Origin of the sequence: Maricaulis maris, from assembly GCF_003634045.1 — a bacterium.
Taxonomy (GTDB): Bacteria; Pseudomonadota; Alphaproteobacteria; order Caulobacterales; family Maricaulaceae; genus Maricaulis; species Maricaulis maris.
The window spans coordinates 56,614-171,956 of record NZ_RBIM01000004.1 but is presented as its reverse complement, the minus strand read 5'-3'; the positions used below and the strand labels follow the sequence as shown (position 1 = coordinate 171,956).

The 115,343-nt window shown below is 63.5% G+C and carries 85 protein-coding genes (2 of these 85 only partly in view); 55 read left to right on the top strand and 30 right to left on the bottom strand.

From position 1 onward, the window contains the following. Positions 1-1,481, top strand: partial view of a vWA domain-containing protein gene (locus C7435_RS09325; RefSeq protein ID WP_147422670.1) — the end only. 2,800 nt of this gene lie to the left of the window's left edge; the window shows 1,481 of its 4,281 coding nt (coding positions 2,801-4,281); its start codon lies off the left edge, out of view; it ends in the stop codon at positions 1,479-1,481. Next, positions 1,481-2,635 (top strand): hypothetical protein, encoded by a 1,155-nt coding sequence (locus C7435_RS09320; RefSeq protein WP_147422669.1) that lies wholly within the window; start codon positions 1,481-1,483, stop codon positions 2,633-2,635. The genes C7435_RS09325 and C7435_RS09320 overlap by 1 nt, the downstream gene beginning before the upstream one ends. 485 nt (positions 2,636-3,120) lie before the next feature. On the opposite strand, the gene C7435_RS09315 is transcribed toward C7435_RS09320, so the two are convergent. The 7 genes from C7435_RS09315 to C7435_RS09285 form a co-directional block, all read right to left on the bottom strand. Further along, the gene (locus tag C7435_RS09315; RefSeq protein WP_121211087.1) at positions 3,121-4,554 is read right to left on the bottom strand and encodes a glycosyltransferase family 2 protein; all 1,434 of its coding nucleotides are present in this window, start codon (positions 4,552-4,554) and stop codon (positions 3,121-3,123) included. Further along, positions 4,545-5,228, bottom strand: coding sequence for a HEAT repeat domain-containing protein (locus tag C7435_RS09310; RefSeq protein WP_121211085.1), 684 nt, complete (start codon positions 5,226-5,228; stop codon positions 4,545-4,547). Before C7435_RS09310 ends, C7435_RS09315 begins: the two co-directional genes overlap by 10 nt. Before the next feature lie 8 nt (positions 5,229-5,236). Then, positions 5,237-6,013, bottom strand: a complete 777-nt coding sequence (locus tag C7435_RS09305) for a YaiO family outer membrane beta-barrel protein (protein ID WP_121211084.1) — start codon at positions 6,011-6,013, stop codon at positions 5,237-5,239. Then, positions 6,010-6,390 (bottom strand): response regulator, encoded by a 381-nt coding sequence (locus C7435_RS09300; RefSeq protein ID WP_075190009.1) that lies wholly within the window; start codon positions 6,388-6,390, stop codon positions 6,010-6,012. The genes C7435_RS09305 and C7435_RS09300 overlap by 4 nt, the downstream gene beginning before the upstream one ends. An 81-nt stretch (positions 6,391-6,471) precedes the next feature. Continuing rightward, positions 6,472-7,431: a hypothetical protein gene (locus C7435_RS09295; RefSeq protein ID WP_121211082.1), complete on the bottom strand. Its 960-nt coding sequence runs from the start codon at positions 7,429-7,431 to the stop codon at positions 6,472-6,474. A 2-nt stretch (positions 7,432-7,433) separates the two neighbouring features. Beyond that, positions 7,434-8,297: a CsgG/HfaB family protein gene (locus C7435_RS09290; RefSeq protein WP_121211080.1), complete on the bottom strand. Its 864-nt coding sequence runs from the start codon at positions 8,295-8,297 to the stop codon at positions 7,434-7,436. A 1-nt stretch (position 8,298) separates the two neighbouring features. Next, positions 8,299-8,649 carry a hypothetical protein gene (locus C7435_RS09285; protein ID WP_147422668.1) on the bottom strand — a complete coding sequence of 117 codons (351 nt, stop codon included), beginning with the start codon at positions 8,647-8,649 and terminating at the stop codon, positions 8,299-8,301. Positions 8,650-8,902: 253 nt separating this feature from the next. Here C7435_RS09285 and C7435_RS09280 point away from each other — a divergent pair, with 253 nt between their 5' ends. The 24 genes from C7435_RS09280 to C7435_RS09160 all read left to right on the top strand — a co-directional run bounded on the left by C7435_RS09280 (position 8,903) and on the right by C7435_RS09160 (position 42,986). Continuing rightward, entirely contained in the window at positions 8,903-9,457 is a 555-nt protein-coding gene (locus C7435_RS09280) for a heme NO-binding domain-containing protein (RefSeq protein ID WP_075190005.1), read from the top strand. 77 nt (positions 9,458-9,534) lie between these two features. Further along, a complete protein-coding gene (locus C7435_RS09275) occupies positions 9,535-11,166 on the top strand; it encodes an ATP-binding protein (protein WP_121211076.1) in 1,632 nt (543 codons plus the stop codon). Then, positions 11,138-11,743, top strand: coding sequence for a response regulator transcription factor (locus C7435_RS09270; RefSeq protein ID WP_121211075.1), 606 nt, complete (start codon positions 11,138-11,140; stop codon positions 11,741-11,743). Before C7435_RS09275 ends, C7435_RS09270 begins: the two co-directional genes overlap by 29 nt. Before the next feature lie 421 nt (positions 11,744-12,164). Beyond that, the gene (locus tag C7435_RS09265; protein ID WP_233350736.1) at positions 12,165-15,173 is read left to right on the top strand and encodes a TonB-dependent receptor; all 3,009 of its coding nucleotides are present in this window, start codon (positions 12,165-12,167) and stop codon (positions 15,171-15,173) included. A 214-nt stretch (positions 15,174-15,387) separates the two neighbouring features. Beyond that, positions 15,388-16,149 (top strand): FadR/GntR family transcriptional regulator, encoded by a 762-nt coding sequence (locus C7435_RS09260; RefSeq protein ID WP_075190002.1) that lies wholly within the window; start codon positions 15,388-15,390, stop codon positions 16,147-16,149. 115 nt (positions 16,150-16,264) lie between these two features. Next, complete coding sequence (locus tag C7435_RS09255; protein WP_121211071.1) at positions 16,265-18,487, top strand: polysaccharide lyase 6 family protein; 2,223 nt, start codon at positions 16,265-16,267, stop codon at positions 18,485-18,487. Continuing rightward, positions 18,484-20,649 (top strand): alginate lyase family protein, encoded by a 2,166-nt coding sequence (locus tag C7435_RS09250; protein ID WP_121211070.1) that lies wholly within the window; start codon positions 18,484-18,486, stop codon positions 20,647-20,649. Before C7435_RS09255 ends, C7435_RS09250 begins: the two co-directional genes overlap by 4 nt. Before the next feature lie 3 nt (positions 20,650-20,652). After that, positions 20,653-21,045: a cupin domain-containing protein gene (locus tag C7435_RS09245; RefSeq protein ID WP_083635084.1), complete on the top strand. Its 393-nt coding sequence runs from the start codon at positions 20,653-20,655 to the stop codon at positions 21,043-21,045. Further along, positions 21,045-22,382: an MFS transporter gene (locus C7435_RS09240; RefSeq protein ID WP_075190000.1), complete on the top strand. Its 1,338-nt coding sequence runs from the start codon at positions 21,045-21,047 to the stop codon at positions 22,380-22,382. Before C7435_RS09245 ends, C7435_RS09240 begins: the two co-directional genes overlap by 1 nt. Before the next feature lie 26 nt (positions 22,383-22,408). Beyond that, on the top strand, positions 22,409-23,161 hold the full coding sequence (locus C7435_RS09235; RefSeq protein WP_075189999.1) for an SDR family NAD(P)-dependent oxidoreductase: 753 nt from the start codon (positions 22,409-22,411) through the stop codon (positions 23,159-23,161). 21 nt (positions 23,162-23,182) lie between these two features. Next, positions 23,183-24,160 (top strand): sugar kinase, encoded by a 978-nt coding sequence (locus tag C7435_RS09230; RefSeq protein ID WP_325048647.1) that lies wholly within the window; start codon positions 23,183-23,185, stop codon positions 24,158-24,160. 1,044 nt (positions 24,161-25,204) lie between these two features. Next, complete coding sequence (locus tag C7435_RS09220; RefSeq protein WP_198928875.1) at positions 25,205-27,049, top strand: aminotransferase-like domain-containing protein; 1,845 nt, start codon at positions 25,205-25,207, stop codon at positions 27,047-27,049. A gap of 168 nt (positions 27,050-27,217) precedes the next feature. Then, complete coding sequence (locus C7435_RS09215) at positions 27,218-28,135, top strand: carbon-nitrogen hydrolase family protein (RefSeq protein WP_121211424.1); 918 nt, start codon at positions 27,218-27,220, stop codon at positions 28,133-28,135. Between the two features lie 64 nt (positions 28,136-28,199). After that, positions 28,200-30,578, top strand: a complete 2,379-nt coding sequence (locus C7435_RS09210; protein ID WP_233350734.1) for a TonB-dependent receptor — start codon at positions 28,200-28,202, stop codon at positions 30,576-30,578. Positions 30,579-30,628: 50 nt separating this feature from the next. Beyond that, positions 30,629-32,197: a tetratricopeptide repeat-containing sulfotransferase family protein gene (locus tag C7435_RS09205; protein ID WP_121211066.1), complete on the top strand. Its 1,569-nt coding sequence runs from the start codon at positions 30,629-30,631 to the stop codon at positions 32,195-32,197. Further along, positions 32,194-34,329, top strand: coding sequence for a serine hydrolase domain-containing protein (locus C7435_RS09200; protein WP_121211065.1), 2,136 nt, complete (start codon positions 32,194-32,196; stop codon positions 34,327-34,329). Before C7435_RS09205 ends, C7435_RS09200 begins: the two co-directional genes overlap by 4 nt. Further along, positions 34,326-35,534 (top strand): MFS transporter, encoded by a 1,209-nt coding sequence (locus tag C7435_RS09195; RefSeq protein WP_170150416.1) that lies wholly within the window; start codon positions 34,326-34,328, stop codon positions 35,532-35,534. The genes C7435_RS09200 and C7435_RS09195 overlap by 4 nt, the downstream gene beginning before the upstream one ends. Positions 35,535-35,598: 64 nt before the next feature. Further along, positions 35,599-37,056, top strand: coding sequence for an NAD-dependent succinate-semialdehyde dehydrogenase (locus C7435_RS09190; RefSeq protein WP_233350733.1), 1,458 nt, complete (start codon positions 35,599-35,601; stop codon positions 37,054-37,056). 19 nt (positions 37,057-37,075) lie between these two features. Then, on the top strand, positions 37,076-38,347 hold the full coding sequence (gene gabT / locus C7435_RS09185; RefSeq protein WP_121211064.1) for a 4-aminobutyrate--2-oxoglutarate transaminase: 1,272 nt from the start codon (positions 37,076-37,078) through the stop codon (positions 38,345-38,347). A gap of 180 nt (positions 38,348-38,527) precedes the next feature. Then, positions 38,528-39,211 carry an SDR family NAD(P)-dependent oxidoreductase gene (locus C7435_RS09180; protein WP_121211063.1) on the top strand — a complete coding sequence of 228 codons (684 nt, stop codon included), beginning with the start codon at positions 38,528-38,530 and terminating at the stop codon, positions 39,209-39,211. After that, a complete protein-coding gene (gene modA / locus C7435_RS09175) occupies positions 39,204-40,025 on the top strand; it encodes a molybdate ABC transporter substrate-binding protein (protein WP_233350732.1) in 822 nt (273 codons plus the stop codon). The genes C7435_RS09180 and modA overlap by 8 nt, the downstream gene beginning before the upstream one ends. Before the next feature lie 12 nt (positions 40,026-40,037). Continuing rightward, the gene (modB, locus tag C7435_RS09170) at positions 40,038-40,730 is read left to right on the top strand and encodes a molybdate ABC transporter permease subunit (protein ID WP_121211060.1); all 693 of its coding nucleotides are present in this window, start codon (positions 40,038-40,040) and stop codon (positions 40,728-40,730) included. Beyond that, the gene (gene modC / locus C7435_RS09165) at positions 40,727-41,812 is read left to right on the top strand and encodes a molybdenum ABC transporter ATP-binding protein (RefSeq protein WP_121211058.1); all 1,086 of its coding nucleotides are present in this window, start codon (positions 40,727-40,729) and stop codon (positions 41,810-41,812) included. The genes modB and modC overlap by 4 nt, the downstream gene beginning before the upstream one ends. Positions 41,813-41,858: 46 nt before the next feature. Further along, positions 41,859-42,986: a THUMP domain-containing class I SAM-dependent RNA methyltransferase gene (locus C7435_RS09160; RefSeq protein WP_121211418.1), complete on the top strand. Its 1,128-nt coding sequence runs from the start codon at positions 41,859-41,861 to the stop codon at positions 42,984-42,986. Positions 42,987-43,007: 21 nt separating this feature from the next. On the opposite strand, the gene C7435_RS09155 is transcribed toward C7435_RS09160, so the two are convergent. Then, a complete protein-coding gene (locus C7435_RS09155; RefSeq protein WP_233350731.1) occupies positions 43,008-45,017 on the bottom strand; it encodes a sialate O-acetylesterase in 2,010 nt (669 codons plus the stop codon). Positions 45,018-45,019: 2 nt separating this feature from the next. Then, positions 45,020-46,228 (bottom strand): D-mannonate dehydratase ManD, encoded by a 1,209-nt coding sequence (gene manD, locus C7435_RS09150; protein WP_121211056.1) that lies wholly within the window; start codon positions 46,226-46,228, stop codon positions 45,020-45,022. 146 nt (positions 46,229-46,374) lie between these two features. On the opposite strand from manD, the gene C7435_RS09145 reads away from it, so the two are divergent. The 7 genes from C7435_RS09145 to C7435_RS09115 all read left to right on the top strand — a co-directional run bounded on the left by C7435_RS09145 (position 46,375) and on the right by C7435_RS09115 (position 54,263). After that, complete coding sequence (locus C7435_RS09145; protein WP_121211054.1) at positions 46,375-47,865, top strand: mannitol dehydrogenase family protein; 1,491 nt, start codon at positions 46,375-46,377, stop codon at positions 47,863-47,865. Positions 47,866-47,907: 42 nt separating this feature from the next. Next, positions 47,908-48,957: a LacI family DNA-binding transcriptional regulator gene (locus C7435_RS09140; RefSeq protein WP_198928872.1), complete on the top strand. Its 1,050-nt coding sequence runs from the start codon at positions 47,908-47,910 to the stop codon at positions 48,955-48,957. 113 nt (positions 48,958-49,070) lie between these two features. Beyond that, positions 49,071-50,234, top strand: a complete 1,164-nt coding sequence (locus C7435_RS09135) for a fumarylacetoacetate hydrolase family protein (RefSeq protein WP_121211052.1) — start codon at positions 49,071-49,073, stop codon at positions 50,232-50,234. Then, positions 50,231-50,989 (top strand): D-xylose 1-dehydrogenase, encoded by a 759-nt coding sequence (locus C7435_RS09130; RefSeq protein WP_121211051.1) that lies wholly within the window; start codon positions 50,231-50,233, stop codon positions 50,987-50,989. The genes C7435_RS09135 and C7435_RS09130 overlap by 4 nt, the downstream gene beginning before the upstream one ends. A gap of 47 nt (positions 50,990-51,036) precedes the next feature. Next, complete coding sequence (locus C7435_RS09125; RefSeq protein ID WP_121211049.1) at positions 51,037-52,470, top strand: sugar porter family MFS transporter; 1,434 nt, start codon at positions 51,037-51,039, stop codon at positions 52,468-52,470. A gap of 78 nt (positions 52,471-52,548) precedes the next feature. Beyond that, positions 52,549-53,409: an SMP-30/gluconolactonase/LRE family protein gene (locus tag C7435_RS09120; protein ID WP_121211047.1), complete on the top strand. Its 861-nt coding sequence runs from the start codon at positions 52,549-52,551 to the stop codon at positions 53,407-53,409. Positions 53,410-53,414: 5 nt separating this feature from the next. Next, positions 53,415-54,263 (top strand): aldose 1-epimerase, encoded by an 849-nt coding sequence (locus C7435_RS09115; protein WP_147422667.1) that lies wholly within the window; start codon positions 53,415-53,417, stop codon positions 54,261-54,263. A gap of 78 nt (positions 54,264-54,341) precedes the next feature. On the opposite strand, the gene C7435_RS09110 is transcribed toward C7435_RS09115, so the two are convergent. Both C7435_RS09110 and C7435_RS09105 read right to left on the bottom strand, forming a co-directional pair. Continuing rightward, positions 54,342-56,126 (bottom strand): IlvD/Edd family dehydratase, encoded by a 1,785-nt coding sequence (locus tag C7435_RS09110; RefSeq protein WP_121211043.1) that lies wholly within the window; start codon positions 56,124-56,126, stop codon positions 54,342-54,344. A gap of 133 nt (positions 56,127-56,259) precedes the next feature. After that, the gene (locus tag C7435_RS09105) at positions 56,260-57,033 is read right to left on the bottom strand and encodes a FadR/GntR family transcriptional regulator (protein ID WP_075189977.1); all 774 of its coding nucleotides are present in this window, start codon (positions 57,031-57,033) and stop codon (positions 56,260-56,262) included. A gap of 234 nt (positions 57,034-57,267) precedes the next feature. Between C7435_RS09105 and C7435_RS09100 the strand changes: the two genes are divergently transcribed. Then, the gene (locus tag C7435_RS09100; RefSeq protein ID WP_121211042.1) at positions 57,268-59,697 is read left to right on the top strand and encodes a glycoside hydrolase family 3 N-terminal domain-containing protein; all 2,430 of its coding nucleotides are present in this window, start codon (positions 57,268-57,270) and stop codon (positions 59,695-59,697) included. Between the two features lie 35 nt (positions 59,698-59,732). Further along, positions 59,733-62,597, top strand: a complete 2,865-nt coding sequence (locus tag C7435_RS09095) for a glycosyl hydrolase 115 family protein (RefSeq protein WP_121211040.1) — start codon at positions 59,733-59,735, stop codon at positions 62,595-62,597. Positions 62,598-63,287: 690 nt separating this feature from the next. Here C7435_RS09095 and C7435_RS09090 read toward each other — a convergent pair. The 5 genes from C7435_RS09090 to C7435_RS09070 are packed head-to-tail and all read right to left on the bottom strand — an operon-like array spanning position 63,288 to position 70,997. After that, on the bottom strand, positions 63,288-65,003 hold the full coding sequence (locus tag C7435_RS09090; protein WP_121211038.1) for a glycoside hydrolase family 43 protein: 1,716 nt from the start codon (positions 65,001-65,003) through the stop codon (positions 63,288-63,290). Continuing rightward, positions 65,000-66,523 (bottom strand): tryptophan halogenase family protein, encoded by a 1,524-nt coding sequence (locus C7435_RS09085; RefSeq protein ID WP_121211037.1) that lies wholly within the window; start codon positions 66,521-66,523, stop codon positions 65,000-65,002. Before C7435_RS09085 ends, C7435_RS09090 begins: the two co-directional genes overlap by 4 nt. 7 nt (positions 66,524-66,530) lie before the next feature. Then, entirely contained in the window at positions 66,531-68,057 is a 1,527-nt protein-coding gene (locus C7435_RS09080; RefSeq protein ID WP_121211035.1) for a tryptophan halogenase family protein, read from the bottom strand. Continuing rightward, entirely contained in the window at positions 68,054-69,499 is a 1,446-nt protein-coding gene (locus C7435_RS09075; protein ID WP_121211034.1) for a tryptophan 7-halogenase, read from the bottom strand. Before C7435_RS09075 ends, C7435_RS09080 begins: the two co-directional genes overlap by 4 nt. A 1-nt stretch (position 69,500) precedes the next feature. Continuing rightward, entirely contained in the window at positions 69,501-70,997 is a 1,497-nt protein-coding gene (locus tag C7435_RS09070; RefSeq protein ID WP_121211032.1) for a tryptophan halogenase family protein, read from the bottom strand. 294 nt (positions 70,998-71,291) lie between these two features. Between C7435_RS09070 and C7435_RS09065 the strand changes: the two genes are divergently transcribed. The 4 genes from C7435_RS09065 (at position 71,292) to C7435_RS09050 (ending at position 80,102) form a co-directional block, all read left to right on the top strand. Next, positions 71,292-74,489, top strand: coding sequence for a TonB-dependent receptor (locus C7435_RS09065; protein WP_121211030.1), 3,198 nt, complete (start codon positions 71,292-71,294; stop codon positions 74,487-74,489). An 82-nt stretch (positions 74,490-74,571) separates the two neighbouring features. Then, positions 74,572-75,717 (top strand): endo-1,4-beta-xylanase, encoded by a 1,146-nt coding sequence (locus C7435_RS09060; protein ID WP_121211029.1) that lies wholly within the window; start codon positions 74,572-74,574, stop codon positions 75,715-75,717. Between the two features lie 138 nt (positions 75,718-75,855). Further along, complete coding sequence (locus C7435_RS09055) at positions 75,856-76,983, top strand: efflux RND transporter periplasmic adaptor subunit (protein WP_121211027.1); 1,128 nt, start codon at positions 75,856-75,858, stop codon at positions 76,981-76,983. Continuing rightward, positions 76,980-80,102, top strand: coding sequence for an efflux RND transporter permease subunit (locus tag C7435_RS09050; RefSeq protein ID WP_121211025.1), 3,123 nt, complete (start codon positions 76,980-76,982; stop codon positions 80,100-80,102). The genes C7435_RS09055 and C7435_RS09050 overlap by 4 nt, the downstream gene beginning before the upstream one ends. Positions 80,103-80,110: 8 nt before the next feature. Here C7435_RS09050 and C7435_RS09045 read toward each other — a convergent pair whose 3' ends face one another. The 3 genes from C7435_RS09045 to C7435_RS09035 all read right to left on the bottom strand — a co-directional run bounded on the left by C7435_RS09045 (position 80,111) and on the right by C7435_RS09035 (position 85,483). Next, a complete protein-coding gene (locus C7435_RS09045; RefSeq protein WP_075188929.1) occupies positions 80,111-80,896 on the bottom strand; it encodes an enoyl-CoA hydratase/isomerase family protein in 786 nt (261 codons plus the stop codon). Positions 80,897-80,975: 79 nt separating this feature from the next. Further along, positions 80,976-83,546, bottom strand: coding sequence for a glycoside hydrolase family 3 protein (locus C7435_RS09040; RefSeq protein WP_233350730.1), 2,571 nt, complete (start codon positions 83,544-83,546; stop codon positions 80,976-80,978). Positions 83,547-83,566: 20 nt separating this feature from the next. Beyond that, a complete protein-coding gene (locus tag C7435_RS09035) occupies positions 83,567-85,483 on the bottom strand; it encodes a glycoside hydrolase family 9 protein (protein WP_233350729.1) in 1,917 nt (638 codons plus the stop codon). A gap of 329 nt (positions 85,484-85,812) precedes the next feature. Between C7435_RS09035 and C7435_RS09030 the strand changes: the two genes are divergently transcribed. From C7435_RS09030 to C7435_RS09005, 6 genes are all read left to right on the top strand, one after another. Continuing rightward, the gene (locus C7435_RS09030) at positions 85,813-88,143 is read left to right on the top strand and encodes a glycoside hydrolase family 3 N-terminal domain-containing protein (RefSeq protein ID WP_121211024.1); all 2,331 of its coding nucleotides are present in this window, start codon (positions 85,813-85,815) and stop codon (positions 88,141-88,143) included. Beyond that, positions 88,140-89,162, top strand: coding sequence for an SMP-30/gluconolactonase/LRE family protein (locus tag C7435_RS09025; protein WP_233350728.1), 1,023 nt, complete (start codon positions 88,140-88,142; stop codon positions 89,160-89,162). Before C7435_RS09030 ends, C7435_RS09025 begins: the two co-directional genes overlap by 4 nt. Before the next feature lie 5 nt (positions 89,163-89,167). Then, positions 89,168-90,529, top strand: a complete 1,362-nt coding sequence (locus C7435_RS09020; RefSeq protein ID WP_233350727.1) for a GntP family permease — start codon at positions 89,168-89,170, stop codon at positions 90,527-90,529. Between the two features lie 23 nt (positions 90,530-90,552). Beyond that, positions 90,553-91,905, top strand: a complete 1,353-nt coding sequence (locus tag C7435_RS09015) for an MFS transporter (protein ID WP_233128211.1) — start codon at positions 90,553-90,555, stop codon at positions 91,903-91,905. Positions 91,906-91,954: 49 nt separating this feature from the next. Further along, a complete protein-coding gene (locus C7435_RS09010; RefSeq protein WP_121211410.1) occupies positions 91,955-92,989 on the top strand; it encodes a LacI family DNA-binding transcriptional regulator in 1,035 nt (344 codons plus the stop codon). A gap of 127 nt (positions 92,990-93,116) precedes the next feature. Further along, positions 93,117-94,643 (top strand): MFS transporter, encoded by a 1,527-nt coding sequence (locus C7435_RS09005; RefSeq protein ID WP_121211021.1) that lies wholly within the window; start codon positions 93,117-93,119, stop codon positions 94,641-94,643. Positions 94,644-94,686: 43 nt separating this feature from the next. Here C7435_RS09005 and C7435_RS09000 read toward each other — a convergent pair whose 3' ends face one another. The 4 genes from C7435_RS09000 to C7435_RS08985 form a co-directional block, all read right to left on the bottom strand. Beyond that, on the bottom strand, positions 94,687-96,828 hold the full coding sequence (locus C7435_RS09000) for a putative bifunctional diguanylate cyclase/phosphodiesterase (protein WP_121211019.1): 2,142 nt from the start codon (positions 96,826-96,828) through the stop codon (positions 94,687-94,689). Positions 96,829-96,948: 120 nt separating this feature from the next. Beyond that, a complete protein-coding gene (locus tag C7435_RS08995) occupies positions 96,949-98,220 on the bottom strand; it encodes an SAM-dependent methyltransferase (protein WP_121211018.1) in 1,272 nt (423 codons plus the stop codon). Continuing rightward, positions 98,220-98,996, bottom strand: coding sequence for a DUF1365 domain-containing protein (locus C7435_RS08990; protein WP_170150415.1), 777 nt, complete (start codon positions 98,994-98,996; stop codon positions 98,220-98,222). Before C7435_RS08990 ends, C7435_RS08995 begins: the two co-directional genes overlap by 1 nt. Beyond that, positions 98,993-100,381 carry an NAD(P)/FAD-dependent oxidoreductase gene (locus C7435_RS08985; RefSeq protein ID WP_121211406.1) on the bottom strand — a complete coding sequence of 463 codons (1,389 nt, stop codon included), beginning with the start codon at positions 100,379-100,381 and terminating at the stop codon, positions 98,993-98,995. The genes C7435_RS08990 and C7435_RS08985 overlap by 4 nt, the downstream gene beginning before the upstream one ends. A gap of 208 nt (positions 100,382-100,589) precedes the next feature. Between C7435_RS08985 and C7435_RS08980 the strand changes: the two genes are divergently transcribed. From C7435_RS08980 to C7435_RS16965, 10 genes are all read left to right on the top strand, one after another. Beyond that, positions 100,590-101,174, top strand: coding sequence for a sigma-70 family RNA polymerase sigma factor (locus tag C7435_RS08980; RefSeq protein WP_170150414.1), 585 nt, complete (start codon positions 100,590-100,592; stop codon positions 101,172-101,174). Continuing rightward, positions 101,171-101,842 carry a ChrR family anti-sigma-E factor gene (locus tag C7435_RS08975; RefSeq protein WP_121211015.1) on the top strand — a complete coding sequence of 224 codons (672 nt, stop codon included), beginning with the start codon at positions 101,171-101,173 and terminating at the stop codon, positions 101,840-101,842. Before C7435_RS08980 ends, C7435_RS08975 begins: the two co-directional genes overlap by 4 nt. Before the next feature lie 121 nt (positions 101,843-101,963). After that, positions 101,964-103,007 carry a LacI family DNA-binding transcriptional regulator gene (locus C7435_RS08970; protein ID WP_121211013.1) on the top strand — a complete coding sequence of 348 codons (1,044 nt, stop codon included), beginning with the start codon at positions 101,964-101,966 and terminating at the stop codon, positions 103,005-103,007. Between the two features lie 121 nt (positions 103,008-103,128). Continuing rightward, entirely contained in the window at positions 103,129-103,458 is a 330-nt protein-coding gene (locus C7435_RS08965) for an Hpt domain-containing protein (protein ID WP_075188438.1), read from the top strand. 57 nt (positions 103,459-103,515) lie between these two features. After that, positions 103,516-103,818, top strand: a complete 303-nt coding sequence (locus tag C7435_RS08960) for an STAS domain-containing protein (RefSeq protein WP_075188439.1) — start codon at positions 103,516-103,518, stop codon at positions 103,816-103,818. 7 nt (positions 103,819-103,825) lie between these two features. Next, a complete protein-coding gene (locus C7435_RS08955; protein ID WP_170150413.1) occupies positions 103,826-105,019 on the top strand; it encodes a PP2C family protein-serine/threonine phosphatase in 1,194 nt (397 codons plus the stop codon). Further along, a complete protein-coding gene (locus tag C7435_RS08950) occupies positions 105,009-105,872 on the top strand; it encodes an ATP-binding protein (protein ID WP_233350726.1) in 864 nt (287 codons plus the stop codon). The genes C7435_RS08955 and C7435_RS08950 overlap by 11 nt, the downstream gene beginning before the upstream one ends. Positions 105,873-106,078: 206 nt before the next feature. Next, the gene (locus C7435_RS08945) at positions 106,079-106,981 is read left to right on the top strand and encodes a hypothetical protein (RefSeq protein ID WP_233350725.1); all 903 of its coding nucleotides are present in this window, start codon (positions 106,079-106,081) and stop codon (positions 106,979-106,981) included. 105 nt (positions 106,982-107,086) lie between these two features. Beyond that, on the top strand, positions 107,087-108,250 hold the full coding sequence (locus tag C7435_RS08940; protein ID WP_121211008.1) for a dipeptidase: 1,164 nt from the start codon (positions 107,087-107,089) through the stop codon (positions 108,248-108,250). 158 nt (positions 108,251-108,408) lie between these two features. Then, complete coding sequence (locus C7435_RS16965) at positions 108,409-109,266, top strand: hypothetical protein (RefSeq protein ID WP_147422666.1); 858 nt, start codon at positions 108,409-108,411, stop codon at positions 109,264-109,266. Between the two features lie 46 nt (positions 109,267-109,312). Here the strand turns inward: C7435_RS16965 and leuB are convergent, their stop codons facing one another. The 7 genes in view from leuB to ilvG are tightly spaced (at most 14 nt apart) and all read right to left on the bottom strand, a layout consistent with a single transcriptional unit that may run on beyond the window. Further along, positions 109,313-110,374 carry a 3-isopropylmalate dehydrogenase gene (leuB, locus tag C7435_RS08930; RefSeq protein WP_121211005.1) on the bottom strand — a complete coding sequence of 354 codons (1,062 nt, stop codon included), beginning with the start codon at positions 110,372-110,374 and terminating at the stop codon, positions 109,313-109,315. After that, positions 110,371-110,958, bottom strand: coding sequence for a 3-isopropylmalate dehydratase small subunit (leuD, locus tag C7435_RS08925; protein ID WP_121211004.1), 588 nt, complete (start codon positions 110,956-110,958; stop codon positions 110,371-110,373). Before leuD ends, leuB begins: the two co-directional genes overlap by 4 nt. Next, complete coding sequence (leuC, locus tag C7435_RS08920) at positions 110,951-112,390, bottom strand: 3-isopropylmalate dehydratase large subunit (RefSeq protein ID WP_121211002.1); 1,440 nt, start codon at positions 112,388-112,390, stop codon at positions 110,951-110,953. The genes leuD and leuC overlap by 8 nt, the downstream gene beginning before the upstream one ends. Beyond that, on the bottom strand, positions 112,380-113,336 hold the full coding sequence (locus C7435_RS08915) for a branched-chain amino acid transaminase (protein WP_121211000.1): 957 nt from the start codon (positions 113,334-113,336) through the stop codon (positions 112,380-112,382). The genes leuC and C7435_RS08915 overlap by 11 nt, the downstream gene beginning before the upstream one ends. A 14-nt stretch (positions 113,337-113,350) precedes the next feature. Then, entirely contained in the window at positions 113,351-114,940 is a 1,590-nt protein-coding gene (locus C7435_RS08910; protein WP_121211402.1) for a 2-isopropylmalate synthase, read from the bottom strand. Continuing rightward, on the bottom strand, positions 114,922-115,242 hold the full coding sequence (locus C7435_RS08905; protein WP_075188447.1) for an ACT domain-containing protein: 321 nt from the start codon (positions 115,240-115,242) through the stop codon (positions 114,922-114,924). Before C7435_RS08905 ends, C7435_RS08910 begins: the two co-directional genes overlap by 19 nt. A 2-nt stretch (positions 115,243-115,244) precedes the next feature. Further along, positions 115,245-115,343, bottom strand: the 3' portion of a protein-coding gene (gene ilvG, locus C7435_RS08900) for an acetolactate synthase 2 catalytic subunit (RefSeq protein WP_199288363.1). The gene runs 1,623 nt beyond the window's last position; only the last 99 of its 1,722 coding nucleotides appear in the window; its start codon lies off the right edge, out of view — the gene reads right to left on this strand; it ends in the stop codon at positions 115,245-115,247.

Below are 115,343 nucleotides of genomic sequence, written 5' to 3'. Positions count from 1 at the left end.
GTGACGCCTATGACGCGCTGCGCGGGCCCTTGCCGCTTCAGGTGAGCGTGCAATCGCGGCGTGGCGCCTGGACCGATGGCGACCCGCAAACTGTTGGTGCCCAGCCGAATGAGGATCACCAGCTGCTTGTCGACCGGATTCCGACCCATCTCGAGCGGATCGAGGTGCGCGCGGGCAACCGCACGGTCTATCGCGCCGAGTGGCAGGGCGGTCCCGACTATGACGCGGAGCGCGAGTTGACGTCGTACGCGCTGGGCGCGCCGGCCCGCACGCTTGATGTCGATGTGGCGCGGGCGGTCAGCGAGACCGGGCAGGGGCGGATGCGGCTGGAATTCTCCGGTCCGCTGGCCGCGGCCCCGACCGTGATGGTGGGCGGCGCGACGGCGACTGTGGACGGTGAAGAGGCGCGCTGGGAGGCCCGTTTCGATCTTGAGACCGCGGCGACGCTGCGCGACGAAAATGGTGATCTGCAGGTCACGGTCAGTCTCGAGGGCCAGCCGCTGGATGCCGACCCGGCGAGTGCGGTGGTGATCAATGATCCCTCGCAATGGCGGTCGGGCCAGTATTGGGCCGGTCTGGAAGCGCTGCGGGCCGGGGCAGTTTCGGCCCAGGGCGGCCCGGATAGCTGGCACAGGCTGGGCGAGGGGCCGGCGCTTTCCCTTTTGATTATCCTCGATGGTTCGGGGTCGATGAATGATGGCAACCGGCTCGCCAATGCTCGGGCCGGTATCACGCAAACCTTTGAAAATCTTCCCGAAGACCAGGTAATCGAGTTCGCCGCCGTGGCCTTCAGTGGTTGTGGTGGCTTCACGACGCGGCGCTTTACCCGCGATGCCGCCGGCATTCGCGACTTCCTGGTTTCAGCCTCGGCGAGTGGCGGAACGCCCCTGGCGGCGGCGCATGACCGGGCTCGCAGCCTGTTCACCAGCTTTGCGGATCCGCGGGCGCAGGAATGGCGCTATGCCAGCTTTACCGATGGCGCGGAGACCTGTGACGGCAATGTCGCCGGATCGATCCGTCAGCTTGAATCGGTCCTCGCACAGCATCGCGCCCCGGACGCGACCCCGTCGCCGGAGCCTGCCGCGGCTCCGCCGCCCCAGCCGCCGGTCAATTGCCAGGCCGAGACCTGGTCGGGTTATGCGGTGGAGGTCACGGACGGCGGTCGGCATCTCGACCGTATCACCCTGATTGAACACAGCTATATTGAACGGGTCCTGCCTGACGGACGGTGTCTGGCGGTCTATGAGGTAAAGGATTACGGCGTCTATTACGGGCGAACCCGCCAGTCCGGACTGCGCTGGGGGATCAATTCCAGACCCAGTGAAACCGTCACCGATGTCGGGCGCAGCTCGCGGGGGCGCGCGGATATGGACCGGGTGCGCAATCGCGCCAACCAGGCCCGCGGCAATCTGGTCGAGCTTCCCGAGGCGCGTCGCCGGGTCGGTGATGCGGTCTCTCGGGCCGAGCCGGAGAGCGGCTGATGGTGGCGTTTCAACCTCCGCTTCATCCTTGGCGTCTTGATCGGTGTCTGAGTCGGGTCTTCGTCGGCGTCATCATGGTGGTCTTGGTGACGGCGTTTGCGACAGGCCCGTCTGCAACGCAGACCCGATTGGATCCAAACGAGATCACACTGGTCGAATTTGACGAGGCGGGGCGGGCCGAGATCAGCGTCCGGCTCGAGCGTCCGGCCCAGATCCGCTTCGATGTGTTTTCCGGACCCGAGGCGCTGACCGAGGTGACTGTGCGCGCGATCGAGGATGATGCCGCCGCCGGAAAAGTGATGGATGCACCGGTGATGATGCTCGGGCCGGGGCGTCACAGCCTGCGACTGATGGCGTCCGGTCCCGCGGGCGCCGCCGGCGGTGTGGTTCAGGGGCGCCTGTTTGCCCGACCGCCCAATGATGCGTACGAGCCGAACAATGTGGTCGAGCAGGCGCGCGATATTGATCTGCCCTTTCACAGCGTCATACGGCTGGCGAATAATGACTGGGACTGGTTCCGGATCGATCCGCCGCGCCGCGGGGTTCTCGGCATTCAGCTGCATGCTTGGCGCGCCGGTTATGACGGGCCGGAAATCCGGGTTGTCGATGCCGATGGCGAGTCGCTCTACGTCTCGCCGACGACGAGCGGTGGCTGGAACGGCATGCGGTATGTCCAGGTCAGCGGCCGCCCGGTCTATGTCGGTGTTACCGACCCGGGCGCCTGGCTCGACCGGCAGACGGATGGCTATAAGTCGCTCGAGATCGTGATGATCCAGCCGCTCGACCGGATGGAAGGCCAGTTGATCACGCTGGGGTTGGCTGAAGATGATCCGGCCCTGCACCAGCTCGCCCAGATCGGCGAGGCGCTGGGTGTCGAGTTGCGGGCCGCCAATGAGTCCGGCGCCGTGGCCAGCGAGTTGACCCGTGTCGTCGAGGGCCGGCGATCGGCCCGCTTGCCGCTTTGGCCATCAATACTGGCGGTCATTCTTGTCGTCGCGGCGTTCGGCCTTGGCGGCTGGTTCTATCTGCGCGGCCGGCGGGCTGCCACGAGCCCGGCGCCGGACGATATGGACATGCCGGTCAGCGAGGATGGCGCGCGCGGGGATGACACTGGCGAAGACAACAAGCCCAACTCCGAGGCCGCGTCAGATTAAACGCGGATTGAGCGCGATCGCTTCGAAACGTCGAGGATCTGCTCCACGAGCGTGACATCAGAGAAGCATTCAAGGCGAACCGGTCCGCCGCGCTGGCCGAATGGCGCCAGTTGTCGCTTGCGTTATGGTCGATGGTTGATTTCGGAGACAGGGGGGCGTTTGTCTAACGTCGCCGCCACATATCCTCCTGAAGCAATTAGATAAAACGGCGTCGAGCAAATCCCGAGCTGTTTCCGCGCCTTCGCGGAAATTTCTGTGCACCAAGGTTGCGATGTCTCGGCCACCATTCCTTGCAGACTGGAACGGACTTCCGAGAGGGAGACCCCTTGAAACGAGGCCGAAGGCCGCCAAACGCCAAACGCTGTTCACCGGTTTGTGCTATCCGCAAGCCTTCGGTCATGTCCTCATCAGTGCGCCCCAGGTCGCAAAACCGGGTCCGAAGCGGCATCTGCTGGCGACGCGCGGTTCGCTGTCTCCGGCTCGGCCTAGGTCGGCGCATCTGTTGTGTCGAAGGCGGAGCGCTTGATTTGGCCCCAATGTTTGCTGCCCTTGAGAAAATCGAGGGTTCCGGCGAAGCGCCAGATATTGCTCAGCTGCCGATAGCCGAAATTCTCGACAGCCGCGGCAAACAGCAATTGGCTGATCGCTTTCAGAGAGGCGGTGCGGCGCAATTCGATCTCCTGCAGCAGGATGGCTGAGGCCGACAGCAGGAAACCGAAGCTGCACACAAGGGCGAACAGGGCGGCGAACCAGTTCCAGGAAATCTGTCCGGTCACGGCGAGCAGAAAGGCTAGGACATACCCGAGCACTTCCAGGCAGGGGCCGATCACGTCGATCACGATCATGCTGCCAAGTCCCAGCGTTCCCGGCAGGCCATAGCCGGGGCGAAGGGCCGCATCGCGGTGGCGCCACAGCGTCTCCAGCGCGCCGCGTTGCCAGCGTCGGCGCTGGCCGGCCAGATCGGACAGGCGTTCGGGCACCTGGGTCCAGCAGACCGGTTCGGGAATGAAACGCACTGCGGTGGGGCGGTCGCTGTCGCGACCGTCGCGGTGCAGGCGGACGATCAGCTCGGCGTCTTCGCCGACCGTGCTGGGATCATAGCCGCCGACCTCGACCACGCGGCTCCGGTCGAACATGCCGAACGCGCCGGACACGATCATCAGGGCGCCCAGTTCGCTGAGGGCGAAACGGGCAACCAGGAAGGCGCGCAGATATTCCAGCGACTGCACGAGCGGCAGGAAACGGCGCGGCAGGCCGGCTTCCTCGACCGCGCCTTCCCGCAGTCGGCACCCATTGGCGACACGGACCGTGCCGGCCACCGCAGCGGTGTCGGGATTGTCAAGAAACGGCTGGCTGGTGCGGATCAGGGCGTCAGCCTCCAGCAGGGAATCCGCATCAATGGCACAGAACAGGCTGCCGGATGCATGCGCAATGCCCGCATTGAGGGCGTCGGCCTTGCCGCCATTGACCTTGTCGATCACCCAGAGCGGGACCGGTCCGGGCCGGTGATAGACCCCGCGCACCGGCGCGAAGTCCAGGCGGTCCGAACATTCGCGGTCTGCCGGTTTCAGGTCGAAAGCCCGCACCAACCGGTTCAATGTGTCATCACCCGACCCGTCATTGATCACGATCACTTCGTAGTTCGAGTGGTTCTGACGCAGCAGGGCCCGGGTGCAATCGACCACGGTCTCGGCCTCATTATAGGCCGGCGCGAGTACGCTGACCCGCGGCGCTTCCTGGCCGATCCGCCGCACCAATCTGTGCGAATTCCGCTCGAAGCGGCGTCGCATCAGGGTGACACCGGCGATCGCGATCAGCACAGCGTAGAGCGTGTCCTGGAAAAGGGCGCTGGCCAGGATGAGAAAGGTGATCGGGAAGGTGACGTCCGGCCACACAAAGAAATCGATGATCATATCCATTGGATCACTCCTGACTGTTCGGCCTGGCGGGCAGGCTCATTGATCATCCGCAAGGCGCGACGCGCGGTCTCCCGCACCCGCCAGGACGGATCATTGTGCATCCCGGCGATGCGGTCGGCGGCGGCTGTCACACGCAGATCGGCGAGGCCCGCCAAGGCGAGGCTTCGAACCTCGGCGTCGTCATCGCGCAAGGCACGGACAAAGGTTTTCGTGGCATCGGGATGACCCCGCCAGACCAGCGCGCGCAGCGCTTTGCGGCGTTCGCCAGCCAAGGGCGATGTCGCCATCCTGTCCAGATCGGCAATGGCCAGGTCCAGCGAGGCGTCGCCCCGGACGGTGGGCAGGCAGAGCGGCCGCTGGCGGGACGGTGACAGGGCGGCGAAGCGGTCGGACAAATGACGCAGGGCGTCGCCTTCCATGCCGGCCAGCAACTCCGCCAGCTGGCGGGCAGTGTGCGACCAGGCCCGGGCAGAACGGCGGCTCTTGACCCGCGGCAGCGCTGCGCCAGTGGCGACGTGATCCAGCAGACAGGCGGTGCGGTAGGCATCCCGACTGGCGCGCACCGGCGCCTGCCAGCGCTCGAACAGAACGATGATTGCCGCGCTGGCCACCAGGCCGAGCCCAAGCGTGCAAAAGATTGTTGCTGCCGTCCATATCCATTCGAGCGAGTGCATGATTGTCCTCAGAAACGTTGGCGCAGGGACAGGGCGAGGCCTGTGCGTGCATAGCTGCCCGACCGGTCGACTTGCGACACGGTCCAGCCGATTTCCTGGTGTGGTCCAAAGGCGCGGCGGACGCCGAACTCGACACTTCGGGTCCGGGCCACGCGGCCGGCCTCGACATCGGGCGCAAGGCTCAGCCCGCCGCGGATCCGCCATTTGGCGCCCAGGGCCGTGTCGCCGCGCAGGGCGAGACCGCTTTCCCAATCGCCACCGGAAGCCCGCACGAAAATCGGCGAGACGGAAAGCCAGGCATCGCGACCCGCCAGATAGTGGATAAGGCCGGGTGCCAGCACGGTCACCACGCCGTCGCCATAGTCAGCGAACCGCGCGGTCAGGTCGAAATCCGTCCCGCCGGCGCCTTGAGCGGGCCGCCAGGCGGGTCGGGTCCAGGCGAGGCGCAAATCGATATCCTCGCGAAAATCGCCGCCGAATGCGCTGCCCAGCGCCACCGAAGCGACGCCGTCGGCCAGTCGATCCTGCAGACCGGCCTGCAGGAACAGGTCCTGCGCACCAAAACGACGGGACCATTCAGCGCGGCCCCAGGTCAGGCGGTTGTCGGCATTGCGGTAGCCCAGCTGCAGCCCGGCGCCAGACCAGTCGTCCAGTGTGGTTCGGGACAGGGCGACATGCTCGACCACCAGATCAGCGGTCAAGCCGGCCGCCGGCTGCGCCATGGCGGGACCGGCCATCAGGCTGGTCAGCGCCAGGCCGCCAATCAGGCGGGACCGGATGCTCATGCCGCGATCTTCTGGCGCGACAGGGCACCCGAGATGCGCGCAACCAGTTCACGCGGCTGGATCGGTTTGACGAGGCAATCATGCGCCCCGCCCTCCAGTGCGGCCACCGTATCGCCTTCATGGGCATAGGGTAGCAACATCATGACGGGCACGTCGGCAGTGGCCGCAACTTGCTTCAGCCGCGACAGCACTTCGAGTCCGCGCATGTCCGGCAGTACCATGTCGACAAGGACCAGTTTCGGGCGGGCCCAGCTGACCAGGTCGAGGGCGGAGCGGCCGTCGATCGCGGTGAGCACCGAGTGACCATTCATGGTCAGGCGGTGGCACAACAGCGTCGTCATCATTGGCTCATTCTGGACAACCAGGATCGGTTTCATCGCAATGTTTCCCTGTATGGAAGTGAAGATTGAAAGGCGCCGGACCCAAAAGGGGGGGGAGATCCGGCGCCTTCCGCTGGCTCAATCGACGTTGATGCTGACGGAGTTGCCGATAGCGGCCGCTGTGGCGGCTGCGTCGGTGCCGTAGCCGATGGTCGCATTGAGCACAGCCAGCTGGCCGGCCGTGTTCCACTGATTGACCGAGCTTGAGACATTGCCGGCAATGGCGCTGTTCAGGCTGGTCAGGCTGTAGGAATTGCCGATCGAAGCGGCGGTGACCGCAGCGTCGGAGAAACCGGCCAGCGAGCCGTTGAGTTCGGCAATCATGGTGCCGGAGTTGCGCTGCGCTGCGGTGATCGAACTGCCGCCCGGCACTTCGACCGACAGCGAGTTGCCGATTGAAGCGGCCGTCATGCTGACGTCCGTCACGTCGCCCGACACTGCGGTCAGGTCGGCGGTCAGGTTGCCGAGATTGTTCTGGTCAACCGTCATGTTGATCAACGAGGCGGGCGATGAGATGGATGCCGTATTGCCGATCGCAGCCGCGGTGATGGCCGCGGTATCAATGGCGGTGATGGCGGCATCGGCGTCGGCAACAGCATTGCCTTCATTGCCCTGGGTCAGGTCGGCGCCGACATTTGCGGCCGCTTCGAGCGAGTAGGAGTTTCCGATCGCAGCGGAGGTCCCGGTGACGTCGTCGACGGTGGTCGCGATCAGGTCCAGGTAGGAGTCCTGGTTGCCGGAATTGGACTGGCCCGTAGCGTAGTCGACGGCGCTTGAGGCGGCTTCATTGCTGCCACCGAGATCGACATTGGCGTCAACCAGGCTTTCGCCACCCAGGTCAATCGTGGCGTCGAGGATATCCGCGCCGCCGAGATCAACGCCGGCATCCACCAGGTTGTCACCGCCGATATCAACAGTGGCGTCGGCGAGATCGCCCAGGCCCAGATCGACATCGACGAGGGAATCGGTCGCTTGAGCAAAAGCTGCGGGACCGGACAGTGCCACCAGGGCAGTGGCGAGAAGAACAGACCGTTTCATGATTAATCTCCGGAAGTGGGGGTCTGGAAGGAAACAGGGGTGCCGGTCGCGGCTGTCCCTGCGGTTGAACAGGTCTGCGCGGCGGGGCCGGCAAGGCCTGAGACGAGGTCGAAAACGGCGCTTTCGACGATCGTTCGGATGGCGGTGTGGACCGGCTCCTGGACGCGTTCGCCCATGCCGATGTCCAACGTCGTGTCGCCGATGAATTCAAACACGCCGGCGCGGATCTCGTGTCCGCGGATCACCTTGCTCTGGCTGACGATATCGATGACACGAAGGTCAGTCGCATCGACCAGGCGAAGGTCCAGGCCAACGGTCATCGCATAGTGGCGACGGCCGCCAATCAGCGGTCCGATGCGGGCTTCCGCGACGCCGGAATGCAGATTGAAGTTCAGTTCGGTAACACCGCCGAGAATGATGTAGTCGCTCCCGGCGATGGAGCCCGCCATGACCCGACGGTAGTTTTGTGTCGGCTGGCCATCGGGCCCGATCAGACGGCTGTTCGCGAATTCCAGCTCTTGCTGGGCAACCCGCGTGTCGAGGCGTTCGGCGAGCGGGAAGCCCGCCCGGTCCAGCGCGGACATCACCATCAAGGCCGTACCCTGGGTCGCCACCGTTCCGTCGAGCGAGGAAAACCGCCCGGTCAGGTCGTTGACGTCACCGACGGCAATCCGCGGGCGACCCGCCGTGGCGGCCCGGGCCAGGCAGTCCAGGTCCGGCGAATAGGCGGTCGAATTGTCGATGACCCGGGCGCCGGTATAGCCGGCCATGTGGTCATGGAAGTCACCGGAGAGGCTGGCGCAACCGGTCATGGCGCAGAGGGAGAGCGCCGACACACCGGCTTTGAGGGAGGGCAACCAGCTCATCCTAATTCCCCGATCCGTTCGGCAGCTCGCCGACGATGGCGGTCTGGTTGCCGAGATTGATCTGGGTGGTGTCGAGCTGGACCGTATTGTTGTTGCCGGTGATCGTGACGCTGACGAGATTGCCGATGGCGGTCGCCTGGCTCGTCGTGGCGGTCACGCCCCAGCTGGGCATGAGCCGGCTCTGAGTGCCACCGCCGGTGCCCGTCGACAGCTGGCTAGTGCCGGAGATCACAACCCGGTTGCCTTGCGCATCCTGCTGGAACCCCATTGCCTGGTTGACGGCAAATCCGGAGTCCAGGCTGACGGGGCTCGCCATTTGGGCGGCGGCAAGGGCGAAACTGGCGATGGGCATGGCTGCCTCCTCGGGGTCATCTGTTTGTTGATCCGAAGTTGGCAGCCGGAGCCGGGCGCCGATATTGACCAGGTGGCCCATTCTCAGCGGCAGGTGGACAGGCGGACCTGACCATTCGGACAGGGGGCCTGTTCGCCTGGTCAGGGCGGACCGACCGTTCGAACCGGGTCCGCCCTACCTGTCCGAATGGTCAGGTTGTCTTCGCGCCCGCTCGCGCGACAATGGCGTCGGGATTGAAAAGAAGGGTAGACACATGAAGGGCGTTGTTTTTCGCCAGTTCATCGACCACGCAGAAGCCGCTTTCGGCGAGGCTCTGGTTGATAAGGTGCTCGATCAAGCGGACTTGCCGTCCGGCGGGGCCTATACCAGTGTCGGCTATTACGATCATGCCGAAATGTTGACCCTGGTTGGGAAGACATCAGAGCTGACCGGCCAGTCGGTCCGTGAGCTTCTGGTCGGTTTCGGCAATTCACTGTTTGCGGCCCTGATCGCCTCGCACGAGCAACCGGGGATCATTCATCCGTTCGACTTGATGGAGCGCATCCACGGCGTCATCCACCGTGATGTGCGCAAACTCTATCCCGATGCGGAAGTTCCTGAGATCCTGGTCACGGCGCGCGATGGCAATGCTCGCCTTGTCGTCGATTATCACTCGACCCGTCCGATGGCCGATCTCTGCGAAGGCATGATCCTTGCCGCTCTGGACCACTATGGCAAAGCGGACGAATATGTCGTTCACAGGACCGATAGCGCCGACAAGCCGTTGCGCGAAGCCCGCTTCGAGATCGTGTCGGGGACAAAGCACTGACTGACAAGGACGAGCAGATTGGCAGGCTTGAACGGCGGCTGGCCCGGGAAACCGCCGCCCGCCGTGAAGCCGAGCGTGTGCTCGAAGCCAAGTCGGCAAGCCTCTATGAAGCCAAGGAACGTCTGAGTGAAGAGACCGCCAAGGTGCAGCGGCTGAGCACAGCCATCGATGTCTCAGCCGATGGTGTCGCGATTGCCGACGCGGCCGGAATTTTTACCTATATGAATCCAATGCATGCCGGCATGTTTGGCTATGCCAGTGTGGACGATTGTCTCGGGCGCCCATGGACGACCCTTTACGACGATGAGGTTTTGTCCGTCTTCGAACGCGAGGTCATGCCCGCCTTCACGCGCGACGGATATTGGCGCGGCGAGGCGACGGGGCGCGCTCAGGATGGCTCGGCAGTCCATCAGAGCCTTTCCCTGACGGCGCTTTCTGACGGCGGCATACTCTGTGTCTCGCGCGACATTGCCATCGACAAGCGTCGCGAGAGCCAGCGCGAACAATTGCAGGCGATGCTGGCCGACGCAGAGCGCCGCGATGCGCTGGGGCGGATGGCCTCGTCTGTCGCGCACGACTTCGCCAATATCCTGACCGCGATCAATGCGTCGGCACGTCTGTTGCGGAACAGCAATGCATCGCCCAAAGACGCGTTGATGTTTGATCGCATCGTGACGTCGTGCAGCCAGGCCAATGATCTGGTCGACGATTTGATGACGTTTGATGCCACCCCGGTGCGGGAAGCGCGGGCCATCGACGAGATTGTTCGAGACGTCGTGGAGATGATGTCCAACCAGTTCACGGCGCCCCATCGTCTCGAACTCGTCGCCAATGAGGAGCGGCTCGTTTGTGAAACCGACCCCACCCTGTTCGCCCGTCTTATCGCCAATCTGGTGAAGAATGCCCGCGAGGCGCTCGGGACAAGCGGCACGGTCACAGTGCGTACCCTGCGCATTGACGAGGCCGGGCCGATTGACCTGCCATTCCAGCCGTCAGCTTTCAATCACCGCGGCGAACTCCGCCACTACCCGGCGGCGCGTCTTGTGGTCCAGGATGATGGCAATGGCATGCCCCAAGAGGCCCTCGACCAGGCGTTCACACCTTTTCAGTCCAGCAAGGGGCGTGGGCGCGGGCTGGGCCTTGCTACGATCGACGCCTTGCTGACCGGCCAGGAAGCCTGTGTCGCCTCCTATAGTCGTCCGGCCGAAGGCACGGTCTTTGTGGTCGACCTGCCGCTTCAGGTCGCTGAAATCGCTGTACCGGCTGCGGCTGACGACAGTGAGGGCGCGGTCAATCATGCGACGGGTGCCCTCGTCGTGGATGATGACGAGACCTTGATGAATTTCGTCTGCGAGGCGGCCAGGCGCGCGGGCTGGGACCCGGTCGGCTTTACAGACCCTGTCGAGGCACTGAAGGTTTTCCGGGCCGCGCCCAAAGCGTTTGGCGTGGTGGTTACAGATCGCCGGATGCCGCAAATGTCAGGCGATGAACTGGTGCGCGCTTTGCTCGCCATCCGCCCGGATACACGTATCGTGATGTGTTCAGGCGCGCTGCAGCCACCGCTGCCGGCCGGACTCGCCGCTACGCTTGCCAAACCGGCTACACTCGACGATCTGGTCGATACTATCGGAGCGCCGGTGGCCGACCAGGGTGGCCAGGTCCGAACACAGGAAACTGAGCATGAAAATTCTGATTGCCGACGATCATGATCTCGTCCTCGACGCTGTCCGGTCCTTGCTCGAAAACGATATTCCCGATGTCGAAGTCGAACTGGTGCGGTCCGGCGATGAGGTCGAGCGCATTCTTTCTGACGGCAGCCGATATGACCTCGTCCTGCTGGATCTCAGAATGCCCGGGATTGCCGGTGTTCAGGATGTCAGGGATTTGATGAAGCGGCATGGCGACCAGCCGGTCGCGATCCTGTCCGGGATGGCTGCGCCGATGGAGGTGCAGATGCTGCTGGAGAATGGTGCCCGGGGCTTCATCCCGAAAACCATGCCGGCCGACGGTTTGGTCGCGGCCGTCCGGCTCATCCTTGCCGGTCAGGTCTTTTCGCCCATCCATCACACAACCGACCCGGAAAACGCGCCGGCGTCGCTGACTCCGCGAGAGCGCGAAGTCCTATTCTGCCTGCAGCGCGGCGAGGCCAACAAGGAAATCGCCCGCAGTCTCGACATTCAGGAGACAACGGTGAAGCTCCATCTGCGTTCCCTCGCCCTGAAGCTGGAAGCCCGCAACCGGACCGAGGTTGTCGTCAAGGCCATCCAGGCTGGCCTCCTGGCCTGAGACGCCGACGCGGCAACGTCCGAGGGGCTTGGCGTTGAGCCGATTGAGTCGGTTCGGAGCCTTCGAGGCTGTCGGACCGGCTTATGGTCAAGGACAGCCGCTCCGCCGTGTTGGGCGAGTGGCGGCGCCTTGTGGACCACAGTCTACAAAAACTCGGGCTGCCAAGACGTCTCCGCTTCTGTCTGGCAGCACTGCCATGATCTCGGCAATGTCGGACGATCACGCGCGTTCATCAGCATCCGGAATGGGCGCCGTGCAAAGTGGTAAGTCCAATTTCTTCTATTTGATATACCAATTTAATATACCGAATTTACAAAATGGCCTAGTAAAATGGTTGACAGCATCTGATTTTTGTCTCCCAATCGGACTACAAAAAAACCTAAGGGGAGTGAATATGCTTAAATCAGGGAAGGAGCGCCGCTTGTCGCGCTCTCGGTGGGCGCGTGCCCTTATGCTGGGTGGTGCGGTTGCCGCATTCTCGGCGCCATCCTTTGCTCAGGACGACGAAGTCGAAGACGTTGTTGTCATCCAGGGAATTCGCCAGACCATTCAGGACTCGATCGAGACCAAGCGGAACGCTGACACGGTTGTCGAGGCACTGTCGGCCGACGACATCGGTGATCTGCCGGCGCTGTCGATCGGTGAGGCGCTTGAGACGCTGACAAGCGCGGCGTCCCATATCGAGCAAGGCGGCGCGACCGAAATTTCGATCCGGGGCCTCGGTCCCTATCTCGGTTCGACCGTGATCAATGGTCGCGAGGCGGCGAATGGGAGTGGCGATCGCTCGGTCAATTTCAGCCAGTTTCCGTCGGAATTGTTCAATTCCCTTGCCGTTTACAAGACGCAGGAGGCCAGCTTCATCGAGGGGGGCGTGTCGGGTCAGATTTCGCTCTCGACCCTGCGTCCGATCGATTATGGCCGGAGCCGGCTTCAGCTTGAGCTGAAGGGCAATTACAATCCGGACAATGCGGATTTGAACATCAGCGAGCGCGGCATCGGCCACCGGGCGACGCTCAGCTTCGTCGACAGCTGGGAGACCGGTGCGGGTGAATTCGGCCTGTCCTTTGGATATCAGAGCAACCGCTCGACCAATCCGGAACAAGAGGCGCGGACGACGAGCGCATTCCGCGATTGCCGGAATGTTGTTTCCGGTGACCCCAACAGCGACAATTTCGGCGTCGACAGTCTCGGCGACCCGGATGAAAACTGTGATGGGGGTGGCGGCGACCTGGTCCTTGAGATCGATCCCGCAACCGGTGTGGCACCAGATGCCAATACGCCCTTCGTCTTCGTTCCGAGCCAGCGCCATTTCCGCCAGAACATCACGGATGATGCGCGCGACTCGATCTTCTTCGCGGCCCAATGGCAGCCGAATGCGCGCTGGGACATCAATGTCGACTTCCAGCAGTCCGATCGCGAGTTCACCGAACTGCGCAGTGACCTGACGATCGACGGTAATTCGGTCCTGAATGTCGGCGAAAGTGGTGAGATCGTTCCGTTGTCCGTGAGTTCTACCGGCGCTTTTCTGGGCGGCACGACCTATGACGGCGCGGAAGTCAGCTCGCACTATATGGAGCGCATCGAGGAATACACCGGCTATGGATTGGCGGCCGAGTACCAGTTGACCGACGACCTGACGATTTCGGCCGACTACTCGTATTCGGAAACGATGCGGCGCGAGAACATCATCCAGTCACGCTTGCGCAGTGACACGGACGGTGACTCCGGGTCCGAGGATGTATTCGTCGGAATTATCGTCGAGGACGATGCGCAACGTTTCGTGTTCGGGGACTTTGATGTCACCGACCCGGCTAATTTCGATGTCGGCCCGCGTACCCGGGAAGATCTCAACCAGTTCCGCAACAACAGCATCGAAGCGTTCCGGGCTGATTTCGACTATCTGTGGGACAATGGTTTCATCACCAATGTCAGGGGCGGTGTCCGGCATTCGACGCTGGAATATGACTCCGTGCCTCGCGTCCGCCGCGAGAGCGATGGCAGCCCGCTGTCTGTCGGTGATGGTGCCGCTGCCAGCGCGGCCTGCATGAACAGCGTTTTCCCGGAGAATGATTTTCTTTCGGACGTCGTGGACGGTCCGTTGATCACGAATGTCGATAGCGCCGGGAATGTCATCACCAATGGAACGGGCAATTCCTGGGTGACTTTCGACCCGCTTTGCCTCGCCGAGGCCATCCTGGGTCGTGCACCGAGTATCCCGGATGCGAGCGATGTGTTTTTGACCTCGGCTGAAATGGGTACCGGTCAAAATCCGCTCCAGATTGTTGATGTTGCAGAAGAAACGATCGCTGCCTATCTGCAGGCTGACTTCGCCGGCGAAATGGGTGAACTGCCGGTCCGGGGTAATTTCGGTGTTCGTGTCGTGGATACGGAAGTGACGTCGAATGGCTATCGCGGATCCCTGACGCTTGATCGCGACGGGGCCAATGTCATCACCGGCATCGGCGTCGACAATAGCAACCTCATCGAGATCACGGCCAGTCACAGCTACACTGAGGTTCTGCCGAGCGCGAACCTGGTGGTCGAGCTGCGCGAAGACGTGCTGTTGCGCGGTGGCATCTACCGTGCGCTGTCGCGGCCGGATCCGTCCGATCTGGGTGTGGGGCGCAGTTTCTCGAGCAGCATCGACAATGACGGCGGATCGACCGACGTGGCCGATGTCATCGCCCAGGTCACCGGCTTCGGAAATCCGGAGCTCGACCCTCTGATGTCGTGGAATTATGACGCGGCGCTCGAATGGTATCCCAACGAGGACACCATTCTGGCCTTCGGGGTCTACTACAAGAGCTTCAATGGTGGTTTCACAAACGTCGGACAGGTGGAGACATTCACGGTCGATGGGCAGGACCTCCAGGCTGTTGTCACGACCCAGGCGGTGGACAGTGAGGAGAGCACGATTTCAGGCTTTGAAATCTCGGCTGCGCACTCCTTCAGCTATCTGCCGGGTGCCTGGAGCGGTCTCGGCTTCCGGGTCGGATACAACTACGCCGACTCTGATTTCGAGTTTGAGGATGCTGTTTTCGGTGCATCGACCATCATCGCCGCCGATGGCAGCGAGATCGAACGGGTTGGCATCGTCGCGCCTGCCAATGTTCCCGGCCTGTCGGAGCATGTCGCGTCGGCGCAGCTTTACTACAGCATCGGTGATCTCGATCTGCAGGGGGTCTACAAGTATCGCAGTGGCTACTTCCAGCAGTTCATCGCGACGCCGGGTAATCTGCGCTACATTGATGAGCGTGGCATTTACGAAGCGCGGGCCTCTTACCAGATCAATGACGCTGTTCGCGTCAGCGTTGAGGCGATCAACATCTTTGATGAGCCGCGTGTCCAGTACAACCCGACCCAGGACAACTTCGCGGAAGTCAATGTCTATGGGCCGCGTATCTATTTCGGTGTGCGGGGACGTTTCTGATCGAAGCGTCGCGACCACCTCAACAATACCCTTACCCTCAAGGGAACTTCGGCGTCTCCTGGTGCCCGGCTTGTCCGGGCACCAGCGGGGCGCCGCTTCATTTGTGAATATGGCCTGGAAAATTTGTAGTCCAATTTGGATAATGCTATGATTTTTCCGAGGTCTATCCGACCAGGTCAAATTTCAAGAACGATCAGAAACGGCACTCACCACAATGACCACAGACAAGCGCCTGTATAATCAGATTGCCCGCCGCATCATTGCCCTGATTGACGAAGGCAAATTTCCGCCGGGCAGCCGTTTGCCCGGTGAGCGGGATCTGGCGACCCAGCTGGGCGTGAGCCGTGTCACGGTACGCGAAGCGCAGATTGCGCTGCAGGCCCAGGGACGGATTGAGGTTCGCACCGGTTCCGGCGCGAAAGTGCTTCCGGCAACCCCGTCCAGCGATGCGCTGCCGACAATCGAGGCTTTCGAGTTGACCCAGGCCCGGACGCTTATTGAAAGCGAGGCGGCCGCCTTGGCCGCCACGATGATCACCGACGAAGAGCTGGAACAGCTTGATCGACTGGTCTCGAAAATGTCGGATGACAGTGAGAATGACGAGGCGTTGCACCAGGATGCGGATCGGGAATTCCACCTGACGATCGCCCGGGCATCCAAGAATGCGGCAATCATCGATATGATTGAACGCCTGTGGCGGTTTCGGACCGAGATCGATGAGATCCGGAATGCGTATGATTCCATTTGCGGAATTTCTCCGGAAATGCGCCTGTCGGAGCATCGGGACATCGCTCTCGCCTTGCGGGAGCGGGACCCCGAGAAGGCGCGGGCGGCGATGCGACGCCATTTCGCCTGTATCGTGGAGGCGATGCTCAACACGGCCGAGCAAAAGGCGATCGAAGAGGCGCGTCGGCGCACCAGCGAGGCCCGTGAGCGCTATCTCGGCAATGGCGAAACCGTCCCGCAGAACGCATAGGCCAATTGACTAGGCCATTTTATCAAAATTGGACTGTGAAATATCTTGTCCGCTTGGTCCGGGGTGGTTATGCTCTCCGCTGAAGCTTCATCAATAGAAGCCAAGTGGAGGAAGCATGACCCCGATCCGACTCGGCCCATCGTGGCTGGTGCGCAGCGTCGCACTCGTGTTTTTGGCCTTGATAGGTTTGCCGGGCGGGGCAAGTGCCACCGACTTCCTCGTTACCGACCGCCAGGCCTATGAGGCAGCGCTTGACCGGGTGCAGCCCGGTGACCGGATCGTGCTTGCCGATGGAATCTGGGAAGACTTCGAAATTGTTTTCGAGGCGACCGGCACGGTCGATGCGCCGATCTATCTGATGGCCCAGACGCCGGGCGCGGTCATACTGACTGGCCAGTCCAATTTGCGGATCGGCGGCGAACATCTGGTCGTTTGGGGACTGACCTTTCGGGACGGCTATTCGCCGACGAGCGAGGTGATTTCTTTCCGGCGTGACAGTCAGACGCTCGCGAACCATACGCGCTTGGTCGAGACGGTGATCGAAAACTACAATCAACCGGATCGCGAGACCCAGGACTCCTGGGTCGTGGTCTACGGTCGGAATAATCGTATCGACCGCAATGCCTTTGTCGGAAAAACCAACCGTGGGCCGACAATGGTCGTGCGGCTGAATTCTGAAGGCAGCCAGAACAATAATCACGTGATCGAACGCAATTATTTCGGACCACGCCCACCGCTTGGCGGTAATGGCGGCGAGACCTTGCGGATCGGGGTCAGTCAATACTCCCGGGTCAATTCCGGTACGGTCGTGCGGCAGAATTATTTCGACCGTTGTGACGGCGAGGTGGAAATCATCTCGATCAAGTCAGAAGGCAATCTGATCTCCGAGAACGTGTTCTACGAGTCCCGTGGCTCAGTCGTCTTCCGTCACGGCGGGCGCAATGAAGTGTCGCGCAACATCTTCTTCGGAAACGGCGTCTCCGATACCGGCGGTATCCGCGTCATCAACGACAACCAGATCGTTCGCGACAACTACCTGGAAGGCTTGCGCGGCCGCAAATTCCTGGGCGCGCTTGTTGTCATGAACGGCGTCCCGAACTCGCCGGAGAACCGCTACCACCAAGTTGATAACGCCCAAATCCAAAACAATAGCTTTGTCGACGTGCTGGAGCTTGGTTTTGCGGTTGGCAGCGATGATGAGCGCAGTGCCGTTCCGGTCAACAGTGAAATGAGTCGCAACATCTTGCTCTCTGACGAGCACGAGCCGGTTGCCATTTTTGATGATGTGGCGGGGATCCGGTTCGCCGACAATGTCTCGAACAATCGACGTTTCGACGTCATTGGCTCGGCGGCGATAGCCGACTTCTCGCTCGCGCGTGCCGACAACGGCCTCATCTACATGCAAGGCGACGCCGTCGAGGACGGGGTCGGTGCTCCGCGTGACCTGCAGCCAATTGCGCGCAGTGCGACCGGGCCGCGGCACTATGAAAAACCGGCTCAGATACAACAGGTCGGTTCGGTTCTCGAGGTCGAGGCAAGTGAGGCCGCTTTGGTCGAGGCAATCAGCAGCGCCGAACCCGGCGACATCGTCCGTATCGCCGATGGCGACGTCACCGTGTCCTCGCCCATTCTGATCACTCAGCCGATCACGATCGAAGGTGGTGATGGTGTGGACCTGATAGCGTCGGAGGCGGGCCTGTTCCTGCTTCAGGCCGGCGGCGAGCTGACCTTGCGCAATGTGAGCCTGACCCAATCGAGCGCCGAGACGGCACTGATCCATGCGGTGGGCGAGCAGTATCGCGGCGCCTATCGCCTGCATGTCGAGAATGTGGCGCTTGCCACGAGTCGAACCGACCGCGTCGGCCCGTTTATCGCCGCCGACAATGCCACCTTCGCCCGCGTCGTCATCATTGATCGCCTGCAGGTCAAGAACTGGCCGGGTTCCCTGATCGAGCTGAGCGGCGAGGGCCTGGACGGCTGGTATCTCGCGGATGAAATCAGGGTCGAGAACAGTGATCTGGCGTCGCTCGCCGGGCCGCTGATACGCTTCGGCCGGGAAGGGCGCGACGAAAGCACGTTCGGGCCCCGCTTCAGTCTGACCGACTCCGTCCTTGATGGCGTCGCGCAGGGCGCTGCGGCCTTGTCTCTGGACGGTATTGACCAGCTGCACCTGACCAATAACAGGATTGCCATGTCGGGCGTCTTTGACATCCGTCGCCGGGTTCTGGGCTGGCCGTTCGAAATTGGTGGCAATGATGCCGATGACCAGGCGGTTTTGAACTTGCGGGGTGTCAATGGCGAGGTTCTCGAGGCGAATCTGGCCGGAGCCCCCCAATGATCCGGGCGCTCGGCCTCGCCGCCGCCCTCTTGGGAATCCCCGCCTGTGCCTCGGCCCAACCGAACCTCATCCTGACCGAAGCAGGCGTTGATGCTTTCGAGCGCGCGGAAACGCTGCCGCCCTTGATTCAACATGCGCATGACGCTGCTGTCAGGCGTGTCGAGACCAGTATCGGGGCGGGCCTGATTGTGCCGGAACCCACGGATCCGGGCGGCGGATACTCGCACGAACGACACAAGGAAAACTACAAGATCATCCACGATGCCGGACTATTGTTCGCCATCACGGGGGATCGCCGATATCTCGAGCACGCCGAAGCATATTTGCTGGCCTATGCCGACATGTATGGCGATCTGCCCCTGCATCCCGAGCGCCGTAACCAAGCGCCTGGCCGCCTGTTCTGGCAGAGCCTGAATGAGGCTGTCTGGCTGGTCTATTCGATCCAGGGCTACGACGCGATCCGGAGCGCCTTGTCTGACGAGTCGCGCGTTCGTATTGAGGCCGACCTGCTTCGGCCGATGGCGGAATTCCTGTCCACAGAGTCGCCCCAAACCTTCCAGCGCATCCACAACCACGGCACCTGGGCCGCTGCGGCTGTCGGTATGACCGGCTATGCGCTGGACGACCCGGCCCTGGTCGAGCGTGCCTTGCTTGGGTTGGACCTTGATGGACGCGCGGGATTTCTGGCTCAGCTCGATCAACTTTTCTCGCCGGATGGTTATTATACCGAGGGGCCGTACTACCAGCGCTATGCCCTGATGCCCTTCGTCTTGTTTGGACAGGCGGTTCACAACAACGAACCGGAACGCGGCATTTTCGAACATCGCGACGGCATTCTCCTGGAGGCGATCCTCGCCACGATCCAGCAAAGCTATGGCGGCCGCTTTTTCCCGATCAATGACGCGATCCGGGAAAAGGGACTCGACACGATTGAGGTCGTTTACGGCGTCGCCGCCGCCTATGCGCTGACCGGCGATACCGGTCTGCTCTCGATCGCGCAGCGACAGGGCGCAACCGTTCTGACCGGTGATGGGCTGGTGGTTGCGACAGACCTCGATGCTGGCGCTGCCACGCCGTTCGATTTCGACACCCGCCTTCTTCGCGATGGACCTGATGGCGACCAGGGCGGCCTTGCGATCCTGCGCATGGGCGAGGGTGAGCTGGCGCAGACCGTTGTGGCCAAACATACCGGTCAGGGAATGGGGCACGGCCATTTCGACAAGCTGTCTCTCATTCTCTATGACGGCGGCCACGAGATACTGACCGATTACGGTGCCGCGCGTTTCCTGAACGTGCCGTCAAAGGACGGTGGCCGCTACCTGCCTGAAAACAGTTCCTGGGCGCGGCAGACAATCGCTCACAACACGGTGGTTCTGGACGAAGTCAGCCATCACGACGGTGATTGGCGGCGCGGTCAGGCGAGCTGGCCGACGGTCTCATTGTTCGAGCAACTTGATGGCGTCAATGTCGTATCGGCGAGTATTGCCGATGCTTATCCCGACACCACGCTCACCCGGACAACCTTTCAGATTTCGGTCGCTGATCGCGCCCGCCCATTCGTGGTCGATATCTTTGATGTCGACGCGCCGACAGCGTCGCAGATCGATTTTCCGATCTATTTTGCGGGACAGCTGACCGATTTCGATGCCCGGTTCGAGCGTTTCACCGGACAGCAAACGGCGCTTGGCACGGCCAATGGCTATCAACATTTGTGGGTCGAGGCCCGCGCCGATGTTGCGAGCGGACAGGCCCGTTTCACTTGGCTGACCGAAAACCGCTTCTATACCTATCACGCGCGTGTCAGCGAGGCTGTTGAGGCCCGCATTGTCCGTACTGGGGCGAATGACCCTGACTTCAACCTGCGGACCCAGCAGGGAATCCTGCTGCGTGTTCCGGGCGCCCGGCAGGCCAGGTTCATTTCGGTGATCGAACCGCACGGACTCTACGACCCGGCCAGTGAAGTCACGGTCGCGAGTGAAAGCGGCATCGCCGACATCCGTACGTTCGAGAGCGAAACCGCGACGATTATCCAGATCGAGTTCCGTACAGGTCAGCGCGTCAGCGTTGGTCTTTCCCATGACCTCCAGGACGGGGTCCACACAATAAACGCCGACGGCCATCGATACGAATGGACCGGGGCCTACAATATTTTCCGGGAGTGAGAAATGCTGTCAGCACAAGCAGGATCGGTTGATCGGACCGTCCATGATGCCCCACCCAATTTCGTCAAAGCGGATCCCGCCGGAGCTGAACAGGTGGCTCCGGGTATCCGTCGCCAATTGCTCGGCTATGGCGATGCGCTGATGGGCGCCCGGGTCTGGTTTTCCGAAGGCGCCGTCGGTGAAATGCACGCCCACCCCCACACCCAGATGTCCTACGTCGAATCCGGAACATTCAAGGTCACGGTCGGTGATGAGGAGCAGGTCCTGTCGGCGGGTGACAGCTTTTTTGTCCCGTCGCAGAGCCCGCACGGGGCCGTCTGCCTTGAAGCCGGCGTGCTGATCGACGTGTTCTCACCCGCGCGTGAGGATTTTATCCCGAACCGGGGAGGCGTCTGATGCAAATTTCCCGTCTTCGCTGGTGGGTTGTCACGCTCGTCGCGCTCGCAACCGTGATCAATTACATCGACCGGCAATCACTGAATGTGCTGTGGCCCGAAATTTCGGCAGAACTCTATCCGGACCGGACCGAGGATCAGCGCAAGGAGATATACGCCCTCATCTCGGTCATCTTCGTATTCGCCTATGCGTTCGGCCAGGCGATCTTCGGCAAGATATTCGACTGGATCGGCACCCGGATGGGTTTTGCCCTGTCCATCGCCGTCTGGTCGCTGGCGACGGCCGCTCACGCCTTCGCGCGTGGCCTGGCATCCTTTGCCCTGTTCCGCGCTATCCTGGGTGTCGCCGAGGCCGGTAACTGGCCGGGCGCGACAAAGGCGAATGCCGAATGGTTCCCGACGCGGGAGCGCGCACTTGCGCAGGGCATCTTCAACTCCGGTGCCGCGATTGGCGGCATTGTGTCGATCCCGCTCATCGCCTTCCTGTCGGTGTTCTTTGACTGGCACATCATCTTCATCATCATCGGCCTGACGGGCATGTTGTGGCTGGTCCCCTGGATGGTCCTCGTCAAGTCGCCGCCGAAATCACACCCTTGGGTGACCGAAGCGGAGCGGCAGTACATCCTCACTGGCCAAAAGCCTGCGGACACGGAGCCTGCCGATCCTGAGAGCCAGGGCGCCGAACCGGCGCGCGAAGAGGACGGTTACGCGCCGGGAACGGTCGAGCTGTTGTCGCGTCGGCAGAGCTGGGGCGTGATCATCGCGTCGGCCGCGATTGATCCGATCTGGTGGCTCTTTGTCTTCTGGATACCGATCTACTTGTCCGAAGTTTACGGCTTCAATGTTCGGGAGATCGGCATCTATGGCTGGGTTCCGTATGTCGGCGCCATGTTCGGGGCCTGGTTCGGCGGCCTTCTGGCGCAGAACCGGATCAAGGCGGGCTGGAGCGTCGACGGCGCCCGCAAGCTGACGATCACGCTGGGGTGCCTGATCATGTTGCCCTGTCTTCTGGCAATGTCGCAGGCAGCCAATCCCGTGGTCGCGGTTCTGATCATGGCCGCGATCCTGTTCGGCTTCCAGACAGCGATCGGCAATGTGCAAACCCTCGCGAGCGATTTCCTGAGCGGGAAATCGGTCGGCACGCTGGCGGGCTTTGCGGGCATGGCTGCGAAACTCGGGGCGGCTGGTCTGACCTATCTCGTGCCGTGGCTGACCTTCGGCGGCAACTACACGCCCGCCTTCATTATCGGTGCCGGTCTCGCCCTGCTTGCGCTTGTGAGCGTCTGGGTCGTGTGCGGCCGTATCGAACCCCTCAAGCCGAAAAACGCGAAAGCCTGACGGCGCCCCAATTTTAGGAGAACAAAATGAAACTCGCTGGAAAAACCGCGATTGTTGTGGGCGGTGGCCGAGATATCGGTCGCGCTGTTTCGATCAGCCTGGCCCGCGAAGGCGCCAAGGTTGTCGTGAATTTCAACAATGACGCGACCGCCGCGCAGGCGACCGTGGACGACATTACCAAGGCTGGCGGCGACGCCATTCTGGTCAAGGCCGACGCGACAAAACTGTCCGAAATGGAGGCGCTGGTCGCCGCGACGCAGGCCGCTTTCGGGCCGCAAATCGACATTCTGGCGACCGTGGCCGGGGGCATGGTTGCGCGCAAGACCCTGGCCGAAATGGATGAGGAGTTCTTCGATTTCGTGATGCGGCTCAATGTGCATTCGGCCTTCTTCGCCATGAAAGCCGCCGTGCCGCACATGAAGGACGGGGCCTCGATCATCAATTTCTCGTCCCAGGCCGGCCGCGATGGCGGTGGTCCCGGTGCAACGGCCTACGCCACCGGCAAGGGCGCGGTGATGACGTTCACCCGTGGCATGGCAAAGGAACTCGGCCCGCAAGGCATTCGTGTCAACGCCGTGTGCCCGGGCATGATCGCGACCAGTTTCCATGATCGTTTTTCCAAGGACGAAGTCCGTGAGAAGGTGGCAGGCATGACGCCACTGCGTCGTCAGGGTGCCGCCGAGGAAGTTGGTGAGGTGGTGAGCTATCTTGCATCGGACGAGGCTTCATTTTTGACCGGTGTGTGCCTTGATGTGAATGGCGGCTTGCTGTTCTCGTAAGCGACAAAAGGCAGCCGAGAGATGAATGCTATGGGGCATCGATCCGGGTTCAGCGCCCGCGGCAGGCACGTCGTCTGCTTTGGTGAGGTGATGGCCGAACTTGCGGGTTTGGAAGCAGAGACGGTGCGCGTCGGGGTTGGTGGCGACACTTTCAACACTGCTGTCTATCTCGCCCGTCTCGGCACGTCCGTGAGCTATGCAACGGCTCTGGGGCGTGATCATTTCAGCGGGCGGATCCGCAAGCGCATGGCTTCAGAGGCGGTGCGAGATGATCTTGTCGCAACCTCGGACGATCGCAATTGCGGTCTGTACGCGATCGAGGTTGATGATGCCGGTGAGCGCAGTTTCACATATTGGCGGGCGCAAAGTGCCGCCCGGCAGTTTTTCGATCTTGCCGGGTCCGAGGCGGCACTGAGTGCGATGGCAAACGCCGACGTGCTCTACCTGTCAGGTATTACGCTGTCGATTTTTCCGGAAACCAGCCAGAGAAACCGCATCATCGATCTCGCGCGATCGGTTCGCCGGCGGGGTGGGCATGTTGTGTTTGATACAAACTACCGTCCAGCCGGTTGGTCGTCGGGCGCGGCTGCACGCGACGCGATCTCGGCGTTGAGGCCGCACGTGTCAATCGCCCTTCCTACTTTCGAAGATGAGCAGGCCCTGTTCGGCTTCGAGAGCGTCGAGGAATGTGTCGGCTATTGGCGGCAGGCTGATGTCGCCGAGGTCGTCGTGAAGCATGGACTTCAGGGGGCCTGGTCAGAAGCTGACAATGCTTGGATTGCGCCGCCTGAAATCATTGCACCGGTCGACACGACGGGGGCCGGCGACAGTTTCAATGCCGGCTATCTCCATGCGCGGTTGAACGGTGCGTCCTGCCACGATGCCATTGTGGCCGCCCATAAACTGGCGGCCGTTGTTCTCGGAGTTCGGGGTGCGCTGCTCCCGGCAGATGTGCAACTCCCGACATGGACGAAGGGGCTGGACAAACAGAATGTGTAATCCCGTGCAACACTCCTGCAATGCCATGGCGCGCGCCAAGCATGCCTCCGAGTATCCGGTAGAGTTCGGCGCCCCGATGATCAGTATCGATGGCACTGTATCGGCGGATGGCGGGTTGCGCGCGAGCTTGTCTTCGTCACAGGGCGTACGGCTGCATCTTGAACGGCAAACACGCTATGTGCTGAGGCCGCAGGCCGCATCGACTGATTTGACTGCAGAGGCCGGGCCGGAGTTCAGGTCGCTACCCCGCCTTGAGGGTGAGTGCGCGAGATTGGGTCTTCTCCGATTATTGCGCCTACCACCACCGTCCCTGGCAGACCGGTCGCAGTGTACTCTGGTTCTTTGCACGTTGATTTTGTGGGCACAGGAGATGGCTTGTGAGCTCGACCTCAGGGGAGGGGTGAGTTTGTGCCTCGATATTGCCTGGGCGCCGATCCTGGCGGATTCCCACTGCCGGTGGGTGACGATGTTGTTCGGCCGTTCACTGAAGCAGAGGGTCGAGCTCGAAATTTCTGTGGCAGCATTGTCGGACCGAATCCGCGTGGAGCGGGGTCGCGTGACTGCGTAGCGGTTCGGGAGGTCATTTCGAGTCTTTGTCCGCGATAATTCGTGGTGCTGCGATGATTCATGCCTGGTTTCCGCTGCCATTGGTGAACCTCGAGGGGCGGTTCCACGAAGGCGATATCGACGGCATCAGTGAGGCCGTCCGCGTCTGATGGAGTTGGTTCGGTCCGATAGTCGTGAAATGGATTCAGGCGATTGTGCATGGAACAGTTTCCCGTGCCCCGGGCATGACTTCCCGACGAAGAGAGCGGGCGAGATTTCGAAAGTTTGACGCCGTCGAAAATTCGTTTCGACTCTCGCATCCGTCGGTCGTGATTTCAGTCACCCACGTCTTCCGAGCCGCTGCGAAATCTTCAAGGACGCTACGCCGCCGCCCTGCCTCGGTTTGATGGCATCTTCATATGACAGTCGGCGCGGCCTTGCGGGGCTTGGGGGCGCTGGTAGTGTGGAACACTCATTTTCGCCCCGGGTACGTTGACCTTGCCCCATCATTCAAAGTCGCTCGCTCCGCTCTTCAGGCTCGACCGCGCCAGTCAGTTGTCGATGCAGGAGCAGATCCGGCGCCGGGTCATCGAGGCTATCTACGCAGAAATATTCGCGGCCGGTGCCCGGTTGCCATCCTCGCGCCGCCTGTCGCAGGAGCTTGGCGTCTCGCGCAACACCGTCTTTCTCGCCTACCAGCAGCTGATCGCCGAGGGCCATCTGGAGACCCGCGAACGCTCGGGACTTTATGTGCCTGGCACGACGGCGGCGAGGCGATTGGCTTCGCCAGCCTTGCCCGCTGCGACCGCGACCCCCGCGAGTGCGGACGTTGTGGCACGCTTCCTCCAGACAGATGTGCAACAGGATTCTGCCTACAAATGCCCGCCAGATTGGCAGAAATACCGCTACCCTTTCATTGAGGGGCGGTATGACCGGTCCCTGTTTCCGGTCACCGAATGGCGCGAAGCGAGCCGCTTGGCGCTGGCGGTTTCCGAGGTTGAGGACTGGTCGCTGGACAATGGCGAAGTCGATGACCCAGCCTTGATCGAGGAGATCCGGACCAAGCTTTTGCCCAGACGCGGCATTACCGCGCGACCTGATGAATTGCTGGTCACCGTCGGTGAACAACAGGCATTATTCTTGGCGCTTCAGGTCATTGTCGGAAAGAAAAGCCAGGTCGCGGTCGAGGAGCCGGGCCTGCCTGAGTTGAGGGCATTGCTCTCCTTGCGGCGGGCGAGCGTCCATCACCAACCGGTCGACGACACAGGGATCATCGTTGATGAGCGGCTGCGTGGAAGTGATCTGGTCTGCGTCTCCGCCAGCCGACAGCGCCCGACCGGAGTCACCTTGTCTTTGGAGCGTCGGCGGGCGCTTATGGCTATGGCCGAGCGCGAAGACTTTCTCGTTCTGGAAGACGACTTCGAATGCGAGATGAACTATCTCGGCGACGCGGTCCCCGCGCTTCGCAGCCTCGAGAACGGTCATCGCGTGGTCTACGTTGCGTCCTTGTCCAAGGTCCTCGCCCCGGGCGTGCGGCTCGGATACATGGTCGCGGCGCCGGAAGTGATCGCGGCGGCGCGGCGATTGCGGGACCTGACCACTCGCCGCCCCTCGCCAAACAATCAGCGCGCGGCTGCCTTTTTTCTCTCACTCGGGCACTACGACGCCATGATGCGGCGGCTCACACAAGTTTGCGCTGAGCGATTGATCGCCTTGCGCGACGCCCTGAACCATTATCGCCCGCTCGCGATTGCTGTCGCACCGGTTGAGGGCGGCACATCTTACTGGGTCCGGGGGCCAGACGGTCTGGATGCGGCTGACGTGATCCGTGCCGCCGAGGCCCGCGGGATACTGATCGAGCCGGCGGACCATTGGTTCGGCGATGCCGGTGGCCCGCGCAACATGTTCCGGCTCGGGGTGACATCAATCCCGGCGGCCGCGATCCGGACTGGCATAGCCGAATTGTCTCGTGCGATGCGTGATCTTGACGCGCGCAATACGGCGCGGTCGGCGCCGGTCGCAATGGACGGTGATGCCCTTGTGTCACGATTATCCGGTGCGACGCTGCTCTATAAAACCGTCTACGGGGACCCGTGCACGATTGAACTCCATGCCGACGGGCGAATGTCCGGCCAAGCCGGATTTGCGGGCGAAGATCGTGATGTCGGGCGTTGGTGGGTTGAGGGTGGCCAATGGTATCGGCAATGGCGAAATTGGGCGTTTGGCGAAGTGCTCGGCTTCGCGGTCTCACTTGATGGCGATCAACTGAACTGGCTGGATCAGAAGGGCCATGTCGTGGATACCGCCGTCCTCGCTCCGGCAGCGGCGCATTCATCGGCCTGACTCCGTCGAATCAGCGACCAATCTGGCCTCAAGACTGTGAGCTGATACGGAAATCTGGCCCTATAGTGCGTGTGAAACTGGTTCTAACCGCACCGTCACGCCCCTGTCATGCTTCCCTCACTGATGCGGATTGCCGCGTTGTGGCTGCTGCGTGCGGGGAGAATAATGATGTCGTCACTTGGAATTGCGGCGCTGCAATTGGCAGCGGCCAAAGATGACAATCTTGAGCTTGTCGAGCGCGAGACTCGCGCTGTGGCCAAGCGCTTTCCGTGGGTCGACATGGTGGTGCTCGGTGAGCTCGCGATTCATGGCGCCAGCCTTGACAAGGCCGAGCCTGCCGGTGGCGAGACCGAAACCCGGCTCAAGGCGCTCGCGCTGGAAACCGGCCTGTGGCTGGTGCCCGGCTCGCTTTATGAGCGCCGTGCCGGCGCTGTCTTCAACACCACGCCGGTCATCAACCCGGCGGGCGACATTGTCGCCCGTTACGACAAAATCTTCCCCTTCCTGCCCTACGAGACCGGGGTTACGGCCGGTCGCGACTATGTCGTATTCGACATGCCGGGCGCAGGTCGGGTCGGGGTCGCCATCTGCTATGACATGTGGTTCCCGGAGGTCATTCGAACCTTGGTTGGGCTCGGGGCAGAGGTCATCCTTCTGCCGACTATGACCAACACGATTGATCGCGATGTCGAGCTCGCGATCGCACGCGCCAATGCGGCGATGAATCAATGCTTCTTTGTCGATGTGAACCTCGCCGGCGATCTCGGCGTCGGGCGGTCCGCGATTTACGGCCCCGGTGGCGACGTCGTCTATGAGGCCGGTGCCGGACGCGAAGTGATCGCGTTGGATATCGACCTTTCGACAGTGTCGCGGATGCGTGAGCGCGGCTGGAACGGACTAGGGCAGGTGCTCAAGAGTTTCCGCGACAGCGAAGTCGAATTCCCGTTGCACGCGGACATCAAGGCCAGGCGCGCCAGCATGACCGGTTTGGGGGAGCTGGCCATGCCGCGCCGTCCGGCCGCGGAAGGCGCCGCGTCGTCGGATGCCCGCAACGATCACAAGCCACGACTGAAAATTTTGGACTGACAGTCTCTCGGCCTCGCGGCCGTATCAATCAGGGGGCCGGTAACACCGGAGGAGTAACATGGGCATGACGACTAGCAAGAGCATAAGCAAACGCGTTCTCTCGGCAGCACTCATGGGCGGGACAGCGTTGACCGGTTTGGGTCTGGCCAGTCCGGCGTTTGGCCAGGAAGAGCGCGCCGCGCGGGACGTGATTACGGTCACGGCGACGCGTCGCGAAGAAACCGTCTCGGACGTTCCGTACAACATCTCTGCCATTGGCGGCGACGCCATCGAGGCGGGACAGATCCTGGACGAAGCCGAATTGCTGCGATCGATCCCCGGTGTCACCATCGTTGATCGGGGCGCCCGCAACGCCGGCACGCTGAACGCGGCCCGAATTCGCGGCCTTGCCGTTGATGGCAATGGACTGGGCGACTACGCGACTTCGTCGGTGGCGTCGGTATCGACCTATATCAACGACACGCCGATCTTCGCCAATTTTGCATTGCGCGACCTGGAACGCGTTGAAGTCCTGCGCGGCCCGCAGGGCACGCTCTATGGATCGGGGTCTCTGGGGGGTACAATCCGCTACATCACCCGTGATCCGGAGCTGGGCGAATTTGGCGGTCACCTGTCCGGCTCTGCCTCGCACGTAAATGGATCGGGGAGTTATGGCTTTGGCATTGATGGCGCCCTGAACATTCCGCTGGGCGACCGCGCGGCTTTGCGCCTGGTCGGGAGCTTGGGCGACTATCCGGGCATCACCGACTATGTGAACCTTTATGAACTCGATGCCAGCGGAACGCCCGTCGCACCGAATGGCGTGCTGGACCCGGCGGCGTCCTACACATCCCGGAAAGATGCCGACACGTTCGACACCTGGATGGGGCGCGCGACCCTCCTCGTCGAACCCAATGACACGACGTCCATCAGGCTGGTGCACGCGCGTCAGTCCGATGAAGTCGGTGGCCGTCGCCAGCAAACCGTCGGAGCCGACGGTTTCGGCAATGTCTATGACGAGTATGAAAACGGCTCGATCCAGCTCGAACCGTCGAGCCGCGATATCAACATGACGTCCTTGGAAGCCGAAGTGGACCTCGGTTTTGCAACCCTGACATCATCGACCTCGCACTATGACCACAGCGGTGACAGCATCAGTGAGAACACCGGCTTTTATGCGCAGGCCGGCTGGCTCGGTTTCTACTACAACTACCCGCGCCCGATGGCGCAAGCCGTCCGGTCCTATGCCGATGAGGCGGTCATCCAGGAATTGCGCCTCGTCACCGATGATGGCGGCAATTTCGATTATGTCGTTGGCGGCTTTTATCGCAGCCAGCAGCGCGAAATGACCCAGCAGAGCTATCTCGTCGGTTTCAAGGACTGGTGGGACGCGTTCCTCCCGGTTGCAGCCGGTGCGGTCACTGGCGATCAGGACTGGGACTATCGCCAGACCGAGCATTTCACGGAGATGTCGGTGTTTGGCGAGCTGACCTGGCACGCCAGTGAAGATATCGACATCACATTCGGTGGCCGCTATTTCGACAATGACTCCGAGAATGACAGCTACATGGCGCTGCCGCTCTGGACCGGTCTTTTCCCGGACGTCAATTCCGATTTCGAAACGTCGGAAAGCGATGTGTTGTTCAAGTTGAACGGCTCTTGGCGCTTCTCCGATGACGACATGCTTTATGCCACGATATCCGAGGGTTATCGCCGTGGCGGTGCCAATGCCGTTCCGCTGTCCGGTTTCTACGCCGAAGATCCGCGTTGGCAGGTCTACGGCTCGGACTCGGTCGTCAACTACGAGGTCGGCCTCAAGGGCGACCACGGCGCCTTCATCTATGATGTCAGCCTGTTCTACATCGACTGGGCGGATCCTCAATTCAACACGTCGACGACATTCTGGGGCTTCTTTGCAGTCCAGAACGGCGGGGCTGCGCGCACTTATGGTCTCGAAGCATCCCTGGAAGGCTTTGTCGGCAATGATTGGCACTACGCTCTTGGCTACGCCTATATCGACGCCCAGCTCAGTGAAAACTTCCATGCACCGGATCGACCCGCTCCAGCCGCGCCAATCGCGCTGGATGGCGCCATGTTGCCGGGTACGCCGGAACACCAGTTCAACTGGTCACTGGACCATACGGGCCAGCTGGCTGACTGGACAACATTCACGCGGCTTGACGGGTATTACCAATCCGAAACGCGCAATGCCGTGACGACGTCGCCGACGTTTAATGTGCCGCTCGATGGTTTCTCGATCTGGAATCTGACGACGACGCTTTCCCGCGACAATGTCGATTTGTCCTTGTGGGTGAAGAACATCACCAATGAGGAAGGCGTCACCGGTGTTTTCACCGAGGCCTATATGGGCACAGCGCCGACCGAGGGCTATTTCGGCAATGGCAACAAGGAAATGATTGCCTTGCCGCGAACTGTCGGCGCGACCGTTCGCTTCACCTTCTGATCGGATAGGATCGGGGCGTTCGCCAGGCGCGATCGCCCCGTTTTCTTGCCATGGATGCCGTTATCTCACCCGCAACGCCAAAAGCCCGACTTGACCAGATTGATCAGGCGCTGCGTGCCGGGCGGATCGCGCATGGGCAAGCCGTCGCCGAGGCGCTCACCCGCGACTATCCCGACTATCTCGAAGGCTGGATCATTACCGCGCGAGCATTCCAGTTGGGCGGAGAGTTCGGCAGGATGCGCGAAGCACTGGCGCAGGCGCTGGCGATCGAGCCGGCTTCGCCGTTGGCGCGGCTGATGGACGCAGAAGCCTTGGTTCACCTGGGCGAGCTCCGGCAAGCCAAGTCCGCGCTGATCGCGATGGAGGGCGAGGCGGCCGGCGACGCCAATTGGCTCGGACGGTTGGCGGAAGCCTTTGGTCAGTGTGGCTGTCATGCTGATGCTGCCCGGTGTGCCCGCACGGCAGCCGCGTTGGCACCCGATGTGGCGGTACATCGCTACAATCTGGCGACCCATCTTGTCGCGGTCGGTGAACTCGACGCCGCGGAAAGCGAATTCGACGCGGTGATCGCGCGTGCACCGCATGATTACGATGCCTACTACAATCGCGCGACGCTAAGACGCCAGACGGTCGACCGGAACCATGTCGACGAGATTCGGCGGCTTATTCGCGCGCCGCACCGGACAAGGATGGGGCCGGTCGCGTTGCATTACGCGCTGGCCAAGGAGTTGGAAGACATCGGTGATGGTGCCGCGAGCTTCGAGGCGTTGAAGACCGGCGCGGAGCATCGCCGGAGGTTGATGCGTTACGATGTGACCGGCGATGTCGCCACCATGGCGCAGATCGCCTCGACCTTCGATGCGTCCTATTTCGACAAAGCGTCTCGTGGAGAGCCCGGCGACGGACCGGTGTTCATTCTGGGGCTGCCGCGCAGCGGAACCACGCTCGTGGACCGGATATTGAGTGCTCATTCGGATGTGGAAAGTCTTGGCGAACTCAACGACTTCGCTTTGGCGCTGACAGCGCTTTGCCGTGCGGATGGCGGCAAGTCGGGCCTTGTGCAGGCCGCGGCCGGTCTGGCCCCTGCCGATCTCGGGAAAGCCTATCTCAAGCGCGTTGGCGAACGGACCGACGGGCGCCGCTTCTTTATCGACAAGGCGCCGGCCAATTTCCTGTATATCGGGCTGATTGCGGCGGCTTTGCCCGATGCCCGCATTGTCCACATGCAACGCGAGCCGATGGACAATGCCTACTCGCTCTACAAGGCCCTGTTCCGGATGGGTTATCCGTATTCCTACGATTTCGGCGATCTTGCCGCTTATATGCGGGCCAAGGACTCGCTGATGGATCATTGGCGCCGTGTCCTGCCGGGCCGTATCATTGATGTGCGTTATGAAGACGTCGTGGCGGATCAGGAAACCGAGACGCGCCGCCTGTTGCAGGCCGTTGGTCTTGAATTTGAGGCAAGTTGTCTCGCCTTTCACCGCAATCCCGGCCCGACAGCGACCCACAGCGCCGCGCAGGTACGCCAACCGATTTACGCCAGCTCCGTGGGTTTGTGGCGGCGATATGAGGCGCAACTTCAACCGCTTGCCGACAAGCTCGGGGTCGCGCCATGAGGCTCGCCTCGCTTGGCCTGTTGGTGTGGCTGATGTCCGGAGCGGCACACGCGCAATCGCCGCTGTCCGAAGACTTCGAGGCCGGACTTGATGAGGCTTGGCGGGGGGCGGCAGGTCGCGGCGACCTTTTGCTGACCGAGTATGACGGCAATCATTCCCTGCGTTTGCGACGCGACGCCTGGGCGGCCCGTGTCGTGCCGCTGGATGGCCGTGGCGACGTGCATGTTTCGGTCAGTTTCGCAGCCCTCGATCTTGAGTCCGATGATGCCTGTCTGCTGGAAATTTCGTCAGACGGTGAGCTTTGGCAGGAAGTCGGGCGTGTCGTTGACGGCCAGGACGACGGGCTGACCCTGCACCGGGTCGGCGGCGTCCTCGTCGACCCGCCGTCTGGAGACTGGGTCGCGGTCCGTTTGCGGGTGCTGGGCAACACGCTCAACGACACGTGCTGGGCAGACAATCTTCGGGTTGAGGCGGCCGCTGTTGATCTCTCGCTTGATGACCGTATCCCGCCCGGTAACGGGCCGCTGGGCAATGCCCTGTCGAGCCGGGCGTTCATGAGGCCGGACAATGCCGGGCCGCTGGATTCGACCATTGCCGGTCGACTTTCCCTGCCACCGGTCGCCACGGTTGACGGATTTCGGGTTCATCACGATGAGTTCGACTATGGTGCCGAGCCCGGCATGTTTACCTTGCCCCGCCTCGACATGGATATTGTCAGTGATGGCAGCGCCCTGATCCCGCGAGTGCGGGGCCCGCAGGCCGGGGAGCATCCGCACTGGGAGTGGATCGTCGAGCCCGGTCAGGCTTGGCGGGCAGCGGATGGGCGCGTGCGGGCGGTCCTGCCGATCGCGCTCCAAGAGCGCAACGCCAATTGCGTCCATACCGGTTGGTTGAGTTTCGAGCCAAGCGAGACCGGCGCTGAGGCGACCGCCATACTCGTCATGGGCGCCGAGACATGTGCCTATTTCCAGTTCGATCTCTGGACGCGATTGCCGGTTCTGTTTGAGCCCGGTTCGATCGTTGCAGCGGATGCGGATCTCCTTCGCATCCGCTATCGCGATGAAATCGACAACAGGCTGCGCCGCCGGCCGATCGCCGACTTGGTCGAGCGTTATGGCGACGTCGATATTGAAGCCTTCGGATCGCCGCTCGAAGTCTCGCCTGAGGCCATGACGGTCTATGGCTTGCTGGCGTCGGATGATCTCTACACGGGCGGCTGCGAAACCCGGTTCGGGCCGGACCCCTATTGCGCGACCCTGCCGTTGCCATCGTATTCACTCGCCAAGTCCATGGTGGCGTCGTTGGGATTGATGCGGCTGGAGCAAGCCCATCCGGGGGCCCGGAATGCCTACATTACGGACCATGTACCGGCGTGTTCGGGGCGCCGGTGGCAGGGAGTGACCTTCGAGCACGCGCTGGACATGGCAACGGGCCTCTATACCTCGAGCGAATACAATCGCGATGAGGACGACCCCACGCTCTGGGCATTCATGTCGCAGACAACGCATGCGGCGCGCATCGATTCCGCGTGCAGCTTGCATGCCCGTCGGTCAAATCCGGGAAGCGAGTGGGTCTATCATACTACCGACACCTACATCCTGGGCACGGCTTTGCAGGCATTCTGGCGCGACCATACCGGCCGGGCCGATGCCGACTTCTATGATGACCTGTTGGTACCGCTCTGGCGCGAGATCGGGTTGTCGCCGCTCGCCGACCACACACGCCGCAGTTATGACGGCGCGCGACAACCGGTTTCGGGGTGGGGACTGACACTGCATCTCGACGACATCATGCGCCTGGCGGCCTACCTCAATGGACCGGACGGTCCGGAGGGGCTCGACCCGACAATGCTGACGGCGGCCTTGCAGCGAAATCCGGCTGATCGCGGGCTTCCTGCCGGCGGTGACGCGCAGCGTTATCAGAACGGGTTCTGGGCCTGGAATGCGGGACCCGCGCTGGGCTGCCAGGGCGATCTCTGGATCCCTGCGATGTCGGGGTATGGCGGCATCACCGTCGCGCTGATCCCGAACGGCCAAGTCTACGCCTATGTGAGCGATGGACGCCAATTTTCCTGGCGGCGCGCTGCCGCTGAATCGAACGCGCTTGAACCCTTCTGCGAGGTCAGACAATGACGGTTGATACCCCCATGCCGCGCCGTGAGCGCGTCCTACCGACGGCGGCGCCTGACGGGTTGATCGCGGCGGTCATGCTGGCCTTTCTCGCCACCGCCGGTTTGTTCTACGTGAACATCATGGCCGCCATCGTCGATGGTTTGGTGACGGGTCTAGGCTTCAATGACAGCCAGGCCGGACAGATCGGGTCGGCCAATATCTACGGCGCTGCCGCGGGTGCCCTGGCGGCGGTCTTCCTGATCAAGACCTGGCCCTGGCGGCGCACGGCTCTCATCTGCCTGGTCATCTTGATCGTGGTTGATATCGGCTCGATCTGGATCGACAGCTTCGAGCTTCTCCTCCCCGTGCGCCTGGCCCACGGCGTGGTTGGCGGCCTGCTGACCGGGACCGCTTTCGCGGTCATTGCCCGGACCGCCAATCCCGACCGCAGCTTCGGCATGTTGCTCTTTGTCCAGTTCGGGCTGGGCGGCCTGGCGGTGATGGTGCTGCCACCCCTCGCGCCGGCTTTCGGCACGCAAGCCCTGTTCATCGCGCTGGCCCTGTTCAGCCTCGTGACGCTGATCATGTTGCCATTTCTCGCCAGCTATCCGGCGCGCGACAAGACCGTCAACAAAGTGGTCGGCATTCAGTGGCCACCGCTCTTGCTCACCTATGCCGCCATCTTCCTGTTTCAGGCTGCCAATATGGGGCTGCTCGCCTACATCATCCGGCTTGGCATCGATTACGGGCTTGACCGGGGCTACGTCTCGACGGCATTGGGCCTGGCGACCTGGGTGGCACTGGCCGGCCCGTTATTGGTCATGATTTGCGGCCTGCGTTTTGGTCGTTTCTGGCTTCTCGGCGCGTCAATGCTGCTCACCTTCGCCGGCACGGCCATGTTCCAGTGGAGTGGCGATCCGGCCGCCTACCTGATTGCCAATTGCGGGACCGGGATTACCTGGGGCTTTGTCATCGCCTACCTGTTCGGCATGTCCGCCGAGTTCGACAGTGCCGGCCGTGCGTCGGCCTTTGCGGGGTTTGTGTCGAAGATGGGTCTCGCATCCGGACCCATGATTGCTGGCGCCATCCTCGGCGCAGGCGCTGGATTCGGGATGCTGATCTGGGTTGCGATTGCCGGTCTCGCCGTCAGCCTGGCTTTCATGCTCTGGCCGGCGCGGGTCCTTGACCGCCGCCGCGACGAAACTGGCGCGACCGACGCCGGATAACTGGCCCTACCGGAAAATCGAAAAACCGCTAAATCTGGCCCCATAAGATTGAATGGGGAAACAAATGCTGGATGTGATGCTATCCGTTCCAACGCAGGCGCTGATCGGCGGAACTTGGCGTGATGCCGAGAGTGGTCGACGGTTCGATGTGCGGGACCCGGCGACCGGGCATGTCGTCGCATCGGTTTCCGATTGTGGTGCCGCTGAGACCCGAGCCGCCATCGCCGCGGCGGACGAAGCGCTGGCCTTCTGGTCGGCCATGCCAGCTGCCGGCAGGGCTGCGATCCTGCGTCGCTGGGCCGACTTGATGATCGAGCGGGTCGACGAGCTGGCGCCGGTTCTGACCCGCGAAAACGGCAAGCCGCTGACCGAAGCGCGCGGTGAAATTCTCTACGGCGCGTCGTATCTGCATTGGTTCTCCGAGGAAGCAACGCGGGCGTATGGCGACGTCATCCCGGCACCGGCTTCGGACAAGCGTATTATCGTCACCAAAGCGCCGGTTGGTGTCTGCGCTGCGATCACGCCGTGGAATTTTCCCAATGCAATGCTGGTCCGCAAGGCGGCCGCCGCACTCGCAGCGGGGTGCACCCTCGTCGCGAAACCTGCCGCGGAAACGCCGTTGTCGGCGCTTCTGGCTGCGGCGACGGGGCTGGAAGCCGGTTTGCCGCCCGGCGTGTTCAACATTGTGCCCGGTGTTGACGCTGCGGCAATCGGCGGCGTGCTGACGTCCAGCGAAGTTGTCCGGAAACTGTCCTTTACCGGGTCCACCGAGGTCGGTCGCAAACTCCTGGCGCAATGCGCGCCGACGGTGAAGCGGGTGTCCATGGAATTGGGCGGGAATGCGCCCTTTATTGTCTTCGACGATTCTGATCTGGACGCGGCCGTGGATGGTTTGATGGCCTCGAAATTCCGCAATGCCGGACAGACCTGCGTCTGCGCCAATCGGGTCTTTGTCCAAAACGGTGTGATGGCCGAATTCGCCAGCCGCTTGGCTGAGCGCGTCGCGACGTTGACGGTTGGGCATGGCGACCGGTCCGGCACAGATATCGGCCCTCTGATCAGTGAGGCGGCCTTTGCGAAGATCGAACGCTTGGTCTCCGATGCGCTTGCCGGGGGGGCGCGCGTCCTGACTGGCGGTGGCAAACACCCGGCAGGTGACCTCTTTTATCAACCGACCGTGATCGACGGCATCACCGCCGACATGGCCGTGATGCGCGAAGAAATTTTCGGTCCGGTCGCGCCGTTGGCGGGCTTCGAGACCGAAGCGGACGTCATCGCGCTGGCCAATGCGACCGAGTACGGGCTTGCGGCATATGTCTATACGCGGGATCTCGGCAGGGCCTGGCGGGTCGGTGAGGCGCTCGCCTATGGCATGGTCGGTATCAATGAGGGTGTTCTGTCCTCGGCGGCGGCGCCGTTCGGCGGCGTGAAACAATCCGGCTTCGGACGCGAAGGATCGCGCTACGGCCTCGATGATTATCTTGAGATCAAATACATGCTGATGGGAGGCCTGTCGGCTTGAACCGGCGGGAGGACATGTAATGGAAAACGCAACACTCTGGTCCCGGCGCGAAGCCGCCATTCCGCGCGGCCTCGGCATGATGCATCAGGTTTTCGCGGCCCGCGCCGAGAACGCCGAAATCTGGGACGTCGAAGGTCGACGCTTCCTCGATTTTGCCGCCGGGATCGCGGTGACCAACACCGGTCACAACCACCCGGCTGTCAAAGCCGCGGTGATGGCCCAGCTCGAGAATTTCTCGCATGTCTGTGCGCAAGTGACGCCCTATGAGAGCTATGTCCGCCTGGCCGAGCGCCTCAACGAAGCCGCGCCCGGAGATACGCCGAAAAAAACGATCTTCCTGACCACCGGCGCCGAGGCGGTTGAAAACGCCGTGAAGATTGCCCGCGCCGCGACCGGGCGCCCAGGCATCATTGCCTTTGGCGGTGGCTTCCATGGCCGGACCATGATGGGCATGGCGCTGACCGGAAAGGTTGTGCCGTACAAGACCGGTTTTGGTCCCTTCCCCGGGGATATTCATCATGTGCCCTTCCCGGCCCCTTATCTGGGCATCTCCGAAGACGATTCGCTGCTCGCACTGGAACGCTTGTTCAAGGCCGATATCGATGCCTCGCGGGTTGCGGCCATGATCATCGAGCCGGTCCAGGGTGAGGGCGGATTCTATGCCGCCTCGCCGGCTTTCATGCGCGCCCTGCGCGATGTTTGCGACCGGCACGGCATGCTCCTCATCGTCGACGAAATCCAGTCCGGGTTTGCCCGGACCGGCGCCATGTTCGCGGTCAATCACGCCGGTATCGAGCCTGATTTGATGACGGTGGCAAAGGCCATGGCCGGTGGTTTCCCGATCTCCGGCGTGATCGGCAAGGCGGCGATCATGGATGCGGCCAATCCCGGCGGGCTGGGCGGGACCTATGGTGGATCGCCGCTTGGCTGTGCAGCAGGGCTGGCCGTGCTCGACACCATCGAGGCGGAAGGTCTTTGTGAACGCGCGATTGAGATCGGCGACCGGATAGTCCGGCGCTGCGAAGCGATCCGGCAAGCCGACACGGGCTTGGGCGATGTGCGGACGGTCGGCGCCATGAGCGCGGTGGAGTTCGTTGTCGATGGCGATGCGAGCAAGCCGGACGCGGCCCGGACCGGGCGCGTGGTGGCGGAGGCGCGTGCGCGTGGTTTGCTGCTTCTGTCCTGCGGGGTTCGCGGGAATGTCGTCAGATTCCTCCCACCGCTGACCATTCCGTTTGACCAGCTCGATGAGGGGCTGGACGTGTTCGAGGCTGCGGTCAGCGCTGCATAGGCTTGGCATATTCTGATCCGGCCGGGTGATGTCCCTGTCACGTCTGCAATGCTGATCGCGCCGCAGTCCGTGATTGGTATCGGGTCGCGCGCTGCGATAGGTTCGGGCCAGGACCGGCAAGGGTCCGATATTTGCCCGGGCGGATATCGCCCGACCCACGCCAAGACAGCAGGATGGACAATGAGCAAGCGCACGATCGTGATTACCGGCGGTGCCGGCATTCTCGGGCAGGCGGCGGCGCGGCGCGCGCTGACCGATGGTTATCAGGTGGTCTTGATCGACCGGGCATCAATTGGTGACAAGGCGGGCCTGGCCGGTGATGTCCGGCTCGGCGATGTCGACCTCACGGATGCGGCCTCCGCCAGCGCAGCCATGGCAGACGCCGCTGACCAGTGCGGCGGTATCGATGCCCTGCTCAATATCGCGGGTGGTTTCGCCTGGGAGACCCTGCAGGACGGCGATGTCGAAAGCTGGGAGCGCATGTTCGCAATCAATCTGCGGACCGCGGTTGTCGCCAGCAAGGCGGCCTTGCCCTGGCTCACCAAAAGCCAGTCCGGGCGAATTGTGAGCATTGGCGCCGCCGGTGCCGTCAAGTCTGACATGGGCATGGGCGCCTACGCCGCGTCAAAGGCCGGCGTCGCACGTCTCACGGAGAGCCTGTCGCGTGAGCTGCTCGGCAAGGTCACCGTCAATGCCGTCTTGCCATCCATCATCGACACACCGGCCAACCGGGCCGACATGCCGGACGCGGACCCGTCCGACTGGGTCGCTCCGGATGATCTGGCAGCCGTCATTCTCTTTCTCGCCAGTGAGCAGGCGCGTGCAGTGACCGGTGCTCTGCTGCCCGTGACGGGTCGTGTCTGATCTGAAGGCCTGTGATCGGCAGTTGGGCGTGCGCTGCCGGATGCCGGTTCACGTCCTCATCGGCGTGCTGGCTGCCTTGACCCTTGCCGCCGGCTGGCGGGCGCCGTCCCATGCCGACGACATCACGGTGTTTGCCGCGTCGAGTTTGCGCACCGCGCTGGAACAGATCAGCGATGATTTCGAGCGCGAAACCGGGCACCGGCTGACCCTGGCCTTCGCCGGCTCACCGGCCATCGCTCGGCAGATCGCGCATGGCGCGCCAGCTGACATTGTCATGTCCGCCAATGCCGGCTGGATGGATTGGCTTGAGGCGGCGGGCTGGATCGAGCCGGACAGTCGCTTTGACCTTGCCGGCAATCGGCTCGTCCTGGTCGGTCATGGCGGCGGCCGCGAGACCTGGCCCGAGTTGACCGTCGCTGCCTGTTTCGCGGAACTCGGTGACAGGCCCTTGGCGATGGCGTTGATCGCCTCTGTCCCGGCCGGGATTTACGGCCAGGCGGCACTGCAATCACGCGGACTTTGGGATGAGCTGTCGCCGCGTATCGTGCAAGCCGACAATGTTCGCGCGGCCCTGGCGCTGGTTGCGCTGGGTGAAGCGCCGTTGGGCCTTGTCTACCAGAGCGATGCGCGGGCCGAACCCCGTGTCTCTGTCCTCTATCGCCTGTCGGTGGCCAGCCATCCACCGATCGCTTATCCGGTCGCGATAACGACCGGCAATGATCGCGATGCGGTTCGGCAATTTATCGACTTCCTACGCGACGACCCGGCCCGAGCGGTGCTGACGGCGCAGGGGTTTGTCGTTGGCGAATTCTAGGAGGCGGCGCCGATGGACGGGTTGAGTGCGCAGGAATGGCAGGCGGTGATGCTGTCACTGCGTGTGGCCGCTTGGGCGACCTTGCTCAGCCTGCCACCCGGCCTGTGGGTGGCGCATTTGTTGGCGCGCGGTCGGTTTCCCGGTCGGTCAGTCCTCAATGCCCTTGTGCATTTGCCACTCATCCTGCCGCCCGTGGTGACGGGGTATCTGCTGTTGCTCGCATTCGGCACCCAAGGGCCGGTCGGGGCCCTGCTTGAGCCCTTCGGCATTGTGTTTGCCTTTCGCTGGACGGGCGCCGTGCTGGCCGCCGCCATCATGGCCTTTCCGCTGATGGTGCGGGCGATCCGCCTCTCGATAGAGGCGGTCGATCCAAGGCTGGAGCAGGCCAGTGCGACGCTGGGTGCGGGGCCGGCCTGGGTATTTCTGACCGTGACCCTTCCACTGGCGCTTCCCGGTGTTGTGGCGGGCGCCATCCTTGCCTTCGCCAAGGCCATGGGTGAGTTCGGAGCGACCATCACTTTCGTCGCCAACATCCCCGGCCAGACCCAGACCCTGCCAACCGCAATCCATGCTTTCCTGCAGGTTCCCGGCGGCGAGGCGTCGGCCATGCGCTTGGTGGTGATCTCGGTCGTGATCTCGATATCAGCGCTGATTGCGTCGGAAATCCTGGCGCGCCGCGTCGCGCGGCGGGTGAGTGGCCGATGAGTCTTCGGGTCGCGATCCGGCACCAATTGGGTGATTTCGCGCTGGATGCGCAGTTTGAAGCGCCGGCCGGTGTGACAGTGCTGTTCGGGCGTTCGGGTGCCGGCAAGTCCAGCCTGGTCAATGCGGTGTGCGGCCTGTACCGGCCGCAGCACGCGCACATCAGTATTGATGGCCGCTGTCTCAATGACACGGATGCGGGCGTGTTCACGCCACCGCATCGCAGGTGGCTGGCGTGTGTGTTTCAGGATGACCGCCTGTTTCCGCATCTGAATGTCCGGGGCAACCTGCTTTACGGTCGGCGTTTCGCGTCCGGGCGAGCCAGCGCTGGCGATCTCGGCCCCGTCGTCGACCTGCTCGGAATTGGGGCGCTGCTGGACCGGCCCATCGCGGGTCTGTCCGGCGGTGAACGGCAACGGGTTGCAATCGGTCGCGCCTTGCTCAGCAATCCGGACCTCCTGTTGGCAGACGAGCCGCTGGCAGCATTGGACGGGCCTCGCAAAGCCGAAATCCTGTCCTATTTCGAACGCTTGCGTGACGAACTCTCGATCCCGATCCTCTATGTTTCGCATTCCGTGTCGGAAGTGGTTCGGCTGGCGACGACGGTCGTTGTGCTCGATGACGGAAAGGTCATCGGCCAGGGCAGTGCGGCGCAGGTTCTGGGCAATCCGGCCCTTCTGCCGTCGGGGGCCGACCAAGCGGGCGCGATAATCAGTGCGCGGGTCGAGCGTCGCCATCCTGACGGCGTCACGGAGTTATCGGCTGGTGGTGTTCCGCTCTTCCTGCCGGATTTTGTCGGACCGGCAGACGGATCGGTTCGCTTGCGCATTGCGGCCACGGATGTCCTGATTTCGCGCGGCCCCCCGGTCGGTCTGTCGGCGCTTAATGTCTTGCCCGCGGTTGTCGAGCGTGTCGCGGTTATCGACCCTGCGGCGGCACTCGTGACACTCACCACGCCGGCGGGGCCGGTGCTGGCGCGCGTGACCCGCCGCTCTGTCGCGGCGCTGGATATCTCCGAGGGGGCATCCTGCCACGCGGTGGTGAAGTCACTGGCGATTGCGATGGACGAGATCGGTCAGGCCTGAGTGGCTTGTGGTCGCCTCCCGGGCCGTTCTCGGCTAGATGTCCGCAATGACACGCGAAACTGACTTCGAAATATTCCTCGCCGTGGTTCCCGGGCTTGAGCCGACGCTTTGCGCAGAATTGTCGGAAAAAGGGTTTGCAGCCCCGCGCCCTGAACCGGGTGGTGTGACCATACAGGGCGGCTGGCCGGATGTGTGGCGGGCCAATCTGGAAATCCGTGGCGCCAGCCGCATCCTGGCCCGGATCGACGCTTTCCGCGTTGTCCACCTGTCGCAACTCGACAAGCTCGCCCACCGGGTCGACTGGAAAGGCTTACTTCGTCCGGATGTCCCGGTCCGCGTTGAAGCAAGTTGCCGCCGCTCGAAAATCTATCATGCCGGTGCCGCTGCCGAGCGTGTCTCGAAAGCGATCGAAGCGGTCTGCGGTGCGCCGGTGAATGACGAGGCGGCCTTGTGTGTGCGGGTCCGGATCGAGGACAATCTGTGCACGCTGAGCGTCGATACCTCCGGCGAACTCCTGCACCGGCGCGGTTTCAAGGCCGAGGTCAACAAGGCGCCGATGCGCGAAACCCTGGCGGCACTCTTCCTGCGTGAAGCGGGGTTTGACGGTGTCGAGCCGGTGCTTGACCCGATGTGCGGCTCCGGAACATTCGTGATCGAGGCCGCCGAAATGGGGGCCGGCCTCCTGCCGGGCCGCGGCCGGGCATTTGCCTTCGAACTTCTGGCCGGTTTCGATGCCCGGGCTTGGCGCGTGATGAAGGCGGAGCGTAGTGAACAGGCCGCCACCGCGAGGTCGGAAACCCGTTGTTTCGGCTCGGATCGTGATGCAGGCGCGATCCGGATGAGCCGGACAAACGCCGAACGCGCCGGTGTCGCGGCCATGACGGCGTTCGACATCACGCCTGTCAAGGAATTGTCCTGCCCCGCCGAAGCGCCAGGCTTGGTCATTGCCAATCCGCCGTATGGCGCCCGGATCGGGAACAAAAAATCCCTGTATGCGGTGTATGGTGCGCTGGGCGATGCACTTCGGATGCGGTTCTCCGGTTGGCGAGCCGCGATTGTGACCACCGACCCCGCGCTGGCCCGGGCCACGCGCCTGCCATTCGAACCGCCGGGGCGGCCGGTCGATCATGGCGGGCTCAAAATCCGATTGTACACGACCGGGCCCTTGCGCTGAGTTCGCGAAGTTCGCGACCGTCTATTCCCGGACCACAGCCAGCTCGAACGGGCCGACCGGCAGGCCGGCTCCGTCATAGAGCGGGCAGATCGGTGCGTCGGCCCAGCAATAGCGTACATGGCTAATGAGTCCCGCATCCGGGGACAGCGACAGCACGATGTGATCATCGGCCAGCCGGGCCGGAACATAGCGGCAATCGTCGGCATTGCAGGCTTCATAACCGCCCGGCGCATCCGTGCTCATGGCATGCAGACCACCCTCGACATCGTCGAAACGCAGCACGATTTGATCATCCGCTCGGCGAGCGTCGCGTGGCCGTGCACCCCAGCCGGTCCCGGCGCCATCGTGCAGGACGTGGAGGGCGGCGCGGGCTGCGCGGCGCCCGACTTCCTGCTTGTTGGGCGGATGAATGTCGAGCCGGTCACCAATATCGATGGTGACCACCAGGCCGGCGCGTGGATCACGCTCGGCGACCCGGCGTTGGGCATCGCGCACCCGGGCCCAGCCGGAATTGACCGGCTGGTCCGCCAGGGCGCCGAAATTGGCCAGCTGCACGATCAGGGCCGGCATGTCCGCGCCGAACTGGTTGCGCCAATCGGCCAGGAGTGTCTCAAGCAACCCCTCATAGGCGTCGGCCCGCCCGGTATTGGATTCGCCCTGATACCAGATCATGCCGGCCAAGCGGGTGTGTTCGAGCGGTGCGATCATGCCGTTATACATGCCGGTCAGCCCGCCGACGGATTCCCATGGCGCCCGCGGTGGTGATCCGATCGAGGATGGAACCGGCGCAAAGCGCCAATCGCCGGCCAGCGCCACGGTGCTGCCATCGGCAAAGCGCAGGCGGACAGCCTCGTCCGGGCCGACCATGCCGCCGGCACCCCAGGTGTTGAGGACATTGACTGCGATCATGTTGCTGCCGGCGCGCAGGCTGCCTTGCGGCAGGTCATAGGTGCGGCCGGACCCCCAGCCGAAGGTCGCGCCAACGAATTGGCCATTGACCCAGCTGGCATCAACTTCGTCGATCCCGCCGAGATCGATCCAGGCGTCCTGGGCTGCCTGCACGGCATCCAGCTCGATTTGTCGCGTGAACCAGACCATGCCCAGATGCCGGTCCATCCCTTCGATGTCCCAGCTGCGCCAATCGCCCATCTGCGCCGGTGCCGGCTGGCCGGGTTCGGCCATCACGGCCTCATCGGTCCATGGCGTCGTGCCGGCGGCGTCCTGCCACCAGGCTTCCCATTCGACGCCAAAGCCGGCGCTGGCGGCGGCACGATCGGTGGCATAGAGGGCCAGCGTGTCGAGCGAAGCGTTGAAGTCGCCGTTCGTGCGCAAGCCATCGGCACTGATCCAGGCTTCGATCTGGGACCCGCCCCAGGAGGCGTCGATCAGTCCCATCGGGACATCGATACGGGCTTGCAGCTCACGGGCGAAGAAATAGCAGACAGCGGAGAAATCAGGGACGCTGTCGGGTGAGGCAATCTGCCAGACATCCGGATCGGCGTGGTCGGCCTGCGGCGTGACCTGACTGTCGTGGGCGATTGTGAGCAGACGTATGGTGGGATTGTGCGGGCCGGATATCTCGCTGCCCGGATTGAGCGCGCGATGCACCGGGAATTCCATGTTGGACTGGCCGGAACACAGCCAGACATCGCCGACCAGGATATCATCGACCCGCTGCTCGACACCCTGCGCGGTGACGACTTCCAACGCCAGCCGCTCGCCGGCTGAATGGGGTGCAAAGACCGCCTGCCAACGGCCATCGTCGTCCGTTGTGGTGTCCTGGCTGTCGATGCCCAAGCGCACAGTGACCGTGGTGCCCGGCTCGGCCTGTCCCCAGATCGTGGCCGGCTGGTCGCGCTGGATCACCATGTGATCGGTGAAGATCGGGTCGAGCAGATTGAGGGTGGCGGGATTGTCCCGCACCATACGGGCGGCAGCAACGGTCGGCTGTCCGGCCGAACAGGCGCCGAGGGCGAGTGCAATCACCAGGGTTGGCGACAGAAGGGCATTCGAGCGGGCAAATTCGGTCATGTCTACCAATTCCATATCGAGCCGTCGGTCAGTCTGGCGACGGGAAGCTGCTTGGGGTCATAGGGGTATTTTGTGGCCAGCGCCTCGTCGATATCGACGCCGTGGCCGACCGCCTCGCCGGGATGGAGATAGCCGTCATTAAACGTATAGGCGTGCGGGAAGACGGCGTCGGTTTCTTCGGAATGGCGCATATATTCCTGGATTCCGAAATTGGGCACCCAGAGATCAAAGTGCAGCGCCGCGCCCATACAGGCCGGCGACAGGTCGGTGGCGCCATGACAACCGGTGCGCACTTGATAGAGCGCGGCCAGCCCGGCGATCTGGCGCAGATGGGTGATGCCGCCGGCGTGCACCACGGTGGTGCGGATATAGTCGATCAATTGTTCCTCGATCAGCGTTCGGCAGTCATGGATCGAATTGAAGATCTCGCCGACTGCGAGCGGGGTCGTGGTGTGTTGGCGTACGAGGCGGAAGGCGTCCTGGTTCTCCGCCGGCGTGCAGTCCTCCATCCAGAACAGGCGAAAGGGTTCCAGTGATTTGCCCAGCCGGGCCGCCTCGATCGGGGTCAGGCGGTGGTGGACATCGTGCAACAGCTCGATTTCCGGCCCGTAGGTGGCGCGCAGGCGTTCGAAGAGTTTTGGCGCGTGGTCGAGATAGGTCGAGGTCGTCCAAACAGTCTCGCTCGGCAAGGTACTGTCGGCGGGCTCGTAATAGAGACCACCCTTGCCAACGCCATAGGCCCCCTTGACCCCCGGTACGCCGGACTGGGCCCGGATCGCCTTGTAGCCCATGTCCTGATAGCGGCCGACCGCGTCGACGGTCTCCTCGATATCGGCGCCATTGGCATGGCCATAGACCAGGACGCCATCGCGCGAGGCACCGCCAAGCAATTGATAGAGTGGCATGCCCGCCGCTTTGGCCTTGATGTCCCAGAGTGCGGTATCAACAGCCGCGATCGCCGACATGGTGACGGGGCCGCGACGCCAATAGGCCCCGCGATAGAGATATTGCCAGATATCCTCGATCCGGTGCGCGTCGCGGCCGATCAGGAGCGGAATCACATGCTCTTCCAGATAGGCGACGACGGCCTTTTCCCGCCCGTTGAGCGTCGCGTCGCCGATGCCGTGAAGGCCCTGGTCGGTCTCTATTTTCAGCGTCACGAAGTTGCGACCGGGGCAGGTCACGATGACTTTGGCTGCGATTATCCTCATGGCGGGCTCCGGCGCGCTTTCTTGTCAGACAATTGATTGACGCGCCGCTGCGGCTCTGTCAACTTTGACGCAGATCCGGACATAAGGGGACAGGCGATGGCGACGAGAGCGGGCGTGCGACAGCGTTTCGGTCGGGCGATTTGCCGATGAGATTGCAGGCGGACCGGATCGCGGACCTGCCGACCGGGATCGCTCGTCCCACCTATGACCGCAGCCAGCCGGTCGGGATCGTGCACCTCGGATTGGGCGCTTTCCACCGCGCGCACCAGGCGGTCTGTTTCGATGCGCTTATGGCGGCGGGCGAGACCGGCTGGATGATCTGCGGTGCCTCGTTGCGCTCGCCCCGTGTTGCCGGCCAGCTCAATCCTCAGGACGGACTCTATACCTGCCAGATCCGCGACGCCGATGGCGAGCGGCGCCAGATCATCGGGGCCATTCGCGACGTTCTGGTCGCGCCGGACGACCCTGCAGCGCTGGTTGCCGCGATGGCCCATCCCGATACCGCCCTGGTGACACTGACCGTGACCGAGAAGGGTTATCTGCTTGATCCGCAAAGCGGTGCCCTGATGCTGGAGGCGCCGGAAATCCGCGCTGATCTCGCCGACTCCGCCCGCCCGTGCAGTGTGCCCGGTCTTCTGGTGGCGGCGTTGGCGGCGCGCAGGATGGCTGGCCTGCCGCCCTTCACCACCCTGTCCTGCGACAATATCCCGGACAATGGACGGCGTACGCGCCAGGCGGTGCTGGCCTTTGCCCACGCGCTCGATCCGGATTTGGCCGGCTGGATCGAAACCGAAGCGGCCTTTCCCTCTTCCATGGTGGACCGCATCGTACCGGCGACAACGGCGGCTGATATTGACGCGCTCGAGGCCAGTCTGGGTTATCGCGACGAGGCCATGGTCAAGACCGAGGGTTTTACCCAATGGGTGGTCGAGGACTGGTTCTCTGACCGGCGCCCGCCCCTGGAAACCGTCGGCGTCGAGATGACCGACGATGTCGCCGCCTGGGAGCGGATCAAGCTGCGCCTGCTCAACGGCTCGCATTCGACACTGGCCTATCTCGGCGCGCTGGCGGGCCACCGTTTTGTGCACGAGGCGATGGCCGCGCCGGGCTTTGACGCGCTCGTCAATGCGATTTGGGATGAGGCCCAGCCAACGCTGGATGCACCTGCCGGGTTCGACGCGGCGGCCTATCGCGCTGCCTTGGTGCAACGTTTTGCCAATCCGGCGCTGGAACACAGCTTGGTCCAGATCGCCATGGACGGGTCGCAGAAACTGCCGCAGCGCTTGCTGGCGACCTTGCGGGACCGGCTCGCGGTTGGTCTGGCCTCGCCGGCGATCTGCCTCGCCATTGCCGCCTGGATGCGCTGGCAGACGGGTGTGGATGAACAAGGCCGTGCCTATGACGTCGATGATCCGCTGGCAGACCGGACCCGTGACGCCTTGGCCAGGGCCGGTGCCGATCCTGCGGCGCAGGTACAGGCATTGCTGGCAATCGAACCGGTGTTCGGGCGCGACCTCGCACGTCGCCCCGACGTGGTAGCGGCGCTGACAGACGCGCTGGCGGGGCTTTTGGATCGCGGTGCGGCCCGCTGTGTGGCGGCCGGGCTTGCCCGCCCGGTGCAGCCGGCGGATGCTTGAGGAGAGGCGGCGATCAGGATCACCAGCAAACGGGGAGGGCGTGTGAGCCGGACCAAGAAACGCACCGGCGGCGTGACGATGGATCACGTCGCGCGCGAGGCCGGGGTTTCGCTGATGACGGTATCGCGGGTCATGAACAATGTCCCCGGCGTCAAGGATTCGACCCGCGAAGCGGTGATGGGGGCGGTCAAGGCGCTCGGCTATTCCCCCAACGCCGCAGCGCGCAGCCTGGCCCGCAATGGTGCCGGCCGGATCGGCCTGCTCTATTCCAATCCGTCGGCGGGCTATCTGTCGCAATTCCTGGTCGGCGCGCTTGACGGGGCACAGACCAGCGGCGCCCTGTTGGTGATCGAGAAGTGCGACACCTCGTCGGACAGCGAGTCCGCAGCTATCGGGCGCTTGATTGCGGGCGGTGTGGCCGGCGTCATCCTGCCGGCGCCGCATGCTGAGTCTGACCGGGCCATCGCGGCCCTGCGCGAGGCCGGTGTTGTCGCGATCGCGGTCGGGACCGGCCATCCCCGCCCTGACACCCACGCCGTGCGGATGGATGATTTTGCCGCCGCCACCGAGATGACGCGACACCTGATCGAACTCGGCCATCGCCGTATCGGTTTCATCAAGGGGGCCGTCAACCAGACTGCCAGCGTCGAGCGCCTGTTGGGCTTCGAGACCGAGATCCGGCGCGCCGAACCGCCGGCGGACCCCTTGGTCGAACCCGGTGATTTCACCTATCGGTCCGGCTTCGAAGCGGCTGAACGCCTGCTCACGCTCGACGATCCGCCGACCGCCATTTTCGCCTCCAATGACGACATGGCCGCTGGCGCGCTGGCGGCGGCGCATCGCCGCGGCCTGGATGTGCCGGGCGATCTGTCGGTTGCCGGTTTCGATGACACGCCGCTGGCCACGGCCGTCTGGCCGGAGCTGACAACAATCCGCCAGCCGGTCGCCCGCATGGCCGAGGCTGCCCTGCGTCTCGTTCTGCAGGAATCGCGTGACCAGTCGCGCCGTGATGCGCGATCGCTGATCGATCAACTCCTCCCGCACCAACTCATCGTGCGGGCCTCGACCGGACAGGTGCCGGGCAATTCCTGAAACTTTGGAGAGGGCGGCCGCGAAGGCTTGACTTCGTTGTCAGACAAAATGATGTTAGCGCTATTAAAAAGCCCGGAACGGGCACCATGCCACAGACAATCCTCGGGGGAGGAATGACCCAGCTTACTGACTGCCTGCCGGTGGACCGGAAGGACGCTGTCCTGATCGGCCGTCTGGCCCTGCCTGAAGGCCCGGCTCCGGTGCTGGTCCGCGATGGCCGGGTGCAGGACATTTCCCGTTTCGCCCCGACAGTGTCTGACGCCCTGGCGAGCGCCGACGCACTACCCGGCGTGGAGGGGCGCGATCTCGGCGCGCTGGATGATCTCGGCCTGGTTGCCGATTTCGGCCCGGAACCGTCGGGTGCGGTCAAATTGCTCGCGCCGATCGACCTGCAATGCGTGAAAGCGTCCGGCGTGACCTTCGCCATCTCTGCCATCGAGCGGGTGATCGAGGAACGCGCCCAGGGTCATGCCGACCGCGCGCGCGATATACGCGACGCCCTGCAGGCCCGTATCGGCGCCGATATCGCGTCGGTCAAACCCGGATCCGACCAAGCCGCGCAGCTCAAGGCAGCCCTGATCTCCGACGGCCTCTGGTCGCAATACCTTGAAGTCGCGATCGGGCCGGACGCCGAGATCTTCACCAAATCACCGACCCTATCTGCGGTCGGCTGGGGTGACCGGGTGGGGGTGCGGTCGGACTCATACTGGAATAATCCCGAGCCGGAAATCGCGCTGGTCTGTGATGCGAGCGGCCGCGCGGTCGGCGCCACGCTCGGCAATGACGTCAATCTGCGTGATTTCGAGGGCCGGTCGGCCCTGCTGCTGGGCAAGGCCAAGGACAATAATGCCTCCTGCGCTCTGGGTCCCTTCATCCGCCTGTTTGACGCCCGTTTCGGCATTGATGATGTTCGCCGGGCGGAGATTTCGCTGGAGATCACCGGGCCGGACGGTTTCACCCTGACCGGCCAGAGTTCGATGTCGCAAATCAGCCGTGACCCGCTCGAACTCGTCGGCCAGGCGATCGGCAAACATCACCAATATCCCGACGGGTTCGTCCTGATGCTCGGCACCATGTTTGCGCCGGTCGCGGACCGCGACAAGCCGGGACAGGGTTTCACCCACAAGATTGGTGACCAGGTGACTGTATCGACGCCGCGTCTGGGCGCCCTGGTCAATGAGGTCACGACCTGTGATCTGGCACCGCCCTGGACGCTGGGGATATCCGGCCTGATGCGCAATCTGGCGTCCCGTGGCCTGTTGGGGAGTGCAGCATGAGCGGCGCGATTTATCCCTCCCTCAAAGGCAAGCTGGTCGTGATTTCCGGCGGCGGGTCAGGTATTGGTGCGGCGCTGACGGAAGGCTTTGCCTGCCAAGGCGCCCGGGTGGTCTTTCTCGACATTTGTGACGGGCCGGCCACAGAGATTGCAGACCGTTTGTCTGCACTCGATCCGGCCCCGGTCTACCGCCATTGCGATCTGACCGATCTGGATGCACTGCATGCGTGTTTCGACGCGATCCGGACCGAGCTCGGCACGGTCGATGTCCTGATCAATAATGCGGCCAATGACGACCGTCACACCATCGCCGACGTGACCCCGGAATACTGGGACAACCGGATGGCGGTGAATCTGCGTCACAAATATTTTGCCACCCGCGAAGTCGCCGCCGGCATGAAGGCGCAGGGCTCCGGCGTGGTCATCAATCTCGGTTCGATTTCCTGGCACCTCGCCCTGCCGGACCTGTCAGTCTACCAGACCGCCAAATCGGCGATCGAGGGCATGACCCGTGCCTTGGCACGCGAGTTGGGGCCGGACGGGATCCGGGTGACCTGCATCGTGCCAGGCAATGTCAAAACACCGCGACAGGAGAAATGGTACACGCCGGAAGGCGAGGCCGAGATCGTTGCCGCGCAATGCCTCAAGCTGCGGGTTGAGCCCAAGGACATACTGGCCATGGCCCTGTTTTTGGCGTCCGATGACGCCCGGGCGTGTACGGGCCACGAGTATTTCGTCGATGCGGGCTGGAGATAGACGCATCATCAAAAAGGGCCAAAGGCCCGTATGGGGAGAGTTGGACAATGACAGATACGGCAGATAGCGCCGTGAGCACTTCGGCTCCCGCCGAAGCGCCCAATATGGGCTATATCCTGGCCATCGCGATCGTCGCCACGATCGGGGGCTTCCTCTTCGGTTACGACAGCGGCGTGATCAACGGTACGGTCGACGGGCTGCGGGCCGCTTTCAACTCGGAAGACATCGGTACCGGCTGGAATGTCGCCTCGATGCTGCTCGGTTGCGCCATCGGCGCCCTGATTGCCGGGCGTGCGGCCGATATTTTCGGGCGTCGCACCCTGCTGGTGGCCGCCGCGATCTTCTTCATCGTCTCGGCCTGGGGGTCGGGCATGGCCAACGGGTCGACCGAATTCGTGATCTACCGCCTGCTCGGTGGTCTTGCCGTCGGTGCCGCCAGCGTCATGGCGCCGGCCTATATCTCCGAGATCGCACCGGCAGCCATTCGTGGCCGTCTCGCGACGATCCAGCAGATCGCCATCATTGCCGGCCTCTTCTTCTCCTTCCTGTCGAACTATCTACTGGCGGAAACCGCCGGCGGTTCGACGGTGGAATTCTGGCTCGGCTTCGAGACCTGGCGCTGGATGTTCTGGATGGAACTCCTGCCGGCCGTGATCTTCCTGATCGCGCTGTTCTCAATCCCGGAAAGCCCGCGCTTTCTGGTCTTCAAGAAGAAGAATGAGCAGGCGACGGGCGTACTGACCAAGCTGTTCGGACCTGTCACGGCCAAGCGCAAGGTTGGCGAGATTGAGTCCTCGCTCGCTGCCGATCACCAGCCCAGCCTGCGTGACCTGATCAGCCCCATCACCAAGAAGATCCGCCCGATCGTCTGGGTCGGTATCGGTCTGGCCAGCTTCCAGCAACTCGTGGGCATCAACATCATCTTCTACTATGGCGCTGTGCTGTGGCAGGCGGCGGGCTTCACCGAGAGTGATGCCCTTCTGACCAACGTCTTGTCAGGCGCCCTGTCCATCGGTTCGGTGATTGTCGCCCTGCTGGTCATCGACAAGCTCGGCCGCAAGCCGATGCTGATCATCGGTTCGATCGGCATGGCGGTGACGCTGGGCCTGTGTGCTTTCGCCTTCTCGACCGGCGAACTCATCGAGGGTTCGCTGAGCCTGTCCGACAACATGGCCCTCCTGGCCCTGGTCGCGGCGAATGTCTATGTGATGTTCTTCAACTTCTCCTGGGGTCCAGTCATGTGGGTCATGCTGGGCGAGATGTTCCCCAACCAGATGCGTGGCTCCGGTCTCGCGATTGCGGGGCTTTTCCAGTGGGGCACCAACTTCCTGATCTCCATCACCTTCCTCTCCCTGCTCAGCTCGATCGGGCTGGCCGGGGCCTACGGGATCTACACCGTGTTCGCCGTCATCTCGATCTGGTTCGTGATCAAGATGGTGCGCGAAACCCGCGGCAAGGAACTCGAGGATATGGAAGGCTAGTCAGTCACGACCCACCTTCGGCCCGGGCGACCCTCCGCCCGGGCCGATTTCTTTTGTGCAGTCATTGACGGAAACGGCATGGCAAAGCCCGAACTGATCTGGGACTTGAAGGCGGAACTGGGCGAAGGGCCGGTGTGGTCGGCACGGGAGCGCTGTATCTGGTTCGTCGATATCAAGGGTCGAAAACTGCACCGCTACGGCGTCGACGACGGTGCGAAGTCGAGCTGGGACACGCCGGATCAGACCGGCTTTGCCCTGCCAGCGGAAGATGGCAGCCTCATTTGCGGCGTGCGCGGCGGGTTGCATCGGTTCGATCTGCACGATGACCGCTTCTCCCTGATCGAAGCCGTTGAGCCGGACCGGCCGCAGAACCGGCTCAATGACGGCTATGTCGCGCCGGACGGCTCGCTCTGGTTTGGCTCCATGGACGATAGCGAGACGGCCAGGACAGGCGCGCTTTACCGCTGGACGCCGGACACGGGCCTGGTGCTGAAGGGCGATGGATACGGCGTCACCAATGGTCCGGTCCTGAGCCCGGACAGCAAAACGCTTTATCATCACGACACGCTGGAAAAGACGGTCGAAGCTTTCGACCATGAGGCTGGGGCGATATCCAACCGGCGCGTCTTTGCCGTGATGGATGAGGGCTATTGCGATGGCCCCTCGATGGATAGTGCCGGCGTGCTGCATGCCGGCCTGTTCGGCGGCTGGGGCGTCGCGCGCTATGCGCCGGACGGCGCAAAGCTAGGCAAGATCGATTTTCCGGTCGCCGCTGTCACCAAGGCGGCCTTCGGGGATGATGATCTGCGCACGCTCTACTGCACCACGGCCTGGCTGCACCAGACACCGGAAAGCCGGGCGAAGCAGCCGCTCGCCGGCGGTCTTTTCCGGGTCCGTGTGGAGGTGCCGGGCCAGCCGCAATCCCTGATCAAGCTGTGACGCTGATGCTGGCCGCCGCCGGCTATGAGTTGGAGGTGTGTCCGCAACTCGGCGGGGCTGTGACGGCGCTGCGCTGGCAAGGGAGGGATATTCTCCGGCCGGCTCCGGCGACGCCGACCGACATCCTCACCACGTCGTCATTTCCGCTTATCCCCTTCGCCAACCGGATCGCTGGAGGGCGCTTCGATTGGCAGGGACGCAGCATTGATCTTCCGGTCCCCGAAGACTTCGCGCCGCACGCGCTGCACGGTTCGGGCTGGCGATCTGCTTGGACTCCCGTGCGTCAGCGGGTGGCTGATCTTGTGCTCGATCTCCATCACCCTGCTGGTGCCTGGCCGTGGCACTGGTCCGCGCGCCAGCGTGTCAGCTTGGGCGAGGGCGGCCTGGAGATCGCGCTGTCGCTGAGCAATCAGGGTGAGACGGATATGCCGGCCGGTTTGGGATTTCATCCCTATTTCGCCCTGGCCGGAGACCCGCGGGTCCGGTTTGAAGCGGAAAGCGTGTGGCTGCCGGGGGGGGATGACATCCCGGTCGCGCAAGCCGCGCCTGCTACGATTGCCGACTTTTCTGACGGTCGTGTTGTCGATGGGCGCAGGCTGATCGATCATTGCTATGCAGGTTGGCGTCGCGCCGCGTCAATCGTCTGCCGGGCCGGTCATGTGCGGTTGACGGCGTCGCCGGCGGTCAATCATCTTCATCTCTACTGCCCACCTGGCGAGGACTTTGCCTGTCTCGAGCCGGTCACCCATCGCCCGGACGCCCTGCATGGACGCTCCGGTGAGATGCCGGTGCTGCGGCCTGGTGAGACATCGGACATATGGATGCGGATAGCGATCGATCAGATGTCGGAGTGACGCTGCCATCGCCGTCGGCCGACGGAGCAAGTCGGCTTGCCGATGCGGCCGTGAACGCGACGGGGATCAGGGTCTTGTTCAGTGATTGTCGCGCGGATTGCCGAATGTCTCGACGATACGGCGGTATTTGACGGCCGGTTCGAGGGCGGCACCGGTTTCCAGCTGGCCGATCGTGTCGCGCTGAAGCTCCTGCCAGGGCGTTTGCGAGGCCGGATAGGGGTAACCGCCCGCGGCGTCCAACGCATCACGGCGGTCGCGGATATCGTCTGCACTGACCAGCCAGTTCACGGTCGCAGTGTTGAGGTCGATCCGCAGTCGGTCGCCGGTGCGCAAGAGCGCGATATTGCCGCCTGCCGCCGCTTCCGGCGAGGCGTGCAGGATGGAGGGGGAGCCGGACGTGCCTGACTGGCGCCCGTCTCCGATGCAGGGCAGGACATTGATGCCCTGCTGGATGAGATAGGCTGGTGGTCGCATGTTGACCACTTCCGCCGCACCGGGGTGTCCGATCGGACCCGAACCGCGCATCACGAGGATGCCGTCATCACCGATATTCTCGGCCGGGTCGTCGATGCGGCGGTGATAGTCTTCCGGTCCGTCAAATACGTGCACCGTGCCCTCGAAGGCGTTTGGATCATCAGGGTCGGACAGGTAGCGGTCGCGGAAGGCCTTGGCGATAACGCTCGTCTTCATCAGGGCCGTGTCGAACAGATTGCCGGTCAGCACGATGAAGCCGGCATCCTTGAGGAGTGGCGCGTCAAAGGGCCAGATCACGTCTTCCAGGACGATTTCGGCGTCGCGGCAATTCTCGCCGATCGAGCGGCCATTGACGGTCCTGGCATCCTCGCGCAGCAGGCCTTGCTGCATCAGCTGGGCGGCGACGGCCGGAACACCGCCAGCCTGGTGAAAGTCTTCGCCGAGATAGGCGCCGGCCGGCTGCATGTTGACCATGAGCGGGATTTTGTGGCCGTGCGTCTGCCAGGTCTTGAGTGGCAGGTTTACGCCGGAATGGCGGGCCAGGGCGGTCAGGTGAACCGCCGCATTGGTCGAGCCGCCAAGCGCCGAGTTGATCGCGATCGCGTTGAGGAAGGCGTCCTCGGTCAGGATGTCGGACGGTTTGAGGTCTTCATGGACCATCTCCACGATCCGCTTGCCGGTCTGGTAGGAGACCTGGCCGCGCTCGCGATAGGGCGCCGGGATGGCGGCTGAGCCGGGCAGGCTCATGCCGAGCGCTTCTGTCAGGCAATTCATCGTCGAGGCGGTGCCCATTGTGTTGCAATAGCCGACTGACGGGGCCGAGGTCGCCACCAGTTCGATGAAGCCCTCATAGTCCAGCTCGCCGCGCGCCATCATTTCGCGCGCCTGCCAGATGATCGAGCCGGAGCCGATCCGTTCGCCCTTGCGCCAACCATTGAGCATCGGTCCGACCGACAGGGCGATGGCGGGAATGTCGACCGTTGCTGCGGCCATCAGGCAGGCCGGTGCCGTCTTGTCGCAACCGACTGTCAGCACAACGCCGTCAAGAGGATAGCCATAGAGCAACTCGACCAGGCCCATATAGGCGAGATTGCGATCAAGGCCTGCCGTCGGTCGCTTGCCGGTCTCCTGGATCGGGTGCACCGGGAATTCAAGGGCGATGCCGCCGGCCTCGCGAATGCCCTCGCGAACGCGCTTGGCGAGTTCGATATGGTGGCGGTTGCAGGGCGCCAGGTCGGACCCAGTCTGGGCAATGCCGATAATCGGCTTGCCCGAGCGCAGCTCCTCCAAAGTGAGGCCGTAATTGAGATAGCGCTCAAGATAGAGCGCGGTCATGTCCGGGTTTTCCGGGTTGTCGAACCAGGCGCGTGATCTCAAGCGTTTTGTCATGAAGCTCTCTATTGCAGGTCGTGACACCATTCTCTGGGTGCCAGAATACTCCGACAAATAGATTGCATTTTGACAGCAAGCAAGATGCTGCGTCGCCCCGGCGCGACGCGACATGTCATGAATTGCAGCAGAATCAGCCGGAGTCGTCGCCGCCCGGACGCTTTTGGCTGCGTCGCAGGGCGCGGGCCGTATCGCGCAGGGCGGCCCCGACAAGGTCTTCCATCGCGCTGCGCGCAGCTTCCGGGCCGCCGGCGGCAATGGCATCGAAGACGCGCCAATGGTCCGGCATGGGGTCACGCGGAAGCTCGTCCTTGCGTGCCTTGTAGACCGTGGTCCATCGCACACCCGCCCCGATCGTGCTGGCGAGGCTGCGCAGTGGCATGTTGCAGGAGGCATCCAGCACGGCGTCGTGGAAGGCGCGGTCCGCGATCTGGCCGGCCTCGGTGGTGAGCGTGTGTTTTTCCATGTTCATCAGGGCTTCGCGCATCACGGTGAGATGGTGTGGCTCGCGGCGTTCGGCGGCCAGTGCGGCGGCGGCTGGCTCAATGATCATGCGCAGTTCAAACAGGCCGTCGATCAGCTTGGGGTCTGGCTCGGAGGCGAAATACCAGGCCAGGACATCCGGGTCGAGCAGGTTCCAGCGTGTCGCCTGGGTGACCCGCGTGCCGGTCTTCGGCCGGCTCTCGACCAGGCCCTTGGCCGAGAGGATGCGCACCGCTTCGCGATAGGCGCTGCGCGACACTTTCAGGCGTTCGGAAAAATCGATCTCATTGGGCAATGTCTCGCCCGGTTGATATTGGCCGGAGACGATGGCGACGCCGAGATCATGGGCAATCGTGCCGTGGATGCGGGCCGGATTGCCGGTACGCCGACGCGGTTTGTCCTCGGTCCTGTCGCTCGGCGCCATGTCGATTGTCCTTCCGTCCTGCGCCTGTCGCAGGTCTGGTCCGGCGGCAATAACCACCGCGATTTCTGATGCTTTTGTTCCTACGGTCATACTTCCCGGGGGCAGGGGTGTCTATATCGGCGCATTTACTCCGACAAATGCATTGACCTTCCCCCCATGCCTCGTCTTAGTATCGCGCAAACAGTAAGCGCCGGACGGTCTCTAATCCGGCCTGTGATAGGGGAAGACACCAGTATGAGCGTCCAGACGCCTGCCTTCGATATTGTCCGGCTGACGCGCCGGATTGCCGCACCTGCGGCCCTTCTTGCCACCCTCGCCAGTCAGGCAGCCTGCGCCGCGCAGGACGTTGACCGGCCTGGTCCGGACGCGATCTATCGCGACGCCAGCCAGCCGGTCGAGGCTCGTGTCGAGGACCTGCTGTCGCGCATGACGCTGGAGGAGAAGGTCGCCCAGATGATCGGCATCTGGCAGAACAAGGCCGAGATCCAGACCCCGTCCGGCGATTTTTCGCCCGAGCGTGCCTCCGAGAATTACCCCAATGGTCTCGGCCAGATCTCCCGCCCCTATGACCGCCAGGGTGTCGAACCCGGCACAACGGCGGCCGGCGCCAATGCCGGCGTACTCAATCGGGAAGAACGCGAGACGGTTGAATACATCAACGCCGCCCAGCGCTGGGCCATTGAAGATACCCGCCTGGGAATTCCGCTCTTGTTCCACGAAGAGGCCCTGCACGGCTATGTCGCGCCGAACGCGACCAGCTTCCCGCAATCCATCGGCCTGGCCTCGACCTGGGACACCGAGTTGCTGGAGGATGTGTTCAATGTCGCCTCGCGTGAAATGCGCCTGCGTGGCGTCCACCTGACGCTGGCCCCGATCGTCGACATCGCCCGCGATCAGCGCTGGGGACGGATCGAGGAGACCTATGGCGAGGACCCCTATCTGGTGTCCGAACTGGGCATTGCCGCCGTGCGCGGTTTCCAGGGCGATGATCTGCCATTGGCGCAAGACCGCGTCTTCGTGACGCTGAAGCACATGACCGGCCATGGCCAGCCTGAAAGCGGCATGAATATCGGCCCGGCACAGATCTCCGAACGGGAATTGCGGGAGAATTTCCTGCTGCCCTTCGAGCGCTTGGTCGAGGACACAAATGTCATGCAGATCATGGCTTCCTATAACGAGATTGACGGCGTCCCCAGCCACGCCAATCGCTGGCTTCTGACGGATGTCCTGCGCGATGAGTGGGGCTATGAGGGCCTGGTCGTCAGTGATTATTTCGCCATTCGCGAGTTGATCAGCCGACACGGCATGTATGACAATATCGAGGACGCGGCTGTCCGCGCCCTGGAAGCTGGCGTCGATGTCGAGCTGCCGCATGGTGATGGCTTTCTCAGCCTCCCCGACATGGTCGCCGAGGGCCGGATCAGCGAAGAACAGATCGATACGGTCGTGCGTCGCATCCTGCGCCTGAAATTCCTGACCGGCGTCTGGGAAAACCCCTATGCCGATGCCGATGCGGCCGTTGCCGGAACGGCCACGGATGATGCCATTGCCCTGGCCCGCACCGCGGCGCAACGTGCCATGGTGCTGTTGGAAAACCGCGACAACACCCTGCCGCTTGATCCGGATGCCATCGGCACACTGGCCGTGATCGGCACCCATGCGGTCGACACCCCGATCGGCGGCTATTCCGACCAGCCGCGCCATGTGGTGAGCATTCTCGAAGGATTCGAGCAGGCCGCCGGTGACCGGTTTGACGTGGTCTATTCGGAAGGCGTGCGCCTGACCGAGAGCCGGCAATGGGCGGCCGACCAGGTCGATCTCGTCGATCCGGCTGTCAATGCCGAACTGATCGAGGCCGCCGTGGAAACCGCCCGCGAGGCCGATTTCATCCTGATGGTGCTCGGCGAAAACGAGCAGCTCAGCCGCGAAGCCTGGGCCGACAACCATCTGGGCGACCGCGCCGACCTGCAATTGGTCGGCCAGCAGCTCGACCTGGCCCGCGAGATATTCGCTCTCGGCAAGCCGACCATCGTCGTCCTGCTCAATGGCCGTCCGCTGGCCGTCAACTTCCTGTCCGAAAATGCCGACGCGCTGATCGAGGGCTGGTATCTGGGTCAGGAAACCGGCAATGGCGTCGCTGACGTCGTGCTGGGCGAGGTCAATCCGAGTGGCCACCTGCCGGTGACGATTGCCCGTTCGGTCGGCCAGCTGCCGGTCTTCTACAATCACAAGCCCTCGGCCCGTCGCGGCTATCTCTTCGACGAGGAAGCGCCGCTCTACCCGTTCGGCTATGGCCTGTCCTACACCACGTTCGACTATTCCGAGCCGCGCCTGGTCGAGGACAGGGTCACGGTCGGTGAGAGTGCCTTCGTCGAGGTTGATGTGACCAATACCGGTGACCGGGCCGGCGATGATGTCGTCCAGCTCTATATCCGTGACGATCTTGCCGTGGTGACGCGGCCGGTCCTGCAATTGGCCGGGTTCCAGCGGGTCTCGCTCGAGGCCGGCGAAACGCAGACCCTGCGCTTCGAGGTCACCGAGCGTGCGATGTCGCTGTGGAATCTCGACATGGAACGCGTGGTTGAGCCCGGCACATTCACCATTTCGGTGGGCGCTGATTCAACCGACCTGCAGGCGGTGACACTCACCGTGACCGCAGACTGAACCGACGTAACGAGACGTAACCGAAGGGCGAACCCATGCGCTGGACCTCTACCTGGCACATTCTTCCGGCCGCCCTTGCGGTCATTCTGGTCGCCTGTCAGCCGGTGGCTGGCAGCCAAGAGGCCTCCTCCGAGGTGGACGTCGGGACAGATTGTGCGGGTGAAGCCGTGATCTGTCCCGGTCGTCCCGCGGCGGACGGGTTCGCGCTGGTCGCTGACGGGCTGGCCGCTTCCATCATCACGGATCCGGACGATGAGCCTGGCCTGTTGCGGGCCGCCAGCGACCTGGCCGAGGACCTGGCCGCCGTCTCCGGCCAGCCGGTCGCTGCCGGCGCTGAAGCGGCCGCAGGCCGAGCCATCATCGTCGGCACGCTGGGCGGCAATGCCCTGATCGACGCCCTGGTCGCCGAAGGGCGGCTCGACGTGTCCGGCGTTGACGGCGTGTGGGAAGCCTATCTTCACCAGGTGGTCGACAATCCGGCGCCCGGCATCGACCGGGCGCTGGTCATCGCCGGCGCCGATATGCGCGGCGCGATCTATGGCGTCTATGACGTCTCCCGCGCTGCCGGGGTCTCGCCCTGGCATTGGTGGGCCGATGTGCCGATTGACCATCATGACCAGCTCCAGGTCTCGGCAGGTCGCCGGATCGACGCGCCATCGGTGCGCTATCGCGGCATTTTCCTGAACGATGAAAACCCGGCGCTCTATGGCTGGGTCAATGAGACCTATGGCGGTTTCAACCATGATTTCTATGAGCAGGTTTTCGAGCTGATCCTGCGCCAGCGTGGCAATTATCTCTGGCCAGCCATGTGGGGCAAGGCCTTCTCCGACGATGACCCGCTCAACGCGCCGACCGCCGACATGTATGGCGTGGTCATCGGCACCTCGCACCACGAGCCGCTGATGCGGGCGCATGTCGAATGGGCGCGCTATGGCGATGGGGCCTGGGACTTCGCGACCAATGAAGACACTTTGCGGGAATTCTGGCGCGAGGGCGTCGAGCGCATGGGCGATCATGAGAGCCTGGTAACGATCGGCATGCGCGGCGATGGCGACGAGGCCATGACCGAGGGCACGGCCATCACACTGCTGGAAAGCGTGGTCGCGGCCCAGCGCGAGATTATCGCCGAGGTCACCGGTCGTCCGGCCACCGAGACACCACAGGTCTGGGCGCTCTACAAGGAAGTCCAGGATTATTTCGATCAGGGCATGGATGTGCCCGAAGACGTGACCCTGCTCTTCGCCGATGACAATTGGGGCAATATCCGCCGCCTGCCGGCCCGCGGCGCCTCCCGCGAGGGCGGATATGGCGTCTATTACCACTTCGACTATGTGGGCGATCCGCGGAACTATAAATGGCTCAACACGAACCAGATCGAGCGCACCTGGGAGCAGATGAACCTGGCCTGGGAACACGGCGCTGACGCGTTGTGGATCGTCAATGTCGGTGACTTGAAGCCGATGGAATTCCCGATCAGCTTCTTTCTTGACCAGGCTTGGGATCCCGAAGCGATGACGCTGGAGGCGATGTCCGGCTATACTCGCGACTGGGCCGCCGAGCAGTTCGGCGAGGCTGAGGCCGAGGCGATAGCCGAGCTCCTGACCCGCTACACGCAGTATAATTCGCGGCGCAAACACGAGCTCATCACGCCGTCGACCTTTTCGCTGACCGGGTTTGACGAAGCCCGGCGTGTCCTGGCCGACTGGCAGGCATTGGCCGATATGGCGGATGCCGTACGCGCCCGTCTCGCCCCGGAATATGACGATGCCTTCGTGCAACTGGTCTGGTTCCCGGTGCATGCCAGCGCCAATCTGACGGCGCTGCATGTCGAGACGGCCCGCAACCGGCTCTACGCATCGCAAGGCCGGGTCGAGGCCAATGCCGCAGCGGATGAAGTCGAGCGCCTGTTTGCCCGCGATGCCGAGCTGACCCGCATCTATCACGAGGAGGTGGCCGGCGGGAAATGGAACCATTTCATGTCCCAGACCCATATCTCCTACACCTATTGGCAGCAGCCGGAGGTGGATGTCTTGCCCAGCCTGGTGCGTATCGAACCGCGTGCCGGCGCCCATCTTGGCCTGGCCCTGTCGAATGGCGGCGAGACCTTCCATTTCGAACGCTACGGCATGGAAACCCGCCGTATCGAATTGTTCGACCGAGGTACCGAGACGGCCATGGCCGAGCTGTCCAGCAGCGTGCCCTGGATAAACTTGTCGCGGACAAGCGGCGGGGTCGGTCCGGTGAGCCTTTCCATCGATTGGAGCGCGCTTGAACCCGGCCGACATACGGGCCGGATCACCGTAACCGGTTCGGGGGATGCCCTGTATGAAATCCCGGTGGCGGCGATCCAGCGTCCCGCGATCACGGATGCCGGCATCGCCATCGAGGCCGACGGCCATGTCACGCTGGAAGCCGCCGGGCATGCCCGGGCCGTGGATGGTGACACGGTGCGCTGGATCGAGATCCCTGACATCGGCCGGACCGGGTCCGGCATGACGGTCCTTCCGGCGAATTCGGCCTCCTTCGAACCCGATGGCACAGGCCCTCATCTCGACTATCCGGTGCAAATCTGGACGGCAGGCCATGTGGAGATCGATGTGACCTTGTCGCCGACACTGGATTATCTCGATCGCGGCGGCATGCGGTTTGGCGTTTCGCTGGATGATGGCCCTGTGGAGATCGTCAATATTCATGCCGACGACCGCCACGAGGTCTGGCAGGAAAATGTCCGGACGAGCGTCACCGTGCAAACAACCCAGCATGTCGTCGAGACACCCGGCCGGCATACGGTCCGCCTCTGGCTGATCGACCCCGGCCTGGTCTTCCAGCGTGTCTCGGTGCGCACGGGCGACCTTCCTGACAGCTATCTGGGACCGCCCGCCAGCGCGCGCAGCGAGTAGACCCAAGCACCGATATCGCCATGGCGCGTGCGCCTGGCGGGATGGGCAGGAGGAGAACGGGATGTCGGCCAATGCCGATTACCGGTTTGATTTGAAAAACGTGACATCGCCGACATCCCGTTCGCGGAGATTTCCCGGACGCTCTCGCCCCCGATTCCAATGCGCCAGGTACTGAGGGTCGGTCGTTTAGTGCCCCTGGACCTGATCGCACGCCCTGCCGGAGCATCGGGATGTCATCCCCGACACGCGGACAGGCTCCGCTCGTTTCCGGGCACAAGTGACAGGGCCCGCGCCTCCCGTCCCGAAAACCGAGGGCATTATCGCTTGCGGTGAAGGGGGGCGGATAAGTTTGGCTGAGTTTTCTCCCCACACACCGTCATCCCGGCGCAGGCCGGGACCCGGAATGCGACGCAAGCTGTTGCCATGTTTGACAAATCGAGTTTGCGAGACTGGGTCCTGACTTTCGTCGGGATGACGGTTTTAAAGACGCTGGGCGGGGATAAGCGCGCGTTTCTCCGCCTAGCCTCCACAGCCTCCGCAAATCCAAACACATTTTTCCCGGCCGCAGCCCCGCAAAAGCGGGGCGGAGAGCCGGGACCGACGGACCTGTCCGGAACGCGATGAGTCTCCCGTTGGTCCCGGATGGCGCTGCGCGCCTCCGGGAAAAATGAAAAGACGAGACGGCAAGCGCTAGTCAGTGTGGCTCGGCGTATAGGCGTGCGGGCCCATCGTGACGCCGACGAAACCGCCTGCGGTTCGGGTGGAGAGGATGGTGCCGTCGGCACCGCGCAGCAGGTTCTGCCAGCCGCCATCAGGCAAGCGATAATCGAAATCATAGTGCGGGCCGCGGGCCGTGGCCCGGACCTCGATCAGGGCGCCCGCGTTCAGTGCGACCTGTGCGGCAGCGATCACCATGCCGTCTGACGGGTCGTCACTGCCAGCGCGGCGGCGCAGGTGGATGGCGAGCCCGTCTTCGGTCTGCTCAAGACCGATGAAATACCAGTATTCGTCATTCTGCAGCACGGCGAGGCCGGCGCGGGCGCCGGGTGTGTCGGGCGTGAAGCTGAAGGCCAGCTCTGCCAGCCCGAACATGTGTTGCTGGCGCCGTCCGAAATAGGACGGGTTGGCAAAATCGCCCAGTCCGACCGGGCGCGGTGTGAGCGACAGTGCTTCGCCGTCGAGTTGCCACCAGGTCTCGCGCGGATTGCGCATCATCATCCAGTCCGGCCCCATGGCCTCCGAGTCAAACTCGTCGACCACCGTGAAGGCGCCGGTCATTGGCGCTATACCCGGATCGCCGGCCGGCAGGTCAGGTCTTGCCGCGGCATGGGGAATGGCCTCGCCCGGTCCTGTGATGCGCGGCCAGCCGTCTTCCCAGCTGACCGGCATCAGGAAGGTCTCGCGGCCGGTATTGTACTGGTCGTCGCCATAGGGACGCACGGCGAGGAAGGTCGCCCACCAGTCCCCGTCGGGTGTCTGCACCAGATCGGCATGGCCGGCCGAAGTGATCGGATTGGCGCGGTCACGCGGCAGGTCCCGCTGGGTCAGGACCGGATTGTCCTCATAAGGCGTGTAAGGGCCCATCGGCGCGTCACCGACCAGCACGACCTGGGAGTGGTTTTCCGCCGTACCGCCCTCGGCCGCCATCAGATAGTAGCGGCCATCGACCTTGTAGATGTGAGGGCCTTCGATCCAGATCGGCTGTTCCGAGAAATCGACGCCGCCATCGATCAGCACAATGCGCTCGCCGAAGGTTTCCAGGGTTTCGAGATTGAATTCCTGGATCCAGACGGCCCGGTGGCCTTCATACTCGGGCTCACGGTCCGGTGGGCCGTTATTGAGGAGGTAGGCGCGACCGTCTTCATCGACGAAGAGTGAGGGGTCGATGCCCCATTGCAGATCGGGTAGCCAGACCGGGTCCGACCAGGGTCCGGCCGGGTCGGTGGCGGTGATCAGGAAATTGCCACCGCAATCGACACAGGTATTGAGGATGTAAAACAGGCCGTCATGGAATTCGATGGCCGGGGCGAACAGGCCGCGCGACAGGCCGAGCGTGCCGAAATCGACCTGGTCGGGCCGGTCGATCGCATTGCCGATCTGTTCCCAGTGCACCAGGTCGCTGGAGCGGAAGACCGGCAGTCCAGGGAAATAGGAAAAGGTCGAGGTGACCAGGTAGTAATCCTCGCCGGCGCGGGTGTTGGAGGGATCCGGATAAAAGCCGCCGAGCACCGGGTTGAGATAGGTGCCGGCGTCCTGCGGCACGCCTTCATGGACCGGATCGCCACCGTAATAGGTGAAGCGCTCGAAGCGGGCCGGGGTGATGCCCGGAGTGGGGGATCCGGCCGTTTCTGCGGCGCAGGCCGCGAGTGTGGCGAGGCCGGTGCACAGCAAGAGGCGGCGGATCATGTCATGGGCTCCATTTCGGCGGCGCAAGTCTTGGCGATGAAGTCGGCATGGGTCGGCATGTGATCCGAGGAGGCCCGCATGGCCTGGCGGATCTGGGCCAGGCGGCGACGGGTTTCCTCGACCGACAGGCATTCCGCGACCGGGTCGAAGGAGCGCGGCTTCAGGCCCTGGCCGATCATCACGGCAAACCAGCTGGTGTCGTTGAACAGTTCCTCATTCTCCCGGAAGACACGGCCATAGCCCTCGAAAATCCGGTATTTCTCGGCCAGTCCCGGCGGTACCTGCATGGTCCGGCAGTGATCCCAGAACGGCGTGTCATCCCGCGTAGTGGCGTTGTAGTGCAGGATGATGAAGTCGCGGACGCGCTCGAACTCTTCCCTGGTGCGAGCGTTGAAGCGGTCAATGTCCGCCGGTTCGAACGAGGTCCGCGGGAACATCTGCAGGAGTTTGGCGATACCGCTCTGGATCAGGTGGATCGAGGTCGATTCCAGGGGCTCCAGAAAGCCTGAGGACAGGCCGAGGGCGACGCAGTTTTTCACCCAGGCCTGTTTGCGGCGGCCGGTCACGAAACGCAGCAGGCGCGGATCGGCGAGCGGTTTGCCGTCGAGATTGGCCAGCAGGGCGGCCGCCGCTTCGTCGTCGGAAATATGGTTGGATGAATAGACATAACCATTGCCGACCCGGTGTTGCAGCGGAATGCGCCATTGCCAGCCGGCCTCGCGCGCCGTGGCTCGGGTATAGGGTGTGATCTCGTCCGACCCTTCACATGGCACAGCCAGCGCCCGGTCGCAGGGCAGCCAGTTGGTCCAGTCCTCGTAACCGGCCTTGAGGGTTTGTTCGATCAGCAAGCCCCGGAAGCCGGAACAGTCGATGAAGAGTTCGCCCTCGATCCGTGTCCCGTTTTCCAGCTCGACGGCTTCGATGAAGCCGTCCTCACCGCGCTGGTGGACCTGGTCAATCTTGCCCTCGATGCGCTTGACCCCGCGCTCCTCGGCAAAACCGCGCAGGAATTTGGCGTAGAGATGGGCGTCGAAGTGGAAGGCATAGGCGATCTGGCCGAGCGGGGAGGTGCCGGCATTGGCGATCGGGCGCATGAATTTGCCGTTCTCGCCGGCCACCGACTGCACCGAATAATCGGTGATCGGATAAGGCTCGCCCAACTGGTTCATGCGCAGCCAGAAGGCGTGGAAAGAGACCCCTTCCATATCGACGCCGAACGGGCCGAACGGGTGGAAATAGCTGTCGCCCTTGCGACCCCAGTCACGAAACTGGATCCCAAGTTTGAAACTGCCCTTGGTGTCGCGCATGAAACGGTCCTCATCGAGACCGAGCATGGCGTTGAAGATCTTGATCTGCGGGATGGTCGCTTCGCCGACCCCGACAATGCCGATGGCGTCACTCTCGACCAGGGTGATGTCGGCATAGTCCTTGCCCAGCACCTTGGCCAGCGCGGCGGCGGTCATCCAGCCGGCCGTTCCGCCGCCGACAATCACGATTTTGCGGATGCGTTGATCGGTCATTTTGTCCTCATGCGGGTGGTGCCGTCATGGCGGCGCGGCAATGCTGGTCGATGAAGGTCTGGTGTTTGGGCATGGAGGCCACAGCTCCGGCCACGGCCTGGTGCATTTGTCTGAACGCGTCGATGATACGGTCTTCCGGCGCCGCATCGACCAGCGGGTCATAGCCGTCGGGCATTACATTCTGGCCCAGCAGGACTGCGTGCCAGCTCGACTCGGCAAACAGCTCGTCCTCATAGCGGAAGAGGCGCCCCTTGAGCCGGAACAGGTCGAGCTTGCGCTGCAATGTCTCGGGGATCGCCATGTTGCGGCAATGATCCCACAGCGGCACGCCATGACGCTCATTGGCGTGATAATGCAGCACGATGAAATCGCGGATATGGCGGTAGAGATATTCCGCCTGGCGATTGTACTCGGTAATGCCCGCCGGATCGAAATCCTTGTCGGGGAACAGCGCCATCAGCCGCGAAATCCCCGCTTGCGTGATGTGGATCGAGGTCGATTCCAGAGGCTCCAGGAAGCCGGATGCCAGCCCGATGGCGACGCAATTCTTGATCCAGGCCTGTTTGCGGCGTCCGGTCGTGAAGCGGATCGGCTTGGGGGTGTTCAGCGGTTCGCCGTCGAGATTGTCGAGCATGACGCTGGTCGCTTCATCCTCCGACAGATGGTCGGCGGAATAGACAAATCCGGAGCCGATCCGGTGTTGCAGCGGGATGCGCCATTGCCAGCCGGCATCGCGGGCTGTCGAGCGCGTGAAGGGGGTGAGTTCGCCGGCGCTGGCCGAGGAGACGGCGATCGCCCGGTTGCAGGGCAGCCAGTGGGTCCAGTCCTCGAAGCCGGATTTCAGCGTCTGCTCGATCAACAGGCCGCGAAAGCCGGAGCAGTCAACAAACAGGTCGCCGCCGATGCGGTCGCCGGACTCCATCTCGACCGAGGCGATGAAACCGTCTTCCGGACGCTGATGGACATCGACCACCTTGCCTTCGATCCGTTGCACGCCGCGCTGTTCGGCATAGCGGCGCAGATGGCGGGCATAGAGTGAGGCGTCGAAATGATAGGCCCAGTGCAGGCTGGAGACCGGCGATTGTCGGTCCCGGGCCACCGGCCCGAAGCGGTTCTGCCGCGCCGCGACATCACACAGATTATACTCGCCAAAGGCTTCAGCCTGGCCGAGCTGGCGCAGTTTCAGCCAGTATTGGTGAAACTTCACGGCATTCATGTCGGCACCATAGGTCCCGAACGGGTGCAGATAGGTGTGGCCCGGCCGGGTCCAGTCGACAAATTCGATGGCGGTCTTGATCGTGCCCTGGGTTGCCCGCAGGAAGTCGCGCTCGTCCAGGCCCAGCAATTCATTGAAATGACGGATTGGCGGGATGGTCGCCTCGCCGACACCGACAATGCCGATGGCCTCGGACTCGATCAGCGTGATCCTGGTATGGCCATTGCCGATCAGGCGGGACAGGGCGGCTGCGGTCATCCAGCCGGCGGAGCCGCCGCCGACAATGACAACCTGATCGAGGGTTTTCGGATTGATCATGCGGGTGGCACTCCAGCCTTGAGGCGTGACAGGGCGGCTTGGTGGTCCGGCATGGCAGCGGCGGTCTGCTCTGCGAGCGTCCGGATTTGCGTCAGTCGTGCCGATGCGACCGCCGGGTCCAGCCGGTCGGCCAGCGGGTCATGGCGGCGGGGTTTGACGCCCAGCCCCAGCCAGGCGGTGACCCAATCGCCTGGTCGGTAGATATCGTGTTCGCGAGTCGCAAGACGGCCTCGCGCCTTGAACAGGGCGGTCGCGTGGGCAAGCCGGTCGCTGGGTGCGGCGTCGCGGCAGGCCCGCCAGACCGGTTCGGAGCGCGTTTGCGAACCCAGCACCAGGGCGCTGAAATCACGCGCGGCGTCGCTTTCCCGGGTAAAGGCCCGATTGTGGACATCGGCTTCTGCCCGCATGTCGGGGCCGGTGGGCAAGAGGCCGGGCAGGCGCAGGAGTGTGCGGGCCAGCAGCGGCAGGTCGGCATCGGCCAGCGGATCCGGGCGGCAGGCGGCGCCGCCGATGGCGAGGCAATTGCCGGACCAGGGCGTGCGCAGGCGTCCGGGTGTGAGCCGGGCAGTATCGCCGTCATCCGCCGTCGCCGTGAAGCGGCGGGTCACGGTCGCATCGGGCAGGGCGATGGCCATGTGCCAGCCCGCCGGGTCGGCGATGATGCGGGTCGCGGGGGTAAGTGGCGACCGGGGCGTTTCCAGCCGGGTCGCTTCAAACAGGAAAGGCGTGTCGTCTGACCAGTCCTCGCAGGCCGCGTTGATCGCCGCCGCCAGTTTCATCTCTGGACCCGTTGCGTCGATATAGAGGTCCGCTTTGAGATATCGACTCTTGTCCAGCGTGACCCCGGCGAGGCCGGTCTCGTCCGTCTCGATGGCCGTGACGCGACCCGGACAGGCTTCGATGCCGCGTTGCCGGGCGGTGTCGCGCAGAAGGGCGGTATAGGCGGCGCAATCCAGATGAAAGCCGAAGTCGAGCGTCGACAGAAAGTCACGCGGGTTCGGTGAGGGCGGTGCAAAGCGGGCCTGTTTGATCGCCTGCGCGGCGAGCGCGTAGTTGGCATAGTCATCGGTGCCCGGGCCATGGGCTGCGACTTGCTGGTGGAAGTGGAGCGGTCCCCAATTGGCGCCGATGGCGCCATGCGGCTGGATGAAGTCCGGTTGGCCGTCGCCGCGCCAACCGGAAAACAGCCGGCCAAGCCGCGCTGCGCCGCCGGTGCGCGCCAGGATGTCGCCATCATTGAGGCCGAGGCGGCCGTGCAGCATGCGTAAATCGGGCGGCGCGCTGAGCGCGGGCGCGCAGACCGGCCCCTCTTCATGGACAATCCGCACCGAGGCACCCGGCAGACCCGCGACGGCTTGATGGGCCGCGAGCGCCGTCAGCCAGCCGTCCGGACCGCCGCCGATGATGAGGATGGAGAGGGGATTCGCGGCCGATCCGGTCATGCTAGTCCGCCGCTGCACGGGCGTGGGCGGACAAGACTTCGGCGTGGCCCGGCATGGCGGTCGCGATTCGCGTCAATTCGGCCGCCAGCGGCCGGATCCCGGCGGCGGCATTGACGGCCCGCGGGTCGAGCCGTTGCGGTGTGATGTGCTGGCCGAGGAAGACGGCCTGCCAGCTTGGTTTGAGGAAAACCCCGTGCTCATAGTCCGCGATCAGGCCGCGCTCGCGGAAATGCTCGATCTTGCCGGCAAGGCTGTCGGGAATGTCCATCTCGCGGCAGTGGCGCCAGAATTCCGTGTCGTCGCGCTGTGTGGCCTTGTAGTGCAGGATCAGGAAGTCGCGGATGCGGGCATATTCCTGGTCCATGACACGGTTGAATTCGTCGGCCTCGGCCGGGTCCCATTCGCCGGTGGGGAACAGATCGAGCAGATGGCCAATGGCCGACTGGATGAGGTGGATCGAGGTCGATTCCAGCGGTTCGAGAAAGCCCGACGACAGGCCAATGGCGACGCAATTGCGGTTCCATTGCCGCTTGCGCTTGCCGGCCAGGAAGCGCAGCCGGTTTGGTTCGGCCAGGGCTTCGCCTTCCAGCTGGTCGCGCAGCAGGGTTTCGGCGCGCTCATCATCCATGAAGGCGCTGGCATAGACATGACCATTGCCGACCCGGTGCTGCAGCGGAATGCGCCAGGCCCAGCCGGCCTCGAGCGCCGTCGCGCGGGTATAGGGTGGCAATTCGCCTGTCGCGGCGGATGGCAAGGCAATCGCCCGATCACACGGCAGCCAGTGCGACCAGTCTTCATAGCCGGTCGCGAGCGCCTGTTCGGTGATCAGTCCGCGAAAGCCCGAGCAATCGATGAAGAGATCGGCCTCGATCCGCTGTCCGCTCTCGAGGCTGACATTGCGCACATGCCCGGTCTCACCATCCACTTGCACGTCGGTGACGCGGCCTTCTGTGCGGATGACGCCGCGGGCTTCGGCAAAATCGCGCAGATAGCGCGCATAGGCCGCGGCATCGAATTGGAAGGCGTAGGCGTAGGTCGAGGCGAGATCGCGGGGATCGGAGGCCGGTCGCGCAAAACGTTGGCCGCGTGCCATCGCGATCGGCAATGAGTAGTCATCGATCGGACCAAGGGCGGTCTCGCCGCCGCTGCGCAACCAGTCATGATGAAAGTCGACGGCCGCGCCGGGCACGCCGAAAGCGCCGAACGGGTGCATGTAGCTATCGCCGATGCGACCCCAGTCCCGGAACTCGATCGCGAGCTTGTAGGTGGCGTGGGTGCGCGCCATGAAGTCGGCTTCGTCAATTCCGAGGCTGGCATTGAAGTGACGGATATGGGGAATGGTCGACTCGCCCACCCCGACCGTGCCGATGGCCTCGGATTCGACCAATTCTATGCGAACCCGGCCGGTCGGGAGACGGTGGGAGAGCGCCGCGGCGCACATCCAGCCGGCGGTTCCGCCGCCGATAATCAGGATGTGATCGACCTTATTGTCTGACATTGCAGCCCGGCCTCCCCGCCGTTCTTCACGTGAGCTTATCGGCCCACGACAATCGACGTCAACGTTCTGTGTCTGTGAAATAGCAAGCAGGAATAGGGTTCTAGCTATCAATTGACAACGTGGACAACTTCGTTAGCGTTGCAATCGGGGAACACCTAAGTGCGAGGTTCGAATCTATTGGGGGTGAAGGCTTGCCATGCCCGGAAACTAGGGTTACCCATTTAATTAATCAGACATTTGCGACAAGCAAAATTAGTAGCGCTAACAATTGCGCATCAAAGGGGAGGAAGTCTGATGGAAAGATCATCAACGTTACCCGTGTATCTGACGGGACGTGGCCGCAGCCGGGGCTGGAAGGAAGGCGTATCCGCCTTTGCTCTGACCGCGCTGTTGGCCGCAACACCGGCCTATGGCCAGGAAACCGAAGCAACCGATGACACCGATGATGCCGAAGTCATCCAGGTCACGGGCTTCCGGTCCAGCCTGCAGACATCACAAACAATCAAGCGCGACAGCGAAGTGGTGGTCGACTCGATCACCGCTGAAGACATTGGCGCCCTGCCGGATCGTTCTGTCACCGAGGCGCTGCAGCGCGTCCCGGGTGTGTCGATCGACCGTTTCCGGGCTGGTGTCGATCCGGACCACTTCTCGATCGAAGGTTCCGGCGTCGTCGTTCGCGGTCTGACCTGGGTTCGTTCGGAACTCAATGGTCGCGACACATTCTCGGCCAATAATGGCCGCATCCTCAGCTTCTCCGATGTTCCGTCCGAACTCATGGGCGGCGTCGACGTGTTCAAGAGCCCGTCCGCCGACATGATCGAGGGCGGGATTTCCGGCACGATCAATCTGCGGACCCGTCGTCCGTTTGACGGCGCGCCGACGATTTCTGCCTCTGTTGAGTCCAGCTATGGCGACTTTGCCGAGGAATGGGCGCCGACCTATTCCGTGATGGCGTCCAATCGCTGGGACACCGGGACGAGTGGCGAGTTCGGCCTCTTGTTCAACTATGTGAACTCCGAACTGATCTCACGTTCTGATGGTCAGCAGATTTCCAACTACGCGGAGCGCACGCTCTATGACAATGGTGATGTGGTCGATCCGGGTGCGGGTACGGCCGTGGGCCAGGTCTACTTCCCGCGTGGTGCCGCCTTCCGTTCACAGATCTTCGAGCGTCAGCGCGAAGGCCTCGGGGCTGCAGCCCAGTGGCGTTCGGAAGATCGCACGATGGAAGCCACGCTCCAGTATCTGCGCTCCGACTCGCAACAGGCCTGGACCGAGCATGCGATGGAAATCGCGACCGATAATGTGGCGTCATCAGGCGACTCCCGTGCTGTGGCAGGGACGCAGCTGACATTCGGGCCGACCGGCTTGTTTACCGGCGGTGCCATCACGTCCGACGACAATGGCTGGCGCGATGACCAGAACGGTGCCGATGCTCGCTCCCCGATTGGTGGCCTGCAATCGAACAATATCCGTCGCGATGTCATGCAGAACTATCTGACCGAGGATATTGGCTTCAATTTCAAGTGGACACCGAATGAAAGCTGGTCATTCAACTTTGATTTCCAGCGTGTCGAATCCGAGGTTGAGGTCGAAGATATCGGTCTGTGGGCGTCGACCTACCAGAACGTCGTCATCCAGATGAATGGCGATGACATTCCCGATATCAGCTTCACACCTCCCGGCCTCAACGGAGTGCCCTGTGCCGGTGATCCCGGTACAGCGAACTGCCCGGGATATTTCCGTGCGCCGCATGACAGCTTTTCGGATCCGTTCAACTCCTTCCCGCGGGCTGCGATGGATCACATCGAGCAGAGCGAAGGGACGCTCGACTCCTTCCGCGCCGACGGTGAATACCATTTCAACAATCCGGATCGTTGGGCTGAATCCATCCGCTTCGGCTATCGTCACGCTAACCGTGACCAGATCACACGTTTTTCAACCTATAACTGGGGTGTGATCTCCGAGCAGTGGGGCAATGGTGGCCCGGTTTGGCTCGATGGCAATGTCGCCGGTGTCGGCAATCTTGCGGACTATTTCTCACCATTCGCCTTCGACAACTTCATGCAAGGCGATGTTCCTTCCCCGACTGGAAGCACGCCACCTGTGTTCTGGAATTCGAACATTCTTGAGAACTACGACACGTTTGCCAATTTCGCGTCTACGGTGGCCAATAGCTGGCGTCCGACGACGACCTGTGAAAACTGGGAGCCGCTCGCGGAGCGTTGCGGCCAGATGGAGCCGGGCACACCTTTCCTCCTGCAGGAAATCAATCCGATCCAGGAGACCTCAGACGCGCTCTACGCCATGCTGCGTTTCAATCAGGACGTCGGCGATGGTGTTGAAGTGTCAGGGAATTTCGGTCTGCGCTGGGTCAGCATGAACCGCGAAACGCAGGGCTATCATTCCTTCACTGACGTGACGTTCGCCTCAGATGCGGAATGTGCGGCCATCCCGGCGGGGCAGACGCCGCCGAACTTCTGTCTGCTCAGTCAGGGGGATCGTGATGCCGCCCGTAACTTCGCGGACGGCTCGATCACACCGAACACGACCAGCCACGACATGGAATACTACCTGCCGAGCTTCAACATCGTCGCTCGGATGGAAAACGGCTGGCAGTTCCGCTTCGGCGCTTCCAAGACCATCACCATGCCGGATGTCGGCCTGACGCGGAACTACTACAACATCACCCTTCAGGGACCGGAATTCGGTCAGAACAATGAGTTCCTCGGCCCGCGGATCAATTCCACGGTCGGCAATCCCTATCTCGATCCGATCGAGTCGATGAATTTCGACGCGTCGGCCGAATGGTATTTTGCCGATGTCGGCTCGCTGACCGTCGCGTTGTTCTACAAGCAACTCGACAACGTCATCACAAATGGCACCGAACGTCTGGTCTTCACCAACAATGGTGCGACTTTCGACGGTATCGTGACGACCCCGTCGAACTCGCCGGAACAGGGTACGGTCAAGGGCTTCGAGATTGCCTACCAGCAGACCTATGACTTCCTGCCGGCTCCGTTCAACGGTCTCGGCATGAATGCCAGCTACACCTATGTCGACAGTGAGGGCGTGGTCCAATCCACCCTTTCCGCGACCGACCCGGATGTGGCAGCTGGTCGGGTGGCGAATATCGACACCAGCCTGCTCCCGCTGCAGGGCCTGTCCGAGCACACCTTCAATGTGTCCGGCTTCTACGAGACGGACCGGGTGGCGCTGCGCCTTGCCTACGCCTGGCGTTCCGACTTCGTGGTCACTGTCCGCGACGTGATCGTGCCCTATGCACCGATCGTCCAGGAGAGTGGTGGCCAGCTTGACGGGTCGGCCTTCTACACGATCAACGACAATATCCGTGTCGGGGTCCAGGGCGTGAACCTGCTTAACCAGGTCACCCGTACCAGCCAGGTTCTCAATGACGACCTGCTGACGGCGCCGCGGTCCTGGTTCATGAACGACCGCCGGGTGACCTTCATCCTGCGCGCGACCTACTAGTCGCATCGATCAAGGGGGCGCAGGTGCCGGTTCGCCGCACCTGCGCCCCCTTTTTGTCCGGTAACAGGCCTTGGAGGGGCACATGACCAAGATATTCAATCGGCGCGAAGCCCTTCTCTTGACTGCTGGCGGTCTGGCTGCCTGTGCGGCTCCCGGCCTGCTGGCCGAGGAAACACCGTCCCTCCATGCGCTCGCCGAGGCGAAGGGAATGCGTTTTGGAACAGCGGTTGGGATGGGGCAGCCCGGCACGTTGACCGGCGCTTTCAATGACCCGGGCTACCGGGCGCTGATCGAACGGGAATGCGGCATTCTGGTGCATGAGAATGCCCTGAAATGGTATGTCATGCGCCCCGATGCCGGGACCTTTTATTACGATCCCGCCGACCAGCTCGTCGATTTCGCGACCGAGCAGGGCATGGCCATGCGCGGTCACACCCTGTTGTGGAACCGCGAGGAGTTCTCGCCGGCCTGGGTCAATAATTACGATTTCGGCAGCCGTCCCGGCACCGAGGCCGAGCGGCTTGTGGTCGAGCATGTCCGGGCCGTGGTGGCGCGCTATCGCGGTCGCATCACCTCCTGGGATGTCGTCAACGAGACCATTGATCCGGCGACCGGCCAGCTGCGCGAAACCTCGCTGACCCGCCATCTCGGCGAGAACATTATCGATATCGCCTATCACGCCACTCGCGAGGCCGACCCGGACGGGCAGATCGTCTACAATGACTATATGAGCTGGGAGGCCGGCCACGAGACCCATCAGGAGGGCGTGCTGCGCCTGCTCGATGGCATGGTGGCGCGCGGCGTGCCGATCGATGCGCTGGGGGTCCAGAGCCATATCGGGTCGGGCAATTACGACACGTCAGTCGGGTTCGACACCGCTCGCGATGAGCATTGGCGCGGCTTCCTCGACCATGCCACCGGGCTGGGCCTCGATCTCGCAATCACCGAATTCGATGTGCACGACAAGAACCTGCCTTATGATTTCGCTGATCGCGACCAGGCGGTCGCCGACCTTGCCCGGCGCTATCTCGACCTGATGTTCAGCTATCCGCAGACCCGCGACGTGCTCGTCTGGGGCCTGTCCGACCGCTATACTTGGCTGCAGGGATTATGGCCGCGGGCCGATCGCGAGCCGAAACGCCCGACCCCGTTTGATACCGACTTCCAGCCCAAACCCCTGCGGGCGGCGATAGCTGCGGCTTTCGAGGCGGCGGCGCCGCGCGGCTAAGCGGAACCGGCCCAGGCGCTACATCTTGATGCAAGGCGGAACTGTCTGTCACCCGGGTGTGGACACCAACCGGCACGCGCTTACTTCAATACTTGCCTTTGCGCGCCTGTGGGCCATTTATGCGCTCAGGAGGATGCCATGCGTCGTGCCAGTTTCTTGATTGTTGTCCTTGTCGCCTTTGTGGCGATGACCGTCATTGTTGCCGTCCGGGCCTTGTTGCCCGGCGGGGATGAGATGGCGGGACGTGGCGAGCGTGTTCTGCCGGTGGCCGTTGCCGCAGTGCCGAGCGTCGAATTCGCTGATGTCGTTGAGGCGCTTGGCACCGCGCGGGCCAATGAGACCGTGACGGTCACGGCGCGGGTGACCGATACGATCTCGCGGATCAATTTCGAGTCCGGCCAGCATGTCGCCGCCGGTGCAATCCTGGTCGAGCTGACCGATACCGAAGAGGCCGCCGGCCTGGCCGAGGCCCGGACCACGCAGCGCGAAGCCCAGCGTGATCTTGATCGCACCAATGACCTGATCGCCCGCGCCGTTGTGCCGCAATCACGGCTCGACGAGGCGACCGCTGCGCTTGAGCGAGCGCGGGCCCGGGTGGCGTCGATCGAGGCGCAGCTGGCGGATCGCATCGTGCGGGCGCCCTTCGCCGGCATTGTCGGCCTGCGCGAAGTCAGCCTGGGTGGCCTGGTCCGCCCCGGCGATACGATCGCCCGGCTTGATGATACCAGTCGCATCAAGCTCGATTTCACCGTCCCGGAGCGCTTCCTGTCGGTGGTGAGTGCTGGCATGCAGGTGGCGGCGGAGACCTCGGCCTATCCCGGTGAGGTTTTTACCGGCGAGATCGCCCAGATCGACAGCCGGATCGACCCGGTCACGCGCAGCGTTATCATCCGCGCCGAGATTGAAAACCTCGACGGCCGCCTCCTGCCCGGCCAGTTGATGACCGTCGCTGTTCGGCGTGATGTTCGCAGCCATCCGGCGGTGCCGGGCGCTGCCCTGACCCGTTATCTCGACCAGACCTTCGTCTATGTGGTTGAAGAGACGGCCGAAGGCATGATTGCACGCCAGCGCAGTATCGAGCTGGGCCGCCGCGCTGGTACCATGGTTGAAGTGCTCGACGGTCTGACGGCCGGCGAGCAGATCATTTCCGAAGGCGTGCATCGCATTCGCGACGGCGCCGCGGTTGAAATTACCCGCGAGATGCGCCTCGGCGCCAATGGCGTGATGGCCGGTGTCGCGGCAGGCGGGAGCAGCGCGGCCCAATGACACTCTCCGATGTCGCCGTCCGTCGGCCGGTCCTGGCCTTTGTCTTCTGCGCCCTGATCGTCGTCTTCGGCGTCCTCGGCCTGCGGGGCTTGCCACTGCGCGAACTGCCGGATGTCGACCGGCCGGTGGTGTCGGTATCGGCGGACTATCCCGGTGCCAATGCCGAGGTGGTCGAGAACCGTGTCACCCAGATCATCGAGGATCAGCTGTCCGGCATTGATGGTGTCGACACCATCACCTCCTCCTCGCGCGACAGCTCGTCCCGGGTCACGATCACCTTCTCGCTCGACCGCAATATCGAGGCCGCCGCCAATGATGTGCGTGACTCCGTCTCACGCATTATCGACCGGCTGCCCCAGGACGTGGAACAGGTCGAGGTCCGAAAGCAGGACAGCGATGCCCGGCCCTTCATCTGGTATAATCTCCTGTCCGATCGGATGACGTCGGAGGAACTGTCGGACTATGCCGAACGGGCGCTGCTGGACCGGTTTTCGGTCATTGATGGCGTCGCCCAGGTCCGTATTGGCGGCCAACGCCGCTACTCGATGCGGATCTGGCTCGATCCGCAGGCCATGGCTGCGCGCGGCGTCACGGTGGCGGATATTGACGGCGCCCTGCGTTCGCAGAATGTCGAAGTGCCCGGCGGTTCGGTGGAAACGCCCGACACCCAGATCGTGGTCCGTGTCGAGCGCCTGTTCGCCGACCCCGAGGCCTTTGCTCGCCTGCCGATCTCGCGCACCGGCGAAGGCCATGTCGTGCGCCTTGCCGAAGTCGCCGATGTCGAACTCGCCGCCGAGGAGCCGCGCACCTTGTTCCGCGGCAATGGCCAGAACATGATCGGGCTCGGCTTCGTCCGCCAGAGCCAGGCCAATTCGGTCGAAGTCGCCGATGCCATCGCGGTCGAGGCAGACCGCGTCCGCCTCACCCTGCCGGAAGGCATGGAGATGATTTCGGCGTCGGACGACACGGTCTTCATCGAGGAATCGATCAAGGAAGTCTGGCGCACCCTGGCCATCGCCGCGACCCTGGTCGTGCTGGTGATCTATCTTTTCCTTGGCAGTCTGCGCGCCGCCATCATCCCCGCTGCCGTGGTGCCGGTCTGTCTGATCGGCGTGTTTGCCGTGCTCGCGGTCGCCGGCTTCTCGATCAATATCCTGACCCTGCTGGCCCTGGTGCTGGCGATCGGTCTGGTGGTCGATGACTCCATCGTCGTGCTTGAGAATATCCAGCGCCGGGTCGATCTCGGCGAGCCCCCGGCCCTGGCCTCCCTGCGCGGCGGCCGTCAGGTCTTCTTCGCGGTGATTGCCACCACCGCGGTTCTCGTCGCCGTCTTTGTGCCGCTGGTCTTCCTGCCCGGTTTCATTGGCCGCATCTTCACCGAGCTGGCCCTCACGATTGCCGGTGCCGTGGTGCTGTCCAGCTTTGTCGCGCTGACCCTGTCGCCGATGATGGCGTCCAAACTCCTGCGTCCCAGCCGCGAAGCCAAGGGCCTGGCGAAATGGGTCAATGGCATCGTCAATATGGCCCGGCGCTCTTATCGCGACAGTCTGGAAATCGCGCTGAAAATGCCGCTCCTGATCATCCCCTTCGTCGCCGTGGCGATGGCGGGGTCGGCCTTCCTGCTCGACCGTCTGCCGGCCGAGCTGACGCCGCCGGAAGATCGCGGCTCCTTTTTCGGCCGCTTTGCGGGTCCGGAAGGGGCGAGTTTCGACTATATGTCGCAGCAGGCCGACCAGGTCGAAGCCATCGCGATGGAATATGTCGATGCCGGCGAGCTGCGCCGCGTGCTGGTGATTTCGCCGGGTTGGGGCGGTAGCGGTTTCAATTCCGGCTTCGTGATCGGCACCATGACCGATTGGGGTGAGCGTCGCCCGGGCAGCGACATCATGCGCGACCTCAATGGCCGTCTCGGTCAGCTGACCGGCGTGCAGGCCTTTGCCTCGATGCGCTCCTCGCTGGGCGGCGGCGGCGGCGGTGATGACGTGCAATTTGTCCTGCAAGGCCCTGATTATGGCAGTCTCGACCAGCAGGCCGAGCGGCTCATGGCCGCGATCCGGGCCGGCAATCCGGGCCTTCTGCGAGCCCGCAAGGATTACGAGCCGACCAGTCCGCGCCTCATCGTCGACATCAATCGCGAGCGCGCCGCCGATCTGGGCGTCTCGGTGTCCGAGATCGGCCAGACCCTGCAAACCCATCTCGGTTCGCGCCGGGTGGGTCAATTCATCGACCGCGGCGAGGCATATAATGTGATCCTCGAAAACCGGCGCGAGGAAAGGTCCAGCCCGCAGGATCTGGAAACGCTTTACGTGTCCGGCCGTGGCGGCCAGCTGATCCCGCTCTCCAACCTGGTCGAACTGCACGAGGTCGGTGAGGCCTCATCACGCAATCGGGTCGATCGTCAACGCGCGGTCACCATCTCCGCGACCTTGGCCGAAGGTTACACGCTGGGCGAGGCGGTTGAATGGCTCGACGGCTGGGCCCAGCGCGACCTGCCGCCGGAAATGGGCACCACCTATCTCGGCGGCGCCAAGGAATTCCTCAGCGCCAACTCGGCCGTCCTGTTCGCCTTCGGCATGGCCTTGCTGATCGTTTTCCTGGTCCTGGCAGCGCAGTTTGAGAGCCTGATCCAGCCGCTGGTGATCATGCTGACCGTGCCGCTGGCGGTGGCCGGCGGCCTGTTCGGACTGGAACTGGTTGGCTCCAGCCTCAACATCTATTCCCAGATCGGCCTGGTCATCCTGATCGGTCTGGCGGCCAAGAACGGCATTCTCATCGTCGAATTTGCCAACCAGCTCCGTGAGACCGGTCGCGATCTGCGCACCGCGACACTCGATGCCGCAGAGACCCGTTTCCGGCCGATCCTGATGACCGGCATCTCCACCGCCATCGGCGCTTTTCCGCTGGTGATCGGCTCTGGCCCGGGCGCGGAGAGCCGCATCACGATCGGTGTGGTGATCTTCGCCGGCGTCGCCGTGGCAACGCTCTTCACCCTGTTCGTGATCCCGGTCGCCTATGGCGTGCTGGGTCGTTTCACCAAGACGCCGAACTGGGTTTCGCGCCAGCTTGAGGACGAGGCTCGGGCCGCCGGCGATGACGGGGTCGAGACCGCCGCCGAATAGGCGGCGTGTCAGCCTTGCCCGGTAAAGTCGGGCGTCCGCTTGCCCAGGAAGGCGTTATAGCCCTCGCGGAAATCATCGCTCTGGAAAGCGTCGAGGAAGAGCTGGCGGGTCTCGTCGGTATCGCCGTCCACGCCCTGCCGGATGAGGTGGATCACCCGCTTGATGGCGCGCGCCGACCCGGTCGAGCGTGACAGCATCATTTCGAGATAGGCGCCGACCTCGGCGTCCAGCTCGTCCGGTTCGAAACAGCGATTGACCAGGCCCATGGCCAGCGCTTCGGTTGCGTCGATCAATCGGGCCGAATAGAGCAGGTCCTTGGCGGTCGACACGCCGACGGCGTCGATCAGGCGCTTGGTGTCGTTGAGCGTATAGGCGAGGCCGAGCTTGGCGGGTGTGATCCCGAAACGGCCATCCGACGCCGTAAAACGCAGGTCGCAGGACAGGGCCAGGCCGCAACCGCCGCCGATGCAGGCGCCGCGGATCACGGCCAGGGTTGGCTTGGGAAAATGGGCCAGCGCGTCGAGCCCGCGCGCAATGGCATTGGTATAGGTTTGGGCCGCCTCGGCGGTGGCATAGACGGTGTCGAATTCCGAGATGTCGGCCCCGGCGGTAAAGCTGCCCCCCGCACCGCGTACCACCAGGGCCTTGATCGTGTCATCGCCCGCCGCTTCGTCGAGCAGGTCGGGCAAGGCCGTCCACATGGCCGCGTTGAGCGCATTGCGGCGCTGCGGCCGGTTCAGCACCAGTTCGGCATGATGGTCGTGGCGGTCGAGATGGATCGGCGCGTCGGTCACGGCGGTCTCCGGGCTGGCGGACAGTATCCCTATCTGCGCCAGCCCGGGTGCGCCCGGCAAGTCTTGGCCGATCTGGCGGTCAGTTGGCGGTGTCGCCGCAAGTCCGCATCGCGTCGGTGTCGGAGTCGAGGCGGATCTCGCTGATGCCGATTTCGCCGCCGCCCTCGGGCAGGGAGAGAATGAAGGCCGAATTGATCGCCTGCATGTCCACACCCGCATCGGCGAAACAGTTGAGCGAGATGCGATATTCGCTCCAATTGCCCTGCATGATGGTGATCGGGACGCTGGCCTCGCATTCACCGTCGGCGGCGCATCCGATCCCGACGCCGACCTGTTCCGGCGCATTGCCGAAAGCGCGGGCCTGGAAGGCGAGTTCCATGGCGCCATTGGCCTGACGCTCCAGGTCAACCGGCTCGGCCGTATCGAGGCGGAGGCCTGTCATGCCGGCCTGCCAGGTTACTTGAAGGGAGTCTTCCTGCGCAGTTCGGTCCGTCGCCCGCACCTGGATCCCGTCGAGCTCGGCGGGCAAAGTGTCGGCCGATGCGCTGGCCCCGCCTGACCAGATCGAGGCCTGCCACGGCGTTACCGTCTGTCCGCGCGTGTAATAAGTGCCGTCCGGCGCACTGTCGCCATCGGCGAGGCCGGAGACTTCCGACAGTGCAGCCAAAGCGCCGTCATCATCAAAGCCAAGGCCATAGCCAAGCGGGAAGAGGGGCGCGTAGGCGTCATCGCCCGGATTGAGCGGTTCACCCAGAGCATCGCCGGGCCAGGAGAAGGACAGGCGTCCGGTGAAGTCAAAGGCCGGGTCGGTGCGGAACAACATGTCGGCAATGCCGCCGCCCTCGCTGCCCGGCAGCCAGGCCGCGACAAAGGCGTCGGAGGCGTTGATCTCGGGATTGGCCCACATCGGACGTCCCGACAGGAAGACCGAGACGACCGGGGTGCCGTCGGCGCCGAGTTCGGCAAGACGGTTGGTATCAAACCCGTTCGGCACGAAATCGAGATGTTCCCGGTCACCTTGGAATTCCGCATAGGGGTTCTCGCCATAGACCGCGATGACGATATCGGCGGCGGCGCCGGACGTGCCGTCGGGATCATGGATGACGCTGCCGCCGGCCGCTTCCACGGTCTCGCGGATGCCGTCGAGAATGGTCTGGCCGTTGGGGAATTCCGAATTGTCGATGCCACCGCCCTGCCAGGACAGGGTCCAGCCACCCGACGCCTTGGCGATGTCATCAGCCCCGTCGCCGACCACCAGAACCGTCAGGCCGGGATCAAGGGGCAGGGTCTGGTCGGCATTTTTGAGCAGGACGAGGCTTTCACGCACCGCCTGGCGGGCCACGGCGCGGTGCTCGGGTGCCGCCAGCACGTCGGCATTGCCGGCCAGCGGGCGATCGCTCGGTTGAGATATTTCGAAAATACCCGAATTAATCTTCACGCGCAGGATGCGGCGGACGGCATCATCAAGGCGTTCCTGGCTGATCTCGCCGGAGCGCACATGCGCCAGGGTGGAGTGATAAAGCTCACGCCAGCTGTCCGGCGCCATATACATGTCGAGGCCGGCATTGAAGGCCTGCGGGCAATCGGTCGAGGTGCAGCCCGGGATCAGGCCATGCCCGTTCCAGTCGCCGACCACGAAGCCCTGGAAGCCGAACCGCTCTTTCAGGATATCGGTTAGCAGCGCCTCATTGCCGTGCATCGGCTGGTCCCACCAGCTCGAGAAGGACGCCATCACTGTCTGCACACCGGCCGGAATGGCGGTCAGATAGCCGGCGGCGTGAATGTCGCGCAGCTCGGCCTCGGAAATCAGGGCATCGCCCTGGTCACGGCCATTCTCGGTGCCACCATCGGCGAGGAAATGCTTGGCACTGGAAATGACATGCCCGGTCGACATGAAGTCATCCGTGCCGGGTCGTCCCTGCAGGCCGTACACGATCCGGTCGCCATAGGAGGCGACAATCGCCGGGTCTTCGGAAAAGCCTTCATAGGTGCGGCCCCAACGGTCATCCTGCGGCACGGCGAGGGTCGGTGCGAACGTCCAGTCATGGCCGGAGACGGAGAGTTCGCGCGCCGTGACACGGTAAATCTCTTCGATCAGGTCCGGGTTTCGCGTCGCGCCAAGGCCGATATTGTGCGGGAAGACGACGGCGCCGCGCAGATTGGCGTGACCATGGACCGCGTCGATCCCCCAGATGATCGGGATCGCGGTCTCCACGCCCTCCGGGTCGATCGAAGCGTTGAAATAGGCATCGGCCGCCTCAAGCCAGGTCTCTGTATCAGCATAGGGCAGCGGTCCCGGCGCAGAATTGCCGCCGCTGAGAACCGAGCCGAGCCGGTATTCGCGGACTTCCTCGGGCGTCACCGATCCGCTGTCAGCCTGGATGACCTGACCGACCTTCTGCTCGACCGTCATGGTGGCCATGATCGCGTCGATGCGCGCCTCGACCGCGGGGTCGAGCGGCGGCGGCGTGAATTCCGGCCACAGTTCGGGGTGGATGACACCGACGGCGGCGACGGGGGCGGGCGTCTCATTGGCGACATCGACCGTTTGCGACGTGTTGGCGGCGTCGCTCGGCTGGCAGGCGCCCAGCGCCAGCATGGCAAGGAGCGATACGGTGGTGAGGCTGTGGGTTCGGGTCAGTCGGGTCATGATGGTGTCCTCAATCCGGATCAGTCATTGCTGTGGGTGGTGTCGAGATAGGCGGCGATCCAGAACAGGGGTGCGTTCCAGTTGATGGCCACCTCGTTGAGCGCATAGGCGCGATAGTCGTCGGCCCAGCAGGCCTGCGGCGCACACTGGCCGTGCATTTCGGTCGCGACCGGGTCGCTCATATTGGTGGCGTTGGGTCCGCCGGAGACGGCGCCGGGTGGCGCCGGCGGGTATTCCGGATCGGCGCCGGCGCCCCAGAAACGGTGGTGCGGATGGCGCATCGCACGCTCGCCATAGCCGCTGACATAGGACTGGTCGAGCGCGTTGCGGCCGAGCAGATAGTCGATGGCGTCGATCACGGCGTTGCGGTAATCGGCCTCGCCGGTCAGCGTGTGCGCCATGGCCAGCACAATGCCGCGATTGGCCAGATTGCCGTTCGAACCCCAGACATACTGGTCCGGGCTGAACGGGAAGGCATAACCTTCCATCGCCCGGTCGGCGAGATAGCGGTCGGCGGTGTCGATGATCTGCTGACGCGCCGCCGCAAGCAGGGCGTCATCCTCGACCGTTTCGGCGGTGAGCAAGGTGAGGGCTGGCAGCAGGTCGACGGCTGGCCAGGCGATCGTGGCGCCGCGAACCTGCAGCACGGGCGCTTCGGCCGGCGCCGCGGCATCGCCCTGTACAGCCGTCAGATAGGCGGTCTCGCCGGTCGTCACGAAGAGTTCCGTTGCCGCCCAAGCGAACTCGTCATCGAGACGGAAATCACCATAGGCGCCGCCGCCGCCGAAATTATTGTAGGCATAGATCTCCGGATAGGCGCGGGCAGCGGAATAGGCGCGCCGGGCCGCGTCAAGGCAGCGGGCGGCAAAGTCCGGGTCGATCTCGCGCCAGAGCCGCGCGGCCTGGGCCGCAGAGGCGGCCAGGTTCAGGCTAGCCGCGGTGGAGGGCGGCAACAGGAAGCGTTCTTCCTGCGCATCCGCCGGCAGGATGGGAACCGGCAGCCAGGCCCGCTCATGGACCTTGTGGTGGACCAGGCCAGCGGCGTCGATCTCGCTCAATTGCAGCGGTTCGCGACCATCCTGGCGACCTAGCGGCACCGACAGGCGGGCCCCATCGGGCACCTGCATGGCGAGCATGAATTCCAGCTGCCAGCGCGCTTCGTCCAATATGTCGGAAACGCCATTGCCGTTTTCCGGCATGGGTGCCCGGCCATCGGCCCACATGGCGGCGACCGGGTCGGGTTGGCTGTTCAGGCGTTCGACGAAATTCTGCAGCGTCCACACGGCGATGCCGCCATTGACGACGTATTTGCCGTAATCGCCGGCATCGGCCCAGCCGCCGGTCACATCAAGCCGGTAGTCGCAGCCCGGCCAGACATTGCCCGCCTCGTCCGTGCCGTGAAAACAGGTTGGCGTGCTGTGCGGGAAGCCGGCGTCGCGGACCCAAGCTTCGCCTTGCACATGGGCGGCTTCAATCGGTGTGCCCAGCCGGTTGTGATAAAAATAGGTCAGGCTGTCGACGCTGAGCTGGTCAAAAGGGCGGTCCGAGATTGTGAAGGCGCGGCTTGTGGTGCCACAGGCCTCGATCCGGAAGCCCTCTCCCGCCATGTCCAGCGCTGACAGGTCAATCCGGTGCAATGCGTCGGCTGAGGTCGGATTGGCGCCGAAGACCTCGCTCGTCCCGACCGCGATCACCGTTCCGGCAGCGTCGACTACCCGCCAGTCAACGGGTTCGGCATGGGCCGTTCGCAGGATGGCCAGCTTGCGGCCCCGGGTCTCGAAACCATGCTGTGTCAGGCGCAGGGCGGGCGCGTCTTGTGGTGCGGCGTCGGCCGGCATGCAGCTATCTGCCAGGGCTGGCGTCGTCGCGGCGACAGCCAGGGCCAGGCCGGTCAATCCGACAATCCGCCGCGCACGCGGTTTTGCAACTCGCCTCATCCTCTCCCCCATGGTGTCGCAGCGCCGCGTTTTCGCCCGCCGACCTGTTCCAGCCTGCCGGACCGCAATTGGTTGCTGGCCATGACCTGCCTTGACAGGTGTCGTTCTTGACGTGAAATTGTCAGTAATTGACAACGCTGTCAACGGCGGTCAACGGGGAGGGTGAGCATGACAAATCCAGTGTTTGACGGTGCTTGGACTCCGCGTCAGCCCGTTGCCGCAGCGGGTCAATTGGATCGGTCTGTTGCCGGTTTCCCATCCCTCTGAACTCAACACCGGGGCGTCGTTGCGGCGCTCCGGTCTTTTCCGCCCGGGGCGAGGCCGTATCCATGAAATCATCCATTCCAGTTCTCGTCGCTGCCGCGGCGCTCGCCGCTTGCCAACCGGTGGCATCCGGCCCCGATATCGCCGCGGCGGCCAATTCGCCAACGGTTTCACCGGAACAGGCACCAACCTGGTCGCCACGCGTGGCGGGCCTGCTTGCCGAGATGACGTTGGAAGAGAAGCTGGGCCAGCTCAACCAGGTCGCCGGCGGGCGGTCGCGAAATCTCAATTCGCGCCTCACCCCGGACGAGCTTGACCGGGTCCGGCGTGGCGAGATCGGGTCCTACCTGCATGTCGCCGGCGCCGCACCATTGGGCGAATTGCAACAGGTCGCGGTGGAAGAGAGCCGGCTCGGCATTCCGCTCCTTTTTGCGATGGATGTGGTGCACGGCTATCGCACGATCTTTCCGGTTCCGATCGCCATGGCCAGCAGCTGGGACACGGAGGACCTCGTGACCGCCAGCCGGATCGCGGCCGATGAGGCCAGCGCCGCCGGTCTGCACTGGACCTTCGCCCCGATGATCGACATCGCCCGCGACCCACGCTGGGGGCGAATTGTCGAGGGCGGCGGCAGCGATCCCTATCTCGGTGCCCGCCTGGCAGTGGCGCAAGTGAGGGGCTTCCAGGGCGATGATTTGACCGCCGGCAACACGATCATGGCGACGGCCAAGCATTTCGGCGCCTATGGTGCGCCGATCGGCGGGCGCGACTATGGCACCGCCGACCTGTCCGAGCGCAGCCTGCACGAAATCTACCTGCCGCCCTTCCATGCTGCCAGCGCGGCAGGAAGCGGTTCGATGATGACCGCGTTCAACGATATCGCCGGTGTGCCGAGTACGGCCAATGAGCATTTGATCGATGATGTGTTGCGGGCCCGCTGGGGCTTTGACGGCATGATTGTCAGCGACTGGAATGCGGTTGCCGAGCTGATCAATCACGGCGTCGCCGAGACCCGTGTCCAAGCGGCGGCCCTGGCCCTGCGTGCCGGTGTCGACATGGATATGACCAGCGCCGTTTTCGCCAATGATCTGGCCGCCGCTATCGAGGCCGAGCCGGCGCTGATGGCCGATCTCGACCGCGCGGTCGGCCATGTCCTGACCGCCAAGGAACGCCTCGGCCTGTTTGACACGCCGATGGCCTATCATGATGCCGACCGCGAGGCGGCGGCGATGCTGACGGAGACCGCCCGGGCCGAGGCCCGGCGCATCGCGGCGCGCAGTATCGTATTGCTGCAGAACCGGGACGGGGCGCTGCCGCTCGGCCCGGAAAGCGGCCGGGTCGCGGTGATCGGGGCTTTGGCAGAGGACGCCTCCACCCAACTCGGTTCCTGGCGTGCGCGCGGTACGCCCGACACGGTGATCTCGCTGCTCGATGGCTTGCGGGATGAGGCGCCTGACGGTGTCGGTATCCGCTATGCATCTGGCGCCGATCCGCGCAGCGACGACCTGTCCGGCCTGCCGGAGGCGGTGGCCGAGGCGATGGCGGCGGATCATGTCATTCTGGTTGTCGGTGAGGATTATGACCTGTCGGGCGAGGCGCGCAGCCGCTCCGACCTGTTCATGCCGGCCAGCCAGCGGGCGCTGGCGAGTGCGGTGCTCGATACCGGGCGCCCGGTCACGGTGGTGCTGGTCAGTGGTCGCCCGCTCGCCATTCCCGATATCGCCGAGCGCGCCGATGCGGTGCTGGCGAGTTGGATGCTCGGCGTCGAGGCTGGACCGGCGCTGGCCGATATCATCTATGGCCGGGTCTCTCCGGCCGGTCGCTTGCCGGTCTCCTTTCCGCGCACCACCGGCCAGGCGCCGTTCACCTATTCGGAATATCCCGGCGGGCGCCCGGCCGATCCGGATTTGTCAAACGACAGCAATCGCTTCCATGACCTGCCGATCACGCCATTATATCCGTTCGGCCACGGGCTGAGTTATGCGGCCTTCGAATATGGCGAATTGCAGCTGGACCGCACGGCGGTCGCGCCCGGAGAGGTCGTGCGCCTCACGCTCGCGATCACCAATACCGGCAATCGCGCGGCTGATGAGGTCGTCCAGCTCTACATGCGCGACCCGGTGGCAATGGTGGCGCGTCCGCGTCTTGAGTTGCGCGGCTTTGCCCGATTGGCCCTGGAAGCCGGCGAAACGCGATCGGTCACCTTCGAGCTGGAGGCGGCGCAGTTTGCGATTTTCCAGTCGCCGGGCGTTTGGCGGATCGAGGCCGGTGATATCGAACTCAGCGTCGGGGCGTCCTCGGCCGATCTGCGACAGTCAGCCCGTCTGACCATCACCGGCGACGGCGTATCTGATCGCCCTTCCACGGCGATTGCAACAGGGGTCGAGGTGGAATGATGACGACACGACGCACCGTGTTGGCCGGCGCCACGGCCAGCCTCGTTGTGGGCGCTTGCTCGCGTGGTCACGAACAGACCGTCCGGCAGATCACCGTCGAACGCCTGGACCCCCGCCTGGACGGGTTGATCGACCCGGCCGCCGGGGCCGATCTCCTCGGGACGGGCTATCAATGGGCCGAGGGGCCGGCCTGGGATCGCCAGCGGGCTTGCCTCTACTTCACCGACGTTCCCGGCAATCGCGCCTATCGTTGGCGGGCGGGTGGTCAGGTGGAGACCTGGCTCGACCCGTCCGGAATTCCGCTGGCGGAGGCAGAGGGCTTTCGCGAGCCCGGGGCAAACGGTCTCTGGATGCGCCCCGACGGGCAATTGCTGGCCTGTGTGCACGGCAGCCGCTCGGTCGTCCTGATCGATCCCGACACACAGGTCCGGACAGCGCTCGCAACCGGTCTGGCTGGCCAGCGTTTCAACTCACCCAATGACCTCGTGGAAGCGGCGGACGGCAGCATTTATTTCACCGACCCGCCCTACGGGCTGGACGGGCTTGATGCGTCGCCGCTCAAGGAAATGTCGGTCAATGGCGTCTATCGCCGCCGCCCCGATGGCGTGGTCGAACGCCTGCTGGACGATATGAGTTTTCCCAACGGGATTGCCCTGTCGCCCGATGGGCGCCGTCTCTACATCGCGCAATCAGACCCGCAAGCGCCGGTAATCCGCGTCCTTGGTCTGGATCCGCACGGTGCAATCGACAGCGACGAGCTGTTCTATGATGCGGCCACACTCGACGGCCCCGGCCTGCCGGACGGGATGGCCGTCGATGCGGCCGGCAACCTGTTCGCGACCGGGCCTGGCGGCGTGCTGGTCCTGTCACCGCGGGGTGAGCTTCTGGGTCGTATCCTGACCGGGCGCGGAACCGCGAATTGCGCCTTTGGCGGCGCCGACGGACGCAGTCTTTTCATCACCGCCCAAGACCGTCTCCTGCGGGTCGAAACGCAAAGCCGGGGCGTGCAATGGAGCTAGGCTCATTGCTTCAGGAGTTTCGGCCGCTACTGGCCACCCTGGCGGCGATCATCGCCCTGCTGGTCCTGATCCTGCGCGCGCGCATGCCCGCCTTTGCGGCGCTGATCCTCGTGAGTTGTTTCGCGGCGGTCGCCGCCGGGCTGGCACCAGCGGCGGCCTTTGACACCATCACGCGCGGCATGGGCGGCACGCTCGGCTTTGTGGCGATCGTGATCGGGCTTGGCGCCCTGTTCGGTGTCATCATTGAGCGCTCAGGCGGGTTGGAGCAATTGGCAAACCGGCTTCTGGCCGGGCGCACGCCGGCCGGCGGGCGCTGGTTGATGGGCGGGCTTGGACTGCTGGCCTCCATCCCGGTCTTCTTCGATGTCGCCCTGATCATCCTCGCCCCCCTCGTCTTTGCCTTCGCCCGCAAGACGGGACGGGCCGCCCTGACGTTCGGCCTGCCGCTCGCCTGCGGCCTGGCGGTGGCCCACAGTTTCATCCCACCAACGCCGGGACCGATCGCGGTTGCCGAAATCCTCGGGGCCGAACTCGGCCTGGTCATCCTGTTCGGTGTGGTGGCTGGTCTGCCGGCGCTGGCCCTGGCCGGGCCGATCTATACCGGCTGGCTTGATCGACGTGGATTGCTGGCAAGGACGGCCGATAGCGGCCTGTCAATGGAGACACCCGCCGGGGCGGTCGGCGCCACACCGGCGCGGGCAGGAGCTGCCGGCTGGGCGGCCGGCCTGATTTGCCTGCCGCTTGTCCTCATCCTCGTCGGGACGCTGGCCGCCCGCCTGGGGCTTGGCGGTCTTGCCGGCGATGTGATTGCTTTTGTCGGCCATCCCTTCATGGCGCTCCTGATCGCGTGCGGTGCAACCTTTCTGGTCTTCCGGCCGACCGATGATGCGGCGCGGGCGCGTCTTGGCGAAGGATTGTCGCGGGCGCTCGAACCGACGGGGGCGGTTATCCTCGTGACCGGTGCGGGTGGTGCTTTCAAACAGGTCCTGGTCGACACCGGCGCCGGTGCCCAGCTGGCCAACGCCGCGACGGCGCTGGGCTTGGCCCCGCTGGTTGCCGGCTTCGTGCTGGCCCTGCTGGTCCGTGTTGCCCAAGGCAGCGCGACGGTGGCGATGATCACGGCGGCCGGTCTGACCGCCCCGCTGGCCAGCGCCGCCGGTCTGGCACCGCCGGACCTGGCCCTGTGCGTGATCGCGATCGCCGCTGGCGCGACCGCTTTGTCGCACGTCAATGACAGCGGATTCTGGCTGGTCAGCCGGATATTCGGCCTCAATGAACAACAAACCCTGCAAAGCTGGACCGTCGCAACGCTGATCATCGGCCTTGCGGGTTTCGCCACGTCGCTCATCCTGTCCCTCTTGGTCTGATGCGGGCCAGAGGGGGAGGCATCTTGGCAACGGGCAATGAGTTTCGGCGTTATGCCGGCTACGGGGTCGGCGATTTCGGCCTGAACATCTATTGGAACGCGCTCTCGCTGGTCCTGATGTTCTGGTATGCCGAAGTGGTCGGGCTCAGCCCTGCCGTCGCAGGGGCAATCTATTTCGTCGGCATGGCCTGGGACGCGGTCACCGATGCGGTTGTGGCAAGCTTGTCGGAACGGACCCGGTCACGCTTTGGCACCTATCGCCCGCATATCCTGTTCGGCGGCGGGGCGCTGGGACTCAGTTTTTGCCTTCTGTTCTGGATCCCGCCGCTCGAGGGCATGGCGTTGATCGCCGTGCTGACAGCGGCGCATGTCCTGTTCCGCACCGTCTATACGATCGTTGCCGTACCCTATTCGGCACTGGCGTCGCGGCTCAGCTATGACAGCGTCGAGCGGACCACATTCTCGGGCGTGCGCATGTTCTTTGCCTTCGCGGGCCTGCTCACCGTGTCCGGCTTGTGGTTCCCGCTGGTGCGTCATTTCGGGGGCGGCGAGGACACGGCGGCAGCCGGCTTCCAGGCGGCGGCTGTTATCGGGGCGCTGGTCGCAACCATCGCGTTGATGCTGTGCTTTGCCGGCACGCGTGAAAAACCGCCACCGGGGCGCTGCGCATCGGCACGGCCGCCGAGCATTTGGCGCTTCATCCTCGCCATCCGTGACAATCACGCCCTGGCGATCCTTCTGATGATGATTTTCCTGCAGTCGGGCGCGGTCGCCAGCCTATTGATTCCGCTCAGCTTCTTCATCGACGTCAATGCGCCGGTCTTTGCCCGCAAGGAGGTCGTGATGACCGCCTATGCGACGGCGACGCTGGCCTCGATCCCGGTCTGGACCGTCTTCATTCGCCGCTTCGGCAAGAAGGCGGGCTGGGCGCTGGCCTGCGTGTTGGCGATCCTGTGCGGGCTCGATCTTGCCATCAGTGGCGCCCGTGTCGTGGCCGGCGTGCCGCTGCAGATCATCGGCTATGGCGCTGCCTTCGGGGCTTTCGGTGTGCTGGTCTGGTCCTTCGTTCCCGATACGGTGGAATACGGGCAGTGGAAGACCGGTGAGCGCAATGAAGGCGCGGTCTTCGGCTCGGTCCTGCTGGTCCAGAAACTGTCCGGCGGACTGATGGGGTTGTTCGTTGGTTTCATGTTGTCGCAGGTCGGCTATGACATTGATGCGACCACCCAGAGCGCTGCAACGGTTGACGGAATCCGCTTCCATATCTTCCTGATGCCATCGTTGCTTCTGGCCCTGTCGACCTTGCTGATTCTGAAATTACCATTGAATCGTACCCTGCATGCCCGCATCGTCGGGCAGATCGGGGGATCGAAATGACCGGTTCGTCGACTGTCGCGCGGGATCCGGTTCCGGGGGAGGCATGGCCATGGCCAGGATGATCGACGTCGCCAACAGGGCGGGTGTCTCCATCAAAACCGTGTCGCGTGTCCTCAACAATGAGCCACACGTCAAGGAAAGCCTGCGTGACAAGGTCCGCACGGCGGCGGCCGAGGTTGGTTATGTGCCGTCGACGACGGCCCGGGCTCTGCGCAGCCGGCGCTCCTATGCCATCCACCTTGTCAGCCACTCGCACCGTTCGGCCTATGTCAACGCGATCCAGTTCGGCGCGGTGCAAACCTGCCAGCAGCGCGGCTATCAGTTGATGGTGTCGTTGATGGAGGATTTGCGGGACATGCCGGAGGCTGACCTGATCGCCCGCTTCGAGCGCCTGATGGCGGCGAGCAAGCCGGACGGGCTGATCCTGGTGCCACCCCTGTCCAATGATGAGCGCCTTTATGGCGTGCTGGAACGGTTTGATGTGCCGGTCGCCCGGGTGGGGCCAAACAATCTGCCCGATGCCCGGATCATCGTGAAAATCAATGAGCGCGAGGCGGCGCGTGAGTTGACCGAACACCTGATATCGCTCGGCCACACGCGGATCGCCTTTGTGCGCGGCAAGGAAGACCAGAACGCCACCCATGAGCGTTTCGCCGGATATCGCGACGCGCTTGACGGGGCTGGAATCGCGCTCGATGAGGCGCTGGTGCAACCCGGTGATTTCAACTTCCCGACCGGGCTTGAAGCGGGCGATGCCCTGTTTGCCCTGGCCAACCGGCCGACCGCCGTGTTTGCGGCCAATGACGACATGGCGGCCGGCGTCCTGATGTCGGCACACCGTCTGCGGATCGATGTGCCGGATGATCTGTCGGTGGTTGGGTTCGACGATTCCGAGATCGCCGAGAAAATGTGGCCGGCGCTCACCACCGTCCGCCAGCCGCTCCTGACGATGGGCAATGAGGCGACGCGTCAGCTGATCGATGCGGCGACCAATCAGCTCCCGGGCATGCAAGACGTGCCGAACGAGTATCTCGACTACGAGATCATCCATCGCGATTCCACCGGGCCTGCCCCCCGGAACTGACGCCAAGGTCACGACTGCGCAATGTCTTGCGTTTAATTTGACTCTGCCCTCCCGGCATACTCAAACTTGGAAAAACTGGCCGATCCGGCACAATAACACGGACGGTCAGCGTACTGGGAGGATAATCATGACCGCTGATGTGACGGCTGCCCCGGTCGCGCCGACGTCGCCCGCGCCCGGCGACGGACCCGAGCCGACGATCAAGCGCTCGACCATTTTCCTGCATGGTTCGCTGGCGCTGCCGCTCGCGGTTTATGGCTATCCGCTGGCGATCTGGCTGCCGGCCCACTATGCCGGCCAGCTCGGCCTGTCGCTGCAGGCGATCGGCCTGATCATCATGATCGCACGCTTCACGGATGTTTTCACCGACCCGCTGATGGGGGAAATTTCCGATCGCGGACGGACCCGGTTCGGGCGCCGCAAACCCTATATCGCGCTGGGCGCGCCGGCCCTTATGGTGTCGGCCTGGTTCCTCTTCGTGCCGCCAACGGGCGCCGGCATTCTCTATTTCCTGGTCTGGCTGACCCTGTTTTTCGCCAGCGCCACCATGATCCAGATCCCCTTCCGGGCCTGGGGTGCGGAATTATCGGCCAATTACCATGTCCGCAGCCAGGTCACGGCAGCGCGGGAATTCTACTATCTGACCGGTCTGCTGATGGCGGCCGCCGTGCCGATGGTGATCGAGATTTTCGCCGATGGCGGCGCGGTGACCGAGATTTTCGCGGCAATCTGGCGTGATGTGACCGGCGCTTTCACCGGCGAACTGATGACCCGCACACCGACCAGTCGGGCGGCGCTCACCGGGCCGGTCCTGATGGGGCTGGCGATTGCCATCATCATTGCCGTTCCCCTGCTTTCGACCCTGATCATCACCACGGTCAAGGAGCCGCCGCCCGCCTTGCGTGAGCGGGTGCCGATGGTCGAGGGCTTCCGTCATCTTTGGCGCAACGGGCCAATGCGCCGGGTTCTCATCATCGCTTTCCTGGTGATTGCCGGTGAGAGCCTGCGCAACGCCGTCTCACTCTTCTTCATCCGTGACATCATCGGCATTCCGACGATCGGCGCGGCCTATTTCCTGTATTTCATCTCCGGCATTGCGGCGATCCCGTTCTGGCTCTGGCTGGGCAAGAAACTCGGCAAACACCGGGCTTTCATGGTCACGCTCGGCTTTGTCAGCGTGGTCAGCGCCAGCAATCTCTTGCTTGGCCGCGGTGATTATTTCGCCTTTTTCTGCCTCTTCCTGCTCAAGGGCTTCGCCTTTGGCGGTTTGCAATTCCTGCCGCTGGCCATGCTCGCCGACGTCGTCGATATCGACAGTGTCCGGTCCGGTGGCCGTCGCGCCGGGACCTATTTTGCGGTGCTCGGCCTGTCGGAAAAACTGGCGGCGGCGATCTTTACCGGTCTGGCGCTGGGGATTGTCGGCCTGCTGGGCTATCAGGCGTCGGGCAATCTGGAGGCGTCGAGTGCCATCGGCGTGCTGTCGCTGCGGCTGGTCTACTGCCTTGGACCGATCGCGCTCTATGCGCTCTCCGTTCCGCTGATCTGGAGCTATCCGCTGACACCGATGCGCCACGCCCGGTTGCACGCGGGGCTTGCCAGGAAACTCGACAGGCGCGCCCGCGCTGCCGCGGCGGCACAGGCAAGCGATATGTGAGTCAGCCCGGATCGGCGAGAGGCATCATGGCGCTCCACCGTAATCAGGCCGCCTTACCGGCGCTGCGCGCCTTGAGCTGGGATGCCGGCAGCGGATGTCCGAAATGCCAGCCTTGCAGGTATTCAAAGCCGAGCAGTCGCAGCATTGCGGCCTGGCCTTCGGTTTCCACGCCTTCAGCGACCATTTCCAGGGACAGGGCGTCGCCCAGCAGGGCGAGGGCCTGAAGCATCTTGTTGGGGCCTTCGCCGCGGCCGATCGTCTGCACGAAGCTCTTGTCGATCTTGATCTTCGAGAAGGGCAGCATGTGCAGATAGCCCACCGAGGCGAATCCGGTCCCGAAATCGTCGAGATTGACCTTGAAGCCAGCGTCGTGAAGTTCCATCAGGCGCGCCTTGGCACGGTCGAAATCCTCAACGAGAACCGCCTCGGTCAGTTCGAATTCGATCTGGTTTGCCGTCATGCCGTGGGAGCGCAGCTCGCGCAGATAGCGTTCGCACAGGCGTTCGTCGGTCAGCTGGGCCGGTGACAGGTTGATCGATACCGAATGGGGCGCGTCGGCCCCGATCTCTTCGCACACCGACCGCACGACAAAATCGCCCAAGCGGCGGATCAGCTTGGAATTCTCTGCAACCGGAATGAAGACGTCCGGCGGCACCGCGCCGCGGGTCGGGTGCTCCCAGCGCAACAGCGCCTCAACCGAGGCCGTGCTGCCATCGGACGAGCGGGCGATGGGTTGGTAGACAACGAAGAATTCATTGCGCTCAAGACCGGCTTCGATGTCGGCTTCCAGCGCCCGGCGGGCATCGGCTTCAAGTCCGAGGCTGGCATTGAAGACAAGCGGCTTGTCGAGCTGGTCCGCCTTGGCGCGATACATGGCGAGGTCGGCGTCATGGATCAGCTGGGTGAAGGGTTTCGGATTGCCCGGGTCCGAATGGGCAATGCCGATCGCGGCCCCGATCTCGAAGGCTCGACCGTCAATATCGAACGGTCGAGCGAGGCAAGCGGACAGGTTGCGTGCGATGTCGAGCGCCGCCTGGGCGCCATCGGCGCCGATCAGTGCACAGGCGAACTCATCACCGCCAATGCGCGCGATGTGGACGGTGCCATCGACCGCGCCGCGGAAGCGGTGGGCCACGCGACGGATCACGTCATCACCGGCGCGGTGACCGGCTTTGTCATTGACCGCCTTGAAGCCGTTGAGGTCGATATAGATCACCGCCGCTTCGCCATTCCCGGCCGCTTGCCGCGCCGCACCGCTTTCGATGAAGCTCGTGAAGCCCAACCGGTTCGGAAGGCCGCTCAGATTATCGGTCCCGGCCGCGATGACGGCGCGTTTTTCGTTGTTTTCGGCGTGCCGGGCGAGTGTCCGCGCCTTGTGGGCGATCAGCTGGGCGCCGACGAAGAAGATGGCGATGTAGGCCAGCAACGGGATGAAGGCGAGGCGCAGCGTGTCCAGCCCGGGCCGAGAGGCTTGCCAACTCATCCAGCCCACAAGGTGGCCATTATCGTCCCTCAGTTCGAGCCCGGTGGTGTTTCGCGGCATGGCGCCGTCGTGCAAGGCAGCCCCCGACACCAGGAAAACGTCATGGGTCGCGGTCAGGAAGTCATCATCCATGGCCGCGCCAAGCACGATGATCGGATCCTTCATGGGATCTGTCATCGACGCCCGGTCGTCATATTCACCCATCACGGTCACCGAAGCGAGATAGGGGATGCCGCCGATGTCGAGGAAATGGGTCGCGATATAGCGGCCTTGCTCATAGGCCGCCGCCAGGTCGGCACGCAGGGCTGCGATGTCGTCATGTGTCAGGACATCGGTCCGGACTTGGCTGCCGGTATCCCGGTGCCAACTCATGCCGTCGACATTGTCGGTTGAAGACAGGGCGACAAAGTCGAATGCGCCGTGGTCGGAGAAGGATGATGACAGGCTGCCGGTTAGAACGCGCTCTTCCTGTTCATTCCACAGCGTGAGCACTTCGCCCCACCAGCCATAATCCGTGACCCAGATCTCGTTCTGGCGGGTTGTGGCCTCGATGCCTGCGGACAATAGTCGGCGATCATTGCGTTCGGCGTTGCGGTTCAGGGCGCCGACGAAGAAGTAGATTGTGAGAACGGAGGCAATCAGACTCACCAGCGTCGCCACATTGATGTAGCGGCTCAAAGTGCTGTCGAGTGTCCGTCCCATCCAGTCCACCTTTTGGTCGTCTTGGACGGGAAAGCGTGCCGGAAACTCGTAAAGGCCTCGTCAGCAAAGCGACGGAATTTGGGGCAAATTGCAGTTGTCAAACGCAAGTTGCGTCATATTTCATGCAGGTGTGCAGCCTGTGAGCGTGTCCTGGAGCGTTGCTGCCAACGGTTTGGCGTAGACAAATTGCCCGACATCGATCCGCCCTGTGCGGAAGCCGGCCTCGCAATAGGCAAGGTAAAAGCGCCAGATTCGGTCAAACCGGGCGTCAAAGCCCATCGCTTCAATATCGGGCCAGCTCGCCCGGTAGCTGCGATGCCAGGCTGACAGGGTGCGGGCATAGCTGTCGCCGAACATGGTCTGTGCCTGCGGCACCAGCTCGGCCTCGCGGGCGAGTTCTGCGAGAAGGGGGACCGGCGGCAGCATCCCGCCCGGGAAGACATATTTCTGGATGAAATCCGCCGAGGTCCGGTAGTCGGCGAAATCGAGTTCCCGGATGGTGATGATCTGGAGGGCCGCCTTCCCGCCGGGCTTCAGGCAATGATGCAGGCGCTGGAAATATACTGGCCAATGGGCCTCGCCGACCGCCTCGAACATCTCGATGGAGGCGATGGCGTCGAAGCGCTCATCGACATCGCGATAGTCCTGCAGGCGAAGATCGGCCCTGTCAGCCAGTCCGGCCGCATCGAGGCGCGCGCGGGCAAAGTCGAGCTGTTCCTGGGACAGGGTTACCCCGGTGACATGGCAGCCATAGTCGCGGATCGCGACCTCGGCGAACCCGCCCCAGCCGTAACCAATCTCAAGCACCCGATCGCCGGGTTTGAGTTTGAGGCTGTCACAGATGCGGCGATATTTGCGCGCCTGGGCGTCGGCCAGGCTTTCATCGTCATTGGCAAAGACCGCCGAGGAATAGGTCATGCTGTCATCGAGCCATTGGCGATAGAAGTCATTGCCGAGGTCGTAGTGGAAAGAGATGTTGCGACGACTGCCGCGCCGGGTGTTGCCGTTCAGCCAGTGCTGGACCCGGCCCAGAATGCGGCTTGGCCCTCCGCGCCCACGCGCCGCCGAGACCTGGTCGAGTTCGCGGGCAAGCGCGGTCAGCAGGACCGGCAGGTCGGCGGTGTCCCACTCGGCATTCACGAAGCCCTCGGAAAAGCCGAGCGTACCGCTCGCCGCGATCCGCAACAGGGCGTTCCATTTGTGGATGGTCCAGTCGGCGCTGAGTTCGGATTGTTCCGGTCCGACGGTAAAACGATAGCCTCCGGGCAGCTCGACCCGCAGCCGGCATGAGGTCAGTCCGGCGAGGGCCTGCGAAATCCGGCGGGCGGCGAAGGCTTGCAGGCGCGACGGCCTGAGGCTCCGCGCCTGGGATTTGTTGCTGTACGCGTCCATCAATGCCTCCCGGGCGTTGTGTCAATGGTTCCGCGGCGGGGGGCAAAGGTCGCCAACCCCTTCAGGCGCAGTTTCAGCGCCTCCCACAGGATAGCAAAAAAGATGCGTGCCGTATTGCCCCCGACGAGCCAGGCTGCGGCGCCAAGCGCTGACGGGGTGAGCGGCTTCAAGGTGGCAGTGTGCACGGCGCTGAGGATGCGTTGTCCGTCACGCACCAGCTGGATGCCGAGCTGATAGGTCGCGCCGTGGCGCGCCAGCCGGAATATGTATTCGCCGGCCACCGGATTGAAGGGCGAGACGAAGAAGCGCTTGTCCGCCACGAAACGCACGGCTTCGTCCGGGTCGTGGTCCCGCGGCAGGTTTACGGCGTAGGCGCCGCGACCGCTGTGGAAATTGCTGACCTCGAAGACCAGCCCGGCCAGCGAACCGTCGGGCCGGAAGGCGAAGAAGACCGAGACCGGGTTGAAGGCGAGGCCAAGAATGCGGGGGGCGGCGAGCAGCTGGATACGGCCCAGCTCGCTTTCGAGACCGACCGCGCGCAGGCGTGCCTCGACCCAGGCGCGCACTGTCATGTCGGGACGCCCGAAATCGCGTGTGAACAGGCTGACCAGGGCGGGCCTGTTGAAACCGAACACGACATTGCGTGAGGCCGGCGTGTCGGGGCCGTCGATATCCACCAGTACCGACGCCATGCGATAGCGCAGGCTGTGATGGCGCGGCCGATGGCGCGTATGGCCGACCTGACCAATCGCGAGGGAGGCAGGCAGAGCCCTCATTCGGCGGCGATGGCGAGCGTGTCCGCCGCCGTGTCCGCTTCGGTGTCGGTCGGCATGTCGACCCGCGTGTCGGCCAAGTGTCCGGGCCAGGCGATGCGGGCGTTCATGTCCGGGTGTGACCATGGACGCAGCGGCGCGCCCAGCGCTTCGGCAACCAGCAGGCCGGACTGCAGCCCGTCCTCATGGAAACCGGATCCGAGCCAAGCGCCGCTATACCAGACGCCGCCGCGTCCCTGGATCGCACCGATTGCGCTTTGGGCGGCAATCGCGGCTTGGTCGAACGCCGGATGATCGTAGTGATCGGTGCGCAGGACACGCGCCGGATCGGGCTCGGTCTGCGGGTTCAAGGTCACCAGGACCGGGCTTGAAACCGGCAGGGGCTGCAGCCGGTTCATCCAGTAGGTCAGGGAAATTTCCCGGGTATCGCCCCGGCTGCGCTCGAGATAGTTCCAGCTCGCCCAGGCGGATCGGCGTGCCGGCATCAGTCGGGTATCCGTGTGCAGCACTGCCGTGTTGGGACGATAGCGGATGGCCGAGAGCAGGCTGGTTTCCTGCCGGTCGGCATCGGCGAGCAGGGCCAGCGCCTGGTCGGAATGGCAGGCAAAGACCACGGCGTCGAAGTCTGCGGTGGCGCCATCGCCCAGGGTCAGCGTCACACCCTCGGCATTGCGCCGGACGGCATGGACCGGTGTCGACAGCGCGATCTCGCCTTTGATCGCACCGGCAAGCGCGTTGACATAGGCTTGGCTGCCACCGGTGATGGTCCGCCATTGCGGGCGGTCGGTCAGCTGCAGCAGCCCGTGATTGAGGAAGAAGCGGAAGAAGGCGTCGGCCGGGAAGCCGCGCATCTGGTCGACCGGCGACGACCAGATCGCCGCACACATCGGCAGGATGTGATCTTCGCGGAAAGCGCGCGAATAACCTTTCTGCTTCAGGAAGTCGTCGAGGGTGAGGGCGCTTGCCGTGCGTGCCCTGTCGCGGGCGTGACGGTTCAGGCGCAGGATATCGGCGATCATCCGCCACATGCGCGGGCGCAGCACGTTGCGGCGCTGGGCAAACAGGCCCGACGGGTTGGACGAATACTCGAACCCGCCATTGCCGATGGATGCGGCAAAGGACATGTCGCTCTCGGCGGTTTCGACCCCAAGTTCATCAAGCAGGCCGACAAAATTCGGGTAGTTGCGCGGATTATAGACGATGAAGCCGGTGTCGACCCCGAAGGCCCGCTCCCCGATCTCGATCTGCGCAGTATTGGCGTGCCCACCCAGCCGGTCAGCCGCTTCGAAGAGTGTCACCGCCTGCGTTTGCGACAGGCGCCAGGCGGCGGCAAGACCGGAGATGCCGGATCCGATGACGGCGATGCGGCGGGGGATTTGATGGGACATGCGCTGTCTCGCATTCGAGCTGGTGGCCGGGTTGGTGTTGAGGGCTACGCAGCGCACCGGTCCGCGGATCACATCGCAATCCATGTAAAATGCGGTCGCTCGAGTGATCCGCTTCGCGGCTGTCATCGTAGGGCGAAGCATGTACGCTGCGGCCGAGATATCCATTCGTCCGGCCCGGAGCCGGGCCGTCGACCCGGGAAAGGGGCGCATGACGGACATGACGGACAGGCCGACCCTTTCGGATGCGGCCCGGGAAATGTCAGCCCTTTTGGTGCGGGTGGGTCAGACACACGACCGGGCTGCGTTTCGCGTCGTGTTTGATCATTTTGCGCCGCGTATCCGGGCCTTCCTGTTGCAACGGAGACTGGCTCCGGCGCAGGCGGACGATCTGACCCAGGACGTGATGCTGGCCGTCTGGCGGCGTGCGGCGAGTTATGACCCGGCCAAGGCCGCTGCCTCGACATGGATTTACACGATCGCGCGCAACCAGCACATCGACCAATTCCGCAAGGCTCAGCGCGCCAGCAAAATGGACGAAACCGACCCGTCGCTGCAGCCGGTCCCGATGCCGGCGGCGGACCTTCTGTTTGAACAGGCCGAGTCTGCCGAGACGGTCGGTGCGGCGCTCGAAAGTCTCTCAGCGGACCAGCGCGAGGTTGTCGCGATGGCCTTCAATGAAGGCCTTTCCCACAGTGAAATCTCCGAGCGGCTGAATGTGCCGCTCGGAACCGTCAAATCCCGTATACGGCTGGCCATGAGCAAGCTGAAAACCACCCTTGGAGACTTGCAATGACCCAGCGCGGTCACGTGCTTGACGATGCCTGGTATCTTGATTTCGCAGCCGGTTCGCTGGCGAGCGAGGCCGAGGCAGTGCTCGTCCGTTCGCACGTTGAACTCAATGAAGACGCCAGTGAACGCGTTGCCGGTCTGGACCGCATTGGCGGCGCGCTGCTGGAGCGTCTGCCGGCCGGACAAGCCCTGTCCTTCAATGCCGATGATTTGCTGGCCCTGGCCGAGGCGGACGATGTCGTTCCCGCCGATACGCCAGCATTTGAGTTGCCCGGGGAGCTCGACGGTGTTGACGTTCCGGAGGCCCTGAAGGCCTATCTCTCCGAAACCGGCGTGCGTGTGAAATGGGAGTTTCTCGGTCCCGGACTTCGCAAGGCGATCCTGTGGCGGGGCGAGGGTGACACGAATTTGTGGCTGCTCAGGGCCGAACCTGGCGTCGCGATCCCGCACCACGGTCACAACGGATCCGAACTCACCCTGGTGCTGAAAGGCAGTTTCTGGGATGGGGACCAGGAATATCGTCGCGGCGATGTTGAAGAGGCGCATCCCGATATCGAGCACGATATCCGCATCGATCCGTCCGGCGTCTGCGTTTGTCTGGCTCTGACACACGGCAAGTTGCGATTTGCCAATCCGCTTTTGCGGGCATTTCAGGTCTTTACCGGACTCTGATCCGGCGAGGCGCGGCCCGCCTGGGCTTTTGCACGAGTGACGAAGGCGGGTGCGGGCGCCATGCGTTTGCGCTACCATCACGGATCACGTGATTTCGTCAGGTGCCGGGGTGACGGTCAGCATGAGTGTGAAGACGCGGGCGAACAAGCAGTCCGGAGCGACGATCAAGGACGTGGCCAACGCCGCTGGCGTCTCGGCGATGACGGTGTCACGCGTGCTGAACGCTGAGCCCAATGTCCGCCCGGCAACGCGCGAACGGGTCCAGTCGGCCATTCTCGAGCTGAACTACCGTCCCAATCTGTCTGCCCGCAATCTGGCGCGCGCCAACGCCTATTTCATCGGCTTGCTGTATGACAATCCCAGCGCTGGCTATATCAGCGAATTGCTGATCGGCGCCCTCAATCGCTGCCGCTCCTCGGGCTATCATCTGGTGCTGGAGAGTTGCGGTGCCGCAGACGAGGACTGGACCAGCCAGATCGCTGACATGCTGCGGACTTCCAATTTCGACGGTGTGATCATGCCGCCGCCGGTCTGTGATCATCCTGACGTTCTTGACGCCGTTGCCGCGGCCGGCATCCCCTATGTCCGCATCGCGCCCGATACAGACATAGACCGGGCGCCCTGTATCCTGACAGATGACCGGGCAGCAGCGCGCCGGATGACCGAATATCTGATCGGCCTTGGCCATACGCGGATCGGTTTCATTCTCGGACCGACCGAGCACGGTGCCAGCCGTGAACGTCATGCCGGCTTCCTTGAAGGCCTGGCGGCGCACGGGATCGAAAGTGATCCGGCGTTGATCGCCGCCGGGGCGTTTACCTACAAGTCCGGTCTTGAGGCGGCCGATGTGCTGCTGTCACTCGAACAGCGCCCGACCGCTATTTTTGCCTCGAATGACGACATGGCCGTGGCGGTGATTGCGCTGGCACACAAGCATGCGCTGGACGTGCCGCATGACCTGACCGTGGTCGGCTTTGACGACACCCAGACCGCGACCGCGATCTGGCCGCAACTGACCACGGTCCGGCAACCGATTTCCGACATGTCGAGTGCCGCCGTCGAGCTGTTGGCCAGTCATCTCAATGGCGATGAGAATGCCGTCGCCCGGTGTGAAATCCGGTCCGAAATCGTGATCCGTGACTCGTCGACCGGACCTGCCCGCTAGCTTCACAAACCGGTCGACAGCGGCCAAGCTGCAACGGTGGCTTCGTGCCGGCGGCAAACCGGTGGACAATTGTCTGCCATGCCATGGCACGAGGCTTGGCCTGCAGTGACGGAGACCTGATTTGAGCAATTGGCAAGACCATCCGGAAGTGGACCCAACGATCATCCAGGGCCTGATCGATGCTGTCGGGCATGATGCCTTTTCGGGCATGCGGGATCAGTTCGTGACCGATCTGCGGTCTCTCGCCGAGGCGTACAAGCAGGCTCATGCCGGTGCCGATTTCGACCAGGCGCGCGCGCATGCGCACGCTCTCAAAGGGGCGGCTGCCAATATCGGACTGGTGCAGCTCAGCGTGATCGCCGGTCAGCTTGAGCGCGACGGGTCTGATCCGGGTTCCGATCTCGCCGCCATCCTCGACCGGTCAATTGTGCGTCTGGAAGCTGCGTCTTGAGGCTGGCCGCAGCTGGTTGTCTGCCAGGCTGCGCACATGACAGATTGGGAGAATGCCATGGACTATCGTTGTGAAACCCGCGGAGATCGTTTCCTTGTTTCGATCTCGGGCGTGCTCACCTTTGATGATCATGAGAAATTCCGTCAGGTCGTGGCCGAAATCGCCGATTGCGCACCGGCGACCGTCGAACTGTCGCTGGCGACCACACGGATGATCGACTCGGCCGGGATCGGCATGTTGTTGTTGGCCAATGACAAGGCGGGGCGATGCGGCAAGTCGCTGCGTCTGTCGGGTGTGACCGGGCATGTCGCCAAGGTGATCGAACTCTCGAAGATCGACCAGCTGATCCCGGTTGATTGACGACGCGATGGGAGGCGATCCGCAATCTTCCACCAGCCGCTGCGTCGATGATGACGCGGTGATCCTGGTCGTCGATGATCTTCGCTCGTCCCGCCTTCTGATCGGTTCGGTGCTCAATGCGGCCGGCTTCACCAATCTCCTGTTTGCCAGCGATGGCATCGAGGCGGTCGAGCGCCTTGAAAGCGAACCGGTCGACATGATCCTCCTCGATATCGTGATGCCGCGCATGGACGGGTTCGAGGTCTGCCGCCAGGCACGGGGCCGTCTGGGCCTCAACATCCCGATCCTGATCCAGTCCGGCCTGCAGGATGCCGACCAGCGGGCCTCAGCCTTTGATGCCGGTGCCTCGGATATCGTTTCCAAGCCGATTCACGCCCATGAGCTGGTGTCGCGCGTCCGCCTTCATCTCGAGCGGCGGCGGATGATCGACAGCCTGCAGACCTATCAGCGGCGGATGGAGGATGAACTCCGGGCCGCCGAGTCGATGCAGGTCTCCTTGCTCAAGTCCGACGCCGATGTCGCCGCCATCGCCCAGCCGCGCGGCGCGGCGTTGACCACTTTCTATCAGGCGTCCAACCAGCTCGGCGGCGATTTGTGGCAGGTGTTCGAGATCGATGCGAGCCGGTTCGGCCTGTTCATGGTTGACCTGTCCGGCCATGGCGTCGCTGCCGCGATCAACGCCTTTCGCGTTCACATGCTGGCCGAGGCGCGGCGTCGCGACCGGGGTGATCCGGGCAAGTGGCTGGCGGCATTGAATGATGATCTCTGCCAGATGCTGTCGATCGGGCATTTCGCGACGGCCTTCTATGGCGTGGTTGATGTCGCCGGCGGACGGTTGGATTACGCCGCTGCTGGCGCGCCGCCTCCGATCCTTCTGGAGGCGGGCGGCGAGTGGCGGCCGCTTGATGGGTCGGGACTTATCCTGGGCTGCCGGGAAGGCGTGACCTACGATACCCATTCGGCGCGACTGGCTGTCGGTGATCATGTCCTGCTTTACAGCGATGCCCTGTACGAGAATTTCGACGTGCCCGAAGAGTCGCTGGAGCCGCACGACATGGCGGCGCTGGCGCGTGAAGTGCTCACATCTGCCACCGGCGCCGATTTTCACCAGGCGCTGATAAACCGGGTCTTTGCCGACGAGATGGCGCAGCGCCGGGACGATCTGACGCTCATGCTGCTGGAGGTCACGGGTGACGTCTGATGCCGCCCACGCCGGTGCCGTCGAAGACGGCATCTGGGTTCGTTTGGCCGACCCGCAAATGGCAGCGGCAGTTTTGGTCAGTTTTGCCGAGCGCTTTCGGGACTCTGTGACCACGGTGGATGTCTTGCCGGAGGGGGCGACGATCGGCCTGGTCATCGTCGATGATGCGCATCATGCCGACATTGAAACGGCGAGTGCACACGCGGCCGGTGTCCTGCAATCGATCCTGATCACCGCCGACCCGTCGGCTGACGTGCGGGCCGATTTCGTGCTCGCGGCGGATGTCGGCATCGAGTCGGTGAAGTCTGTCCTGCGCGCGGCCAAGGATTTCCACGACCAGGTAATGACCCTGAAAGCCGATGTCGCCCGGCGCAAGTCGGCGATCGGCACCATCATCACCGGCCAGTTCGTGCTGCGCACGCTCGATGAGGCACGCAATCTGGCCACCATGCTGGCGCTGGCCTGTCCCAATGCCGACCTGGTTGCGATCGGGCTTCAGGAATTGCTGATCAATGCCGTTGAGCATGGCAATCTCGAAATCGATGCTGCGACGAAGCAGGAACTCCTGATGTCCGGGCGTTGGCGCGAGGAAATCGAAAAACGGCTCAACGATCCTGCTTTCGCTGACCGTGTGGTCAACGTCACCTTTCAGCGCAGCGAGCGCATCATATCTCTCACGGTTCAGGATGAGGGCGCCGGCTTTGATCATGCGCGTTATCTCACGAGCAGCGCGCCGGGCGATGGCTATCGTGGCCGCGGTATTGCCATGGCCCGGGACCTGTCCTTCTCCTCGCTGACCTATCACGGCGCCGGCAACCTGGTGGAAGCGACCATCCTGATTGAACCTGCCTAGCGCCGCCCGTTCGTCATTCCGGCATTGCTGTCGCAGATCGCGTTGATGGGCGGCAGCCTGCCCGCGACGCGGGCAAGTTTCCCGTAGATTCGAATATTCTCGCGTTCAGCTTTGGTTCAGTCGAAAATGCCCCTAATCTGCACCAGACCAGGGGTGGGATCGAAACGCAGGGGCGTTTCGCGCTGTCTGGGGGGAAGGGGATCATGATGAAAACCCAAATTTTCACGAGTGTGGTGGCATCTGTGCTGCTGGCCGGAGCCGCCATTGCTCAGGACACGTCGGCTCCGCCGAGTTTCGGCTCCGTCAATCTGAGCGCCGGTTTCACGCCGGACCCGTACAATGTGACGCTCACATCGGGTGGCCAATTGCGGGCCAGCAACATCTCCAGCTCCTGCCGTGGCTGGATCGCCAATGCGCCGGACTATTCGGTCTATTACCAGGCCGGCAACATGTTCGATCTGACCATCGGTTCGGTGTCGAGCTCCGACACCACGCTTGTGGTCAATGGCCCCTATGGCAATTGGTACTGCGATGATGACAGCGGTGAAGGCCTCAATCCGAGCCTGACCTTCAACAATCCGCAATCGGGCCGCTATGACATCTGGGTCGGGTCTTATTCCGAAGGTGATTATGCCCAGGCAACGCTGTCCGTGTCCGAACTCGGCATGGCCGGTGGCCAGCCTTCACAGGGCAATATGGGCGGAATTGACTGGTCGCTGCAGTCCAATTTCGGCTCGGCCAGTCTGCGCGGCGGTTTCACGCCGGACCCCTATCGCGTCAACATCATCTCCGGTGGCACCTATCGCGCCGACTCGGTGCGCACGGGTTGCCGTGGCTGGGTCTCGGCGGCCCCGGATTTCGAGCTCAGCTTCACAGCCGGCTCGCTGCCCCTGATCCTGTCGGCGGCTTCCAGCTCTGACACGACGATTTTGGTCAATGATCCCAACGGGAACTGGCATTGCGATGATGATGGCGGCAATGCCGGCCTCAATCCGGCGCTGACCTTCAACAACGCCCAGTCGGGCACCTATGACATCTGGATCGGCTCCTACAGCCAGGGCGATAATGCCCAGGCCACGCTGTCGATCTCGGAGCTTTACAGCGAATAGGTCTTCGCGGTTTTGAGACAGGGGCGGTCGCTGGCAAGCGGCCGCCCTTTTTTCGTGCGCCGTTCCGGTCTATGGCTTTGAGCCTCAAAATCGGGCGGGGTCATCATGCGTATCTTCTTCGGCATCATCCTGGTGGTCATCCTCGGCGCCGCGATCACGGTCTTCGGCATCGTCCCGGCGCGCATTGATGATGGCATGAATGTCGTCACCGCCCACGACCCCTATGAGCTGAGCGGTGAGGCCGAGGCCCTGCACGAAACGCTGCGCGTCGCCGACCTTCACTCCGACATGCTGTTATGGATGCGCGACCCGACGCGCTGGAATGATCGCGGTCATACCGACCTGCCGCGCCTGCGCGCCGGCGGTGTGGCGCTGCAGGTCTTCGCCAGCGTCACCAAGACCCCGTCCGGCCAGAATTATGACAGCAATACCGCCGACAGTGACGACATCACCGCCCTGGCCATCGTCCAGCGCTGGCCGGTCCGGACCTGGACCTCGATCCTGGAACGCGCCGTCTACCATGCCGACCGCCTCAACCGCCTGGCCGACCGCGATGACAGTTTCACCGTGGTGCGGACCCGGGCCGATCTCGAGGCCGTCCTCGCCGCCCGCGAAACCGATCCGACCGCGCTGGCCGGCCTGCTGGAGACCGAAGGCGCCCATCCGCTCGAGGGTGATCTCGGCAATATCGACGTGCTGTGGGAGGCCGGCTATCGCATGCTCGGCCTGCAGCATTTCTTCGACAATGAGCTTGGCGGCTCGCTGCACGGTGTCTCGAATGCCGGGCTGACGGATTTCGGCCGCGATGTCATCCGCCGCATGGATGAGCGCGGCCTGATCATCGATGTCGCCCATTCCTCGCCGCAGGTCGTCGACGAAGTCCTGGCCATGACCAACAGCCCGCTGGTGGTCTCCCATACCGGCGTGCACGGCCATTGCGAGGTCAAACGCAACATCCCCGACGCCCTGATGCAGCGCATTGCCGCCGGCGGCGGTCTGATCGGCATCGGCTTCTGGGCCGATGTGACCTGCGACGACAGCCCCGAAGGCGTCGCCGCAACCCTGCTGGCCGCCATCGAGCTGGTCGGCATCGACCATGTCGCCCTCGGCTCGGACTATGACGGCACCGTCACCACCACCTTCGACGCCTCCGAATACGCCGTCCTAACCGACCGCCTGCTGGATGCCGGGTTGAGCGAAAGCGAAATCCGCCAGGTCATGGGCGAAAACACGATCCGGTTCTTTTTGGAGAATTTGCCGGAATCGTGAACAACTCATTTTAACTACGGTTCTGAGAAGTTTCGTAAAAATTGGTGCCCTAGCCGTAGGCGGCGCAGCTGAGGCGATACGGCGAACGAGAAGGTGCTAGCCAGTGCGTCTAGCAATCCATCAGTGCGCGAATGACGAGGTAGAGGCGGCACGACGCAATGGCTGTTTCGAAAAATTTTCCCGGACTGGATAGGCTGGTTGATCTCGCAGGAATTGAAGCCACAGAATTGCCCACTCAAGAGTTTTTGCACGATTGGGTCAGCTTCGCCTTCGCTCTTTTAACGGTGAGTGCAACGCTACTCTCTGCGTTCTGTGGCGCTTGGTATGCAGGAAAATTGAATCGAAAGCTTGCCGAGGAACAGCATCGTCGACAATTGCGAGATCAGTCCCACGAGCAGGCCGCGCAGCTGATAAGCACTTTTCTGGCAGCGAACAACTATTTGTCTAGCAACGCATCACATGTGGTCTTGGGGAACCGTCTGGCTCTAGAAGAACTTGCTCATCAGAATAGGTGGTCATTCGTCCGATCAAGGATAACCGGAAGCCATTCGCCCGGAGAATTGCCGGCCTGCTGTTTTGCATTGCTCATTCAGTCAAACGAACATGATTGTCTGGCGAACATTTCTGCGTTCGTTGAGCAGACGCTATTGCTTGAAGACGCCCTAAAGAAATTTGAGGCAGATCGCGAAAAGTTTGACCTCGCTGTTGAGCAGTTGAGGGTTTCTCCCCTACGTGTGCAAGCTGGCAAAGGCATTACTGGGGATATTGCTTGGTCAACGGAAGCAAATCCAGACGTGCACCGTCTTGCCCTATCGTTGGGCCAAATAAACTCTCAAATTCTCGAACTGTTGCCGGAAGTGCTTATTTCAAGCGGCCGATGCCACGAAAGTTTGACGTCGGCATTAGCTCGGAATGCGTTGGCGTGGGGGTTCGATACGGGCGTCCCAATCATAACGCTTAGGCCGGTACGCGGAGACATTTTTGGTGATCCTGCGGCGATGTTTGGCAACGACTGACATGGAAGCCGCTCTAGTTCTGTAGCAACGGCCGTGAGGGCACCACCTACTCCGCCGCCACAGCCTCCGCCTCCAAATGCTCCACCAGCTTCACCCCCGCCAGCGAACAGCTCAACGAACCACCCAGATCCCCCGTCCATTCGCCAGCCTGATGCATGGCATCAACAGCATCCCGGATCCGTCTCGCCGCCCCCGTCTCGTCCAGGCTTTCCAGCAATTGCGCCACCGCTTCGATGGCGCCGAACGGGTTGGCCTTGTCTTGGCCGGCAATGTCGGGGGCCGAGCCGTGGATGGGTTCGAAGAGGCCCGGCTTCTGGTCGCCCAGCGAGGCTGAGCCCAGAAGGCCGATCGAGCCGGGCAGCATGGAGGCTTCGTCGGAGAGGATATCGCCGAACATGTTCTCGGTGACGATGACGTCAAAGCTCGCCGGGGCGCGCAGCATGTGCATGGCGGCGGCGTCGACATACATGTGGTCGAGTTCGATATCGGGGAAGTCGCGGGCGCCCATTTCGGAGACGGTTTCGCGCCACAGACGGCTGGTTTCCAGCACATTGGCCTTGTCGACCGAGGTCAGCTTGCCGCGCCGCAGGCGGGCCTGCTGGAAGGCGATGCGGGCGACCCGTTCGATCTCGCCGCGCGAATAGGTGCAAGTGTCGCTGGCGCTGTCGGCACTGCGCTCGCGCGTCCCGAAATAAATCCCGCCGGTCAGCTCGCGCACGATCAGCACATCGGTGCCGGCCACCAGGTCCGCTCGCAGGGGTGATTTGCCGGCCAGGGCCGGGTGAACGGCGGCCGGGCGCAGATTGGCATAGACGCCGAGCGCCTTGCGCAGGGCCAGCAGGCCGGCTTCCGGGCGGATATCGGCGCGGTCCCATTTTGGTCCGCCGACCGCGCCGAGGAAGATCGCATCCGAGGCCCGGCAGGTCGTCAGCGTGGCCGCGGTCAGCGGTTCGCCGAATTCATCGATCGAGGCGCCGCCAAAGGCGCACGTCTCGAAGCTGACGCCAAAGCCCTCAAGGGCCGCGACATGCTCCAGCACGGCGCGGGCGACAGCGGTGATTTCCGGTCCGATCCCGTCACCGGGCAAAAGTGTGATGCGGTAGGTCATGCGTGGTCGGCCTCATATGCGTCGATCGCATCGGCATGGCTCATCAGGAAGCCGAGCGGATCGGTGCCCTCCATCAGGCAGTGTTTGGCAAAGGGTTCTATGGCGAAGTCGAAACTGGGACCATTGCCCAGATCGACATGCTGGCTGGCGAGGTCGACCTTGATCGAGACACCCGGATTGGCGAGCAGCCAGTTGTGCGCCGCCTCGGGCGCCACGATCGGGAGAAGTCCGTTGCGGGCCGAGTTGGAGCGGAAAATGTCGGCAAATTCGCTGGAGATGACGGCGCGGAAGCCGAAATCATGCAGCGCCCAGGGCGCATGTTCGCGCGACGAGCCGCAGCCGAAATTGCGACCGGCGACCAGAACCCGGCACTCTGCCGTGTCGAGACTGTTCAGCGAGACCGTGTCCAGCGGCTTGCCCTCGCCATCATAACGCCAGTCGTGAAAGGCCAGCTTGCCCAGACCGTCGCGGCTGGTGGTGGTCAGGAAGCGGGCCGGGATGATCTGGTCGGTGTCGATGTCTTCCTGGTCGATCACGAAAGTGCGGCTGTCGATCTGGCGGATATCGTCGATTTGATCAGGCATGGGCGGGCTCCATCAGCTCGGCCGGGTCGATGACATGACCGGCAATGGCCGCCGCCGCAGCCGTGGCCGGACTGGCCAGCACGGTGCGCACGCCCGGTCCCTGGCGGCCTTCAAAATTGCGGTTCGAGGTTGAGACGACCAGCTGGCCCGGCTCGCCGCGATCGCCATTCATCGCGATGCACATGGAGCAACCGGGCTGCCGCCACTCGGCCCCGGCCTCGAGGAATATCCGGTCGAGACCTTCCGCTTCCGCCTGGGCCCGGACCGCGACCGAGCCGGGGACAATGAGAGCGCGGACGCCCTCGGCCACCCGCCGTCCGCTCATGATGGTCGCCGCCTCGCGCAGATCGGTGATGCGCGAATTGGTGCACGACCCGATGAAGACCTGATCGACCTTGGCGCCGGCGACCGGCATGCCGGCTTCCAGGCCCATATAGGAGAGGGCTTTCCGGTGCGAGGCGCTGCGCGGCTGCGGGATGGGCGTGTTGACGGCAATGCCGGTATCCGGCGCCGTGCCCCAGGTGACCATGGGGCGGATATTGGCGGCGTCGATCATGACTTCGTGGTCGAACCGGGCGCCGGGATCGCTGCGCAGCGCGCTCCAGCGTGCGACGGCTTGGTCCCAGTCGGCGCCGGACGGGCAGTGCTCCCGGCCCTCCAGCCAGTCAAATGTCGTTGCGTCCGGAGCAATCATGCCGGCCCGGGCACCGGCTTCGATCGACATGTTGCAGACCGTCATCCTGCCTTCCATGTCGAGCGCTTCGATGGCGCTGCCGGCATATTCGATCACGCAGCCCGTGCCGCCATCGACACCGATCTCCGCGATCACAGCGAGGATGATGTCCTTGGCGGAAATACCCTTCGCGACCTCACCATCGACGGTGACCCGCATCGATTTCGGTTTGCGTTGCAACAGGCATTGCGACGCCAGGACATGACCGACCTCGGTCGTGCCGATGCCGAAGGCCAGCGCCCCGAACGCGCCATGGGTAGCGGTATGGCTGTCGCCGCAGACAATTGTCATGCCGGGCTGGGTCGCGCCCAGTTCCGGGCCGATCACATGCACGACGCCGCGATGGCCGCTGCCCCAGCCATGCAGGGTGATGCCATGCTTTTTCGTATTGTCCTGCAGCCGCTCGACCTGGCTTTGCGCCGCCGCTGTCGCATAGGGCGGCGTGTCGCCGGGCGCGAAATCCAGCGTCGGTGTCGAATGGTCGATCGTCGCCAGGGTGCGGTCGGGACGGCGCACGGCCAGGCCGCGCTCATCGAGCACGGAGAAGGCCTGCGGCGAGGTGACCTCGTGCACCAGGTGCAGGTCGATATAGAGCAGGCCCGGTGTCTCGTCCGTTTCGGCGCGAACCTGGTGAGCCTCCCAGACCTTGTCGAACAGCGAGCGCGGGGCTTGATCCGCGCGCTCAGTCTCAGGCGACATGCTGGACCTCCATCGCATTGTCCTGGACCGGCTGCAGCCAGCCATGGCGGTCCGGCGTCTTGCCCGAGAACAGGCCGAAGAAGCGCTCCTGCATCAGCTCCGCAATCGGGCCGCGGCCACCGGCGCGCACGACATGTCCGTCGACGGAGCGGACCGGGGTGATCTCGGCCGCCGTACCGGTGAAGAAGATCTCGTCGGCGAAATACAGGCTCTCGCGCGACAGGGTCTGCTCGCGCACGTCAAAGCCTTCCGCCTCAGCCAGCTTGATGACGCTGTCGCGGGTCAGGCCCGACAGGATGGAGGCCGAGCTCGGCGGGGTGCGGATGACCCCGTCGGAGACCACGAAGATATTCTCGCCAGCGCCTTCGGAGACCAGCCCGTTGACGTCCAGCCCGATGCCTTCGTCGAAACCGCGCGAATGGGCTTCATGGCTGATCAGCATGGAGGAGAGATAATTGCCGCCGGCCTTGGCGCCGGTCGGGATGGTGTTGGGGGCCGGGCGGCTCCATGAGGAGATGCAGCAATCGACGCCCTTGGTCAGGGCTTCCTCGCCCAGATAAGCGCCCCAGGGGAAGGCCGCGACGCAGATTTCCGGCTTCGTATCTGCGCCCGGCAGCACGCCGATCCCGCCATAGCCGAAAAAGGCGACCGGGCGGATATAGGCGTCCTTGAGATGATTGGCGCGGATCACCATGCGGCAGGCCGCTTCGACCTCTTCCTCGGTGTGATTGATCGGCATGTGATAGACCTTGGCGCTGTTGAACAGGCGCCGGACATGGTCGGTCAGCCGGAAGATCTGCGGGCCGGTTGGCGTGTTGTAGCAGCGGATTCCCTCGAACACCGAGGAGCCGTAATGCAAGGCGTGCGAGAGAATATGGGTCTGGGCTTCGTGCCAGTCGATCAGTTCGCCATTGCGCCAGATGAAGTCGGTTTCCTGGATAGCCATTGTTTCAAGTCCTGTCAGACGGCCGCGGCCGGTTGTTTTTGGGTCATGTCGGCCCGGCCATAGGCCTCGCCGCGATCGAGGGTGAAGAGCAACGAGTCGATCGCTGCGGTAACGACATCAGGGCCGCGGGCACGGCCGGAGAAGGTCTCGCCGGCGATGTCGACGCTGATATCGGCAACAAATTCACGGCCAGTGGTGGTCGAACGCATCCGCGTTTCCAATCCGATCACGGTCGCGTCAGTGCCGGTGATGCGTTGCACCGCCGCGAAGGCCGCCGCCATCGGGCCGTCGCCGGAGGCAATGTCGGAGACACGACCCCGGTCGGGATGTTCCAGCTCTACCCGGGCAAACTGTTTCGGCTGGCGGCCGGCCGTGGTGCGCAGCTCGGTGCGCAGAACGGTCCAGCGTGAGCCGCTGGGCGAAAAGCCCTCCATCATGGCGACCAGGTCGGCATCGTTGACCTCGCCCAGCTCGTCGGCGAGATGTTTGAAGTCCTTGAAGACCTGGTTCAGCTTGTCCGGGTCGGGCTGATAACCCAGCTTGGCCAGGCGCTGGACCAAAGCGTGCTTGCCGGAATGCTTGCCCAGCACCAGGGCCGAGCCGGGCGCGCCGACGCTTTCCGGGGTCATGATTTCATAGGTGCGGCGATCCGAGATCATGCCGTGTTGGTGGATGCCGGCCTCGTGGGCAAAGGCATTCTTGCCGACAATCGCCTTGTTCGGCGCCACGGGGGCACCAGTCACCCGCGACAGGCGCTGGCTGGCGGCCCAGATCCTGGTGGCATCGACATGGCTGATGGCCGGGAAGATGTCGGCCCGCACCTGCAGCGCCATGACGATCTCTTCCAGCGAGCAATTGCCGGCCCGCTCGCCGATGCCGTTGATGGCGCACTCGACCTGGCGGGCGCCGCCCTTGACGGCGGCCAGCGAGTTGGAGACGGCGAGGCCGAGATCATTGTGGCAATGGGCCGAGAAGATCACGTGCTCGGGCCGTTCGACCTTGGCGATCAGGCGTTCGAACACGGCGCGGATCTCGTCCGGCTCGGAATAGCCGACCGTGTCCGGTACATTCAGCACGTCGGCGCCATGGGCCGCGGCGCAGCTCATCGCCTCGACCAGGAAGTCAGGCTCCGTGCGCAGCGCGTCCTCGGCGGAAAACTCAATCTCGTCGAAGGTTCCGGCGGCGTGCTTGAGGCAGCGCTCGATGGTCTGCAGCACTTCGCGTCGCGACATGCGCAGCTTGGCTTCACGGTGGATCGGGCTGGTGGCCAGGAAGATGTGCAAGCGCTTGCGGCGAGCCGGTTCCAGCGCGATGGCCGCTGCATCGATATCTTTCTCGGTGGCACGGGCCAGCGAGCACAGGGTCGAATTGCGGATTTCCGAGGCAATCAGGCGGATGGCTTCGCTGTCGCCCGGTGAAGCGGCGGCAAAGCCGGCCTCGATCGTGTCGACGCGCATGGCTTCGAGCAGGCGGGCGATCTCCAGTTTTTCCGCCGGATTCATCGAGAAGCCGGGCGCCTGTTCGCCATCGCGCAGCGTGGTGTCGAAGATTTGCAACCGGTCCGGCTGCGGGCTGTTTACGGGTCTCAGTGTCGGGGCGGACATGCTTGTCTCCATCGGTCCGGACCGCCAGCCGCCTGGGCTGCGATCTCCGGTGCAATCTGGGGGTGGTTGTCACGGGTGAAGACGCCGCGCACGTCGAGCAGGCGCGCGACCTGGCGCGCCAGCACGTCCATGTTGCGGGCGCCGTCACGGGCATCGAGCGTCATGGTGACAGTCGACTGACCATTGCTGGCCGCGTCCTTGTCGAGTGTGGCGATGGTGAAGCCGCGGCGTTCCACAAGACCGATAAGCCGCATCAAGGCGCCTTCGGCGTCAGCGAGTTCAATACGAAGAGAGGTGCGCATGATCAGTCCTCCATCATGTCGGCATTGGACGCGCCCGGCGGCACCAGCGGCCAGACATTCTCACGCGGGTCGATCAGGACATGCGCGAGGATCGGGCCGCG

Bases quoted from the DNA above. Each gene is read 5' to 3' on its own strand.
- C7435_RS09300 (WP_075190009.1), bottom strand. From the start codon at position 6,390: ATGAAACCGATCCTGGTTGTCCAGAATGAGCCAATGATGACGACGCTG.
- C7435_RS16965 (WP_147422666.1), top strand. From the start codon at position 108,409: ATGGCTGTTTCGAAAAATTTTCCCGGACTGGATAGGCTGGTTGATCTC.
- C7435_RS09030 (WP_121211024.1), top strand. From the start codon at position 85,813: ATGAAATCATCCATTCCAGTTCTCGTCGCTGCCGCGGCGCTCGCCGCT.
- C7435_RS08915 (WP_121211000.1), bottom strand. From the start codon at position 113,336: ATGGCTATCCAGGAAACCGACTTCATCTGGCGCAATGGCGAACTGATC.
- C7435_RS09245 (WP_083635084.1), top strand. From the start codon at position 20,653: ATGCTGTCAGCACAAGCAGGATCGGTTGATCGGACCGTCCATGATGCC.
- C7435_RS09135 (WP_121211052.1), top strand. From the start codon at position 49,071: ATGACCCAGCTTACTGACTGCCTGCCGGTGGACCGGAAGGACGCTGTC.
- leuD (WP_121211004.1), bottom strand. From the start codon at position 110,958: ATGCCTGATCAAATCGACGATATCCGCCAGATCGACAGCCGCACTTTC.
- C7435_RS09075 (WP_121211034.1), bottom strand. From the start codon at position 69,499: ATGACCGGATCGGCCGCGAATCCCCTCTCCATCCTCATCATCGGCGGC.
- C7435_RS09085 (WP_121211037.1), bottom strand. From the start codon at position 66,523: ATGACCGATCAACGCATCCGCAAAATCGTGATTGTCGGCGGCGGAACG.
- C7435_RS09255 (WP_121211071.1), top strand. From the start codon at position 16,265: ATGACCCCGATCCGACTCGGCCCATCGTGGCTGGTGCGCAGCGTCGCA.
- C7435_RS08960 (WP_075188439.1), top strand. From the start codon at position 103,516: ATGGACTATCGTTGTGAAACCCGCGGAGATCGTTTCCTTGTTTCGATC.
- C7435_RS09290 (WP_121211080.1), bottom strand. From the start codon at position 8,297: ATGAGCTGGTTGCCCTCCCTCAAAGCCGGTGTGTCGGCGCTCTCCCTC.
- C7435_RS08980 (WP_170150414.1), top strand. From the start codon at position 100,590: ATGACGGACATGACGGACAGGCCGACCCTTTCGGATGCGGCCCGGGAA.
- C7435_RS09240 (WP_075190000.1), top strand. From the start codon at position 21,045: ATGCAAATTTCCCGTCTTCGCTGGTGGGTTGTCACGCTCGTCGCGCTC.
- C7435_RS09125 (WP_121211049.1), top strand. From the start codon at position 51,037: ATGACAGATACGGCAGATAGCGCCGTGAGCACTTCGGCTCCCGCCGAA.
- C7435_RS09110 (WP_121211043.1), bottom strand. From the start codon at position 56,126: ATGACAAAACGCTTGAGATCACGCGCCTGGTTCGACAACCCGGAAAAC.
- modC (WP_121211058.1), top strand. From the start codon at position 40,727: ATGAGTCTTCGGGTCGCGATCCGGCACCAATTGGGTGATTTCGCGCTG.
- leuB (WP_121211005.1), bottom strand. From the start codon at position 110,374: ATGACCTACCGCATCACACTTTTGCCCGGTGACGGGATCGGACCGGAA.
- C7435_RS09320 (WP_147422669.1), top strand. From the start codon at position 1,481: ATGGTGGCGTTTCAACCTCCGCTTCATCCTTGGCGTCTTGATCGGTGT.
- C7435_RS09305 (WP_121211084.1), bottom strand. From the start codon at position 6,013: ATGAGCATCCGGTCCCGCCTGATTGGCGGCCTGGCGCTGACCAGCCTG.
- C7435_RS09260 (WP_075190002.1), top strand. From the start codon at position 15,388: ATGACCACAGACAAGCGCCTGTATAATCAGATTGCCCGCCGCATCATT.
- C7435_RS09115 (WP_147422667.1), top strand. From the start codon at position 53,415: ATGCTGGCCGCCGCCGGCTATGAGTTGGAGGTGTGTCCGCAACTCGGC.
- C7435_RS09270 (WP_121211075.1), top strand. From the start codon at position 11,138: ATGAAAATTCTGATTGCCGACGATCATGATCTCGTCCTCGACGCTGTC.
- C7435_RS09005 (WP_121211021.1), top strand. From the start codon at position 93,117: ATGACCGCTGATGTGACGGCTGCCCCGGTCGCGCCGACGTCGCCCGCG.
- C7435_RS09035 (WP_233350729.1), bottom strand. From the start codon at position 85,483: ATGAGGCGAGTTGCAAAACCGCGTGCGCGGCGGATTGTCGGATTGACC.
- C7435_RS09105 (WP_075189977.1), bottom strand. From the start codon at position 57,033: ATGGCGCCGAGCGACAGGACCGAGGACAAACCGCGTCGGCGTACCGGC.
- C7435_RS09090 (WP_121211038.1), bottom strand. From the start codon at position 65,003: ATGATCCGCCGCCTCTTGCTGTGCACCGGCCTCGCCACACTCGCGGCC.
- C7435_RS09280 (WP_075190005.1), top strand. From the start codon at position 8,903: ATGAAGGGCGTTGTTTTTCGCCAGTTCATCGACCACGCAGAAGCCGCT.
- manD (WP_121211056.1), bottom strand. From the start codon at position 46,228: ATGAGGATAATCGCAGCCAAAGTCATCGTGACCTGCCCCGGTCGCAAC.
- C7435_RS09210 (WP_233350734.1), top strand. From the start codon at position 28,200: ATGACGACTAGCAAGAGCATAAGCAAACGCGTTCTCTCGGCAGCACTC.
- C7435_RS09195 (WP_170150416.1), top strand. From the start codon at position 34,326: ATGACGGTTGATACCCCCATGCCGCGCCGTGAGCGCGTCCTACCGACG.
- C7435_RS08905 (WP_075188447.1), bottom strand. From the start codon at position 115,242: ATGCGCACCTCTCTTCGTATTGAACTCGCTGACGCCGAAGGCGCCTTG.
- C7435_RS09040 (WP_233350730.1), bottom strand. From the start codon at position 83,546: ATGACCCGACTGACCCGAACCCACAGCCTCACCACCGTATCGCTCCTT.
- C7435_RS09130 (WP_121211051.1), top strand. From the start codon at position 50,231: ATGAGCGGCGCGATTTATCCCTCCCTCAAAGGCAAGCTGGTCGTGATT.
- C7435_RS09160 (WP_121211418.1), top strand. From the start codon at position 41,859: ATGACACGCGAAACTGACTTCGAAATATTCCTCGCCGTGGTTCCCGGG.
- C7435_RS09100 (WP_121211042.1), top strand. From the start codon at position 57,268: ATGAGCGTCCAGACGCCTGCCTTCGATATTGTCCGGCTGACGCGCCGG.
- C7435_RS09070 (WP_121211032.1), bottom strand. From the start codon at position 70,997: ATGTCAGACAATAAGGTCGATCACATCCTGATTATCGGCGGCGGAACC.
- C7435_RS09190 (WP_233350733.1), top strand. From the start codon at position 35,599: ATGCTGGATGTGATGCTATCCGTTCCAACGCAGGCGCTGATCGGCGGA.
- C7435_RS08975 (WP_121211015.1), top strand. From the start codon at position 101,171: ATGACCCAGCGCGGTCACGTGCTTGACGATGCCTGGTATCTTGATTTC.
- C7435_RS09055 (WP_121211027.1), top strand. From the start codon at position 75,856: ATGCGTCGTGCCAGTTTCTTGATTGTTGTCCTTGTCGCCTTTGTGGCG.
- C7435_RS09050 (WP_121211025.1), top strand. From the start codon at position 76,980: ATGACACTCTCCGATGTCGCCGTCCGTCGGCCGGTCCTGGCCTTTGTC.
- C7435_RS09200 (WP_121211065.1), top strand. From the start codon at position 32,194: ATGAGGCTCGCCTCGCTTGGCCTGTTGGTGTGGCTGATGTCCGGAGCG.
- C7435_RS08990 (WP_170150415.1), bottom strand. From the start codon at position 98,996: ATGAGGGCTCTGCCTGCCTCCCTCGCGATTGGTCAGGTCGGCCATACG.
- C7435_RS09120 (WP_121211047.1), top strand. From the start codon at position 52,549: ATGGCAAAGCCCGAACTGATCTGGGACTTGAAGGCGGAACTGGGCGAA.
- C7435_RS08940 (WP_121211008.1), top strand. From the start codon at position 107,087: ATGCGTATCTTCTTCGGCATCATCCTGGTGGTCATCCTCGGCGCCGCG.
- C7435_RS09205 (WP_121211066.1), top strand. From the start codon at position 30,629: ATGGATGCCGTTATCTCACCCGCAACGCCAAAAGCCCGACTTGACCAG.
- modB (WP_121211060.1), top strand. From the start codon at position 40,038: ATGGACGGGTTGAGTGCGCAGGAATGGCAGGCGGTGATGCTGTCACTG.
- C7435_RS09060 (WP_121211029.1), top strand. From the start codon at position 74,572: ATGACCAAGATATTCAATCGGCGCGAAGCCCTTCTCTTGACTGCTGGC.
- C7435_RS09215 (WP_121211424.1), top strand. From the start codon at position 27,218: ATGTCGTCACTTGGAATTGCGGCGCTGCAATTGGCAGCGGCCAAAGAT.
- C7435_RS08995 (WP_121211018.1), bottom strand. From the start codon at position 98,220: ATGGACGCGTACAGCAACAAATCCCAGGCGCGGAGCCTCAGGCCGTCG.
- C7435_RS09080 (WP_121211035.1), bottom strand. From the start codon at position 68,057: ATGATCAATCCGAAAACCCTCGATCAGGTTGTCATTGTCGGCGGCGGC.
- C7435_RS09235 (WP_075189999.1), top strand. From the start codon at position 22,409: ATGAAACTCGCTGGAAAAACCGCGATTGTTGTGGGCGGTGGCCGAGAT.
- leuC (WP_121211002.1), bottom strand. From the start codon at position 112,390: ATGTCGCCTGAGACTGAGCGCGCGGATCAAGCCCCGCGCTCGCTGTTC.
- C7435_RS08910 (WP_121211402.1), bottom strand. From the start codon at position 114,940: ATGTCCGCCCCGACACTGAGACCCGTAAACAGCCCGCAGCCGGACCGG.
- C7435_RS09025 (WP_233350728.1), top strand. From the start codon at position 88,140: ATGATGACGACACGACGCACCGTGTTGGCCGGCGCCACGGCCAGCCTC.
- C7435_RS09000 (WP_121211019.1), bottom strand. From the start codon at position 96,828: ATGGGACGGACACTCGACAGCACTTTGAGCCGCTACATCAATGTGGCG.
- C7435_RS08985 (WP_121211406.1), bottom strand. From the start codon at position 100,381: ATGTCCCATCAAATCCCCCGCCGCATCGCCGTCATCGGATCCGGCATC.
- C7435_RS09285 (WP_147422668.1), bottom strand. From the start codon at position 8,649: ATGCCCATCGCCAGTTTCGCCCTTGCCGCCGCCCAAATGGCGAGCCCC.
- C7435_RS08955 (WP_170150413.1), top strand. From the start codon at position 103,826: ATGGGAGGCGATCCGCAATCTTCCACCAGCCGCTGCGTCGATGATGAC.
- C7435_RS09230 (WP_325048647.1), top strand. From the start codon at position 23,183: ATGAATGCTATGGGGCATCGATCCGGGTTCAGCGCCCGCGGCAGGCAC.
- C7435_RS09010 (WP_121211410.1), top strand. From the start codon at position 91,955: ATGGCCAGGATGATCGACGTCGCCAACAGGGCGGGTGTCTCCATCAAA.
- C7435_RS09250 (WP_121211070.1), top strand. From the start codon at position 18,484: ATGATCCGGGCGCTCGGCCTCGCCGCCGCCCTCTTGGGAATCCCCGCC.
- C7435_RS09315 (WP_121211087.1), bottom strand. From the start codon at position 4,554: ATGGATATGATCATCGATTTCTTTGTGTGGCCGGACGTCACCTTCCCG.
- C7435_RS09180 (WP_121211063.1), top strand. From the start codon at position 38,528: ATGAGCAAGCGCACGATCGTGATTACCGGCGGTGCCGGCATTCTCGGG.
- C7435_RS09095 (WP_121211040.1), top strand. From the start codon at position 59,733: ATGCGCTGGACCTCTACCTGGCACATTCTTCCGGCCGCCCTTGCGGTC.
- C7435_RS09310 (WP_121211085.1), bottom strand. From the start codon at position 5,228: ATGCACTCGCTCGAATGGATATGGACGGCAGCAACAATCTTTTGCACG.
- gabT (WP_121211064.1), top strand. From the start codon at position 37,076: ATGGAAAACGCAACACTCTGGTCCCGGCGCGAAGCCGCCATTCCGCGC.
- C7435_RS09155 (WP_233350731.1), bottom strand. From the start codon at position 45,017: ATGACCGAATTTGCCCGCTCGAATGCCCTTCTGTCGCCAACCCTGGTG.
- C7435_RS09145 (WP_121211054.1), top strand. From the start codon at position 46,375: ATGAGATTGCAGGCGGACCGGATCGCGGACCTGCCGACCGGGATCGCT.
- C7435_RS09065 (WP_121211030.1), top strand. From the start codon at position 71,292: ATGGAAAGATCATCAACGTTACCCGTGTATCTGACGGGACGTGGCCGC.
- C7435_RS08970 (WP_121211013.1), top strand. From the start codon at position 101,964: ATGAGTGTGAAGACGCGGGCGAACAAGCAGTCCGGAGCGACGATCAAG.
- C7435_RS08945 (WP_233350725.1), top strand. From the start codon at position 106,079: ATGAAAACCCAAATTTTCACGAGTGTGGTGGCATCTGTGCTGCTGGCC.
- C7435_RS09295 (WP_121211082.1), bottom strand. From the start codon at position 7,431: ATGAAACGGTCTGTTCTTCTCGCCACTGCCCTGGTGGCACTGTCCGGT.